98 protein-coding genes and 2 pseudogenes (1 of these 100 running past the window's edge) are annotated in these 115,343 nt (G+C 62.8%); 29 read left to right on the top strand and 71 right to left on the bottom strand.

What is annotated here, in order from left to right; all coding sequences use genetic code 11:
* A protein-coding gene (gene cfa / locus AC1MEK_RS08205) for a cyclopropane fatty acyl phospholipid synthase (RefSeq protein ID WP_480395763.1) crosses the window boundary here: on the top strand, nt 1-1,087 show its 3' portion. Its footprint begins 71 nt before the window's first position; 1,087 of the gene's 1,158 nt are visible here — the last part of the coding sequence; its start codon lies off the left edge, out of view; its stop codon occupies nt 1,085-1,087.
* A gap of 261 nt (nt 1,088-1,348) precedes the next feature.
* Nucleotides 1,349-2,797 (top strand): catalase, encoded by a 1,449-nt coding sequence (locus AC1MEK_RS08200; protein ID WP_480395762.1) that lies wholly within the window; start codon nt 1,349-1,351, stop codon nt 2,795-2,797.
* Nucleotides 2,798-2,981: 184 nt separating this feature from the next.
* Here the strand turns inward: AC1MEK_RS08200 and cadR are convergent, their stop codons facing one another.
* Nucleotides 2,982-3,440, bottom strand: a complete 459-nt coding sequence (gene cadR / locus AC1MEK_RS08195; RefSeq protein ID WP_480395761.1) for a Cd(II)/Pb(II)-responsive transcriptional regulator — start codon at nt 3,438-3,440, stop codon at nt 2,982-2,984.
* Between the two features lie 84 nt (nt 3,441-3,524).
* Here cadR and AC1MEK_RS08190 point away from each other — a divergent pair, with 84 nt between their 5' ends.
* A complete protein-coding gene (locus AC1MEK_RS08190) occupies nt 3,525-5,786 on the top strand; it encodes a heavy metal translocating P-type ATPase (RefSeq protein WP_480395760.1) in 2,262 nt (753 codons plus the stop codon).
* A 153-nt stretch (nt 5,787-5,939) separates the two neighbouring features.
* Here the strand turns inward: AC1MEK_RS08190 and hutG are convergent, their stop codons facing one another.
* From hutG to hutC, 14 genes are all read right to left on the bottom strand, one after another.
* On the bottom strand, nt 5,940-6,743 hold the full coding sequence (gene hutG, locus AC1MEK_RS08185) for an N-formylglutamate deformylase (RefSeq protein ID WP_480395759.1): 804 nt from the start codon (nt 6,741-6,743) through the stop codon (nt 5,940-5,942).
* A 28-nt stretch (nt 6,744-6,771) separates the two neighbouring features.
* Nucleotides 6,772-7,977 carry an imidazolonepropionase gene (hutI, locus tag AC1MEK_RS08180; RefSeq protein WP_480395758.1) on the bottom strand — a complete coding sequence of 402 codons (1,206 nt, stop codon included), beginning with the start codon at nt 7,975-7,977 and terminating at the stop codon, nt 6,772-6,774.
* A 161-nt stretch (nt 7,978-8,138) separates the two neighbouring features.
* Nucleotides 8,139-9,533 carry an amino acid permease gene (locus AC1MEK_RS08175; protein ID WP_480395757.1) on the bottom strand — a complete coding sequence of 465 codons (1,395 nt, stop codon included), beginning with the start codon at nt 9,531-9,533 and terminating at the stop codon, nt 8,139-8,141.
* A gap of 136 nt (nt 9,534-9,669) precedes the next feature.
* Nucleotides 9,670-11,220: a histidine ammonia-lyase gene (hutH, locus tag AC1MEK_RS08170; RefSeq protein WP_480395756.1), complete on the bottom strand. Its 1,551-nt coding sequence runs from the start codon at nt 11,218-11,220 to the stop codon at nt 9,670-9,672.
* Nucleotides 11,217-12,863, bottom strand: coding sequence for an HAL/PAL/TAL family ammonia-lyase (locus AC1MEK_RS08165; RefSeq protein ID WP_480395755.1), 1,647 nt, complete (start codon nt 12,861-12,863; stop codon nt 11,217-11,219). The genes hutH and AC1MEK_RS08165 overlap by 4 nt, the downstream gene beginning before the upstream one ends.
* A 14-nt stretch (nt 12,864-12,877) precedes the next feature.
* Nucleotides 12,878-13,750 carry a quaternary amine ABC transporter ATP-binding protein gene (locus tag AC1MEK_RS08160; protein ID WP_480395754.1) on the bottom strand — a complete coding sequence of 291 codons (873 nt, stop codon included), beginning with the start codon at nt 13,748-13,750 and terminating at the stop codon, nt 12,878-12,880.
* Nucleotides 13,750-14,601 carry an ABC transporter permease gene (locus AC1MEK_RS08155; RefSeq protein ID WP_480395753.1) on the bottom strand — a complete coding sequence of 284 codons (852 nt, stop codon included), beginning with the start codon at nt 14,599-14,601 and terminating at the stop codon, nt 13,750-13,752. Before AC1MEK_RS08155 ends, AC1MEK_RS08160 begins: the two co-directional genes overlap by 1 nt.
* Nucleotides 14,602-14,769: 168 nt before the next feature.
* The gene (locus AC1MEK_RS08150) at nt 14,770-15,735 is read right to left on the bottom strand and encodes an ABC transporter substrate-binding protein (protein WP_480395752.1); all 966 of its coding nucleotides are present in this window, start codon (nt 15,733-15,735) and stop codon (nt 14,770-14,772) included.
* 137 nt (nt 15,736-15,872) lie between these two features.
* Complete coding sequence (locus tag AC1MEK_RS08145) at nt 15,873-17,342, bottom strand: purine-cytosine permease family protein (protein WP_480395751.1); 1,470 nt, start codon at nt 17,340-17,342, stop codon at nt 15,873-15,875.
* Nucleotides 17,343-17,497: 155 nt separating this feature from the next.
* Nucleotides 17,498-19,192, bottom strand: a complete 1,695-nt coding sequence (gene hutU, locus AC1MEK_RS08140; protein ID WP_480395750.1) for a urocanate hydratase — start codon at nt 19,190-19,192, stop codon at nt 17,498-17,500.
* Nucleotides 19,193-19,570: 378 nt separating this feature from the next.
* The gene (locus AC1MEK_RS08135; RefSeq protein WP_480395749.1) at nt 19,571-20,290 is read right to left on the bottom strand and encodes an anti-sigma factor; all 720 of its coding nucleotides are present in this window, start codon (nt 20,288-20,290) and stop codon (nt 19,571-19,573) included.
* A 258-nt stretch (nt 20,291-20,548) separates the two neighbouring features.
* Nucleotides 20,549-21,727, bottom strand: a complete 1,179-nt coding sequence (gene nhaA, locus AC1MEK_RS08130) for a Na+/H+ antiporter NhaA (protein ID WP_480395748.1) — start codon at nt 21,725-21,727, stop codon at nt 20,549-20,551.
* 189 nt (nt 21,728-21,916) lie between these two features.
* On the bottom strand, nt 21,917-22,510 hold the full coding sequence (locus AC1MEK_RS08125; protein WP_480395747.1) for a HutD/Ves family protein: 594 nt from the start codon (nt 22,508-22,510) through the stop codon (nt 21,917-21,919).
* Entirely contained in the window at nt 22,507-23,217 is a 711-nt protein-coding gene (gene hutC, locus AC1MEK_RS08120) for a histidine utilization repressor (RefSeq protein WP_480396060.1), read from the bottom strand. Before hutC ends, AC1MEK_RS08125 begins: the two co-directional genes overlap by 4 nt.
* Before the next feature lie 195 nt (nt 23,218-23,412).
* Here hutC and AC1MEK_RS08115 point away from each other — a divergent pair, with 195 nt between their 5' ends.
* On the top strand, nt 23,413-24,777 hold the full coding sequence (locus AC1MEK_RS08115; RefSeq protein WP_480395746.1) for a formimidoylglutamate deiminase: 1,365 nt from the start codon (nt 23,413-23,415) through the stop codon (nt 24,775-24,777).
* 127 nt (nt 24,778-24,904) lie between these two features.
* Here the strand turns inward: AC1MEK_RS08115 and AC1MEK_RS08110 are convergent, their stop codons facing one another.
* The 7 genes from AC1MEK_RS08110 to AC1MEK_RS08080 form a co-directional block, all read right to left on the bottom strand.
* On the bottom strand, nt 24,905-25,450 hold the full coding sequence (locus AC1MEK_RS08110) for a lipocalin family protein (RefSeq protein WP_480396059.1): 546 nt from the start codon (nt 25,448-25,450) through the stop codon (nt 24,905-24,907).
* Between the two features lie 35 nt (nt 25,451-25,485).
* Nucleotides 25,486-25,740, bottom strand: coding sequence for an outer membrane protein assembly factor BamE domain-containing protein (gene bamE / locus AC1MEK_RS08105; RefSeq protein WP_081563693.1), 255 nt, complete (start codon nt 25,738-25,740; stop codon nt 25,486-25,488).
* A 231-nt stretch (nt 25,741-25,971) separates the two neighbouring features.
* On the bottom strand, nt 25,972-26,574 hold the full coding sequence (locus tag AC1MEK_RS08100) for a DUF924 family protein (RefSeq protein ID WP_480395745.1): 603 nt from the start codon (nt 26,572-26,574) through the stop codon (nt 25,972-25,974).
* 8 nt (nt 26,575-26,582) lie between these two features.
* Nucleotides 26,583-27,593, bottom strand: coding sequence for a class 1 fructose-bisphosphatase (locus tag AC1MEK_RS08095; RefSeq protein WP_480395744.1), 1,011 nt, complete (start codon nt 27,591-27,593; stop codon nt 26,583-26,585).
* A 201-nt stretch (nt 27,594-27,794) separates the two neighbouring features.
* The gene (locus AC1MEK_RS08090; protein ID WP_480395743.1) at nt 27,795-29,174 is read right to left on the bottom strand and encodes a DUF3999 domain-containing protein; all 1,380 of its coding nucleotides are present in this window, start codon (nt 29,172-29,174) and stop codon (nt 27,795-27,797) included.
* The gene (locus tag AC1MEK_RS08085; RefSeq protein ID WP_480395742.1) at nt 29,171-31,999 is read right to left on the bottom strand and encodes a DUF2339 domain-containing protein; all 2,829 of its coding nucleotides are present in this window, start codon (nt 31,997-31,999) and stop codon (nt 29,171-29,173) included. The genes AC1MEK_RS08090 and AC1MEK_RS08085 overlap by 4 nt, the downstream gene beginning before the upstream one ends.
* A 232-nt stretch (nt 32,000-32,231) precedes the next feature.
* The gene (locus AC1MEK_RS08080; RefSeq protein ID WP_480395741.1) at nt 32,232-34,715 is read right to left on the bottom strand and encodes a glycogen/starch/alpha-glucan phosphorylase; all 2,484 of its coding nucleotides are present in this window, start codon (nt 34,713-34,715) and stop codon (nt 32,232-32,234) included.
* Between the two features lie 516 nt (nt 34,716-35,231).
* On the opposite strand from AC1MEK_RS08080, the gene pip reads away from it, so the two are divergent.
* The 4 genes from pip (at nt 35,232) to mdoH (ending at nt 41,657) form a co-directional block, all read left to right on the top strand.
* Nucleotides 35,232-36,203: a prolyl aminopeptidase gene (pip, locus tag AC1MEK_RS08075; RefSeq protein ID WP_480395740.1), complete on the top strand. Its 972-nt coding sequence runs from the start codon at nt 35,232-35,234 to the stop codon at nt 36,201-36,203.
* Nucleotides 36,204-36,349: 146 nt separating this feature from the next.
* Nucleotides 36,350-36,787, top strand: coding sequence for a D-aminoacyl-tRNA deacylase (gene dtd, locus AC1MEK_RS08070; RefSeq protein WP_480395739.1), 438 nt, complete (start codon nt 36,350-36,352; stop codon nt 36,785-36,787).
* 264 nt (nt 36,788-37,051) lie between these two features.
* Entirely contained in the window at nt 37,052-39,064 is a 2,013-nt protein-coding gene (locus AC1MEK_RS08065) for a glucan biosynthesis protein G (RefSeq protein ID WP_480395738.1), read from the top strand.
* Nucleotides 39,057-41,657 (top strand): glucans biosynthesis glucosyltransferase MdoH, encoded by a 2,601-nt coding sequence (gene mdoH, locus AC1MEK_RS08060; protein WP_480395737.1) that lies wholly within the window; start codon nt 39,057-39,059, stop codon nt 41,655-41,657. Before AC1MEK_RS08065 ends, mdoH begins: the two co-directional genes overlap by 8 nt.
* Before the next feature lie 211 nt (nt 41,658-41,868).
* Here the strand turns inward: mdoH and AC1MEK_RS08055 are convergent, their stop codons facing one another.
* The 13 genes and pseudogenes from AC1MEK_RS08055 to ubiE form a co-directional block, all read right to left on the bottom strand.
* Entirely contained in the window at nt 41,869-42,735 is an 867-nt protein-coding gene (locus AC1MEK_RS08055; RefSeq protein ID WP_480396058.1) for a methyl-accepting chemotaxis protein, read from the bottom strand.
* Nucleotides 42,727-43,686: pseudogene (locus AC1MEK_RS08050) on the bottom strand (methyl-accepting chemotaxis protein); the annotation flags it as partial. The pseudogene AC1MEK_RS08050 and the gene AC1MEK_RS08055, both read right to left, overlap by 9 nt.
* Nucleotides 43,687-44,067: 381 nt before the next feature.
* Nucleotides 44,068-44,781, bottom strand: coding sequence for a methyl-accepting chemotaxis protein (locus tag AC1MEK_RS08045; protein ID WP_480396057.1), 714 nt, complete (start codon nt 44,779-44,781; stop codon nt 44,068-44,070).
* A gap of 141 nt (nt 44,782-44,922) precedes the next feature.
* Nucleotides 44,923-45,903 (bottom strand): annotated as a pseudogene (locus AC1MEK_RS08040) (methyl-accepting chemotaxis protein); the annotation flags it as partial.
* A gap of 215 nt (nt 45,904-46,118) precedes the next feature.
* A complete protein-coding gene (locus AC1MEK_RS08035; protein ID WP_480395736.1) occupies nt 46,119-46,826 on the bottom strand; it encodes a 16S rRNA (uracil(1498)-N(3))-methyltransferase in 708 nt (235 codons plus the stop codon).
* Nucleotides 46,823-47,614: a twin-arginine translocase subunit TatC gene (tatC, locus tag AC1MEK_RS08030; RefSeq protein ID WP_480395735.1), complete on the bottom strand. Its 792-nt coding sequence runs from the start codon at nt 47,612-47,614 to the stop codon at nt 46,823-46,825. The genes AC1MEK_RS08035 and tatC overlap by 4 nt, the downstream gene beginning before the upstream one ends.
* Entirely contained in the window at nt 47,611-48,090 is a 480-nt protein-coding gene (tatB, locus tag AC1MEK_RS08025; RefSeq protein ID WP_480395734.1) for a Sec-independent protein translocase protein TatB, read from the bottom strand. Before tatB ends, tatC begins: the two co-directional genes overlap by 4 nt.
* 10 nt (nt 48,091-48,100) lie before the next feature.
* Nucleotides 48,101-48,367 carry a twin-arginine translocase TatA/TatE family subunit gene (locus AC1MEK_RS08020; RefSeq protein WP_480395733.1) on the bottom strand — a complete coding sequence of 89 codons (267 nt, stop codon included), beginning with the start codon at nt 48,365-48,367 and terminating at the stop codon, nt 48,101-48,103.
* Between the two features lie 42 nt (nt 48,368-48,409).
* Nucleotides 48,410-48,742, bottom strand: coding sequence for a phosphoribosyl-ATP diphosphatase (locus AC1MEK_RS08015; protein WP_480395732.1), 333 nt, complete (start codon nt 48,740-48,742; stop codon nt 48,410-48,412).
* 2 nt (nt 48,743-48,744) lie between these two features.
* Nucleotides 48,745-49,137, bottom strand: a complete 393-nt coding sequence (hisI, locus tag AC1MEK_RS08010) for a phosphoribosyl-AMP cyclohydrolase (RefSeq protein ID WP_480395731.1) — start codon at nt 49,135-49,137, stop codon at nt 48,745-48,747.
* Between the two features lie 57 nt (nt 49,138-49,194).
* A complete protein-coding gene (ubiB, locus tag AC1MEK_RS08005) occupies nt 49,195-50,814 on the bottom strand; it encodes a ubiquinone biosynthesis regulatory protein kinase UbiB (RefSeq protein WP_480395730.1) in 1,620 nt (539 codons plus the stop codon).
* Complete coding sequence (locus tag AC1MEK_RS08000) at nt 50,811-51,434, bottom strand: ubiquinone biosynthesis accessory factor UbiJ (protein ID WP_480395729.1); 624 nt, start codon at nt 51,432-51,434, stop codon at nt 50,811-50,813. The genes ubiB and AC1MEK_RS08000 overlap by 4 nt, the downstream gene beginning before the upstream one ends.
* Nucleotides 51,434-52,204, bottom strand: coding sequence for a bifunctional demethylmenaquinone methyltransferase/2-methoxy-6-polyprenyl-1,4-benzoquinol methylase UbiE (ubiE, locus tag AC1MEK_RS07995; RefSeq protein WP_480396056.1), 771 nt, complete (start codon nt 52,202-52,204; stop codon nt 51,434-51,436). Before ubiE ends, AC1MEK_RS08000 begins: the two co-directional genes overlap by 1 nt.
* A 141-nt stretch (nt 52,205-52,345) precedes the next feature.
* Here ubiE and AC1MEK_RS07990 point away from each other — a divergent pair, with 141 nt between their 5' ends.
* The 3 genes from AC1MEK_RS07990 to AC1MEK_RS07980 all read left to right on the top strand — a co-directional run bounded on the left by AC1MEK_RS07990 (nt 52,346) and on the right by AC1MEK_RS07980 (nt 54,207).
* Nucleotides 52,346-52,624, top strand: coding sequence for a polyhydroxyalkanoic acid system family protein (locus AC1MEK_RS07990; protein WP_480395728.1), 279 nt, complete (start codon nt 52,346-52,348; stop codon nt 52,622-52,624).
* A gap of 232 nt (nt 52,625-52,856) precedes the next feature.
* Complete coding sequence (locus AC1MEK_RS07985; RefSeq protein ID WP_480395727.1) at nt 52,857-53,282, top strand: phasin family protein; 426 nt, start codon at nt 52,857-52,859, stop codon at nt 53,280-53,282.
* A 10-nt stretch (nt 53,283-53,292) separates the two neighbouring features.
* On the top strand, nt 53,293-54,207 hold the full coding sequence (locus AC1MEK_RS07980; protein ID WP_480395726.1) for a phasin family protein: 915 nt from the start codon (nt 53,293-53,295) through the stop codon (nt 54,205-54,207).
* 71 nt (nt 54,208-54,278) lie between these two features.
* On the opposite strand, the gene AC1MEK_RS07975 is transcribed toward AC1MEK_RS07980, so the two are convergent.
* From AC1MEK_RS07975 to AC1MEK_RS07930, 10 genes are all read right to left on the bottom strand, one after another.
* A complete protein-coding gene (locus AC1MEK_RS07975) occupies nt 54,279-54,893 on the bottom strand; it encodes a TetR/AcrR family transcriptional regulator (RefSeq protein WP_480395725.1) in 615 nt (204 codons plus the stop codon).
* 151 nt (nt 54,894-55,044) lie between these two features.
* Complete coding sequence (gene phaC / locus AC1MEK_RS07970) at nt 55,045-56,727, bottom strand: class II poly(R)-hydroxyalkanoic acid synthase (RefSeq protein WP_480395724.1); 1,683 nt, start codon at nt 56,725-56,727, stop codon at nt 55,045-55,047.
* 43 nt (nt 56,728-56,770) lie between these two features.
* Entirely contained in the window at nt 56,771-57,631 is an 861-nt protein-coding gene (gene phaZ / locus AC1MEK_RS07965; RefSeq protein ID WP_480395723.1) for a poly(3-hydroxyalkanoate) depolymerase, read from the bottom strand.
* A gap of 201 nt (nt 57,632-57,832) precedes the next feature.
* Complete coding sequence (gene phaC, locus AC1MEK_RS07960; RefSeq protein ID WP_480395722.1) at nt 57,833-59,512, bottom strand: class II poly(R)-hydroxyalkanoic acid synthase; 1,680 nt, start codon at nt 59,510-59,512, stop codon at nt 57,833-57,835.
* A gap of 345 nt (nt 59,513-59,857) precedes the next feature.
* The gene (locus AC1MEK_RS07955; RefSeq protein ID WP_480395721.1) at nt 59,858-60,235 is read right to left on the bottom strand and encodes a gamma-butyrobetaine hydroxylase family protein; all 378 of its coding nucleotides are present in this window, start codon (nt 60,233-60,235) and stop codon (nt 59,858-59,860) included.
* A 150-nt stretch (nt 60,236-60,385) separates the two neighbouring features.
* Nucleotides 60,386-61,723, bottom strand: a complete 1,338-nt coding sequence (hslU, locus tag AC1MEK_RS07950) for an ATP-dependent protease ATPase subunit HslU (RefSeq protein ID WP_480395720.1) — start codon at nt 61,721-61,723, stop codon at nt 60,386-60,388.
* 65 nt (nt 61,724-61,788) lie between these two features.
* Entirely contained in the window at nt 61,789-62,319 is a 531-nt protein-coding gene (gene hslV, locus AC1MEK_RS07945; RefSeq protein ID WP_480395719.1) for an ATP-dependent protease subunit HslV, read from the bottom strand.
* A gap of 236 nt (nt 62,320-62,555) precedes the next feature.
* Nucleotides 62,556-63,248 (bottom strand): SPOR domain-containing protein, encoded by a 693-nt coding sequence (locus AC1MEK_RS07940; RefSeq protein ID WP_480395718.1) that lies wholly within the window; start codon nt 63,246-63,248, stop codon nt 62,556-62,558.
* 1 nt (nt 63,249) lies between these two features.
* Nucleotides 63,250-64,986, bottom strand: a complete 1,737-nt coding sequence (argS, locus tag AC1MEK_RS07935; protein ID WP_480395717.1) for an arginine--tRNA ligase — start codon at nt 64,984-64,986, stop codon at nt 63,250-63,252.
* Between the two features lie 240 nt (nt 64,987-65,226).
* A complete protein-coding gene (locus tag AC1MEK_RS07930) occupies nt 65,227-67,446 on the bottom strand; it encodes a primosomal protein N' (RefSeq protein ID WP_480395716.1) in 2,220 nt (739 codons plus the stop codon).
* Nucleotides 67,447-67,614: 168 nt separating this feature from the next.
* Here AC1MEK_RS07930 and rpmE point away from each other — a divergent pair, with 168 nt between their 5' ends.
* From rpmE to AC1MEK_RS07915, 3 genes are all read left to right on the top strand, one after another.
* On the top strand, nt 67,615-67,836 hold the full coding sequence (rpmE, locus tag AC1MEK_RS07925; RefSeq protein WP_400731262.1) for a 50S ribosomal protein L31: 222 nt from the start codon (nt 67,615-67,617) through the stop codon (nt 67,834-67,836).
* Nucleotides 67,837-67,838: 2 nt separating this feature from the next.
* On the top strand, nt 67,839-68,657 hold the full coding sequence (locus AC1MEK_RS07920) for a thermonuclease family protein (protein ID WP_480395715.1): 819 nt from the start codon (nt 67,839-67,841) through the stop codon (nt 68,655-68,657).
* Nucleotides 68,658-68,842: 185 nt separating this feature from the next.
* On the top strand, nt 68,843-70,111 hold the full coding sequence (locus tag AC1MEK_RS07915; protein WP_480395714.1) for a malic enzyme-like NAD(P)-binding protein: 1,269 nt from the start codon (nt 68,843-68,845) through the stop codon (nt 70,109-70,111).
* A 195-nt stretch (nt 70,112-70,306) separates the two neighbouring features.
* On the opposite strand, the gene AC1MEK_RS07910 is transcribed toward AC1MEK_RS07915, so the two are convergent.
* Complete coding sequence (locus AC1MEK_RS07910; protein ID WP_480396055.1) at nt 70,307-72,787, bottom strand: penicillin-binding protein 1A; 2,481 nt, start codon at nt 72,785-72,787, stop codon at nt 70,307-70,309.
* A 209-nt stretch (nt 72,788-72,996) separates the two neighbouring features.
* Here AC1MEK_RS07910 and AC1MEK_RS07905 point away from each other — a divergent pair, with 209 nt between their 5' ends.
* The 11 genes from AC1MEK_RS07905 to hemE all read left to right on the top strand — a co-directional run bounded on the left by AC1MEK_RS07905 (nt 72,997) and on the right by hemE (nt 89,031).
* Nucleotides 72,997-74,061 carry a pilus assembly protein PilM gene (locus AC1MEK_RS07905; RefSeq protein WP_480395713.1) on the top strand — a complete coding sequence of 355 codons (1,065 nt, stop codon included), beginning with the start codon at nt 72,997-72,999 and terminating at the stop codon, nt 74,059-74,061.
* On the top strand, nt 74,061-74,642 hold the full coding sequence (locus tag AC1MEK_RS07900) for a PilN domain-containing protein (protein ID WP_480395712.1): 582 nt from the start codon (nt 74,061-74,063) through the stop codon (nt 74,640-74,642). The genes AC1MEK_RS07905 and AC1MEK_RS07900 overlap by 1 nt, the downstream gene beginning before the upstream one ends.
* Nucleotides 74,639-75,286, top strand: a complete 648-nt coding sequence (gene pilO, locus AC1MEK_RS07895) for a type 4a pilus biogenesis protein PilO (protein ID WP_480395711.1) — start codon at nt 74,639-74,641, stop codon at nt 75,284-75,286. The genes AC1MEK_RS07900 and pilO overlap by 4 nt, the downstream gene beginning before the upstream one ends.
* Complete coding sequence (gene pilP / locus AC1MEK_RS07890) at nt 75,283-75,810, top strand: type 4a pilus biogenesis lipoprotein PilP (protein ID WP_480395710.1); 528 nt, start codon at nt 75,283-75,285, stop codon at nt 75,808-75,810. Before pilO ends, pilP begins: the two co-directional genes overlap by 4 nt.
* Nucleotides 75,811-75,863: 53 nt before the next feature.
* Nucleotides 75,864-77,984 carry a type IV pilus secretin PilQ gene (locus AC1MEK_RS07885; RefSeq protein WP_480395709.1) on the top strand — a complete coding sequence of 707 codons (2,121 nt, stop codon included), beginning with the start codon at nt 75,864-75,866 and terminating at the stop codon, nt 77,982-77,984.
* A 4-nt stretch (nt 77,985-77,988) separates the two neighbouring features.
* Nucleotides 77,989-78,507, top strand: coding sequence for a shikimate kinase AroK (gene aroK / locus AC1MEK_RS07880; protein ID WP_480395708.1), 519 nt, complete (start codon nt 77,989-77,991; stop codon nt 78,505-78,507).
* A 130-nt stretch (nt 78,508-78,637) separates the two neighbouring features.
* Nucleotides 78,638-79,741, top strand: coding sequence for a 3-dehydroquinate synthase (gene aroB / locus AC1MEK_RS07875; RefSeq protein WP_480395707.1), 1,104 nt, complete (start codon nt 78,638-78,640; stop codon nt 79,739-79,741).
* Between the two features lie 10 nt (nt 79,742-79,751).
* The gene (locus tag AC1MEK_RS07870; RefSeq protein WP_480395706.1) at nt 79,752-81,374 is read left to right on the top strand and encodes an AAA family ATPase; all 1,623 of its coding nucleotides are present in this window, start codon (nt 79,752-79,754) and stop codon (nt 81,372-81,374) included.
* 358 nt (nt 81,375-81,732) lie between these two features.
* Complete coding sequence (gltB, locus tag AC1MEK_RS07865; protein WP_480395705.1) at nt 81,733-86,178, top strand: glutamate synthase large subunit; 4,446 nt, start codon at nt 81,733-81,735, stop codon at nt 86,176-86,178.
* Between the two features lie 120 nt (nt 86,179-86,298).
* On the top strand, nt 86,299-87,717 hold the full coding sequence (locus AC1MEK_RS07860; protein ID WP_480395704.1) for an FAD-dependent oxidoreductase: 1,419 nt from the start codon (nt 86,299-86,301) through the stop codon (nt 87,715-87,717).
* A 249-nt stretch (nt 87,718-87,966) separates the two neighbouring features.
* Nucleotides 87,967-89,031: a uroporphyrinogen decarboxylase gene (hemE, locus tag AC1MEK_RS07855; protein WP_480395703.1), complete on the top strand. Its 1,065-nt coding sequence runs from the start codon at nt 87,967-87,969 to the stop codon at nt 89,029-89,031.
* Between the two features lie 293 nt (nt 89,032-89,324).
* Here hemE and AC1MEK_RS07850 read toward each other — a convergent pair whose 3' ends face one another.
* On the bottom strand, nt 89,325-90,581 hold the full coding sequence (locus AC1MEK_RS07850) for an MFS transporter (protein WP_480395702.1): 1,257 nt from the start codon (nt 90,579-90,581) through the stop codon (nt 89,325-89,327).
* Between the two features lie 114 nt (nt 90,582-90,695).
* Here AC1MEK_RS07850 and AC1MEK_RS07845 point away from each other — a divergent pair, with 114 nt between their 5' ends.
* Complete coding sequence (locus AC1MEK_RS07845; RefSeq protein WP_480395701.1) at nt 90,696-91,586, top strand: LysR family transcriptional regulator; 891 nt, start codon at nt 90,696-90,698, stop codon at nt 91,584-91,586.
* Between the two features lie 120 nt (nt 91,587-91,706).
* Here AC1MEK_RS07845 and AC1MEK_RS07840 read toward each other — a convergent pair whose 3' ends face one another.
* The 22 genes from AC1MEK_RS07840 to AC1MEK_RS07735 form a co-directional block, all read right to left on the bottom strand.
* Nucleotides 91,707-92,153 (bottom strand): excinuclease, encoded by a 447-nt coding sequence (locus AC1MEK_RS07840; protein ID WP_480395700.1) that lies wholly within the window; start codon nt 92,151-92,153, stop codon nt 91,707-91,709.
* Nucleotides 92,154-92,180: 27 nt separating this feature from the next.
* A complete protein-coding gene (locus tag AC1MEK_RS07835; protein ID WP_480395699.1) occupies nt 92,181-92,633 on the bottom strand; it encodes a hypothetical protein in 453 nt (150 codons plus the stop codon).
* 112 nt (nt 92,634-92,745) lie between these two features.
* Nucleotides 92,746-93,972, bottom strand: coding sequence for a beta-ketoacyl-ACP synthase (locus tag AC1MEK_RS07830; RefSeq protein ID WP_480395698.1), 1,227 nt, complete (start codon nt 93,970-93,972; stop codon nt 92,746-92,748).
* Nucleotides 93,972-94,700, bottom strand: coding sequence for a 3-oxoacyl-ACP reductase FabG (fabG, locus tag AC1MEK_RS07825; RefSeq protein ID WP_480395697.1), 729 nt, complete (start codon nt 94,698-94,700; stop codon nt 93,972-93,974). The genes AC1MEK_RS07830 and fabG overlap by 1 nt, the downstream gene beginning before the upstream one ends.
* Nucleotides 94,693-95,157 carry a hotdog family protein gene (locus AC1MEK_RS07820; RefSeq protein ID WP_480396054.1) on the bottom strand — a complete coding sequence of 155 codons (465 nt, stop codon included), beginning with the start codon at nt 95,155-95,157 and terminating at the stop codon, nt 94,693-94,695. Before AC1MEK_RS07820 ends, fabG begins: the two co-directional genes overlap by 8 nt.
* Before the next feature lie 5 nt (nt 95,158-95,162).
* Nucleotides 95,163-96,359, bottom strand: a complete 1,197-nt coding sequence (locus AC1MEK_RS07815; protein ID WP_480395696.1) for a beta-ketoacyl-[acyl-carrier-protein] synthase family protein — start codon at nt 96,357-96,359, stop codon at nt 95,163-95,165.
* Nucleotides 96,356-96,844 (bottom strand): hypothetical protein, encoded by a 489-nt coding sequence (locus tag AC1MEK_RS07810; protein WP_480395695.1) that lies wholly within the window; start codon nt 96,842-96,844, stop codon nt 96,356-96,358. Before AC1MEK_RS07810 ends, AC1MEK_RS07815 begins: the two co-directional genes overlap by 4 nt.
* Nucleotides 96,841-97,587, bottom strand: coding sequence for a class I SAM-dependent methyltransferase (locus AC1MEK_RS07805; protein ID WP_480395694.1), 747 nt, complete (start codon nt 97,585-97,587; stop codon nt 96,841-96,843). Before AC1MEK_RS07805 ends, AC1MEK_RS07810 begins: the two co-directional genes overlap by 4 nt.
* Nucleotides 97,584-98,831 carry an NAD(P)/FAD-dependent oxidoreductase gene (locus AC1MEK_RS07800; protein ID WP_480395693.1) on the bottom strand — a complete coding sequence of 416 codons (1,248 nt, stop codon included), beginning with the start codon at nt 98,829-98,831 and terminating at the stop codon, nt 97,584-97,586. The genes AC1MEK_RS07805 and AC1MEK_RS07800 overlap by 4 nt, the downstream gene beginning before the upstream one ends.
* Nucleotides 98,822-99,994 carry a cation:proton antiporter gene (locus AC1MEK_RS07795; RefSeq protein ID WP_480395692.1) on the bottom strand — a complete coding sequence of 391 codons (1,173 nt, stop codon included), beginning with the start codon at nt 99,992-99,994 and terminating at the stop codon, nt 98,822-98,824. The genes AC1MEK_RS07800 and AC1MEK_RS07795 overlap by 10 nt, the downstream gene beginning before the upstream one ends.
* Entirely contained in the window at nt 99,991-102,345 is a 2,355-nt protein-coding gene (locus AC1MEK_RS07790) for an MMPL family transporter (RefSeq protein WP_480395691.1), read from the bottom strand. Before AC1MEK_RS07790 ends, AC1MEK_RS07795 begins: the two co-directional genes overlap by 4 nt.
* Entirely contained in the window at nt 102,335-102,904 is a 570-nt protein-coding gene (locus AC1MEK_RS07785) for an outer membrane lipoprotein carrier protein LolA (protein ID WP_480395690.1), read from the bottom strand. Before AC1MEK_RS07785 ends, AC1MEK_RS07790 begins: the two co-directional genes overlap by 11 nt.
* Before the next feature lie 197 nt (nt 102,905-103,101).
* Entirely contained in the window at nt 103,102-103,530 is a 429-nt protein-coding gene (locus AC1MEK_RS07780; RefSeq protein WP_480395689.1) for an acyl-CoA thioesterase, read from the bottom strand.
* Nucleotides 103,523-105,067: an HAL/PAL/TAL family ammonia-lyase gene (locus AC1MEK_RS07775; RefSeq protein WP_480395688.1), complete on the bottom strand. Its 1,545-nt coding sequence runs from the start codon at nt 105,065-105,067 to the stop codon at nt 103,523-103,525. The genes AC1MEK_RS07780 and AC1MEK_RS07775 overlap by 8 nt, the downstream gene beginning before the upstream one ends.
* The gene (locus AC1MEK_RS07770; protein WP_480396053.1) at nt 105,048-105,929 is read right to left on the bottom strand and encodes an LpxL/LpxP family acyltransferase; all 882 of its coding nucleotides are present in this window, start codon (nt 105,927-105,929) and stop codon (nt 105,048-105,050) included. Before AC1MEK_RS07770 ends, AC1MEK_RS07775 begins: the two co-directional genes overlap by 20 nt.
* A gap of 59 nt (nt 105,930-105,988) precedes the next feature.
* Nucleotides 105,989-106,723, bottom strand: a complete 735-nt coding sequence (locus AC1MEK_RS07765; protein ID WP_480395687.1) for a glycosyltransferase family 2 protein — start codon at nt 106,721-106,723, stop codon at nt 105,989-105,991.
* Nucleotides 106,724-106,881: 158 nt separating this feature from the next.
* Nucleotides 106,882-108,561, bottom strand: a complete 1,680-nt coding sequence (locus AC1MEK_RS07760; protein WP_480395686.1) for an ApeI family dehydratase — start codon at nt 108,559-108,561, stop codon at nt 106,882-106,884.
* Nucleotides 108,558-109,103: a COG4648 family protein gene (locus tag AC1MEK_RS07755; protein ID WP_480395685.1), complete on the bottom strand. Its 546-nt coding sequence runs from the start codon at nt 109,101-109,103 to the stop codon at nt 108,558-108,560. The genes AC1MEK_RS07760 and AC1MEK_RS07755 overlap by 4 nt, the downstream gene beginning before the upstream one ends.
* Nucleotides 109,100-109,354: an acyl carrier protein gene (locus tag AC1MEK_RS07750; RefSeq protein WP_480395684.1), complete on the bottom strand. Its 255-nt coding sequence runs from the start codon at nt 109,352-109,354 to the stop codon at nt 109,100-109,102. Before AC1MEK_RS07750 ends, AC1MEK_RS07755 begins: the two co-directional genes overlap by 4 nt.
* Before the next feature lie 14 nt (nt 109,355-109,368).
* On the bottom strand, nt 109,369-109,629 hold the full coding sequence (locus AC1MEK_RS07745; RefSeq protein ID WP_480395683.1) for a phosphopantetheine-binding protein: 261 nt from the start codon (nt 109,627-109,629) through the stop codon (nt 109,369-109,371).
* Entirely contained in the window at nt 109,604-110,416 is an 813-nt protein-coding gene (locus tag AC1MEK_RS07740) for a lysophospholipid acyltransferase family protein (RefSeq protein WP_480395682.1), read from the bottom strand. Before AC1MEK_RS07740 ends, AC1MEK_RS07745 begins: the two co-directional genes overlap by 26 nt.
* Nucleotides 110,392-111,120 carry a beta-ketoacyl synthase chain length factor gene (locus AC1MEK_RS07735; protein ID WP_480395681.1) on the bottom strand — a complete coding sequence of 243 codons (729 nt, stop codon included), beginning with the start codon at nt 111,118-111,120 and terminating at the stop codon, nt 110,392-110,394. The genes AC1MEK_RS07740 and AC1MEK_RS07735 overlap by 25 nt, the downstream gene beginning before the upstream one ends.
* A 351-nt stretch (nt 111,121-111,471) precedes the next feature.
* Here AC1MEK_RS07735 and AC1MEK_RS07730 point away from each other — a divergent pair, with 351 nt between their 5' ends.
* On the top strand, nt 111,472-112,251 hold the full coding sequence (locus AC1MEK_RS07730) for a ParA family protein (protein ID WP_480395680.1): 780 nt from the start codon (nt 111,472-111,474) through the stop codon (nt 112,249-112,251).
* Here the strand turns inward: AC1MEK_RS07730 and AC1MEK_RS07725 are convergent.
* Together AC1MEK_RS07725 and trxC are read right to left on the bottom strand one after the other, a co-directional pair.
* Complete coding sequence (locus tag AC1MEK_RS07725; RefSeq protein WP_480395679.1) at nt 112,248-112,628, bottom strand: PAAR domain-containing protein; 381 nt, start codon at nt 112,626-112,628, stop codon at nt 112,248-112,250. The genes AC1MEK_RS07730 and AC1MEK_RS07725 overlap by 4 nt on opposite strands.
* Nucleotides 112,629-112,764: 136 nt before the next feature.
* The gene (trxC, locus tag AC1MEK_RS07720) at nt 112,765-113,199 is read right to left on the bottom strand and encodes a thioredoxin TrxC (protein WP_480395678.1); all 435 of its coding nucleotides are present in this window, start codon (nt 113,197-113,199) and stop codon (nt 112,765-112,767) included.
* 162 nt (nt 113,200-113,361) lie between these two features.
* On the opposite strand from trxC, the gene AC1MEK_RS07715 reads away from it, so the two are divergent.
* Nucleotides 113,362-114,057 (top strand): aspartate/glutamate racemase family protein, encoded by a 696-nt coding sequence (locus AC1MEK_RS07715; protein ID WP_480395677.1) that lies wholly within the window; start codon nt 113,362-113,364, stop codon nt 114,055-114,057.
* Between the two features lie 290 nt (nt 114,058-114,347).
* Complete coding sequence (locus AC1MEK_RS07710; RefSeq protein ID WP_480395676.1) at nt 114,348-115,307, top strand: hypothetical protein; 960 nt, start codon at nt 114,348-114,350, stop codon at nt 115,305-115,307.
* Nucleotides 115,308-115,343: the final 36 nt, after the last annotated feature.

Genomic DNA, 115,343 nt, shown 5'->3' with positions numbered 1-115,343 from the left:
GATCCTCAACGAAGCCGGCATCCAGATCAACGGATCTGCCCCTTCGGACATCCGTTTCAACGGCCCCGGGGTGATCGAAAGGGCGTTCGCGCAGGGGAATCTGGGGTTGGGCGAGGCCTACATGGATGGCCAGTGGGACAGCGAGCATCTCGACGAATTCTTTCACCGGCTGCTCAAGACCGGCATGACCGACGATGTGAAGCCGCTGCGGCTGGTGTTCTACGCGCTCATGGCCAAATTCATGAACCGGCAGAACATCAAACGCTCGAAAACCGTGGGTGAAGTGCACTACGACTTGGGTAACGAGTTCTACTCGAAAATGCTCGATTCGCGCATGACCTACACCTGCGGTTACTGGGAAAACGCCAACACACTGGAAGAGGCCCAGGCCGCCAAACTGGATTTGATCTGCCGCAAACTGCAGCTAAAACCGGGGATGCGCGTGCTGGACATCGGCTGTGGCTGGGGCAGCTTCATGAGCTACGCCGCCGAGCATTACGGCGTCGAAGCGGTCGGCGTGAGTATCTCCAAGGAGCAGATCGCCTGGGCCAAGGAGCGCTACAAGGGCCTGCCGCTGGAGTTCCGCTTCCAGGATTACCGCGAGTTGGACGAACAGTTCGATGCCATTGCCAGTGTCGGCATGTTCGAACACGTGGGCCGCAAGAACCATCGTGAATACATGGAACTGGCGCACCGCTGTTTGAAACCGGGCGGGTTATTCCTGCTGCACACCATCGGCAAGAATCAGCGCAACTCTTATCCGGATCCGTGGATCGACAAATATATATTCCCCAATGGTGACCTGCCCTCCATCGGCCAGATGGGCGATGCCATGGACGGGTTGTTCGTGGTGGAAGACTTGCACAACTTCGGTGCCGACTACGACAAGACACTGATGGCCTGGCACGACAACTTCATGAAGGCCTGGCCAGAGTTTGAGCCGACATTGGGCCAGCGTTTCTATCGCATGTGGCGTTATTACCTGTTGTCCTGCGCCGGTGCCTTCCGCGCCCGCGACATCCAGTTGTGGCAATGGGTGCTGTCCAAGGGCGGTGTGCCTCACGGATACCACCGCAGCCAGATTTAATGCACACGCTTTTGTAGGAGCGCGCTTGCCCGCGATTGCGGTGTGTCAGGTACAAATCTGTGTCTGACACACCGCAATCGCGGGCAAGCGCGCTCCTACAGGTGCATTGTCCTCCAACTGATTGGCGTTGGTTATCGAGAATTCGATAGTCAATTGAATTCCTCTATTCCCCCAGTGCGGACTACCAATGAGCGCGTAACCCCGCATTTGCTTATCGTTCTTCTCATCGGACAAGACCAGTGACCTGTGGAGAGAACATTCATGAGCAATAAACTGACCACCGCCTTCGGCGCCCCCGTCGTCGATAACCAGAACATTCAAACCGCAGGTCCGAACGGCCCCGCTCTCTTGCAAGACGTCTGGTTCCTGGAAAAACTGGCGCACTTCGATCGGGAAGTGATCCCGGAGCGCCGCATGCACGCCAAAGGCTCGGGCGCGTTCGGCACCTTCACCGTGACCCACGACATCACCCGCTACACCCGGGCGAAAATCTTCTCGCAGATCGGCAAGCAGACCGAAATGTTCGCCCGCTTCTCCACCGTGGCCGGTGAGCGTGGCGCCGCGGATGCCGAGCGCGACATTCGCGGCTTCGCCCTGAAGTTCTACACCGAAGAAGGCAACTGGGACCTGGTGGGCAACAACACGCCGGTGTTCTTTCTGCGTGATCCGCTGAAATTCCCCGACCTGAACCACGCCGTGAAGCGCGACCCGCGCACCGGCATGCGCAGTGCCGAGAACAACTGGGACTTCTGGACCCAACTGCCCGAGTCGTTCCACCAGGTGACCGTGGTGATGAGTGAACGCGGCATTCCGCGCAGCTACCGGGAAATGCACGGTTTCGGCAGCCACACCTACAGTTTCATCAGCGCCCAGCACGAGCGTTTCTGGGTCAAGTTCCACTTCGTCTCGCAGCAGGGCATCGCCAATCTGACCGACGCCGAGGCGCAGGATCTGGTGGGCCGGGACCGTGAGTCCCATCACCGCGATCTGTACGAAAACATCGAGAAGGGCAACTTCCCGCGCTGGAAACTGTTCGTGCAGATCATGCCGGAGAAAGAGGCAGGTTCTTATCACATCAACCCGTTCGACCTGACCAAGGTCTGGCCGAAGGCGGATTACCCGCTGATCGAGGTCGGTGTGTTCGAGCTCAACCGTAATCCGGAAAACAACTTCGCCGACGTCGAGCAGGCTGCTTTCGCGCCGTCCAACGTGGTGCCCGGCATCAGCTTCTCGCCGGACAAGATGCTCCAGGGCCGGCTGTTCTCCTACGGCGACGCCCAGCGCTACCGCTTGAGCGTCAACTACCACCAGATTCCGGTGAACTCGCCCAAGGCCGCGTTGCATGTGAACAGCTACCACCGCGACGGCCTGATGCGCGTCGACGGCAACCGTGGCGGCATGACCTCCTACGAGCCCAACACCAAGGGCGCGTTCCAGGAGCAGCCGGATTTCCGCGAGCCGCCACTGTCTATCGAAGGCGCGGCGGGGCACTGGAACCATCGGGTGGATGACGACTACTTCTCCCAGGCCGGCAACCTGTTCCGCAAGATGAGCGCGAAGGAGCAACAGTCGCTGTTCGACAACACCGCCCGGGCCTTGCGCGGGGTGTCAGCCCCGGTGATCGCGCTGCACATCAAGCACTGCGGGCTGGCGGATCCTGCGTACGGCGCGGGTGTGACCGAGGCGGTGGAGCGGATTCATCACGGTTGATTGACGCTCGGTACGAAACCCTGACCTTGTTGGTCGGGGTTTTTTTATTCAACGCAAACCCCTGTGGGAGTGAGCTTGCTCGCGAATGCGGTGTGTCAGACGCCATATACGTCAATGACACTCCGCATTCGCGAGCAAGCTCACTCCTACAGGGTTCACGGCGAACGGGAAGGTTGTAGGTTTATCAATGCCCGTGGCTGCGCCCCACATGGGAATGCTCGACCTCGGGCACAGCCACGCTGCCGCTGACTTCCAGCCGATCCAGAATCCCGCAATGATCTGGTGCCCCTTCGCTGCAGCGCTGGCGCAGGTCGATCAGCTGCTCCTGCAACGCCTGAAGGCTTTTGATCCGGGCGCTGACGTGCTGGATGTGTTCGTCGATCAGCGAATTGACGCTCTGGCACTGGTCCTGCGGGCTGTCACGCAGGGCCAGCAGGCTGCGGATTTCGTCGAGGGTCATGTCCAGGCTGCGGCAGTTGCGGATGAAGGTCAGCCGCTCCACATGCTCCTGGGAATACAGTCGGTAATTGCCCTCGCTGCGCGCAGGTTCAGGCAAAAGCCCCTCGCGCTCGTAGTAGCGGATGGTTTCCACGGCGCAGTCAGTGAGCCTGGCCAGCTCGCCGATCTTGTAAGACGCTTTCATGATCATCGATCTCGTTTCGAAGCTTGACCCTATAGTGGCTACAGGGTGTTCACTTGGCAACACGCACACCTAGAGACTCGACCGATGAGTGACTCTGTACACAAACATTCACCCCACGATCACGCAGGGCATGACCATTCGGCCCACGCCGCCGGCCCGGTGAAGTTCACCCCTGTGGGCAAGCACGAGCACCACGCCCATTCCTGCTGCTCCCATGACAGCGCACCGGCCAGCGTGACCATTGGCACGGCCAGCGAGAGCGCGCGCCTGAGCCAGTTCCGCATCGAGGCCATGGACTGCCCGACCGAGCAGACGCTGATCCAGAACAAGCTGGGCAAGATGGCGGGCATCCAGAAGCTGGAGTTCAACCTGATCAACCGGGTGCTGGGTGTGTGGCATGAGCTGCCGTCCACCGAGCCGATCCGTCAGGCCATCAGCTCGCTGGGCATGCAGGCAGAGGTCATCGAGCAAGGCGCAGAAGCTGCTGCGCCTGCCGCCAGGAAGCCTTGGTGGCCGCTGGCGTTGTCCGGCGTGGCGGCAGTGGCGGCCGAAGTCATCCACTTCACCCGTGCTGCGCCCGATTGGGTGGTGGCGGTGATCGCTCTGGTGGCGATTTTCAGCGGTGGCCTGGGCACCTACAAAAAGGGCTGGATCGCGCTGAAGAACCGCAATCTGAACATCAATGCGCTGATGAGCATTGCCGTCACCGGCGCGGTGCTGATCGGGCAGTGGCCGGAAGCGGCGATGGTGATGTTCCTGTTCACCGTGGCCGAGCTGATCGAGGCGCGTTCGCTGGATCGCGCACGCAACGCCATCAGCGGCCTCATGCAACTGGCCCCGGAAATGGTCACGGTGCAGCGCGACGGGCAGTGGCTGGAGGTCGAGGTCAAGGACGTCGCGCCGGGCAGCGTGGTGCGGGTCAAACCCGGCGAACGCATCGGGCTGGACGGTGAAGTGATCGCCGGGCATTCGACCATCGACCAGGCGCCGATCACCGGCGAAAGCCTGCCGGTGGAGAAGGGCGTCGGCGACAAGGTTTTCGCCGGCACCATCAATCAGGCCGGCTCGCTGGAATACCGGGTCACCGCTGCGGCAGGCCAGTCGACGCTGGCGCGGATCATTCATGCCGTGGAAGCGGCACAGGGCGCGCGGGCGCCGACTCAGCGCTTCGTCGACAGCTTCTCGAAGGTCTACACCCCGGTTGTGTTCGCGCTGGCGCTGGCCGTGGCGGTGATCCCGCCGCTGTTCATGGGTGCGGCATGGTTCGACTGGATCTACCGCGCGCTGGTGTTGCTGGTGGTGGCGTGCCCGTGCGCGCTGGTGATTTCGACGCCGGTGAGCATCGTCAGTGGCCTCGCGGCTGCGGCGCGCAAAGGCATTCTGGTCAAGGGCGGCGTGTACCTGGAAATGGGCCACAAGCTCGATTATCTGGCCCTGGACAAGACCGGCACCATCACCCACGGCAAGCCGGTGCAGACCGATTACGTGCTGCTCGCCGAGGCGTTTGGTGATAGCGCGCGGGTGATTTCCGCGAGCCTGGCCGGGCGTTCCGATCATCCGGTTTCACAGGCCATCGCCAAGGCGTTCGGGGCGGATGCGCATCTGCCGGTCGACGCCTTCGAAGCGCTGGGAGGCCTGGGTGTGAAAGGCGAGGTGGACGGGCGCCTGTATCATCTGGGCAACCATCGGTTGGTGCATGAGTCGGGGCGGTGTTCGCCAGAGCTCGAAGCACGCCTCGAGGCCCTGGAAAGCCAGGGCAAAACCGTGGTGCTGCTGTTCGACGCCACCGGCCCCTTGGCGCTGTTCGCCGTGGCCGACACGGTCAAGGACAGCAGTCGTGAAGCGATAGAGCAGCTGCACGCGCTGGGCGTGAAAACCCTGATGCTGACCGGCGACAACCCGCACACCGCCAAAGCAATCGCGGCGCAGGTGGGCGTGGATCAGGCGCGGGGCAACCTGCTGCCTGCTGACAAGTTGCAGGCCATCGAAGAGCTATACGCGCAGCAGCATCGCGTGGGCATGGTGGGCGACGGCATCAACGACGCCCCGGCACTGGCCCGGGCCGAAATCGGCTTCGCCATGGCAGCGGCAGGCACCGACACCGCGATCGAGACCGCTGACGTGGCGTTGATGGACGATGATCTGCGCAAGATTCCGGCGTTCATTCGCCTATCGCGCGACACCGCAGAGGTGCTCAAGCAGAACATCGCCCTGGCGCTGGTGATCAAGGCGATCTTTCTGGTGGTGACCTTCGCCGGGGTGGCGACCATGTGGATGGCGGTGTTCGCCGACATGGGCGTGAGCTTGCTGGTGGTGTTCAACGGGTTGCGGTTGTTGCGTAAATGATCGGGTGATGCGCGGCCCTCTGTAGGAGCGAATTCATTCGCGAATGGAAGTTTCAGGCGATACATCTCTATCGTCTGATCCATTTTTCGCGAATGAATTCGCTCCTACAGTGAACCCGCGTTTCAGCCGGGATTTCGGAGAGATGGCCGGAAATTATTTCCCGTACTTCTCCCGCCCCCAGGCGATCATGCTTTCTAGCAACTGCTTGAGCACCACCCGCGTCGGGTCGGCCAGGTCGCTGCGGTAGTGGAACGGCACGAACTCTTCCATGTAGGTGCTTTGCGCCAGTTCCAGCTGCACGGCGTGGATGTTTTCGGCCGGGTTGCCGTAGTGGCGGGTGATGTGGCCGCCCTTGAAGCGCCCGTTGAGCACATGGCTGTAGTTCCTGGCGCTGGCGCAGACCGCTTCGACGCGCTTTTCCAGTTCAGGATCGCAACTGGCGCCGTTGAAGGTGCCCAGGTTGAAGTCCGGCAGGCGGCCATCGAACAAGTGCGGAATGTGGCCGCGAATCGAGTGGGCGTCGAACAGCAGCGCATAGCCGAACTCGTCGCGCAGGCGATTGAGTTCATTGCGCAGGGTGTCGTGGTAGGGGGTCCAGATCTTTTCCAGGTAGCTCGCGCGCTCTTCCTTGCTCGGCTCCTGACCTGCCTTGAACAGCGGGTCGCCCTCGAACAGCGTCGACGGATACAGCCCGGTGGTCGCACCCGCGTACAGCGGCTTGTCGTCGGAAGGGCGGTTCAGGTCGATGACGAAACGCGAGTATTCAGCGGCCAGCACGCTGGCGCCCAGGTCATGGGCGAAGTCGTACAGGCGCGGGATGTGCCAGTCGGTGTCCGGCAGGCTGACCGCTTCATCCACCAGACCTTCGCGCACCACCGGCGTCAGGTTCAGCCCCGGATGCGGCATGCTGATCAGCAGCGGTACACGACCGCGAGTGAAACTCAGAACCTTGTCCACGTTATTTCTCCCGATTGGAAAGTGGCCGTTAGAAAGAGCTCTCGACGCCGTGACGCACGACGCGTTTGTCCAGATCCCCGCCCAGCCAGTAGGCCAGGTCTGCCGGGCGTTCGATGTTCCAGGCGACGAAATCCGCGACCTTGCCCGCTTCCAGCGAGCCATGGGTGTCGGCCATGCCCAGCGCTTGCGCAGCGTGAATCGTGGCGCCGGCCAGGGCCTCTTCGGGCGTCATGCGGAACAGGGTGCAGGCCATGTTCAGCATCAGGCGCAGGGACAGGCCCGGCGAGGTGCCCGGATTGAGGTCGGTGGCGATGGCGATCTTCACGCCGTGCTTGCGCAGCGCATCCATCGGCGGCAGCTGAGTCTCGCGCAGGAAGTAGAACGCCCCCGGCAGCAGCACCGCGACGGTGCCGGACGCGGCCATGGCGATCGCATCTTCTTCGGTCATGAATTCCAGATGGTCGGCTGACAGCGCCTGATACCGCGCCGCCAGGCTCGAACCATGCAGTGACGACAGTTGCTCGGCGTGCAGTTTCACCGGCAGGCCCAACTCGCCCGCAGTGATGAACACCTGCTCGACCTGCGCCGGGGAAAACGCCAGGTATTCGCAGAAGGCGTCGACGGCGTCCACCAGCTCTTCGGCGGCCAGCGCAGGCAGCATCTGGCTGCAGATGTGCGAGATGTAGGCGTCGGACTGGTCCTTGTATTCCGGCGGCAAGGCGTGGGCGGCCAGGCAGGTGCTGCGTACGGTGACCGGGAGTTTTTCCCCAAGCTGGCGAGCGACCCGCAGCATCTTGCGCTCGTTTTCCAGGTCCAGGCCGTAGCCGGATTTGATCTCCACCGTGGTCACGCCGTCTTTCATCAGGTGCAGCAAGCGGCGCTCGGCGCTGGCGTACAGTTGTTCCTCACTGGCCGCGCGCGTGGCCCGCACGGTGCTGGCGATGCCGCCACCGGCTGCTGCGATTTCGGCGTAGCTCACGCCTTGCAGGCGCTGCTCGAACTCACCGCTGCGATTGCCGCCGAACACGGTGTGAGTGTGGCAGTCGATCAGGCCGGGCGTGACCCAGGCGCCATTGAGGTCGACCTTGCGCACTTCGCCCTGCTCTGGCAACTCGCTGCGCGGGCCGATCCAGGCGATATGCGCGCCATCGGTGACAATGGCTGCGTCCTCGATGATCGAGTATTTGCCGTTGGCCATGCTTGCCGCGTGACAGTGATGCCAGAGCGTTTTCATCAGTACCTCCACAACATATAAAGATTTTTTGGATGCCTGTGCTCGTCCGGACAATGGAAGACCTGTGGGAGCCGGCTTGCTGGCGAAAGCGCCCGGTCAGACACTGATTTGCTGAATGACACACCGCATTCGCCAGCAAGCCGGCTCCCACAGGTTATGTGTCATCCAACAGGTCGGGTTTCGGCCATCTCTTTTTTCGGTTTAACCCAAACCCGATAAGCCACCACCAGCAACACAATCCACACCGCGCCCACCACCAGCGCCGGCTGGCTGTCCGGGAAATAACCCAGCACGGCAAACACGAACACCATGAACGCCGTGGCGGCGATAGGCGCGGCGGGCCACAGCGGCACCGGGAATTTCAGTTGTGCGACTTCATCCTTGCTCATCGAGCGGCGCATGGCGATCTGGGTGACCAGGATCATCAGCCACACCCAGACCGTGGCGAAGGTCGCCAGCGAGGCGATCAGCAGGAACACGTCTTCGGGAATCAGGTAGTTCAGCACCACGCCGATCAGCAGCGCGACGCCCATCACCAGCACGGTCATCCACGGCACGCCGGCGCCGGAAAGCTTGGCGAAGCTCTTCGGTGCCTGGCCCTGTTTCGCCAGGCCGAACATCATGCGGCCAGCGCCGAAGATGTCGCTGTTGATCGCCGAAACCGCCGCCGAGATCACCACAATGTTGAGGATGATCGCCGCAGAGGAAATCCCCAGATGGTCGAAAATCTGCACGAACGGGCTGCCCTCGTTGCCGATCTGCTGCCACGGGTACAGCGACATCAGGACGAACAGGGTCAGCACGTAAAACAGCAGGATGCGCAGGGGCACGGCGTTGATCGCGCGCGGAATCACCCGCTCGGGGTTGCGCGCTTCACCGGCGGCCACGCCGATGATCTCGATGCCACCGAAAGCGAACATCACCACGGCCAGCGCGGCCACCATGCCGCCCACGCCGTTGGGCATGAAGCCGCCCTGGGTCCAGAGGTTGCTCACATGGCTGACGGTCTCGCCCGAGGACGAGCCGAGGCCGAACAGCATGATCCCGAAGCCGGCAAGAATCATCGCGATAATCGCCCCGACCTTGAGCAGCGACAGCCAGAACTCGGTTTCGCCGAACACCTTGACGCTGCACAGGTTGAGCGCGCCGATCACGAACACGATGCCCAGCACCCAGGTCCAGCGGGGCACGTCGGGAAACCAGAAACCCATGTAGATGCCGAATGCCGTGACGTCGGCCAAGCACACGATCACCATCTCGAAAGCGTAGGTCCAGCCCAGCACGAAGCCGGCCATCGGGCCCAGATACTGCGTGGCGTACTCACTGAAGGAGCCGGCCACCGGGTTGCGCACGGCCATTTCGCCCAGGGCGCGCATCACCATGTACACCGCCGCGCCTGCGAGGATGTAAACCAATAGAACGGCAGGCCCGGCCAGCTTGATCGCCGAGGCCGAACCATAGAACAGCCCGGTGCCGATCGCCGACCCCAGTGCCATGAAGCGAATGTGTCGGGCGCTCAGCCCGCGTTTCAACTCTGTTGCGTTTTGCGATGTCATCTGGCTTTCCTGATATCTCGTGTGCAGCGAAGCGCGCGGATGGTACAGAAATTCTTGTCGCCGCACGGTCTGTTGCGACAAGAAGTCCATACGTTTCATGCGCTTGCGCAGTTTTGCCTTCCATGGCGTGTATGCGTCAGAAGCTGGGCAGCAGATCGGCGGCAACCAGTTCGCTCAGGCAATTGGATGCCAGCAGTGCGGTCGCGGCGTCGATGTCCGGCGCGAAGAAACGGTCTTTTTCGTAAAACGGTACCTGGCTGCGCAGCGCTGTGCGGGCGATCTCCAGTTTCTCGGAGGTCTTGAGGCCATTGCGCAGATCCAGCCCCTGGCAGGCCGCCAGCCACTCGACTGCCAGCACGCCACGGGTGTTGTCCGCCATTTCCCAGAGGCGCTTGCCGGCCGCCGGTGCCATCGACACGTGGTCTTCCTGGTTGGCCGAAGTCGGCAAGCTGTCGACACTGTGCGGATGGGCCAGGGCCTTGTTTTCGCTGGCCAGCGCTGCGGCGGTCACCTGGGCGATCATGAAACCGGAGTTGACCCCGCCATTGGCCACCAGGAACGGCGGCAGCTGCGACATGTGCTTGTCCATCATCAGCGAAATACGGCGCTCGCTCAGCGAGCCGATTTCGGCGATGGCCAGGGCGATGTTGTCAGCGGCCATGGCCACGGGCTCGGCGTGGAAGTTGCCACCGGAAATCACTTCGCCTTCGGCGGCGAACACCAGCGGGTTGTCGGACACCGCGTTGGATTCGATCGCCAGCACCTCGGCGGCCTGGCGCAGTTGAGTCAGGCAGGCGCCCATGACTTGCGGCTGGCAGCGCAGGGAGTACGGGTCCTGAACCTTGTCGCAGTCGCGGTGGGATTCGGACACCTGGCTGGCATCGCCGAGCAGATCGCGGAAGGCCGCAGCGGCATCGATCTGCCCGCGCTGGCCGCGAGCGGCGTGGATGCGAGGGTCGAACGGCGAGCGCGAACCCAGCACTGCCTCGACCGTCAGCGCGCCGCAGCTCAGGGCACCGGCGAACAGGTCTTCACCTTCGAACAGGCCGCGCAGGGCGTACGCGGTGGACACCTGGGTGCCGTTGAGCAGCGCCAGACCTTCCTTGGCGGCCAGGGTCAGTGGTTTCAAACCAGCCACGGCCAGCGCTTCCACGGCGTTGAGCCACTGGCCCTTGTAACGTGCCTTGCCTTCGCCCAGCAGCACCAGCGACATGTGCGCCAGTGGCGCCAGGTCGCCCGATGCACCCACCGAACCCTTCAGCGGAATGTGCGGGTAGACCTCGGCGTTGACCAGCGCGATCAGGCCGTCGATGACCTGGCGACGGATGCCGGAGAAACCGCGGCTCAGGCTGTTGACCTTGAGCACCATGATCAGGCGCACCAGTGCGTCGCTGATCGGCTCGCCGACGCCGGCGGCGTGGGACAGCACCAGCGAGCGCTGCAGGTTTTCAAGATCGGCGCTGGCGATGCGGGTCGATGCCAGCAGGCCGAAACCGGTGTTGATGCCGTAGGCGGTGCGGTTCTCGGCCAGGATCTGCTCGACGCAGGCCACGCTGTTTTCGATCTGCTGATCGGCGCTGGCGTCCAGCGTGAGTTTTACCGGTTGCTGATAGATCGCGCGCAGCTGCGCCAAGGTCAACTGGCCGGGGATCAGGTTCAGCGAAACTGCCTTTTGGGTGTCGGTCACGATGCTGCTACTCCTTCGTTGATAACGGTCGCGCGCTCTGGACTGGCTCCTGCCTGTCCGGCGCTTGTGGCGCCCAAGCTGCGACCGTGATGGCTGTTGTGTGGTGTGTTGGCGGCGTAGTCGCGGCAAACCTGGAAGATGCTTTCCAGCGATTCTTCGTTCTTGAGCAGCGTCACGCTGCTGGCGATGTCAGGGGCCAGCCAGCGGTCTTCGTCGTAGGCCGGAACCCGCTCGCGCAGCAGGCGCCAGGCCGCTTCGGTGCCCACGCCGAAGCGCGGGCCCTTGAAGAACTCGAACGCCTGGGCGGCGAGCAGGTACTCGATGGCGAGGATCTGCGTGACGTTTTCCAACACCTTGTGCAGCTTCAGCGCGGCGCTGGTGCCCATGCTCAGATGATCTTCCTGCAGGCCCGAGGTCACGTAGTTGTCGATGACCGCCGGTTGCGCCATCTGGCGGTTTTCCGCGCACAGGGAGGCGGCGACGTATTGCACGATCATCATCCCGGAGTTGACCCCGGGCTGGCTGACCAGAAACGCCGGCAGGCCGCTGACGGTCGGGTTGATCAGGCGGTCCAGGCGACGCTCGGCAATCGAGCCCAGTTCGGCCATGGCAATCGCCAGCAAGTCTGCGGCCATGGCCACGGACTGGCCGTGGGGGTTGGCCTGAGAGACCACCCGATAGGCGTCCGGCGTGCCCAGCAGCAGCGGGTTGTCGGTGGCCGAATTGAGCTCGGTCTCGATCTGCCGCGTGGCGTGGGAAAGCTGATCGCGGGTGGCGCCATGCACCTGCGGAATCGAGCGGATGCTCAGGGCGTCCTGGGTGCGAATGCCCTGACTGTTGGCCAGCACCTCGCTGCCCGCCAGCAGGCCGCGCAGGTTCTTGCCCACCTGCTGCATGCCCGGATGGGGCTTGAGCGCGATGATGGTCTCGTCGAACGCATCCAGCTGGCCGCGCTGGCCTTCGAAGGTCATGGCGCTGATCACGTCGGCCCATTGCATCAGGCGGTTCACGTCAGCGATGGCCAGACAGCCCAGGCCGGTCATGCATGGGGTGCCGTTGACCAGGCACAGCCCGTCCTTGGCGCCCAGCTCCACGGGCGACAGGCCTTCTTCGCCCAGTGCCTGCAACGCCGAAACCACCTGGCCGCGGTAACTGACCTGGCCGACGCCCAGCAGTGCGACGCCGACGTGGGCCATGTGGGTCAGGTAACCCACCGAGCCCTGGGACGGTACTTGCGGCGTGATGCGATGGTTGAGCAGGTTGAGCAATGCCTGCACCACCTGGCGGTGAATGCCGGATTTGCCCTGGGTGTAGTTGACGATGGCGGCGCAGATGATCGCCCGCGTCTGGTCATCGGGCAGGACAGGCCCCACGCCGCAAGCATGGCTGAGCAGGGTGTTGCGCGAAAGGCGGCTCAACTGCTCGCGCTCCAGCGACACGTTGCACAGCGCGCCCAGGCCGGTGTTCACGCCATAGGCGCGCTCACCGCTGGTGACGATGCGCTGGACGATGGCCTGGGCATTGTCGATGCGCGCCCAGGCGCCGTCCGACAGGGCCAGGCTGGCGCCGTGACGGGCCACGGCTGTGATGTCCCGCCAGGTGACCGGGGCATCGCCGATGATGATCTGTTCTGCTCGCGACATGAGTACTGCCGTCCTTAAAGGGTCGCCGTGCGCCGCTGGACGAAACGATCGACGTATTCATCGGCGGGCTGGTAGAGGATTTCTTTCGGGGTGCCGACCTGGATCAGCCTGCCGTCCTTGAGGATGGCGATGCGGTTGCCGATGCGCACGGCTTCGTCCAGATCGTGAGTGATGAACACGATGGTCTTGTGCAGGGTCGATTGCAGCTCCAGCAACTGGTCCTGCATCTCGGCGCGGATCAGCGGGTCGAGGGCGCTGAACGCCTCGTCCATCAGGATGATGTCGGTGTCCGCCGCCAGTGCGCGGGCCAGGCCCACCCGCTGGCGCATGCCGCCGGAGAGCTGGTGCGGGTACTTTTTCTCGTAGCCCTTCAGGCCCACGGTGGTGATCCAGTGCTGCGCGCGCTCGGCACATTGCGCCTTGCTCTCGCCGCGAATCGCCAGGCCGTAGGCGACGTTCTCGGTCACGGTCTTGTGCGGCAACAGGCCGAAGCTCTGGAACACCATGCTGATTTTGCGCCGGCGGAAGTCGCGCAGCGCATCGGTGTCGTAGGCCAGGATGTTTTCGCCGTCGACCAGAATCTCGCCGCTGGTCGGGTCGATCAGGCGGTTGAAGTGGCGCACCAGGGTCGACTTGCCGGAACCGGACAGGCCCATGATCACGAAGATCTCGCCGCTGCCGATCGACAGCGACAGGTCGTTCACGCCGACCACGCAGCCGGTCTGCGACAGCACCTGCTCCTTGCCCTGGCCCTGCTGGACCATGGACAGCGCTTCCTTGGAGCGGCTGCCGAAGATCTTGAAGACGTTCTTCACCACGATCTTGTCGGCAACGGTGTTTTCAGCGGCCTTGAGAGGCTCTGCGCTTTTAATCGATTCGACGCTCATTATTTGCTCGCCTCATGCCGTGGGCGGCCATAGGCCTGCGTGATGCGGTCGATCACGACCGCCAGAATGACGATGGCCAGACCCGCTTCCAGGCCGCGACCGACGTTGAGGGTCTGGATGCCGACCAGCACGTCTTCGCCCAGGCCACGGGCGCCGATCATCGAGGCGATCACCACCATCGACAGGGCCATCATGGTGGTCTGGTTGATCCCGGCCATGATGCTCGGCAGGGCCAGCGGCAGTTGCACGCCGAACAGTTGCTGCCAGCGGTTGGCGCCAAAGGCGTTGATCGCTTCCATGACTTCGCCGTCGACCTGACGAATGCCCAGGTCAGTCAGGCGAATCAGCGGTGGCGCGGCGTAGATCACGGTGGCGAAGATCGCCGGGACCTTGCCCAGGCCGAACAGCATCAGCACCGGAATCAGGTAAACGAAGCTCGGCATGGTCTGCATGATGTCCAGCAGCGGCATCAGCACCGAACGCAGGCGATTGCTGCGTGCCGACAGAATGCCCAGCGGCACGCCGATCAGCACCGAAATGAAGGTGGCGACCAGCATCAGCGCCAGGGTCTGCATGAGTTTGTCCCACAGGCCCACGGCGCCGACCAGGAACAGCAGGCCGACGATCACCGCGGTGGTGGCGACCTTGCGGGTCGAGTGCCAGGCGATGCCACCGACGATGGCCAGCAACACCCACCACGGCGCGACGCGCAGCAGGCCTTCGAGCTGGACGATGGCCCACAGCAGGGTGTCGGAGATGTGCCGGAACACGTCGCCGTAGTTGGTGACCAGTTTGTCGACCCAGTCGTTGACCCAGTCGGCGATGGAGAACGTGAAGCTTTCGGGGAACATAGGTTTATCTCGGTCTAATAAGTGGAGCCTTACCCCTGTAGGAGTGAGCTTGCTCGCGAATGCGTCGGCACATCCAACATCATCGGTGACTGACGCGACGCTTTCGCGAGCAAGCTCACTCCTACAGGGGCGTGTGCCGCCGGTGTTGCGCGGCACCCGGATCAATCGTTACAACGAAGCATCAACCTTCTTGGCCGCCTCTTCGCTGACCCACTGATGCCAGACTTCAGGGTGCTCCTTGAGGAACATCTTCGCCAGCTTCGGCGATTCGATGCGGTCCTTGGTCATGCGCGCGAGGTTCTGGTTGAGCAGGTCGATCGGGATGTTGACCTTTTCCATGACCGCCACCAGTTCAGGGGCTTCGTCGTGGAAGGTCTTGGACAGGCCGACCTTGATGTCGATGGTCTTGTTCACACCGGCTTTCTCTTCCAGGCGCACCATGTCGACCTGGCCCATCAGCGGGGTAGGCGACCAGTAGTAGGCCAGGATCGGCTCGCCACGCTTGTAGCTGGAGAGGATCGCGGCATCCAGCGCAGGGCCTGTGCCCGGACGGAAGTTGGTGAACTTGTCTTCCAGGCCGTAGCTTTTCAGCATCTCGGTGTTTTCAAGCTCGCAGGTCCAGCCGGCCGGGCAGTTGTAGAAGCGGCCCTTGCTCGGCTCTTCGGCGTCCTTGAACAGCGCCGAGTATTTGCCCAGGTCGGCGATGGATTTCAGATCCGGTGCCTTGGCTTCCAGCTTGCGCTTGGCGTCGCCCTCGATCACGTAGCGTGGCACGTACCAGCCTTCCACCGCGCCCTTGACCGGGGCGCCGACACCGACCACTTTCCCGGCCTTCTCGGCCTTGTTCCACACTTCGCTGCGGCCCACCCACTCTTCGGAGAAGACCTGGATATCGTTGGTGCTCAGGGCGTTTTCCATGGTGATGGAGTTGCCCGGCAGGCTGTCAGTCTTGCAGCCGTAACCCTTGTCCAGCACCACCTGCAGGATGTCGGTCAGCAGCATCGCGCTTTCCCAGTTCAGCCCTGCGAATTTGACCGGCTTGCCGGACTCACACCATCCCGCTGCCTGGCTGGCGCCGCTGGCGAGCACGCCGACCGTCAGCAACGTGGATAGCAGGGTCTTTTTCATTTTCATTGTGTGACGCTCCTGATCTTGAGTTGGGCTGTGTTGCTTGGGCAGTACGTAAGCAAGTGGCATCCGGCCAATGGGCGAGGCGCTTTGCGGCCTCGTCCCGCTTCACTCCAGCTTAAACAGACGTGCGTTGCGGCGGGTCAGTTCACCACCGCTCGCGAGGGCACCGCGTCGTTCTTGTGTTCTGCCGGGTTGTGCTCGGTCGGCAGAATCAGGCGGTCGGCGATCTGGCCGGGCCATTTCTTCGCCGCGAAGTAATACAGCGCGGCAGGCACCACCAGGCCGATGATCCACGAGATGTCGGTATCGTCCAGCGCGCCCACCAACGGGCCAGTGTAGAAGTGGGTGGAGATGAACGGCATCTGAATCAGCACGCCGATGACGTAGATCACGATGCCGATCCAGTTCCAGCGGCCATAACGGCCGTCCGGGTTGGACAGGGCAGGGATGTCATAGCGCTCCTTGGTGATGCAGTAGAAATCCACCAGGTTGATCGCGCTCCATGGCGTGAAGAACGCCAGCAGGAACAGGATGAACGCGGAGAAATCCTTGAGGAACGAGTCCTTGCCCGCCAGTGCCAGCACGGTGGCGATGCCGACCATGGCGAAGATGTAGGTCAGGCGCAGGGCGCTGGAAATGTGTCGGTTGCCCTTGAAACCGCTGACGATGGTGGCGATCGACATGAAGCTGCCGTAGGCGTTGAGCGTGGTTACGGTGACTTTGCCGAAGGCAATGCTGAAATACAGCAGGGCGGCGATGACGCCGGTGCCGCCCAGGCTGACGATGAACTGCACCTCATGGTGAGCGAAGTTCTTGCCCGCCAGCGCGGCGGCGAACACGCCGAAGACCATCGACACCTGCGCACCGATCACCGCACCCAGGCCCACGGCCCAGAAGGTGCTGCGAGCCGAGGTGTTGCGCGGCAGGTAGCGCGAATAGTCCGCCACATACGGGCCGAACGCGATCTGCCAGGATGCCGACAGGGATATCGCCAGCAGGAAGCTGCTCAGCGAAAAGTGTTTGTTGCCCAGCAGCGCGCCGACGTCGTTACCCGCCAGCAGTGCGCCGAACAGGTAGATGAAGGCGACCACGCCGATGAGGCTGGCGACCCGGCCGATCATGTGGATGACCCGGTAGCCGAAGATGGTCAGGATCACGATGGCGGCGGCGAACAGCACGATGCCTTGCCAGTCCGGGACCTGAATCAGTTGCGCGACGGCTTGCCCTGCCAGCAACGAGCCGCTGGCGGAAAAGCCGATGTACATCAGGCACACCAGCACCAACGGGATCACCGCCCCGTAGACGCCGAACTGCACCCGGCTGGAAATCATCTGCGGCAGGCCCAGTTTCGGACCTTGCGCGGCATGCAGCGCCATGACCCCGCCGCCCAGCAACTGGCCGACGAACAGGCCGATCAGCGACCAGAACACATCGCCGCCCAGCACCACGGCCAGGGCGCCGGTGACGATCGCCGTGATCTGCAGGTTGGCACCCAGCCACAGGGTGAATTGACTGAACAGACGACCATGTCTTTCCGCGTCAGGAATGTAATCGATCGAACGCCTTTCGATCACGGAAGCTTGTGCAACACGATCATCTGGAACAGCCATTTCAAACATTCCCCTGGAGCGAGTGTTGGGTCACGCCTGGACCCTTGTGGGAGTGAGCTTGCTCACGAATGCGTCGTGTCAGTCACCGATGATGGTGAAGGTGCTGACGTCTTCGCGAGCAAGCTCGCTCCCACAGGTCTGCGTTTTTCTATTCGTTACTTGATCATCGGCAGGTTCAGCCCCTGCTCCTTGGCGCAATCGATAGCGATCTGGTAACCCGCGTCGGCATGACGCATCACTCCGGTGGCCGGGTCGTTGTGCAGGACGCGGGCGATGCGTTCGGCGGCTTCGTCGGTGCCGTCGCAGACGATGACCATCCCCGAATGCTGCGAGAAGCCCATGCCCACACCGCCGCCGTGGTGCAACGAAACCCAGGTCGCGCCGCTGGCGGTGTTGAGCAGGGCGTTGAGCAGCGGCCAGTCGGACACGGCGTCGGAGCCGTCTTTCATCGATTCGGTTTCGCGGTTCGGGCTGGAGACCGAGCCCGAATCCAGGTGGTCACGACCGATCACGATCGGTGCCGACAGCTCGCCGCGACGGACCATTTCGTTGAACGCCAGGCCCAGCTTGGCGCGCTGGCCCAGGCCGACCCAGCAGATACGCGCCGGCAGGCCTTGGAAGCTGATGCGCTCGCGAGCCATGTCCAGCCAGTTGTGCAGGTGAGCGTCGTCCGGAATCAGTTCCTTGACCTTGGCGTCGGTCTTGTAGATGTCTTCGGCGTTGCCCGACAGCGCCGCCCAGCGGAACGGGCCGATGCCGCGGCAGAACAGGGGACGGATGTAGGCCGGTACGAAGCCGGGGAAGTCGAACGCGTTGCTCACGCCTTCTTCCTTGGCCATCTGGCGGATGTTGTTGCCGTAGTCGAAAGTCGGGATGCCTTGTTTCTGGAAGGCCAGCATGGCTTCGACGTGCTTGGCCATCGACTGCTTGGCGGCCTTGACCACGGCGGCAGGCTCGGTGATGGCGCGGTCGCGGTACTGCTCCCAAGTCCAGCCTTCCGGCAGGTAACCGTTGAGCGGGTCGTGGGCGCTGGTCTGGTCGGTGACCATGTCCGGGCGCACGCCACGGCGCACCAGTTCCGGCAGGATTTCAGCGGCGTTGCCCAGCAGCGCGATGGAGATCGCCTTGCCTTCGGCGGTGTACTTGGCGATGCGCGCCAGGGCGTCGTCCAGATCAGTGGCCTGCTCGTCGACGTAGCGGCTCTTCAGGCGGAAATCGATGCGACTCTGCTGGCACTCGATGTTCAGCGAGCAGGCGCCGGCCAGGGTTGCGGCCAGAGGCTGCGCGCCACCCATGCCGCCCAGGCCTGCGGTCAGCACCCAGCGGCCTTTGAGGTTGCCGTCGTAATGCTGGCGACCGGCTTCGACGAAGGTTTCGTAGGTGCCCTGGACGATGCCCTGGCTGCCGATGTAGATCCAGCTGCCGGCGGTCATCTGGCCGTACATCGCCAGGCCCTTGGCGTCCAGTTCGTTGAAGTGCTCCCAGTTGCCCCAGTGCGGCACCAGGTTGGAGTTGGCGATCAGCACCCGTGGCGCGTTGCTGTGGGTCTTGAACACGCCGACCGGTTTGCCGGATTGCACCAGCAGGGTTTCGTCTTCGTTCAGGTTGGTCAGGCTCTCGACGATCTTGTCGTAGCACTCCCAGTTACGCGCCGCGCGACCGATGCCGCCGTACACCACCAGCTCGTTCGGGTTTTCCGCGACTTCCGGGTCCAGGTTGTTCATCAGCATGCGCAGCGGCGCTTCGGTCAGCCAGCTCTTGGCGGTCAGTTGGGTGCCGCGGGCGGCGCGGATTTCCACGTCGCGGCGTTTGGTCCATTGCTGAGCTGGGGTTTTGTTGTCAGTAGTCACGTAACAATCCTCGATGATCAATCCGGCCCAGGCACTGGGCTGACGTGCCTGTGTCGAACAGGCGGAATATGGGTGTGGCAGATCAGGCGCCGTAATCCATGAATCGAAACGGGGCACTGACCATACTCTTGCATACTCATATTTACTTGTACATACAAGCATATGCAACCAAGGGGCCAACTCGTCGCATCGGTCAGGCAAAAACCTGCAAGCCCTTGCGGGCCCGGCGTTGGGCAGAGATTGAGGAAATTGGATCAGGCTGTGGGAGGCGTTACGTGCCGCCACCAATTGTTACTTTTCGGTGCGTGCGCCCCGCGAAGGTGCAATCGGTAACAGATGCGGGAGAAGGCCGATGCAGATCCATCGGCCTGGAGGGACTCAGATCACTTTTACCGTGCGGCCGATGAACTGGATCGGCCCGGCGGGTTTGCCGGCGATCGGGCCGGTGGCGTTCTCAAGCGTCAGTTCGAACAGCTGGTCGGCATGCAGTGCCGGCAGATTGTTGAGTTTGACCCGCAGCACCTCGCCAGGCCTGACCCGGCCCAGCGAGACCAGCCCGCGGGTGTCACCGGAGTCGGTCCAGAATTGCAGCAGTTTGTCGTCGGGAATCTGCGCTGTACCCAGAGGAATGAGCTGCACCTCGCGGGCATCGCTGATCTGAATCACCCAGCCCGGCGTTTTGTCCTCAGGTGTGGACAGCAGCGCGACCCAAGCCGGCTTGGCGGTGGGCGCCACTTGGGTCAGCAACTGCGTGCCGAACAGCAGCGCGGCGATGACACTGCAGACCGCCAGCTTGCGCCAGAAGCCGATACTGTTCTGCCAGCGAACACCTTTGCGGCGCTTGCCGGCGGCGCGTCGGGCGCGGGTGAAATTGCCCAGCCGCTGCCAGGGCGAAGGCGCCGGCTCGTCAGGTTCGGCCACATTGGTCATCGCCAGCAGGCGCGCCTCCCAGCCCTGGATCGCCCGACGCAGGGCCGGATCCTGGGCCATGCGCTGCTGTACCTCGGCGCGGCGTTCGGGCGAAAGCGTGCCCAGTACGTATTCACCCGCCAGGATCTGCACGTCGTGTTCGGGCGTGATGTCTGATTTCTTGTTCATGCGCTACATCCCCAGAGCGCAGCTGTGCCGCGCTTGATCCGCACACTCGAAGGCGCACGGTTTTGTGCTGTCTGGAAATGAGAATAGCTGGCCGTACAAGGATGAAACACCTGGATACGACGCGCGGGAGGTCATTGGGCGGCATGCGCCTGCGTAAGTCCTTGTGGGAGCCGGCTTGCTGGCGAATGCGTCAGGTCAGACACGACAACGTTGAATGACACACCGCATTCGCCAGCAAGCCGGCTCCCACAAAAGCATTCAGCGGTGCGCCAACCGGTTACGCAACAGAATGACTCCAACGATCGCCGACAGAATCGAGCCCATCAGCACGCCGACCTTCACCTCGTCGATCAGGTGCGCCGCGCCGGGGAACGCCAGGTTGCCGATGAACAGGCTCATGGTGAAACCGATTCCGCAGAGCAGCGCGACGCCATACAACTGCACCCAGTTGCTGCCTTCGGGCAGGGTCGCCAAGCCCGAGCGGATTGCCAGTGTGGCGGCAAGAAATACGCCGATCTGTTTGCCGACGAACAGCCCCAGCGCCACGCCCAACGGGACAGGGTCCACCAGATTGCCCAGTGTGATGCCGGACAGCGAGACGCCTGCGTTGGCAAAGCCGAACGCTGGCACCACGGCGAACGCGACCCAGTAGTGGAGTTTTTCTTCCAGCAACAGGAGTGGCGAGCGGGCCTCTTCCTGACGGGTGCCCAGTGGAATGCACAGTGCCAGTGCCACGCCCGCCAGGGTCGCGTGCACGCCTGATTGCAGGACGAAGAACCACAGCAACAAGCCCAGCGCCAGATACGGCAGCAGGCGCTGCACGCCCATGCGGTTCATGACGACCAGCACGGCGAGGGTGGCGAAGGAGGCGCCGAGCATCGGCAGGTTCAGTCCGCTGCTGTAGAACAGAGCGATGATGGTCACTGCGCCCAGGTCGTCGAGGATCGCCAGTGCGGCAAGGAATACCTTGAGTGACGTCGGTACGCGTTTGCCCAGCAGCGACAGCACGCCCAGGGCGAAGGCGATATCGGTGGCCGCCGGGATCGCCCAGCCGCTCAGGGTCTCGGCGTTACCTGCGTTGATCGCGACATAGATCAGCGCCGGCACCAGCATGCCGCCAGCCGCGGCAAAGCCGGGCAGGGCGCGCTGACCCCAACTGGCGAGGCCGCCGGCGAGCACTTCGCGTTTGATTTCCAGGCCGACCATCAGAAAGAAGATCGCCATCAAGCCGTCGTTGACCCATAGCTCCACCGACAACCCGCCCCAGACGCTGTGCAGTGCCGAGAAGTAAAAAGGTGCCATGGGCGAGTTGGCCACGATGATCGCCGCCAGCGCCGCGCCCATGAGCACGATGCCGCCCGCGGATTCCGAGGCCAGGAAGCGGGCGAGGATGGCGAGGGCGCGTGGGGTTTCCTTGTTCTGATCGAGCGGTGTCATGCGCGTCCTTGATTCTGTGGCAAAGGGCGCAAGTTAACACAGATATTTCAGGCTCGCGGTTACCGCTTCTGCCGAAGGCGTGGGAGCCGGCTTGCTGGCGAATGCGTTTTTTTCAGACATCTTGATGGTGACTGATCAACCGTATTCGCCAGCAAGCCGGCTCCCACAGTTTTCGATTTGCGGTGCCACTTAAATCGCGGTGAGCTCGATCACGCAGCAGCGGCTGGCGCGGGGAGCGTACAGCACCACTTCCAGCAGCGATCCTTCGGCGTTGTCCAGTTGCAGGCAGTCGTGGCGATCGAGCAACTGCGGCGGATGCTCGGCGACGTTGGCGGCCATCTGTTCGGCCGCACTGAACACCAGGAATGCATTGGCCGAGGTGAAGAAACGCTGGGGCTGCAGCACGTCGATCCACTGCAGGCGCGCCCGGTAGCGGGTCGGCGCGTAGATCAGGTTGAAGTCGCGGATCGGCCCGTCGAGCAGGGTGCACGACACCTGGCTATCGCCGCTGAAGGCGAACGGATCGGACGGCAGCAGCGCTTCGCTGTCCTGGCCGTCGATGGTCAGGGTCATACCCGCACCCTGCAGCACGGTGATGATCCGCAGGTAACCGGCGAACACTGAAAAACCGCCCGATTCGCCGATGTCGGCGATCGACAGGCGCCAGCCGAATCCGTCCAGGCCCTCGCCTGCATCGCGGGTGATTTCTTCGGTGCTGCCGCCACCGTTTTTCCAGGGCATGCGTGGGTAATTAACGGCGCGCAGCAGAGTCAGTTGGGTCATTTGGTGAAACGTCCTTCCAGGCGATGGCGTGAACCGGGGTGAATCAGACGGGCGGCGGTCACCGGCTGGCGCCCCGACCAGGTGCGGCGGCGGATCAACAGGCACGGCTCGCCCTTTTCGATCTGCAACAGCTTGCACTCGTCGGCATCGGCCAGGATCGCCTCGACCACGTGCTCGCCTTCTGTCAGCGGCGCCACCTGGTTGAGATAGGCGTAGGGCGTCTGCTTGGTGAAGTCCTGCTGCAGGTACTCGGGCGCCACCAGCGCGTTGACGAAACGGTCCTCGATTTGCACGGCAATGCCGTTCTCGAAATGCACGATCAGCGAATGAAATACTTTCTGGCCCTCGCGCATGTCCAGCGCCAGCGCGCGTTCGGAGCCGGCGGCCTCTTCGCACAGGGTGATCACCTGGCAGGTGTGGGTGTGGCCACGGGCGGAAATTTCGTCGGCGATGTTATGCACTTCGAACAGCGCGGACTGGGTCTTGGGCTCGGCGACGAAGGTGCCGACGCCTTGCATGCGCACCAGCAGACCTTCGGCGGTCATCTCGCGCAGGGCGCGGTTGATGGTCATGCGGCTGAAACCCAGTTGGGTCACCAGTTCGCTTTCGGACGGCACGCGGTGGTGGGGCGGCCAGGTACCGTTCTGGATCTGCTGGGTGATCATTTGCTTCACCCTGGCGTACAACGGCGCCGGACTTTCACCCATCTGGGCGGCCAGCGGAGAGGAGGCAGGCGGAGTCGGCACAGAAAAATCCTTGTTAGACGTAAGAAATCAAAGGTAGCGATGTAGGACAGACACCACGCTAACCATTAATACGGGTGCCGACAAGCTTGCCGCAGTTTACCGGGCGAGCAAACGTCTGTATATGTATAGACAATTTCACGCGAGGGGTGCGAGGTTATGTCCGTTTTCTTTGCCGAACGTGCGCTGCTGCCTGCTGGCTGGGCCGAGAACGTGCGTTTTGAGGTCGGTGCCGATGGGCTGCTGACGCATGTCCAGGCCAATGCCGAGCGTCAGGGCGCCGAACTGATCAACGGTCCTGTGGTGCCGGGCATGCCCAATCTGCACTCCCACGCGTTTCAGCGGGCGATGGCCGGGCTGGCCGAAGTGGCGGGCAACCCGAACGACAGCTTCTGGACCTGGCGCGACCTGATGTATCGCCTGGTCGGCCAGATCAGCCCCGAGCAACTGGGCGTCATCGCCCGGCAGCTGTACATCGAAATGCTCAAGGGCGGTTTCACCTCGGTGGCCGAGTTCCACTACGTGCACCAGGACGCCAGCGGCAAGCCGTACGCGAACCCGGCGGAGCTGGCGCTGCAGGTCAGCCAGGCGGCGAGTTCCGTCGGCATCGGCATGACCTTGGTGCCAGTGCTCTACACCCACTCAGGTTTTGGTGGCCTTGCGCCGAATGAGGGGCAGCGCCGGTTCATCAACAGCACCGAAAGCTATCTGAACCTGCAATCGCGTCTGAAACCGCTGATCAGCGCGCAACCGGCCCAGGCGCTGGGTCTGTGCTTCCACTCGTTGCGCGCGGTAACCCCGCAGCAGATCAGCGAAGTGATGGCCGCCAGTGACACACAGTGCCCGGTGCACATTCACATTGCCGAGCAGCAGAAAGAAGTCGACGACTGCCTGGCCTGGAGCGGCCGTCGTCCGTTGCAGTGGCTGTATGAGAATGTCGATGTCGATGAGCGCTGGTGCCTGGTGCACGCTACCCACGCCGAGCCCGATGAGGTGGCGGCCATGGCCAGGAGCCGCGCGGTGGCGGGCCTGTGCCTGACCACCGAGGCCAATCTGGGCGACGGTATCTTCCCGGCGGTGGACTACATCGCTCAGGGCGGGCGCTGGGGGATCGGTTCGGACAGCCACGTGTCCCTGAGCGTCGTCGAAGAATTGCGCTGGCTCGAATACGGCCAGCGCCTGCGTGATCAGCGGCGCAATCGGCTGTATCGCGCCGATCAGCCGATGGTCGGGCGCACGCTGTACGACGCCGCCTTGCTCGGTGGCGCTCAAGCCATGGGCCAGCCAATCGGCGCGCTGGAAGTCGGCAAGCGCGCCGACTGGCTGGTGCTCGATGGCAACGATCCGTATCTGGTCACGGCGTCCGGCGACGCGATCCTCAACCGCTGGCTATTTGCCGGGGGCGATCGTCAGGTGCGCGAGGTGATGGTCAACGGGCGCTGGGTGATCCGCGATGGGCGCCATGCCGATGAAGAAGCGAGCAGCCGAGCGTTTGCTCAGGTGCTGCGGGAGTTGTTGGGGTAAGAGCGAAATGCAAAACCTGTGGGAGCCGGCTTGCTGGCGAATGCGTCAGGTCAGACAACACAGCGTTGAATGACATACCTCATTCGCCAGCAAGCCGGCTCCTACAGTGGATCGATGATGGCTGGTCTTACTCGGTTGGCTTGGCGATTTTGGAATCCTCCACCCGCCAGATCAGCCGCGTGGTGTCATACCCCTGCTGCTGCGCCTTCATCAGCATTTCGTTGCGGATCGATTCGCTCACATGGGTGGTGCGCGAGAGCAGCCACAGGTACTTGCGGTTGGGGTTGCCGACGATGGCCTGCTTGTAATCGTCGCTGACGTACAGCACCCAGTAGTTGCCCTTGGCGACACCCGGCAGCAGGCGCGAGAACCAGTTGTCGAACACCACCCACAGCTTGTCGGTCTTGCCCTCGACCTGCGACGAGGCCGTGCCGGTGGCCTGTTCCCACTTGCCCTCCAGCGTGCGACAGCGGTTGGTCACGGCAACGTTGCCGTCGGCCTTGAGCTTGTAGTGCGCCTCGGATTGCGCGCAGTTGCGCTGGAAGAACATCGGCATGCGCGCCAGTTCATACCAGGTGCCCTGATAGCGCTTGAGGTCTACCTGATCCTCGGTGCGCGGCGCCATGGATTCTACCGGCGTTTCCGCGCAGGCGCTCAGCCAGCAAGTCGCCATCGTCAGCGCACCGACGCACAGCAGGCGGCGCAGGCTCATTTGAGCCCCTGGCCCGAATACAGCACGACCTTGTCGGCGGCGTATTGCACGCTGATAAAGGTCTTCTGGTCACCCCAGGTGCAACTGGACATCCCCAGCGCCCCCGAGCACTCGGTCGGGCTGCCGAGCAGTTGCTCAATTTGCGCCTTGGACATGCCGGCCGAGATTTTCGAATAGTTTTCCTGATTGATCTTGCTGCACGCGGCCAGCAGCACGCAGAACGACAACAACGCGAGAGAGCGCAAAGACATGGATGAAGCTCCTGGATCGAGAGGGGGCAGCGCCAGCGCTGGCGTGATACCGACAGCTTAGAAGAGAAAAAGCGGATTCTGGTTCCGTGCAGGCCCGAACATGTACGTGATACCTGTGGGAGCCGGCTTGCTGGCGAATGCAATCTGTCAGACATGCTTGTGGTGAATGGCACACCGCATTCGCCAGCAAGCCGGCTCCCACGCCTTCGGCAGAAGCGCACTGCGTTACATTCAAAACCTCGACCCACGCTCCTTCAAAAACTCCACCTCCTCCCGCGTCGACTCCCTTCCCAGCACCTCATTGCGATGAGGAAACCGGCCAAAGCGCTCGATCACTACGCGATGCTTGTGCGCGTAGTCCAGGGTCTGAGTGAGGTAGCCGCGTTGGTTTTCAGGCAGCAGGGGAATGAGCGCAGCGAAGCGGCGGACAGCTTCGTTCTGGGCGTCGAGGTTTTCGGTGTGTTCCAGCACCAGATAGATGAAGGTGCGTTGCAGCGGGGACAGCGCCAGGTCGTGTTCGCGTTGCAGGCCATCGCTGACCACTTGCTGGGCACGTTTGTCGCCGGAAAAGGATTTGGGGGTGTCGCGAAAGATCATGCGCGGCAACTGGTCGAGCAGCAGCACCAGCGCCAGCCAGCCTTCAGGCGATTGCGTCCAGTCGGACAGTCCGCCCGCAAGGGCCTGATCCACAAGAGCACCGAAACGCTGCTGCGCATCGGCGTCTTGCGAATCCTTTTTGCCGAACCAGAGCCGGTTTTTCTCCCGGGCGATGTCGCTGGGTGATTCGGCAGAACCGAACCACCATTCAAGCAAAGCCGACCAGGGCGCGCTCATCGGGCGAATTACGCCTTGTGGTACGCGGTGGCGCGCTCGACTTCTTCCTTCGAGCCCAGGAACACCGCAACGCGCTGGTGCAGGCCTTCAGGCTGGATGTCGAGGATGCGCTGGTGGCCGTCAGTGGACGCGCCGCCGGCCTGTTCCACCAGGAACGACATCGGGTTGGCTTCGTACATCAGGCGCAGTTTGCCTGGCTTGGAAGGCTCGCGGGCGTCGCGTGGGTACATGAACAGGCCGCCGCGGGTCAGGATACGGTGCACGTCGGCAACCATCGCCGCCACCCAGCGCATGTTGTAGTTCTTCTTCAGCGGGCCTTCTTCACCGGCCAGCAGTTCTTCGACATAGCGCTGCACCGGGGCTTCCCAGTGGCGCTGGTTGGACATGTTGATGGCGAATTCCTGAGTCGACGCAGGGATCTGGATGTCTTCGTGGGTCAGGACGAAGCTGCCCATTTCACGGTCCAGGGTGAAGCCTTTGACGCCGTCGCCCAGGGTCAGGATCAGCATCGTCTGCGGGCCGTAGATCGCGTAACCGGCGGCAACCTGTTTCGAACCTGGCTGCAGGAAGGCCTTTTCGTTCAGCGCTTCGTTCTGGCTCAGGTACTCGTTAGGGCAGCGCAGTACCGAGAAGATGGTGCCGACCGGGGCGTTGATGTCGATGTTCGACGAGCCGTCCAGCGGGTCGAAGACCAGCAGGTAGGCGCCTTTCGGGTATTTGCCCGGGATCTGGTAGGCATTGTCCATTTCCTCGGACGCCATGCCGGCCAGGTGGCCGCCCCATTCGTTGGCTTCGAGCAGGATTTCGTTGGACATCACGTCCAGCTTCTTCTGCACTTCGCCCTGCACGTTTTCAGTGCCCATGCTGCCCAGCACGCCGCCCAGGGCGCCCTTGGAGACGGCATGGCTGATTTCCTTGCACGCACGCGCCACCACTTCGATAAGGAAGCGCAGATCGGCAGGGGTGTTGTTGCTGCGGGTCTGCTCAATCAGATAGCGACTCAGGGTAACGCGGGACATGGAGAGCTCCGAAGATGGGGAAGAAAAAACGCGCATAGTCTAGCGCGTGTCGGGACTGAATACTGCCTCTGAGACCGGTTTGGTAGTGAATGAGTTCACGGGCTACATGAGCGTAGGCGCTTAACGGTGACAAGTTGAGGTCCGTCTCGCGGATTTTTTCTGCTGCGGGATCGGTTCAGCCTGACGTGCGCGATGCATCATTTATTTCGCCTTCGAGGCGCGCAAGGTGCTCATGGCCATCGCCCCCAGCAGCACGACGCCCAATACCAGCACGGCCCACAGGCCGATGCGCTTCCAATCCGGGTCGCTGGCAACAGGCGTTACAGCCCTGGGCGCGGCGGGCGGCGTGGCCAGGGTCGCGCTGCCCAGGGTTGCGAGTTTTTCCGGGGTCACGCCGGGGATCAGCGTCGACAGCGGCAGGTTCGCGCCTTTTATCGTCGCGTTGCCGATGGCCAGGCTGTAAGGCGGCGCGCCTCGACCGAGGAACACCAGCTGGGTGACGCGCACGGCGAAACTCAGTTTCGGTGCCTCCTTGCCAAGGCCGCCGCCACGGTCGTCGACTTCAAGCTTGAGCTGCTGCACGACATCGCCGGGCAACTCCATTTCATCCTGCACCACGTCCTGGCCATTCTGGGTCAGGCGATAGAGCAGGCCGCTGTCGATCTGCCGCCACGGCGCATTGCTGTCGCGGCGGCCGAACAGGGTGGCGGGCGCGAGGCTGTTGGCCTGGGCGATCTCGACTTTCATCCGTTCCAGCGGCAGTGCCACCGGCAGTTGCCAGACATAGACGCCGGGTTTCTCGACGCTGCCCGCAATGGCCGGGGACCAGCTCAGCGGCAGCACGCCGGGGCGCGTACTCACAACTTGCGCGGCGTTGAGGGTGGGAGCGGTCTGCGGAACGCTCCACAGCAGGCGCAGGTACCGGGCGCTGCGACCGGGCAGGGTGACGATGCGCTGCTCGACCCGTTCGTCGGCGAACGACAGCCGCGCCACCTGGCCTTCGCCCCAGCGTTTCCAGTGCTGCAAGTCGTCGCTGGCTTCGATGCTGAAGCGCTGGAAGCCGTCGCGTTCGCTGCTCCAGTCGAGAATCAGCTGATCGAGCGGCGCGTTCAGGGCGCTGGTGTCCAGCAGCCAGCCTCGCAGGATTTCTTCGCCGGCTTCGATTTCGCCCTGCGGCTGCACTTCAACGAGGGTGCCGTTGGTGCTGCGCTGCACGCGAATCTTCGGCTCTGCGTCCTTGGCGTCATCGTTGTTGTAGAGCGGAAACCACTTCACGTCGACGGGCGTTTCGTCCTCGGCGCGCTGGGGTTGGCCCAGTGTCAGGGCATAGGGCTGGGCCTGGCCATCGGCATTGAACACGCGCACGTCATTGAGCGTGCTCTGGCGCGCGTTCAACTGCGCGGCCAGCGGCAGCTCCAGGCGATACCAGGGGCCGTCGCCGCTCAGGGTCAGGGGCGTGTGGCTGGCGAAATCATCCGGCAGATCCTCGGCCCGGGCCAGACATGCCGCACACAGCAGAGCACCGAAAACAGCGGCCTTGACGATGGACTGACGGCTCAACGACGGACTCCTGTGCTTCATTGCGGCGCCGAATCCGTAGGCGCAGCGTCAGTTGAGGCTTGGCTGCGTGTAGGATTTTTCGGCGGTAATGGGGCGAAATATCCCACTACCAGCAGCAGAATGCCAACGCCGATAAACGATACGATCCGCTCCAGGCCGCCGCGGTTGCTCAGTTCGACGAAGAACAGTTTGGCGACCACGATGCCGATCAAGGCCGCACCGACGATCCACACTTCGCGCCGCGCCCGCAGGTGGCCGCCGATCATCAGCGCCAGGGCCATCAGGGTCCAGACGATCGACAGCCCCGCCTGCACGCGCATTGACTCGAACAGCGCCTCGGTGTGCCATTCAACGCCTGCCCACTGGTGAGCCGTGCGCATGACCATCGCTGTGACCAGCGCGAAGATCGAGGCGCCAGCGATCACCAGCGCGGTTTTTTGCGCGTATTCGCTACCCACGCCCAATTGCGGCAATTGCTTGCGCGTCCAGCTGAAAATTCCGGCCAAGGTGATCAGCAGGCCCAATTCCAGCGGGTTGAGCAACGGGATGTAAGGCAGCGGATCCGCGTTGCCATCGCTGAACCAGTTGGCGAGCCAGAACCACGTCAGCATCAATACAGCGAGCGGCGCAGCGGCCCAGACGCGGTATTCGCGCGGATAGGCGCTGATCGGCCATGGCCAAGCGCGCGGCGCGGTCATCGCCAGCAGATATAGGCTCGGCAGCAATGCCCAGCCCAGCCAGCGCCAGGCGTTGTAAGACTCGGACAGGATCAGCAGGCCGTAGCGCAATTCCAGCGACAGCACGCCGACGATCAGCCAGCAGCCCAGTACGTGGGCCGCGCTGCGCAGACGCGGGATCAGCCGAGCGTCCAGGCACTTGAGCGACCACAGGTGCACGGCGAACACCGCGAGCCAGCCCAGCCAGCCCCAGTCGGCGGCGGGGTTGTAGTAAGGGTTGAACAGCATCAGGCCGAGCAGCACGAAGCTGGCCGGGGTCAGCAGGCTGCACAGCTGCGCCAGGCCCGCCCAGTTCAGGCGCAATGCGGCGATTGTCCACAGGCCGACGCTGATGGCGCCGAGCAGCAACAGTGTCGGCACTTCCCGGGCGCCGGGCACGTAATGGGTGCTGACGCACAGCGCCACCGACCACCACAGCGCGCCCCAGATCAGCAGCGCAGGCTGCAACACCCGCTCGCTGATGTTCAGGCGCAAGGTGCCGATGCGTTCGACGGTAAACGCGCTGATCAGGCCTGCCAGCGAGATGATCAGCGGCGTCCAGAAGTCCCCATGATTGAAGCCCGGCGAATACCAGCGCCCGACGATGCCGATAAACCCAAAGCCCGCGCCCAGTTGCAGCAGCAGTCCGAAGAAACGCGCCAGCAGCCGGTTCTGGCGCATGCCCAGCCAGAACACCGCAGCACCTTCGACTGCCCAGGCCACCGTCGTCCACTGCGCGCTCAAGCCCAGTGGGATCGCCAGTGTGGCGAACACCACGCCCAGCGAAAGGCAGGTTTCCATCAGCAGCAGGGTTCGCGCGCGCCCGGCCAGCGCTCGGGCGATGCCCATATAAAGAAGGCCCAGCACCAGCGCGCTGAGTGCCGCGCCGAACTCGATGTGCTGAATCAGCGCGTACTGCAGGCCGAACCCGGCGATCGGTGTGCCGAACAGCAGGCTGCCGTCGACGTAATGGCTTTGTTTTGCCGACCAGCGCAGCACCGCGTCGCGGCTGTCGTCGTCGGGGCCGATTTCGTGTTCCTGCAACTTGCGGCGGGCGAACAGCAGGCCGATGGCCAGGTACATCAGGAAGAACAGAATCAGGAACGGCTCGGTGCTCAAGAACAGCTCTGGCGTGTAGGCCTTCAAACCCCAGGCAAAGCCGATACCGAAAGTGCCGACAAACCCGATCAGGTTCAGCGGGCGCCAAGCCTTGAACCAGGCGATCACGAAAATCCCGGCGTTGAGCAGGGCGAAATAGCTGAACAGCGCGACGTGGCTGCCTTCGCCGGTTGAAGTCAGCAGCGGCGCGGCGAAACCGCCGAGGGCCGCAACGCAAGCCAGTGCCAGGGAATTCTGGGTCAGGGCGAGGATGGCCGAGAACAGCGTGACCGCCACCAGCAAGCCGAAGGCCATGCCCGGCGCCAGCAGCGTGTGCACTTTCATCGCCGCGAACACCGTCAGGTACAGCACTGCAACCCCGGTGCCTTGCAGCATAAGCGCGAAGGATTCATTGCGCCTGCGCAGCCACCAGCCCAGCCCCAGCAACGCCACGGCAGCCGCTGCGACACCGGCGTAACGCGCCTCGATGGGCACCACCATGCCTTCGGTGGCGTAGCGCAGCAGAAAGGCCAGGCCGAGAAACAGCAGCACCACGCCGACGCGCAGCACCGTGTTGCCGCCAATCAGCCAGTCATTGGCGCGTTTGATCCAGTCGTTGAGCGGGTTCGGCTCATCGGGCGTCAGTGCGGGGCTGGCGGCAGGTTGTGCAGGCCGGCTCCATTCGGAGTCGCCAGATACAGGTTCGGAAGCGGGTTGGATATCCGGTAGATCCCAGAGCAGTTCCGGGCCGTTATCGGCAACCGGTTGAATGTCGAGCGGGGCAGGGGCGGGGCGGTCCGGCATCTGCACGGCGGCCGAATCCAGTTGGCTCAGGCGCAGTTCGATGGCGTGCAGCGCGTCTCGGGTTTTCGCGAGTTCGGCCTTTTGTGCGGCGGCTTCGCGGGAGACAGAGGAAAGGCGAAAGCTCAGGCCCAGCGCCAGCCCGATGACCGCGCCCACGGCGCCACCGATTAGTGACTCATCGAGCACCGCACCGAGGAAAAGCCCGGCCAGCAAAAGAATCCATTGCACGCGACGACATCCTTTCCAGCCGCAGAACGGCGATGGTCAGGAGTATATCGGGCGCGGGGGAAGAGGAAACAATTTGTGTCGAGGAGGACGCCAGAGGTATGAACAATGCAAAACCTGTGGGAGCCGGCTTGCTGGCGAATGCGGCGTGTCATTCACCAATGTGGTGTCTGACCTAACGCTTTCGCCAGCAAGCTGGCTCCCACAATGGGCAATTTCGCCCTTGCTCGCTACATCAATCCAACGCCTGCCAGATCTCGTTGGCGTATTCGCGAATGGTCCGGTCCGAGGAGAACCAGCCCATGCGCGCGGTGTTGAGCACCGCCGAGCGCCACCATTCCTTGCTGTCGTGCCAGCGCGCTTCGACCCTGGCCTGCGCCGCCCAGTACGACTCGAAGTCGGCGCAGACAAAGAACCGGTCGTAGTTGATCAACTGCTCGATCAGGCCCACATACCGATACGGGTCGTCCGGCGAGAACACGCCGCCACGGATCGCCTGCAGCACATCGTTCAACCGGGCTGAACCGGCGATGTCGTTATGAGCGTTGAATTCCCCGGCGTGCTTGCGCGCTTCGACCTCCTGGGCGCTCATGCCGAAAATGAACATGTGCTCCAGCCCCACCTGCTCGCTCATTTCCACGTTGGCACCGTCCAGCGTGCCGATGGTCAGTGCGCCGTTGAGGCCGAACTTCATGTTGCTGGTGCCCGAGGCTTCGAGCCCCGCCGTGGAAATCTGCTCCGACAGGTCGGCCGCCGGAATGATGCTTTCGGCAAGGCTGACGTTGTAGTTGGGCAGGAACACCACTTTCAGCCGCCCGCGCAGGGTCGGGTCGTTGTTCACCGTGCGGGCGATGTCGTTGGCCAGCTTGATGATCAGCTTGGCCGAGTGGTAACTGGCCGCCGCCTTGCCCGCGAAGATCTTCACCCGCGGCACCCAATTGGTGCTCGGGTCGGCGCGCATGGCCTGATACAGCGCCACAGTGTGGAACAGGTTGAGCAGTTGGCGCTTGTATTCATGAATCCGTTTGACCTGCACGTCGAACAGCGCTTCCGGATTGAGCGTGATGCCCATGCGCTCCTGAACGATGGCCGCCAGGGCCTTCTTGCTGTGCAGGCGCTGGGCGGCAAACTCTTTCTGGAAGGCCGGCTTGTCGGCCAGCGGTTCGAGTTTCAGCAGCGCGGTCTCGTGGTTGTCCAGCACCTGCTCGCCCAGTTCCTTGACCAGCATCGCGGTCAGTTTCGGGTTGGACTGGAACAGCCAGCGGCGGAAGGTGATGCCGTTGGTCTTGTTGTTGATGCGCTCCGGATACAGCTTGTGCAACTGCGCGAAGACGGTCTTGCGCATCAATTGAGTGTGCAGCGCCGATACGCCGTTGACGCTGTGCGAGCCGAGAAACGCCAGATTGCCCATGCGCACGCGGCGGCCGTTTTCTTCCTCGATCAGCGACACCGAGCGCAGCAGCCCGAACAGGTCCGGGTCGTCCTTGTGCTCCACGCGCACTTCGTCGATGTGTTGGGCGTTGATCATGTAGATGATCTGCATGTGGCGCGGCAGCATGCGTTCCATCAGGCCCACCGACCAGGTTTCCAGCGCCTCGGGCAGCAGGGTGTGGTTGGTGTAGGCCAGGGTGCCGACGGTGATGCGCCAGGCTTCATCCCACTCCACGTCGTACAGGTCGATCAGGATGCGCATCAATTCCGCCACGGCAATCGACGGGTGCGTGTCGTTCATCTGGATCGCCGCGTGTTCCGGCAGGCTGTGAATGTCGTAGCCCATGTTCTTGTGCCGGCGCAGCAGGTCCTGCAGCGAGGCGGAAACGAAGAAGTATTCCTGACGCAGGCGCAGTTCCTGGCCAGCTTCGGTGCTGTCGTTGGGGTACAGCACGCGGGAAATACTCTCCGCGCGCACCACTTCCGCCACCGCGCCGACGTGGTCACCGGCGTTGAAACGTTCAAGGTGCAGGTCTTCCATCGCCCGGGCACGCCACAGGCGCAGGGTATTCACCGCCTTGCCACGCCAGCCGACCACCGGGGTGTCGTAGGCGATTGCCCGCACGGTTTCGCCGGCGTTCCACACCTGGCGGGTTTCGCCTGACGTATCGAGCACCGGTGCGCCGGTCACGTCGAGCACCGGCTGCACGCTGCCGCCAAAGCCGATCTGGTAAATCACTTCCGGGCGTTCGAACTCCCACGGGTTGCCGAAATCCAGCCAGTTCTCGGTCTGCTCCTGCTGCCAGCCATCGACGATGGCCTGACGAAACAGGCCGTGCTCGTAGCGAATGCCGTAGCCGTGGCCGGCGATGCCCAGCGTTGACATGCTTTCCATGAAGCACGCCGCCAGACGCCCCAGGCCGCCGTTGCCCAGTGCGGCGTCCGGTTCCAGAGAACGGATTCTTTCCAGGTCGACGTTCAGGCCCTTGAGCGCTTCGCGGGCGGTTTCCAGAATGCCGAGGTTGATCAGGCTGTCGAACATCAGGCGTCCGATCAGGAATTCCAGCGACAGGTAATAGACGCGCTTGCGCTCCTGGCGATAGATGTAGCGCGTGTGGTTCATCCAGCGCTCGGCCATCTTGTCGCGGGTTGCCAGGGCAATGGCCATGAACCAGTCATGGTCAAACGCGTGGTCGGCATCTTTGCCGACGGCATACTCGAGTTTGGTCAGTACAGCTTCACGAAAGGCTGCCACTTCAGCGTCACGAACGTTGGGTTCCGGAGACATCGGGTACGACCTCAAGTTGGTTGGACGATTAAAGGGGGTTGTCTGACTGTAGGGCGTCTGGCCGGTTATTTCCTGTGTCCTGGATGAAATATCCGGTTGCATGACCCACGGTTCGACTCGGCAGGAACGCTCAGGTTCGCAGCAGTGCTCACAATCCAGATGCTTGCATCGATCGTTCCAGTCTGGCCTGGCAAGCGCCAAAAAATGAACGTAGCAGCACGGCTTGCCGGCGGGAGCGTTGTGTCAGGCGACTTGTCCTTCACAGGGATACCGCCCCGCCGGCAAGCCGTGCTGCTACGTCGGGAAGTCGTGCGCTCAGATAACACAAACTTGATGTCAGTCATGTGCCTATTCATCAAAACAGGGGTGACAGCCGGGCAGAAACAGGCAAGCATGGCGAATCATCGATTCGGGTTTATGATGCCCGATGGCAGTGAAATAGAAGCTTTTGCCTCTGGGATAGAAAGCAGCTCTGGAAACAAAGAGCAGCCCCTGAATTGGACTTATGGAGCACCTATGCAGACTTTGTACCCGCAGATCAAACCCTATGCCCGGCACGATCTGGCAGTGGAGGAGCCGCATGTGCTGTATGTCGATGAAAGTGGCTCGCCGGAAGGCCTGCCGGTCGTCTTCATCCATGGCGGGCCGGGGGCGGGATGTGATGCGCAGAGCCGACGTTATTTCGACCCGAACCTGTATCGCATTATCACCTTCGACCAGCGCGGCTGCGGCCGTTCCACGCCTCACGCGAGCCTTGAGAACAACACCACCTGGCACTTGGTGGAAGACCTCGAGCGCATCCGCAAGCACTTAGGGATCGACAAATGGGTGCTGTTCGGCGGCTCGTGGGGCTCGACCCTGGCGCTGGCCTACGCCCAGACTCACCCTGATCGCGTGCATGCGCTGATCCTGCGCGGCATCTTTCTGTGCCGCCCGCAGGAGATCAAATGGTTCTATCAGGAAGGCGCGAGCCGTCTGTTCCCGGATTACTGGCAGGATTACCTGGCGCCGATCCCGCAGGATGAGCGCGGCGATCTGCTCGGCGCGTTCCACAAGCGCCTGATCGGCACTGACCAGATCGCCCAGATGCACGCCGCCAAGGCCTGGTCGACCTGGGAAGGCCGCACCGCCACGCTGCGCCCCAACCCGCTGGTGGTCGATCGTTTCTCCGAGCCGCAGCGCGCGCTGTCCATCGCCCGCATCGAGTGCCATTACTTCACCAACAATGCGTTCCTGGAAGAAAACCAGCTGATCCGTGACATGCCCAAGATCGCCCATCTGCCGGGGATCATCGTGCATGGCCGCTACGACGTGATCTGCCCGCTGGACAACGCCTGGGAGCTGCATCAGGCCTGGCCGAACAGCGAGCTGCAGGTGATTCGCGATGCCGGGCACGCGGCGTCCGAGCCGGGCATCACCGATGCGCTGGTGCGCGCCGCCTCCCAGGTGGCGCGGCGTTTGCTGGATCTGCCGCCGGAAGAGGCGTAAAGGCACACACGGTTCAAACCTGTAGGAGCGAATTCATTCGCGAATGGCCCTTTCAGGCAACACATAGATGTCGCCTGAACCATCTTCGCGAATGAATTCGCTCCTACAGGGTTATGTTGATCTTGAGTCTTGTTGGAAGGATTTGAATGAAAGGTCTGCTCCAACGCGTCAGCAGTGCGCGCGTTGATGTTTCGGGCGCCACCGTCGGCGCCATCGATCGGGGTTTGCTGGTGCTGGTCGGCGTCGAGCCGCAGGACACACGCGCCAGTGCCGACAAATTGCTGCACAAGCTGCTTAACTATCGGGTGTTCAGCGACGAAGCCGGCAAGATGAACCTCTCGTTGAGCGATGTGGGCGGTGGTCTGCTGCTGGTTTCCCAGTTCACCCTCGCCGCCGACACCCGTAGTGGCATGCGGCCCAGCTTTTCAAAAGCGGCGCCACCGGCTCTGGGTGCCGAATTGTTTGACTATTTGCTGGAAAAGGCTAAAACCACGCACGGGACGGTCGCTGCGGGCCAATTTGGTGCGGACATGCAGGTCCATCTGGTCAATGATGGCCCTGTGACATTTTTGCTGGAAAGCTAAAATCGCGATTTTGCCTGCCGTACCCGAATTTATTAGGCAAAAAGCCATAAATACTTTGTTTCCCCTGATGCGTTGTAACGCGGGCTACTAGATAATCGCGCGCTACAAAGGCGGGGAAAATTTCCGTCATATCGGTAAAACGCAGATTGGTCCGACAACGTTTGGGGAATCATTGGCCCCTTTCGCAGTCGGAACAATGCTCGCCAACCCGGCATCTGATAGCTGGCCGTTGGTTTCTTCATCTGTTTTCGGCGAGGGTTGCTCGTGATTGTTAGTCCATGTAATGCACCAAAGACCCCTGGCAAGCGCCTGCGTAGCGCCTTGTTGGCCGGGTCGGCTTTGTTCTGTCTGTTCGGCGCCGGTCAGCTTTGGGCGTTCGATCTGGACGACGTGGCGACAAAGGCCAAAGATCTGGCCGGACAGAAATTCGTAGCGCCGAAAAGCAACCTTCCCGCGGAATTCCGCGACATGAAGTTTGCCGACTACCAGAAGATCCGCTTCCTGCAGGACAAGGCTGAATGGGCGGGCGACCGCACCCCGTTCAAGGTGTCCTTCTATCACCAGGGCATGCACTTCGACACGCCGGTGAAAATCAACGAAGTGACGGCCACCACCGTCAACGAGATCAAGTACGATCCGGCCCGCTTTGACTTCGGCGGCATGAAGTTCGACGCCAAGGCCACGGAAAACCTGGGCTGGGCGGGCTTCCGCGTAACGTATCCGATCAACAAGGACGACAAGCAGGACGAAATCATGACCATGCTGGGCGCGAGCTACTTCCGCGTCATCGGCAAAGGTCAGGTCTACGGCCTGTCCGCTCGCGGCATGGCCATCGACACCGCGATGCCGTCGGGTGAAGAGTTCCCGCGTTTCACCGAATTCTGGATCGAGAAGCCAGGCGCTGATGACAACCATCTGGTGATCTTCGCGCTGCTCGACTCGCCACGTGCCACCGGCGCTTACAAACTGACCCTGCGTCCGGGCACCAACTCCCTGGTCGACGTGCAGTCGCGCATGTTCCTGCGTGACAAGGTCGGCAAACTGGGCGTTGCGCCGCTGACCAGCATGTACCTGTTCGGCGCCAACCAGCCGTCGAAAGTCCTCAACTACCGTCGCGAGCTGCACGACTCCAACGGTCTGTCGGTTCAGGCAGCCAATGGCGAGTGGATCTGGCGTCCGCTGAACAACCCGAAACACCTGGCTGTCAGCAGCTTCTCGGTCGAGAACCCGCGCGGTTTCGGTCTGCTGCAACGTGGCCGCAACTTCAGCCATTACGAAGACCTGGATGACCGCTACGACAAGCGTCCAAGCGCCTGGATCGAGCCGAAGGGCGACTGGGGCAAGGGCACCGTCGATCTGGTAGAGATTCCGACCGCCGACGAAACCAACGACAACATCGTTGCCTTCTGGAAGCCGGAAACCCAGCCTGAGCCGGGCCAGCCGATCGAGTTCAACTATCGCCTGCACTTCACCATGGACGAGGACGCTATCCACTCGCCTGACTTGGGCTGGGTCAAGCAGACCCTGCGCTCCACCGGTGACGTGAAGCAGTCCAACCTGATCCGCCAGCCGGACGGCAGCGTGGCCTATCTGGTTGATTTCGTCGGCCCGAACCTGGCTAAACTGGGTGAAGACCCTGCCATTCGCAGCCAGGTCACCACCGACGACAACACCGATCTGGTGGAAAACAACCTGCGCTACAACCCGGTCACCAAAGGCTGGCGCCTGACGCTGCGCCTGAAAGTGAAGGACGCGAGCAAGAACGTCGAAATGCGTGCGTACCTGCTGCGTGAAACTCCGGCTGAGCCTGGCAAGGAACCTGCGGTCATCACTGCTGACAAATCAGACAAGAAGCCTGAGAAAAAAGCCGACGCCAAGGCCGCTGTTGTAGCCGCTGCGCCGAAGGACGAGAAAGCTGAGATCGTCAAGACCGATGCCGTGAAGGCCGGTGATGCGAAAGCGCCGAAAGACGCTGCCAAGGACGCGAAAGACGCCAAGGTTGCCAAGGCAGACGCCAAGGCCGATGGCAAAGACGCTGCCAAGGCAGATGCCAAGGCCGACGCCGCCAAGCCAGCCGAGGCCGAGAAGGTCGCTGAAGCCAAGTCCGACGAAGCTTCGCGTCCGGAAGCCGCGCTGGGCGACGCCGCCAAGGCCAACAAAGGCAGTAAAGAAACCCAGCAGCCAGCTGCAGCGGCTGCATCCACCCAACAGGCCCCGATCATGAATCAACAGATCCTGACCGAGACCTGGACTTACCAGTTGCCAGCCGATGAGTAATTCACAAGCGGTGCCAGGATCTTCGACAGAATCGCTTAGCGAGTATCTGGCACATCTACCAATGAGCGACGAGCAGCGGGCCGAGTTGGCCAGCTGCACCTCGTTCGCGCAGCTGCATGAACGCCTTTCGGCGCAAACCGTCGCCGATCCTGCCGAAGCCGCCCAGGCTTCGGTGGGCCGTCGACTGACGCTGACCACCGCTGACGAACTGCACGAAGCCGAAATGCTCGCCGTGGACGCCAGCGGTCGCGTGTGCCTCAAGGCCGCGCCGCCGATCCGCCGCACCAAGGTCGTGCCCGAGCCGTGGCGCACCAACATTCTGCACCGCGGCTGGCGTCGCCTGACCGGGAAAACCAACCCGCCCAAGCCGACCCACGACGATCTGCCCCGTGACTTGCCCAAGTCGCGCTGGCGCACCGTTGGCTCCATCCGCCGCTACATCCTGCTGATCCTGATGCTCGGCCAGACCATCGTCGCCGGCTTCTATATGAAAGGCATCCTGCCGTACCAAGGTTGGTCTCTGGTGTCGTTCGACGAAATCAGCCATCAGACCCTGTGGCAGACCATCGTGCAGGTCATGCCGTATGCCTTGCAGACCACCATCCTGTTGATGTTCGGGATTCTGTTCTGCTGGGTGTCGGCCGGTTTCTGGACCGCGCTGATGGGCTTCCTGGAGTTGTTGACCGGCCGCGACAAGTACCGCATTTCCGGTGCCAGCGCCGGTAACGAGCCGATCGAAGCCGGTGCCCGCACCGCGCTGGTGATGCCGATCTGTAACGAAGACGTGCCGCGTGTGTTCGCAGGCTTGCGCGCGACTTTCGAGTCGGTCGCCGCCACCGGCGATCTGGACCGCTTCGACTTCTTCGTGCTCAGCGACACCAACGACACCGACATCGCCGTGGCCGAACAACAGGCCTGGCTGGACGTGTGCCGCGAGACCGGTGGTTTCGGCAAGATCTTCTATCGCCGTCGTCGCCGTCGCGTGAAACGCAAAAGCGGCAACCTCGACGACTTCTGCCGTCGCTGGGGCGGTGACTACCGCTATATGGTCGTGCTGGACGCCGACTCGGTGATGAGCGGCGAGTGCCTGACCAGTCTGGTGCGCCTGATGGAGGCCACGCCGGACGCCGGTATCATCCAGACCGCGCCGAAAGCCTCGGGCATGGACACCCTGTATGCGCGCATGCAGCAGTTCGCCACCCGCGTCTACGGCCCGCTGTTCACCGCCGGTCTGCACTTCTGGCAGCTGGGTGAATCCCACTACTGGGGCCACAACGCGATCATCCGCATGAAGCCGTTCATCGAGCACTGCGCCCTGGCGCCGTTGCCCGGTAAAGGCGCGTTCGCCGGGGCCATTCTGTCCCACGACTTCGTCGAAGCTGCGCTGATGCGCCGTGCCGGCTGGGGCGTGTGGATTGCCTATGACCTGCCAGGCAGCTACGAAGAACTGCCGCCGAACCTGCTGGACGAACTCAAGCGTGACCGTCGCTGGTGCCACGGTAACCTGATGAACTTCCGCCTGTTCCTGGTAAAAGGCATGCACCCGGTGCACCGCGCGGTGTTCCTGACGGGCGTGATGTCGTACCTGTCGGCGCCGTTGTGGTTCCTGTTCCTGGTGTTGTCGACGGCTTTGCTGGCGGTCAACACGCTGATGGAGCCGACCTACTTCCTCGAGCCTCGTCAGCTGTACCCGCTGTGGCCGCAGTGGCATCCGGAAAAAGCCGTCGCGCTGTTCTCGACCACCATTGTGCTGCTGTTCCTGCCCAAACTGCTCAGTATCATCCTGATCTGGGCCAAAGGTGCAGAAGGCTATGGCGGGCGGATCAAGGTCACCCTGTCGATGCTGATGGAGATGCTGTTCTCCATGCTGCTGGCGCCGGTGCGCATGATTTTCCATACCCGTTTCGTACTGGCCGCGTTCCTGGGCTGGGCGGCGACCTGGAACTCGCCGCAGCGTGACGACGACTCCACGCCATGGAGCGAAGCGGTCAAGCGCCATGGTCCGCAGACCCTGCTGGGCTTTGCCTGGGCGGGTCTGGTGGCCTGGCTGAACCCGAGCTTCCTCTGGTGGCTGGCGCCGATCGTCGGTTCGCTGGTGTTGTCGATCCCGGTGTCGGTGATTTCCAGCCGCACCAACCTGGGCCTGAAAGCCAAGGACGACAACCTGTTCCTGATTCCGGAGGAGCACACGCCGCCGCAGGAACTGGTCTCGACCGATCAGTACACCCACGAAAACCGCTGGCATGCGCTGCATGATGGCTTCGTGCGTGCCGTGGTCGATCCGCAGCAGAACGCCCTGGCGTGTGCACTGGCGACCTCGCGTCACCGCCACGCCGAGCCGATCGAGTGGATGCGGACCGAGCGCGTGCGTCACGCCATCAAGGGCGGCCCTGAGCACCTGAGCAACAACGAGCGCCTGCAATTGCTGAGCGACCCGGTTGCTCTGGCGCGGCTGCATGAGCTGGTGTGGGCCGAAGGCAATGCCGCGTGGCTGGAAGCCTGGCGTGCATCGGTCAAGGCCGACCCCCATGCACCGCTGCTGCCGTTGCAGCCTGCCACGCACTTGAATGTGCCGTCGCTGGCCAATGCCTGAGTGATGCGCTGAAACAAAACGCCGTCAGAGAGCAATCCCTGGCGGCGTTTTTGTTTCAATGCGGACGTTAGTCGAGGCTGCGAACTGAACATAACCCGGTGGGAGTGAGCTTGCTCACGAAGGCATTGTGTCAGTCAATATCGGGTCGGCTGGACATATGAATTCGTGAGCAAGCTCACTCCCACAGTAGACATTCGCAATCGAGCGCGAGTCAATTCACCCGAAACCGCCCCACCATCTCCTGCAACTGCGCCCCCAACCTCGCCAGCTCTGCACTCGACCCTGCCGTCTGCTCGCTCGCCGCTGCGGTCTGCTCGGAAATGTCCCGCACATTCAGCACGCTGCGGTTGATCTGCTCGGCCACCACGCTCTGTTCTTCGCCGGCCGTGGCGATCTGCTGGTTCATGCTCTGGATCGTCGACACCGTGCGGGTGATGCTTTCCAGCGAGTTACCGGCGCGGCGGCTGAGTTCGACGCTGCTGTCGGTGAGGCTGCGGCTGGCGTCCAGCGTGGTGACCACCTGTTGCGTGCCGTTCTGCAGGGCGGCGATCAGTACCTCGATCTCCTCGGTGGACTCCTGGGTGCGCTTGGCCAGCCCGCGCACTTCATCGGCGACCACCGCAAAGCCGCGCCCGGCTTCACCGGCCCGCGCCGCTTCGATCGCAGCGTTGAGCGCCAGCAGGTTGGTTTGCTGCGCCACCGACTTGATCACATCCAGCACGCCGCCGATCTTGTCGCTGTCCTGCTTCAGATCGCCCATGGCCCGGGTCGAGTTGTGCACCTCCACGGCCAGGCGCTCGATCTGGCTGATGGCGTCCGCCACCACCTTGTCGCCTTCCCGCGCCTGCAGATCCGCCTGACGGGCGGCTTCGCTGGCCTCCTCGGCATTGCGCGCGACTTCAGTAACGGTCGATGCCATCTGGTTCATGGCGGTGGCGACCTGATCGGTTTCGCACTTCTGGTTATTGACCCCGGCGCTGGTCTGCTCGGTCACCGCCGACAGTTGCGTGGCGGCGCTGGCAATCTGCGCCACGCCGTCGCCGATGCCGGAAATCAACTGGCGCAGGCTCAGGGTCATGTCCTGCATGCTGTTTTGCAGGCTGCCCATTTCATCCCGGCGCCGGATGTCCAGATCCTTGCTCAGATCGCCCTTGGCGATGCGCTGGGCGGCCAGCAGCGTCTGGCGCAGCGGCAGGATGATCTGCCGGGTGATCAGCCACGCCGCCAGCAACCCGAACAGCAGGGCCAGCCCGGCCACGCCGCCGAGGGTGTTGCGTGACTGCCCGGCCTCGCTGTCGCGACGCTGGCTCTGCAGGTTGCTGATCTCTTCGGTCGAGGCCAGCAACTGGTCGCCCATCGCTTCCATGGCCTCATGGGCGGCTTCGGCTTTGCCCTGAAGCGCCTTGAGCTCGTTCAGCTGAACTCGGTAGCCCTCCAGGGCCTTTCTCGCTTCGAGCAAGGCCGCCAGGTTGGCGTTGTCCGGATCGGAAGCGATTTGTGCAACTTCCTTGAGCGCCTCGTCGATGGCGCTGATGGCTGCAATCTCAAACGCTTCGATGCCGCTGTAGATGTAGGCGCGGGTTTCGTAGCGGGCATTCTGAACGTGCCGGCGCAGTTGCAGGATGTTGGTGAATTCATCCAGCTGCTCGGCGCTGTCCTGCTCCTGGCTGACCCTTTTCAGCACCTCTCCTTCGGCCGTTCCTATAGCGTTGATGGCGGCGTCCGACAGGTTTCCGAGTGCCTTGCGCGCATCTTCACGCGCCTTGAGGGTCTGGCCGAGTTCATTGAACGTCTTCTCCAGCGTGCTGACGGTGTCGCTCTGGCCGTTGAGCAGCTTGAGGATGTCCGCAGGCAGTTCGTCATCGCGCAGCGTGACCAGATGAGCCTCGATCTCATTGATGCGCCCGACCACGCGGGTGGCGCTGTCATCGGTGTTCTCCACACGAAATGTGATGCGCTCGGCCCGCAGGTCTTTCGTGAGCGCATTGAGCCGGGCGATGGCGGTCAGCGACTCCGAGCGTTCGATCATGGTGTCCAGCCCGAGCCAGCCGGTGAAGGTGATGGCCAGGGTCAATGACAGCACCAGGCCAAAACCCAGCGACAGCTTGAGTTTGACGCTGGTATTGGCCAGCGCCTGATTGATTCCGTGGAACATGGTGGGTCTCCTGCGGATGAGCGTTTAACGCGCATCGGCAGGCCGGGCGGGGGCGTGACCTGAAGAGGGTGTAGGAGATTTCCGAGCGATGGCATGTGGTGATGCCAGTCACAAAACGTCGACTTGTGGGAGCCGGCTTGCTGGCGAATGCGGCGGCTCATTCAACATTGCGGTGTCGGATCGGACGCTTTCGCCAGCAAGCCGGCTCCCACGGCCTGCGGCCAGAAGCCGGAGCGTGGGTGCCGATGAGCTTCTCTACACCCTGAACTTCCCGACCAACCCTTGAAGGTGCGTACCCAGCCGCGCCAGCTCCACACTGGATGCGGCGGTTTCCTCGCTGGCCGCCGAGGTCTGCTCGGACACGTCACGCACGTTGATCACGCTGCGGTTGATCTCTTCGGCAGTCGCGCTCTGTTGTTCGGCGGCGGCGGCGATCTGCTGGTTCATGGCCTGGATCGCCGAGACGGTCTGGGTAATGCTCTCCAGCGAGCCACCGGCGCGGCGGGTCAGGTCGACGCTGCTGGAGGTCAGCGCCAGGCTGCTGTCCATGATCGAGGCCACTTGCTGGGTGCCGTTCTGCAGGCCCAGGATCAGCTCTTCGATTTCCTCGGTGGATTTGTGCGTGCGCTGGGCCAGGCTGCGCACCTCGTCGGCCACCACCGCGAAGCCGCGGCCGGCTTCACCGGCACGCGCCGCTTCGATGGCGGCGTTGAGCGCCAGCAGGTTGGTCTGCTGCGCCACCGACTTGATCACGTCCAGCACACTGCCGATCTTGTCGCTTTCGCGCTTGAGCTCGCCCATGGCCTCGGTGGAATGCGCCACCTCGCTGGCCAGGCGCTCGATCTGGGCGATGGCTTCGGTGACCACCTTGTCACCCTCGCGCGCCTGCTGGTCGGCTGCTACAGCGGCCTCAGAGGCTTCCTCGGCGTTGCGCGCGACTTCCTGCACCGTGGCGGTCATCTGATGCATGGCAGTGGCGACCTGATCGGTCTCCACTTTCTGGCTGTTGACCCCGGCGCTGGTCTGTTCGGTCACTGCCGATAGCTCCTCGGCGGCGCTGGCGATCTGGGTGACGCTGTCGCTGATGCCGCCGATCAGCTCGCGCAGACTGACGGTCATGCGCTGGATGCCGCCTTGCAGCTGGCCCAGCTCATCGCGGCGGTCGGCCTTGAGGTTGTGGGTCAGGTCGCCCGACGCCACGCGGTCGACGGCAATCAGCGTCTGCTGCAACGGCAGGGTGATCTGGCGGGTGATGGCCCAGGCAGCGAGCACGCCGAACAACAACGCCAGTACCGTGGCGAAGCCCAGCATCGATTGCGCCTTCTGGCTGTCGGCGTCGCGCTTGGCGTTCTGCGAGGTGGTCAGCTGGTCGCTGAGACTGAGCAGTTGTTCGCCCAGATCGGCCATTTTCTGCAGGGCCTGGCGGCTGACCTGCTGCGCATCGCGATACTGGCCGACGGCGGCGCGGTAACCCTTGAGCGCCAGGTTGGCCCGCTGCAATTGCGGGATGTACTGCGAGGACACGTCGCCCGCCAGGGTGTTCACGCCGACGATGGCTTCGTCGATGGCGGTGTTGGCGTTCTTCTCGAAGTCCGGGTTGCCGCTGAAGGTGTAGCCGCGCACCTGAAAGCGCGCCTGCTGAATGAGTTTGCTGACGTCCACCGCGCTGTTGAACTGCAGGATGTTGTCGTGCTGGATCAGCGCCTGCTCGATCTTGTTGACCTCTTCCACGGCCGCATCGGCGGTGGCGCCCAGGTTGGTGCGGCTGGCCTCGCGGGCCTGGATGGCGCGGGTCATGTCGTCGAAGGCGCGGCGGTAGTCGGCGGCGGCCTGGATCTGGGCATCCAGCAGTTTCAGGTCGTCGGCACCGCTGATCTTGCCCCGGGCTTGCTTGAGGTAGGTGTCGAGCGTGTCCAGCGCGGTCATGACCCCCGTCGCCGCTTCGCTGCTGTACAGGCTTTCATAGCGCATGCGGGCGGTGCGCAGCTCCATGGTCTGCTCGCTGACCTGGGAAATGTTCGCCAGCTTGTCGCCCCGTTCGATCAGCGCGCCGAGGCTCGACCAGCCGGTGGCGGTAATGACCAGCGTCATCAGCAGGACCAGGCCAAAGCCGATGGCGAGCTTGCGACTGACACTCACGTTTCCGAGACGTTGGGCAAACCAGCGATACATGGGGATTCCTTGCGCGTTGTTTTTATCGATGCCGGGCTATCGGCGCAGGAAATGTGAACTGTAACGCCATTTGGCGGAAATGGCGGGGGAGCCATCGAGTTTGGCGATACCAGCGCCAAGGCATGCGGTGTGGGTTAGAACAACCGCGCAAGCAGGGCGGTGACGGCGGTTTCGACGCGCAGGATGCGTTCGCCCAGTTGCACCGGGTTCAGGCCCGAGGCGCGCAGCAGGTCGACTTCGTAGGGAATCCAGCCGCCTTCGGGACCAATGGCCAAGGTCACTGGCTGTTCGACCGCGCGCGGGCAGGCCGGGAAGTCGCCGGGATGGCCGACCAAGCCCAAAGTGCCTTCGACGACCGCAGGCAGCCGATCCTCGACGAACGGTTTGAAGCGCTTCTCGATGACGATTTCCGGCAACACGCTGTCCCGTGCCTGCTCCAGGCCGAGGATCAGGTTTTCGCGGATCGACGCTGGGGTCAGGAACGGGGTCTGCCAAAAGCTTTTCTCGACCCGGTAGCTGTTGACCAGAATGACCTTCGGCACGCCCATGGTCGCCACGGTCTGGAACACCCGGCGCAGCATCTTCGGGCGGGGTAGCGCCAGTACCAGGGTCAGCGGCAGTTTGGCGGGCGGTTCGCGATCGAAAGCGACCGACAGCTCCGCTTCCCGAGGCTCCAGGCGCAGTACCGTAGCGCTGCCCAGGAGGCCGTTGACCCGCCCGACCCGCAGGCTGTCGCCCACTTCCGAGCGATGCACCTCTTGCATGTGCTTGAGGCGCCGGTCGCGCAACACAACCCGGTCGGCCGAGATGAAGTCGGCCTCTTCCAGCAGCAGCAGGTTCACGGCTGGGTCGCTGGCGGCTGGTCTTGCTTGTCTGCCTGTTCGTCGTCTTCATGGTCGCCGCGCTTGGTGACCATGGAGCTGCACAGTACACCGATTTCGAACAACAGCCACATCGGCACGGCCAGCAGCGTCTGGGAGAAGATGTCCGGCGGGGTAAGGATCATGCCGACCACGAAGCAGCCGATGATCACGTACGGGCGAATCTTCTTCAGGTATTTGACGTCGACGATGCCGATCCACACCAGCAGCACCACGGCCACGGGGATCTCGAACGCCACGCCAAAGGCCAGGAACAGGGTCATGACGAAGTCCAGGTAACTGGCAATGTCCGTCATCATCGACACGCCTTCCGGCGTCACGCTGGCGAAGAAGTGGAAAATCAGCGGGAACACCAGGAAATAGGCAAAGGCCATCCCGGCGTAGAACAGGATGATGCTGGAAATCAGCAGCGGCACCGCGACGCGCTTTTCGTGCTTGTACAGGCCCGGCGCGATGAAGCCCCAGATCTGGTACAGGATCACCGGCATGGCCAGGAACAGCGCGACCATCATGGTCAGCTTGAACGGCGTCAGGAACGGCGAGGCCACGTCGGTGGCGATCATCGTCGCGCCTTCGGGCAGGAATTTGCGCAGCGGCGCCGAGACGAAGGTGTAGATCTTCTGCGTGAAGTAGAACAGCGCACCGAAGATCAGGAAGATCGCCAGCACACAGCGCAGCAGGCGCGAACGCAGTTCAGTCAGGTGCGAGACCAGCGGCATCTGCTGGTCGTTTTCCGGGATTTCGCTCATGGGGCTCGTGGTGGCTGTGTCGAATCGGTGGCAGAAGGAGTGCTCGGCGCAGCAGTTGTGGCTGGCTCGACGGGCGGCGGAACCGGCTCGACTTTCACAGGTTCGCTGATCACCGCTGTGGCGACCGGCGCAGGTTCGGCCACAGGCGCAGGGCTGTGTTCAGCCACGGGCGTCGGCGCTGCATCCAGCGCAGCAGGCGCGGGCTCGACCACCGGTGGCGTGCTCGGCTGCAGCGGCTGCATGATCTTGCGCGCTTCTTCTTCCAGCGAAAGGATGTGCTCGTTGTGCAGCTGCCGACGAATCTCGTCGGCACCGATTTCGCGCTCCACTTCCTGCTTGATCGCGTTGAAGCTGCGTTTCAGGCGCCCGACCCACAGCCCGGCCGTGCGCGCGGCGCCCGGCAGACGCTCGGGGCCCAGCACCAGCAGGGCCACGAGGCCGACCAGCAGCAGTTCAGAGAAGCTGATACCAAACATGGGTCAGGACCTAGTCTTTGCGGGTGGGCTCTTCGACTTTCTGTGCGGTAGCGTCGATGGTGTGCGGCTGATGCAGAGGCTGGGTCGGCGGCACTGGCTGTGCGGTGGGCTGCACAGGTGGCTGCTCGGCCGGTTTTTCGTCGTCGTTCATGGCCTTGCGAAAGCCCTTGATCGACTCGCCGACATCAGTGCCCAGGTTCTTGAGTTTCTTGGTGCCGAACACCAGTACCACGACGACCAGGATGACGATCCAGTGTTTCCAGTCAAAAATGCCCATGACGCGTTCCTCACAAGATATTCAGGGCTTCACGCCCTATGTTTATTCAGCCGAGCGTGCCGCTTTTTCGGCGTGGCCGGACAGCCCGAAACGGCGGTCCAGCTCATCGAGTACCGCTTGTGGGTGCTGGCCCAGTGCTGCGAGCATGACCAGGCTATGGAACCACAAATCGGCGGTTTCGTAGATGACATCGCTGCAGTCACCGCTGACGGCGGCGTCCTTGGCGGCAATGATGGTTTCGACCGACTCTTCGCCGACCTTCTCCAGAATCTTGTTCAGCCCCTTGTGATAGAGGCTGGCCACGTAGGAGGAGTCGGCCGCCGCGCCCTTGCGCTCTTCGAGCACCTGCGCGAGGCGAGACAAGGTATCAGTCATGTTCAGTGTCCTGCGTGATAAATGGCTTCGGGGTCTTTCAGCACAGCGTCGACAATCTTCCAGCCGCCGTTTTCGAAGACGCGATAGAAGCAGCTTTCGCGGCCGGTATGGCAGGCGATGCCGCCGATCTGCTCGACCATCAGGATGATGACGTCGGCGTCGCAGTCCAGGCGCAGCTCGTGCAGCTTCTGCACATGGCCCGATTCTTCGCCTTTGCGCCACAGTTTGCCACGGGAACGCGACCAGTAGATGGCGCGGTTTTCCGCGGCGGTCAGGCTCAGCGCCTCGCGGTTCATCCAGGCCATCATCAAGACGCGCCCGGTTTTATGGTCCTGGGCAATTGCCGGGACCAATCCGTCGCTGTCCCACTTGATCTCGTCCAGCCAGTCTTTCATCGTCGGCTCCGGCCGCTGTGTAAAAGGGGTTAGTTTGCCAGCGGCAGACGCTGCTGGCTATCGACGAACGACCAGATAGAGCCCTGCGACCAGCATCAGCACCGACGGCCAGGCGCTCATCGCGATCAGTTCGCCACCTGATTGAGTATGGGCGGTTGCCAGCACCACGCCACCGGCCACCAGGCAGGCACCGATCAGACGCAGCGCCCAGTGATCGCCTTTGGAAGCGTAAGGCGGGGGCGGATCGCTCTGATGCGGCTGCGACAGGCGCTCCAGCAGGTCGCGGGTCATGTTGGCCAGATGCGGGATCTGCTCGACTTGCGACTGCAGGTTGCCAATCAGGGTTTTCGGGCTGACCCGCTCGCGCATCCAGCGCTCCAGGAACGGCTGGGCGGTGGTCCACAGGTCCAGTTCCGGATACAGCTGGCGGCCCAGGCCTTCGATGTTGAGCAGGGTTTTCTGCAGCAGTACCAGTTGCGGCTGGACTTCCATGTTGAAGCGCCGGGCGGTCTGGAACAGGCGCATCAGCACCTGGCCGAAGGAAATGTCCTTGAGCGGCTTCTCGAAGATCGGCTCGCACACCGTGCGGATCGCCGCTTCGAATTCATTGAGCTTGGTTTCTGCCGGCACCCAGCCCGAATCGATGTGCAACTGGGCGACGCGGCGGTAATCGCGCTTGAAGAAGGCGAACAGGTTGCGCGCCAGATAGTCCTGGTCTTCCGGGGTCAGGCTGCCGACGATACCGCAGTCGATGGCGATGTATTGCGGGTCCCACGGCGCCACGGTGCTGACGAAAATGTTGCCGGGGTGCATGTCGGCGTGGAAGAAACTGTCGCGGAACACCTGGGTGAAGAACAGCTCCACGCCGCGTTCGGCGAGCTTCTTCATATCGGTGCGCTGGTCCGCCAGGGTCGATAGGTCGGTGACCTGCACGCCGTAGATGCGCTCCATCACCAGTACTTTCGGCCGGCACCAGTCCCAGTAGACCTGCGGCACGTAGAGCATGGTTGAGCCTTCGAAGTTGCGCCGCAGCTGGCTGGAGTTGGCCGCTTCGCGCAACAGGTCGAGCTCGTCGTAAATGGTCTTCTCGTAGTCGGCGACCACGTCTACCGGGTGCAGCAGGCGCGCGTCGGCAGACAGCCGTTCGGCGATGCGCGCCAGAATGAACAGCCACGCCAGGTCCGAACTGATCACCGGCTTGAGGTTCGGCCGCACCACCTTGACCACCACTTCTTCGCCGCTTTTAAGCCGTGCCGCATGGACCTGCGCCACCGAGGCCGACGCCAGTGGGGCCACGTCGAAGCGGCTGAACACGTCGCTGATCTTCGCGCCCAGCTGGGACTCGATCAGGGCGATGGCTTTCTCGGACTCGAACGGCGGCACGCGGTCCTGCAGCAGCATCAGCTCATCGGCGATGTCTTCGGGCAACAGGTCGCGGCGGGTGGACAGCAACTGGCCGAACTTGATGAAGATCGGCCCCAGGTCCTGCAGGGCCAGACGCAGGCGCGCGCCTCGGCTCAGGTCGCTCTGGCGTCGGGGAAACCAGCGCCAGGGCAACACAAAGCGCACGGCGAGCAGCCACCAGGGCAGAGGCAGGGCGAACAGCAGATCATCCAGGCGGTAGCGGATGACGACCCGCTGGATGCGAAACAGGCGGCGGACGGCAAGCAGGCTCATGCGTTATCGCTGGGTTTGAGAGAGTGGGCCAGACGCTCGAAGCGGGCTTCGAGGCGTTCCAGGTCTTGTTTGGTCTGATCCAGTTCGGCGAAGCGGGCTTCGGCCTCGCGCTTGCCGACCAGGGTGCGGGATTCTTCGGCCAGGTATTCGGCCAGGTTGTGGCTCAGGCTCGACACGCTGTCGCGGCTCCAGCGTGCGCTGTTGCGCAGATGCCCGCCGATCAAGGGCGTCGCCACTGGGCCGAGCCAGCGTTGCAGCTCGTATTCCCAGTCCAGGTCCAGGTCCTGCAGCACGCCCACCAGCTCCAGCAGCACGGCGCTTTCACCGTCCAGCTCGACTTCCGGGCTGTGCAGCACGGCGTTCTTGTCCTTGCTCAGGGCCAGGCGCAGCAGGCTTGCCGCAGGGGCACGCAGGGTCACGTCGGCGCCACCTTCCCAGGTCGAGGCCAGCATCAGGCCTTCGTCGCTGGGCAGGATGTGCAGATTGAACGCAGGGCTGGTGCACTGCACTGCGATGATCTTGCCGCTCAGGCGATCAAGGCGGGGCAGGGCCGTACTGTCCATTTGCAGGACGCGGTTGATGCCGTGCTCGGCGCTGGCGAGCAAGCCGCTGATCAGCATCAGGGCTTGATGCCGCGGTGCAGGGCAACGATGCCGGAGGTCATGTTGTGGTAGGTCACGCGGTCGAAACCGGCTTCTACCATCATCGACTTCAGGGTTTCCTGATCCGGGTGCATGCGGATCGATTCGGCCAGGTAGCGGTAGCTTTCCGAGTCGTTGGTGATCAGCTTGCCCGCCAGCGGCATGAAGGCGAACGAGTAGGCGTCGTAGACCTTGGACATGACCTTGTTGGTCGGCTTGGAGAATTCCAGCACCAGCAGGCGACCGCCCGGCTTGAGCACGCGCAGCATGGAGCGGATGGCGTCATCCTTGTGCGTCACGTTGCGCAGGCCGAAGGCGATGGTCACGCAATCGAAGTAGTTGTCGGGGAACGGCAGCTTTTCAGCGTCGGCCTGGACGAACTTGATGTTGCCGGCCACGCCGCGGTCGAGCAGGCGGTCGCGACCGACCTTGAGCATCGAGGCGTTGATGTCGGCCAGCACCACTTCACCGGTCGGGCCGACCAGGTGGGAGAATTTTTTCGCAAGGTCACCCGTGCCGCCGGCGATGTCGAGCACGCGGTTGCCGGCGCGCACGCCGGACAGCTCGATGGTGAAGCGCTTCCAGAGGCGGTGCATGCCACCGGACAGTACGTCGTTCATCAGGTCGTACTTGGCTGCAACGGAGTGGAACACTTCGGCGACTTTCTCGGCCTTCTGGCTTTCGGCCACGGTTTTGTAACCGAAGTGAGTGGTGGGTTCGGCATCGCTGCCTTTGCGCGGATCGTTCATATCGCTGTCACCGGAATAAAGTGCGGCCATTCTAATCGCCGGGGCTGGCTTTGTCTTGACAAGGGTTAGGGTGAACAGTTTCTTCGCGGGATGCCGCTGGTATAGTGGCCCGACGATTTACCCCGATGAAGGAGCCTGGCAATGGCCCGAATTACCGTGGAACGCCCGCACACGCTGGGCAAGGACAAGGCCCGCGAGAAGGCCGAACTGCTGGCCGAGAAGCTGGGCGAAAAATATGGCATCGAACACAGCTGGAGCGGCGACACCGTATCCCTGGAAGGCAAGGGCGCCAAAGGCACCGTGCAGGTGGAAGAGGCGCTGGTGCGGGTGAATATCGAACTGAATTTCTTCCTGTCGGCGATGAGCAGCACCATCGAATCGGAAATCGCCCGGCAGCTCGACAAGGCACTCACCGCGTAATCAAGTTCTTCACCATTTCCTGTGGGAGTGAGCTTGCTCACGAATGCGATTCATCAGTGCAAACTGTGCTGACTGACCTGACGCTTTCGTGAGCAAGCTCACTCCCACACCTCATTTCGAAGACCACCCCTTCACCCTAGGGTGAGCTTTCTAATTTTTCTCTCTACTTTGTGCCCATGCCCCGATTTCCAGTGGGCGGTTGCTCCCATCCCTTTCGAGTGTGAGGTGCGTCATGGTCAAAGTTGCCCTGAAGAAAAAAATCGCAGACGAAGAAACCAAGGCTTTTTCCGAAGTTCGTCTGTATGCACGCAAGATCTGGCTCGCGGGCCTGGGCGCCTACGTCAAGGCGGGCCAGGAAGGCGCCGAGTACGTCAAAGAGCTGATCAAGACCGGCGAGCAGACTGAAAAGAAAGCCAAGAAATTGATCGATGAAAAGATCGAAGCGGCCAATACCGAGATCGATGAAGCCACCGGTGAAGTGATCAAGGTCAAAGGCCGTGTGGAAGCGCAACTCGACAAAATCGAAAGTGCATTCGACCGCCGCGTGGCCAGTGCCTTGAATCGCATCGGCATTCCGTCTAAACATGATGTTGAGACACTCTCTGCTAAGCTCGATGAGCTGACGGCATTGCTCGAACGTGTCGCGCGTAAACAATAAGGAGAGCGGGATGGCTGGCAAAAAGAAAACCGATAAAGAAGGCAGCTCTTGGATTGGCGAGGTTGAAAAATACTCCCGCCAAATCTGGCTGGCTGGTTTAGGCGCTTACTCGAAGATCAGCAATGACGGCAGTAAGCTTTTCGAATCGCTGGTAAAGGACGGCGAGAAAGCCGAAAAGGAAACCAAGGCCACCGTTGGCAAGACCGTCGACACGGCCAAGACCACCACCAAATCCCGCGTCGGTGACGTGAAGGATCTGGCGCTGGGCAAATGGGGCGAGCTGGAAGGGGCTTTCGACAAGCGCCTGAACAGCGCAATCTCGCGCTTGGGCGTCCCTAGCCGCAACGAGGTCAAGGCCCTGCACAGCAAGGTTGACTTGCTGACCAAGCAGATCGAAAAACTGACCGGTGCGTCGGTCACGCCGATCTCGAAAACCGCAGCGGCCAAGCCTGCTGCCAAACCTGCCGCGAAAACCGCCGCCAAGCCGCTGGCCAAAGCTGCCGCCAAGCCGGTCGCCAAGGCCGCGAGCGCCGCAGCCAGCAAGACCGCCGCAGCCAAACCTGCAGCAGCCAAGGCCGCCGCCAAGCCGGTAGCGGCAGCGTCGAAGGCCGCAGCGTCCACTGCGGCGAAGGCGAAAACCGTGGCAGCGAAGCCGGCCGCCAAGCCAGCTGCGAAACCTGCGGCCAAACCGGCAGCGGCAGCCAAACCTGCAGCGGCCAAGCCCGCCGCGAAACCAGCAGCGGCGAAAAAGCCTGCCACCGCGAAGAAACCCGCAGCCGCCAAGCCTGCTGCTGCCGCAAAACCCGCTGCAGCACCGGCTCCGGCCGCACCGGCCAGCGCAGCGCCAAGCGCTTCTGCGCCAACGCCAGCAGCGGCACCGGCGTCGACCCCTTCCAGCGCGTCGGCACCGTCCAGCCAATCCTGATTTCTGGCTGGCAATCCCAAAGCCCGATCTGTGAAAACAGGTCGGGTTTTTTGTTTTCATTCCCCCGGTGATTACTCTTCCAGATAATGCATCGCCAGTTTCTCTGACGCATGCCTTGCACCCGGTTTCAAATGGGGCGCCACCAGCATCATGATCTGATACACCACCACCCGCGTTTCACCCTCGCGGTCGAGAATGCGCTGGTAATCCAGCGAGAACAGCAGGGTCATGGTGATCTGCTCCACCAGTTGCCCCAGCGCCTGGGTGTCGCTGGTGACCTGGCCTTCGGCCTTCAGGCGCGCCAGCAGGGACGCCAGGGTGCGCTTGATGGCATTGAGCAGGCTGCGGATGCCCCGTGCCAGTTTCGGCAAGCGCCCGGCCAGGTTCGACAGGTCCTGAAACAGAAAACGGTAATGCGACAGCCGCTCGACGATCAGGTGCAGGAACAGCCAGTAGTCCTCGGCATCCAGGCGCGCGTCGGCGGGTGGGTCGAGCAGGGGCGCGAGCTCGTTCTGGAAACGCTCGAACAACTCCATCACCAACGGCTCCTTGCCGTGGAAGTGGTAGTAGAGATTGCCCGGGCTGATATCCAGTTCGTTGGCGATTTCCAGTGTCGAGACGTTGGGTTCGCCCTGTTGGTTGAACAGCTGCAGGGCGCATTCGAGTATGCGGTCGCGGGTCTTCATCCAGTCTTCTTAAGTCGGTATTCGAAACAGGTCGCGGTGTCAGCGGCGCGAGGGATTCCCTGTAGGAGCGAATTCATTCGCGAATGATCTTTCAGGCGCCATGGATGTATCGCCTGACGCATTTTTCGCGAATAAATTCGCTCCTACAGTTTTACCTCACGCGCACGTACGTCCCGGGTGCAACCTCCATCGGCGGGTAGTTCTGGTTGCCCAGCGCAGTCAGCGTTTCGCGCTGCGGCCCCGAGCGCTCCTGAATCCAGCTCAACCAGGTCGGCCACCAGCTGCCATCGGTGGGCGTGGCGTCGTAGTACCAGGCGCGTGGGTCGCTGCTCAGCTTGCCGTTCTCGACGAAGTTCGCCTTCGGGTTGCCCGGGGGGTTGAGGATGCTTTGCACATGGCCACTGTTGGACAGCAGAAAGCGCCGCTCGCCGCCCAGCAGCAGGGTCGAGCGATAGACCACGTCCCAGGGCGTGATGTGGTCGTTGATGCCGGCCACGCTGAAGCTGTCGACCGTGACCTTCTGCAGGTCGATCGGCGTGCCGCACACTTCCAGCCCGCCGGGGTGGCTGAGCGGGTTGTGCTTGAAGAAATCCAGCATGTCGCCGTGCAGCGCGGCGGGCAGGCGCGTGGTGTCGTTGTTCCAGTACAGGATGTCGAACGACGGCGGCGCCTTGCCCAGCAGGTAGTTGTTGACCCAGTAGGCCCAGATCAGGTCGTTGGGGCGCATCCAGGCAAAGACCTTGGCCATGTCGCGGCCATCCAGCACGCCGCGCTGATAGGAGCGGCGCTTGGCGGCCTCCAGCGTCTGCTCGTCAATGAACAGCGTCGCCGGGCTCTCGATCTGGCTGTCCAGCAGGCTGACCAGATAGGTCGCGCTGGCCACCCGGCGCATTTGCCGCTTGGCCTGCAAATGGCCCTGCAAGGCGGCGATGGTCAGCCCGCCGGCGCAGGCGCCCATCAGGTTGACTTCCCGCGCGCCGGTGATCGCCCGGCACACGTTCATGGCTTCTTCCACCGCCTCGACGTAGCTGGAAAGGCCCCATTCGCGATGGCGCACATCCGGGTTGCGCCAGCTGATGATGAAGGTCTGCAGGCCGTTCTTCAGCGCGTACTGGACGAAGCTGTTGTGCGGGCTCAAGTCGAAAATGTAGAACTTGTTGATCTGCGGCGGCACGATCAACAGCGGCCTTGCGTACTGCTTTTCGCTCATGGGCTTGTACTGGATCAGCTCCAGCAGCTCGTTGCGAAACACCACCGAGCCCGGCGTCACGGCCAGCGTGCGGCCGATCTCGAAGGCATCCTTGGTGGTCTGGCTGGGCAGGCCGTTGTTGTGCAGAAAATCATCGAACATGTGGCTCAGGCCTTTCACCACACTGCTGCCGCCTGAGTTGAACAGCTCCTTGACCGCCAGCGGGTTGAGCAGGCTGTTGGTGGGCGACAGTGCATCGTTGAGCAGGGCGAAGATGAATTGCGCGCGGGAGCGATCGTCTTCAGGCAGGCCGCTGTCGGCGATCCAATTGCGCACCTGATGTTGCCAGCTCAGGTAGGCCTGCAGGCCACGCCGGTAAATCGGGTTGTGGGCCCAGGTCGGGTCGTTGAAGCGGGTGTCCTGTGGGTGCAACTGATGGGGTGTCTCGCCCAGCAGCACCTTGCCCAGTTGGCCGCCCAGCGTGAGCGCGTGGCGGGCTGTGTAGACCGGGCGCTTGAGACCCTGCAACGCCACACTGCGCAAGGTGGAGAACAGGTCCCGCCCGCGCAGGCCGGTGATGGCGCTTTGCGCGTTGATGTAGGTCGCTGGCGTCGGATAGGCGCTCTTCGCCGGTTTGTCTCGCATGGATCAACACTCCTTCGTCAGACCATGTGCAATGCAGGTAGCCTCAGTGAGATCGCCCCGCAGGCGCAGGCTGAGGATGCATGACGGCGCGCTGCCGTTCCTGCTGGAGAAATTTCATGATGATGGGCGCCACTGCTTCGGCCCGGGTGATCAGAAACAAATGACCGTCGTCGATTATGTGTAGCTGGGCATTGGGGATACGCCAGGCCAGCAGTCGCATGTTGATCAGCGGGATCAGCGGGTCGTCGTCGCCGGCCAGCACCAGCGTGGGCTGGCGGATCTTGTGTAGCCAGTGAATGCTGGTCCAGCCCATGCCCGCGAACAGCTGCCAGTAGTAGCCCAGCTTTCCGGACGAGCGGACCTTGGCCGCATGGTTGGCGGCCAGATTCAGGTCGCGCCTGAAGGCCCCGCCGTAGATGTCCGGGGCGATGCGGATGACGTGGGACGGCTGAATGTAGCGCCGTGGACTTGCCATCATCCACAGCACTTTCGGCTTGCCGGGCACCATCACCGCGCCGGCGGAGGTGGCGGCCAGCACCAGCTTCTTGCAGCGCTCGGGATAGTCGTAGGCGAACTGCTGGGCCAGCGCACCGCCCCACGACACGCCGATCGCATTGACCTGGCCGTAGTCCAGGTAATCGAGCATGCGCGCCGCGAGTTTGGCCAGGCCCGGAAAGCGGTAGGGCCGACGGGGCGTGGACGAGCCGCCGACACCCGGCACGTCGAAGGCGATGACCTCAAGATCAGGGTCCAGCGCCTCGACGAACGGAAACACCAGCTCCAGGTTGGCGCCGATGCCGTTGAACACCAGCAGCGGCGTCAGATGGCTCTTGCCCGGTCGCACCGCGGTGCGGATGTTGTGGCCATCCAGATCGATGGTGCGAAACACAAACGGTTGCGGCATGCGCGAAGCCCTGTGGGTTAAACGCCGATTACAGCCTCATGGGCGGCGCGGTATCTGGTGGAAACAATTCTCTGTAGGAGCGAATTTATTCGCGAAAATGGTACAGGCGACAGAGATGTATCGTCTGTACCGCCGATTCGCGAATAAATTCGCTCCTACAGGGGTGGCCGATGTTATCCACTCCAATCGCTACCCGAGCGACTATCTCTCATGCACGTACGTCCCCGGCGAAGCCTCGCCTGCCGGATACGCCTTGTTGCCCAGTGTAGCGGGTGATTTTTTCAGTTTGCCGGACCGCTCGGCCTGCCAGGCCTGCCAGTGCAGCCACCAGGAATCGGTGTGCTTGGTGGCGTCTTCCTGCCAGGCGTTGGCGTCTTCGGGCAGCTCCGGGTTGGTCATGTAGCGCGCCTTCGGGTTGCCCGGCGGGTTCAGGATGCTCTGAATGTGCCCGCTGCTGGACAGCACGAATTCGGTCTTGCCGCCGAACAGCTTCGCCGATTTGTAGCACGAGACCCATGGCGTGATGTGGTCGTTGGTGCCCGCCAGACAGAAGATGTCACTTTTGACCTGCTTGAGGTCGATCGCCGTGCCGCAGACTTCCAGCGCGTCCGGGCGTACCAGCGGGTTGTTCTTGAACATCTCGATCAGGTCGCCGTGGAACGCAGCAGGCAGGCGCGTGGTGTCGTTGTTCCAGAACAGGATGTCGAACACAGGCGGCTCGTTGCCCAGCAGGTAGTTGTTGACCCAGTAGTTCCAGATCAGATCGTTGGGGCGCATCCAGGCGAAGACCTTGGCCATGTCCTTGCCTTCGAGCACGCCGGCTTGATACGAGTGGCGCTTGGCCGATTCGAGGGTCTGCTCGTCGACGAACAGCGCCACCTGGGTGTCCAGCGTGGTGTCGAGCACGCTCACCAGCAGGGTCAGGGCGTTGACCTTCTGCTCGCCCAGCGCGGCGTAATGGCCCAGCAGCGCGGTGCAGGTGATGCCGCCGGAGCAGGCGCCGAGCATGTTGACGTCCTTGCTGCCGGTGATCGCGCAGACCACGTCCACCGCTTCCTTGACCGCATCGATGTAGGTCGACAGGCCCCATTCGCGCTGGGCCTTGGTCGGGTTGCGCCAGCTGATGATGAAGGTCTGCACGTTGTTGCGCAGGCAGAAGCGCGCCAGGCTTTTATCCGGGCTCAGGTCGAAAACGTAGAATTTGTTGATCTGCGGTGGCACCACCAACAGTGGGCGCTCATGCACCTGTTCGGTGATGGGCTTGTACTGGATCAGCTCCAGCACGTCGTTGCGGAACACCACCGAGCCTTCGGAAGTGCCCAGGTTCTTGCCGACTTCGAAGGCGTCCATGTTGACCTGGCTCGGCATGCCGCCGTTGTTCACCAGGTCCTTGGCCAGGTGCGAGAGACCATCGAGGATGCTCTTGCCACCCGTTTCGAAGAAGCGTTTGACCGCTGCCGGGTTGGCCGCACCGTTGGTGGGCGACATGGCTTCGGTCAACAGGTTGATCACGAAATGACCGCGGCTGGTGTCCTGCTCGGACAGGCTGCTGTCTTCGATCCAGTCGTGCAGCTCCTTGCGCCAGGCCAGGTACGTCTGCAGGTAGCGGCGGTATAGGGGGTTCTGGCTCCAGGCCGGGTCGACGAAGCGGCGGTCGTCGCTGTCGGGGGTCAGGGTCGACTTGCCCAGCAGCACGTTTTTCAGTTCCAGCCCGAAATGGGCCACGTGCTTGGCGCTGTGGATCGGTTGGCGAATTGCCTGGGTCAGTACCATGCGTGCCGTGGTGAGCAAATCCTTGCGCCGCAGGCCTATGACGGGGTTGAGCCCCAACGTGTGCTCAGAGGCTTGACGCGGCAGTTCATCATTACTCTTGTTACTCATCTACGACGCTCCATTGTCCTGAGACGAGCACCGGTTTTGCTGTGAGCACGCGTCACAGACCAAAGCCGGTACTGCTCTCGGGTGACCGATGATTAACACAAACGGGTGTGACGAATACGCGACGTTAATTACAGACAGGTTGCAACGGCGACGAACACACCGGCAGGCTGTTGCAAAGACTGCGATGCACAAAAATCCTTTTGCACAACGCCTGCCAGAATCATTGGTTACGCGAGAATTCAAAAAATCGCAAGCAGGGCCAATCATTGACCGCTGCGCGGACCATTGAAACAAAAGGAATTAGAAAGCGCTTACTAAAACGCCAGTCGGTCGTAGAGGCGCAGGCTAGAGCATCAGCCGGATGACTTGCTCGGAAGGGTCGCGGGATTTGCCGGCCGCCTTGAGCTCGGCCAGGTATTCGTCCCACAGCTGCGTCTGGCGCAGCGAGAGTTGTTCAAGGTATTCCCAGGTGAACAATCCGCTGTCATGACCGTCGTCGAAGGTCAGTTTCAGTGCATATTGCCCCGCCGGTTCGATTTTGCTCAGGCCCACCCCCAGCTTGCCGAACTGCAGGATCGGATTGCCATGGCCCTGCACCTCGGCCGAGGGCGAGTGCACCCGCAGAAATTCGGCAGGCAGGTGATATTCCTCACCGGGGCCGTATTTGAGGGTGAGGATTTTCGAGGCTTTGTGCAGCTGGATGTCGGTGGGGATTCGAGACATCGGATAGTCGCCTGTTTGCGGTATGAAGGTCGTGCACCTGATAAACGTAGCAGCACGGCTTGCCGGCGGGAGCGATCTTGAGGACGCCCCCGCCGGCAAGCCGTGCTGCTATGGGATGGATTGTCGGCAGGATTAGATGCCGACGTTCCATCAGAGGATATAACGCGACAAGTCTTCGTCCTCAGCCAACTCGCCCAGGTGGCTGTTGACGTACTCGGCGTCGATCTTGATCGTCGAGGTATCCTGCGCACTGCCCAGGTCGCCCGCGCTGAAGGAAACCTCTTCCAGCAGACGCTCGAGCAGGGTGTGCAGGCGACGGGCACCGATGTTCTCGGTCTTCTCGTTGACCTGCCAGGCAATCTCGGCCAGACGCTTGATGCCCTCAGGCAGGAACTCGATGTTCAGGCCTTCGGTCTTCAGCAGCTCGCGGTATTGCTCGGTCAGCGAGGCGTGAGGCTCGCTCAGGATGCGCTCGAAGTCCTGCGGGCTCAGGGCCTTGAGTTCGACGCGAATCGGCAGACGGCCTTGCAGCTCGGGCACCAGATCGCTCGGCTTGCTCAGGTGGAACGCGCCGGAGGCGATGAACAGGATATGGTCGGTCTTGACCATGCCCAGCTTGGTGTTGACGGTGCAGCCTTCGATCAGCGGCAGCAGGTCGCGCTGCACGCCTTCACGGGACACATCGGCACCGCCGACATTGCCGCGCTTGGCAACCTTGTCGATTTCGTCGATGAACACGATACCGTGCTGCTCGACCGCTTCCAGGGCCTTGCCCTTGAGCTCTTCGTCGTTGACCAGACGGCTCGCTTCTTCGTCGCGAACCATCTTCAGCGCGTCCTTGACCTTGAGCTTGCGGCTCTTGCGCTTGCCCTTGCCCATGTTGGCGAACAGGCTCTGCAGCTGGTTGGTCATCTCTTCCATGCCCGGCGGCGCGGAAATATCGACGCCGCCCATCTCGGCCACTTCGATCTCGATTTCCTTGTCGTCCAGCTGGCCTTCGCGCAGGCGCTTGCGGAACAGCTGACGGGTGTTGGAGTCGCTGCTCGACGCGGCTTCCTCGGCAAAACCGGTGCGTGCCTGGGGCAGCAGCGCGTCGAGAATGCGGTCTTCGGCGGCGTCTTCGGCGCGATGGCGCACTTTGACCATTTCCTGCTCGCGCAGCATTTTCAGCGCGGCGTCGGCCAAGTCGCGAATAATCGATTCGACATCGCGGCCCACATAGCCCACCTCGGTGAACTTGGTGGCTTCGACTTTCAGGAACGGCGCATTGGCCAGCTTGGCCAGGCGCCGGGCGATTTCGGTCTTGCCCACGCCGGTCGGGCCGATCATCAGAATGTTCTTCGGGGTGACTTCGACGCGCAGCTCGGCCGGCAGCTGCATGCGGCGCCAGCGGTTGCGCAGGGCGATGGCGACGGCGCGCTTGGCATCGTCCTGGCCGATGATATGGCGATTGAGTTCGTGGACGATTTCACGGGGAGTCATGGACATGGTTTTCAACGGTCCTGGGTCAAGAAGGGCAACCGGCGGCGATGAATTGCCGCCAGCGCAGGGCCTCACTCGGCGAGGTCCTGCTCCTCGATGGTGATGTGGTGGTTGGTGAAGACACAGATGTCGCCGGCGATGTGCAGCGCGGTCTCGGCGATTTCGCGGGCGCCCAGCTCGGTTTTCAGCAGCAGGGCGCGGGCCGCGGCCTGGGCGAATGCACCGCCCGAACCCATGGCGATCAGGCCGTCTTCGGGTTCGACGACGTCACCGTTGCCGGTGATGATCAGCGAGGCGTCCTTGTTGGCGACCGCGAGCATGGCTTCCAGACGGCTGAGCGAGCGGTCGGTACGCCAGTCTTTGGCGAGCTCGACGGCGGCGCGAATCAGGTGGCCCTGGTGTTTTTCCAGCTGGGCTTCGAAGCGTTCGAACAGGGTGAATGCGTCGGCAGTGGCGCCTGCGAAACCGGCGATGACCTGGCCGTGATAAAGACGACGGACCTTTTTGGCATTGCCTTTCATGACGGTATTGCCCAGGGAAACCTGGCCGTCACCAGCCATGACGACTTTGCCTTGGCGGCGCACTGAAACGATGGTGGTCAAGGGGAGAGTCTCCACGCAGCGGGGCGAAAATGCCCTGATGGAACTCATATGGGGGTGGGGAAGGGTATTTCAACCGTGGGGGATGAATGGCAGGTGCATCGCGAAGGCTGAGGTTGACCCCCTGTGGGAGTGAGCTTGCTCACGAAGAGGCCAGTACAGGCGCTACACCTGCTGCGTCTGGACGTCCGTCTTCGTGAGCAAGCTCACTCCCACAGGTTTAATGCGCTTTCAATGAATTAACGGGCCTGGCGTTGTTGCAACAAAAGGTTACTGAATCCGCCACCCGCCAGTTGTTTCTGCGCGGTGGTCAGCTGTTCGCGGTTGCTGAACGGGCCGACCAGCACGCGGTACCAGGTTTCATCCTTCACTGTGCCCGACTCGACGGTCGCAGTCTGGCCCAGCAGGATGATCTGCGCGCGGACCTTCTCGGCGTCGGTCTGCTTGCGGAAGGAACCTGCCTGCAGGAAGAAGGTAGTCACCGCCGCAGGCTTGGCCACCGGCGGTGCCGGTGGTGGCGTCAGGCCGCTGAGGGCTGCCTGGGCGCGCGCGGTGTCGATCTTCGCCGCCTGTTCAGGCGTGACCGGCGTGGTCGGCGTCACCACCGCAGGCGGCGTCTTCTCGGGTACGGCCTCGTTCGGCACGATCACTTCCGACTCGGGCAGCAGCGTGTAGAAGTCGTACTTGGGCTTGACCGGCGCCGTGGGGCTCGGCGGCGTCTTGTTCGCTTCGGCGATCTTGGCGGCCTTGGCTTCAGCCTTGGCGCGCTTGATGTCGTCACCGCCACCGGGCTCCAGTTTCATCAGGAAAACGATGAAGGCACCGACCGACAGGCCGATCGCCAGCCACACCCATCCCGGAATCGGCTTCTTTGCGGGCGCCTCGTACCGGCTGGCGCCGCGCTTGGGAGCGGGTTTCTTTTTGACTGCCAAGTTACATACGCTCCAGAGTTTCCAGACCCAGCAGTTGCAGGCCTTGCTTGAGGGTGCGGCCGGTCAGGTGCGCAAGGCGCAGACGGCTCTGCTGTTGCTCGGGGTTTTCGGCGTTCAGGATCGGGCAGTTCTCGTAGAAGCTGGAGAACAGGCCCGCCAGATCGTACAGGTAGGCGCACAGCACGTGCGGCGTGCCTTTCTCGGCGACGTTGTTCACGGTCTCGCCGAACTGCGCCAGGCGTGCGGCCAGGTCCTGTTCATGCTCGGCTTCGAGAATGATCTGGCCTTTGGTCTCGTCGAACGCCTCGCCCAGCTTGCGGAATACGCCGGACACGCGGGTGTAGGCGTACAGCAGGTACGGCGCGGTGTTGCCTTCGAAGCTCAGCATTTGGTCGAAGTTGAAGCTGTAGTCGCTGGCGCGGTGCTTGGACAGGTCGGCGTATTTCACCGCGCTGATACCCACGGCCTTGGCGATGCTGCGCAGCTCGTCTTCGGCGACGTCCGGGTTCTTCTCTTTAACCAGCACGTAGGCGCGCTCTTCGGCTTCGTCCAGCAGGTCGACCAGCTTGACGGTGCCGCCATCGCGGGTCTTGAACGGGCGGCCATCGGCGCCGTTCATGGTGCCGAAGCCCATGTGCTCCATCTGCATGCCGTTGGTGACGAAACCGGCGCGACGGGCCACCTCGAACACTTGCTGGAAGTGCAGGGCCTGACGCTGGTCGACGAAGTACAGCGCGCGATCAGCCTTCAATACGTTGCTGCGGTAGCGCACGGCCGCCAGGTCAGTGGTGGCGTACAGGTAGCCGCCACCGGCCTTCTGAACGATGACTGGCAGCGGGTCGCCATCGGCGTTCTTGAATTCGTCGAGGAACACACACTGCGCCCCCTGGCTTTCCACCAGCAGGCCGGCGGCTTTCAGGTCGCTGACCACGTTGGCCAGATCGTCGTTGTAGGCGCTTTCGCCCATGACGTCGGCCGGGGTCAGTTTGACGTTCAGGCGCTCGTAGACTTCCTGGCAGTGCGACAGCGAGATGTCCTTGAAGCGGGTCCACAGCGTCAGGCACTCGGCGTCACCGGCCTGCAGCTTGACCACCAGCGCACGCGCACGCTCGGCGAACTCTTCGGACTCGTCGAAGCGGCCTTTGGCGGCGCGGTAGAAGTTTTCCAGGTCCGACAGCTCGTCGCTGGTGGCCGGGGTTTCCTGCAGATAAGCCAGCAGCATGCCGAACTGGGTGCCCCAGTCGCCGACGTGGTTCTGCCGAATCACCGTGTCGCCCAGGAATTCCAGCACGCTGGCCACGCCGTCGCCGATGATGGTCGAGCGCAGGTGGCCGACGTGCATCTCTTTGGCGAGGTTGGGTGCCGACAGGTCGACCACCACGCGCTGGGCCGGGCCGTTCTTGCGCACCGACAGGGTGGCGTCAGCCAGCGCCGCGTCGAGGCGCGAGGCCAAGGCCTGGGTGTTCTGGAAGAAGTTGAGGAAGCCGGGACCAGCGATGTCGACCTTGCTGATCTGCTCGTCGGCCGGCAGCGCGGCGACGATCTTCTCGGCCAGGTCGCGCGGCTTCATGCCCGCAGGCTTGGCCAGCATCATGGCGATGTTGCTGGCGAAGTCGCCGTTTTTCTTGTCCTTGGCGTTTTCCACCTGAATCGCTGGCGTCAGCCCTTCTGGCAATACGCCTTCGGCGACGAGTTGGCTCAGGGCTTGTTGGATCAGCTGGCGAATGGTGTCTTTCATGAGGCTCTCTTTCGACCGCAAGCGCGGCAGCGCTTCGATGCGCGGGTGGAAAAACTGGGCATTATCCGTTGCCGGAGCCACCTTGCCAACCGCGTTGGATGTGCGGTTGTGATTTGTATTGATGCGCGGTTTCACTCTGTAGGAGCGAATTTATTCGCGAATGGTCGGTACATCCGACGCATCTTTATCGACCGTACGATTTTTCGCGAATGAATTCGCTCCTACAGGTATGCGTTGCAGCTAATAAAGGTCGACCGGGTCGACATCTAGCGACCAGCGTACCGCCCGCCCGCTGGGCATGCTCTCCAGCATCAGCAACCAGGTCGCCAACAGCCGGTGCAACGGCGCCCGGGCGTTGGCCTGGATCAGCAACTGGGCGCGATAGCGTCCGGCGCGACGTTCCATGGGAGCAGGAACCGGGCCCAACAGTTCAATCCCGCCCAGCGACATTTCCTTCAACAAGTGTTCCGCTTGCGCACAGGCTTCGTCGAGAAAACCCTCCGCCTGCCCCGGTTTGTGGGCCTCTGCGCGTAGTAAGGCCAGGTGAGAAAACGGTGGCAAACCCGCAGCGCGGCGTTCGCTCAGGGCCTGTTCAGCGAAGGCGAAATAGCCCTGCTCGGTGAGCTGGATCAGCAGCGGGTGTTCGGCAAGGTGAGTCTGGATGATCACCTTGCCGGGCTCCTCCGCCCGCCCGGCGCGCCCGGCCACCTGCACGATCAACTGGGCCATGCGCTCGCTGGCGCGGAAGTCTCCGGAAAACAGGCCGCCGTCGGCATCCAGAATCGACACCAGCGTCACGCGGGGGAAGTGATGGCCCTTGGCGAGCATCTGAGTGCCGACCAGGATGCATGGCTGGCCTTTCTGGATGGTCGCGAACAGCTGGTTCATCGCGTCCTTGCGCGAGGTGCTGTCGCGGTCCACACGCAGCACCGGGTAATCGGGAAACAGAATCGCCAGCCGCTCCTCGGCGCGCTCGGTCCCCGCACCTACCGGGCGCAGGTCAACCTTGCCGCAGGCCGGACAGTTGCGCGGCACCCGCTCGAAGTAGCCGCAATGATGGCAGCGCAGCTCGCCGGAGCGCTGATGAACGGTCATACGCGCGTCGCAGCGCTTGCACTCCGACAGCCAGCCGCAGTCGTGGCACAAAAGCGTTGGCGCAAAGCCCCGGCGGTTGAGGAACACCAGCACTTGCTGGCCTGCCGCCAAGGTTTGTCCGATGGCCTGCTGCATCGGCCCGGAAATGCCGCTGTCCAGTGGCCGGCTTTTCACATCCAGGCGCAGGAAACGTGGCTGTTTGGCGCCGCCCGCCCGCTGATTCAGGCGTAGGAGCGCGTACCGGCCGGTGTGGGCGTTGTGCAGGCTTTCCAGGGAAGGCGTGGCCGAGCCGAGCACGATGGGGATGTCTTCCTGACGCGCGCGTACCAGCGCCAGGTCCCGGGCGTGGTAGCGCAAGCCTTCCTGCTGTTTATAGGAGCCGTCGTGCTCTTCGTCGATGATGATCAGGCCAGGGTTCTTCATCGGCGTGAACAGCGCCGAGCGCGTACCGATGATGATGTCGGCCTCGCCGTCCCGTGCCGCCAGCCAGGCGTCGAGGCGGTCGCGGTCGTTGACTGCCGAGTGCAGCAGGGCGATGCGCGCGTTGAAGCGCTGTTCGAAGCGCGCCAGGGTCTGCGGGCCGAGGTTGATTTCCGGGATCAGCACCAGCGCCTGCTTGCCGGCCTCCAGCGTCTCGCGGATCAACTGCAGGTAGACCTCGGTCTTGCCGCTGCCGGTGACGCCCGCCAGTAGCGAGGCGTGAAAACTGCCGAACCCCGAACGGATTGCCTCGAAGGCTGCGCGTTGTTCGCTGTTGAGCGGCAGTTCCGGCTGGGCCAGCCAGTGTTCGTGGCGCTCCACAGGTGCATGGCCGCGCACTTCGACGGTCACCAGTTCCTTGGCCAGCAACAGGTTCAGGCTGTCGCGGTTGAGCATCAGCTTGCTCAGCAGCTGATGTGCAACGCCGTGGGGATGCTGGGCGAGTGTCCTGAGCGCTTCTTTCTGCTTCGGCGCACGGGCGATGCGCGGGTCGTCGACGCTGGCGCCCTCGGCGATCTGCCAGAAGCGCTCCTGACGCACTTCGGCCGGTTCGCCCTGGCGCAGCAGCACCGGAAGCGCCCAGCTCAGGGTGTCGCCCAGGCTGTGCTGATAGTACTGGGCGGTCCACAGGCACAGCTTGAACAGCGCGGCGGGCAGCGGCGCTTCGTTGTCCAGCAGGGCGATGGCCGGTTTGAGCTTGTCGGCGGGCACTTCGCTGTGGTCGGTGACCTCCACCAGAATCCCGATCATCTCGCGGCGGCCGAACGGCACCCGCAGGCGCATGCCGGGCTGCAAGGCGCTGCGATCGATTCCGGCGGGGGCGCGGTAATCGAACAGGCGGCGCAAAGGCGAGGGCAGGGCAAGGCGCAGGATGGCGTCGGGCACGCGGGGGATTTCCTGTTACGGAGTATGACCAGGGGCGCGATCTTAGCAGACGACCGGCCTTAACGTTCCCTTGCGTGATTTGCGTCTTCTGTTAATATTCGCCGCCTAATTGCGTGCGGTATTCAACAATAGTGTTGGATGGCGGCACGCCAGTCCGAGGAAATACCCATGAAAGCTGATATCCATCCAGTTTACGAAGCCGTTGACGCAACCTGCAGCTGTGGCAACGTCATCAAGACCCGCTCCACTCTGGCCAAGCCTCTGAGCCTGGACGTGTGCAACGAGTGCCACCCGTTCTACACCGGTAAGCAAAAGACTCTGGACGCGGGTGGTCGTGTTGACCGCTTCAAATCGCGTTTCGGTGCTTTCGGCGCTGCTAAAGCGAAGTAAGAATGGCGATTCTGGACCGCTCCCCGAGCTACTCCAGACTGCTGAAAAAGGCGTCCCTTGCGGGCGCCTTTTTTGTGTCTGCGATTTGGCTGCCCTTGGCCTCGGCACTCTGTCCGGCGCCCGCGTCGTTGCCATCCGCTCAGGTGCAGCGGGTGGTCGATGGCGACACCTTGCGCCTGAGCGATGGCCGCAGCGTGCGCATGATTGGACTCAATGCGCCAGAAACTGGCAAAAAAGGTCAGTCGGCCGAGCCCTTCGCCGAGGCGGCCAAGCGTCGTTTGCAGGCGCTGGTCGATGAAAGTGACGGTCAGGTCAGCCTGCAGCTCGGCGAGCAGGCCGCCGACAAGTACGGACGAACTCTGGCCAACGTCTACGGCCGCAACGGCGCGAACCTGGAAGCGCAACTGCTGAGCGAGGGTCTGGGCTATCTGGTGGCGGTCGCGCCGAACGTGGCCATCGTGGGTTGCCAACAAGCGGCTGAAAACGCAGCCCGGCAGGCCCGACTGGGGCTGTGGCGCAATTCCCCGGTGCAGCCGGCCAGCCAGATCGACAAGGGTGGCTTTGCTCTCGTTTCGGGGCAGGTTGTCAATGTTCAGCGCAATGGCGGCGGGATCTGGATCGAGCTTTCGGACAATCTGGTGCTGCGCATTGCGCCCAATCTGGCCGGTCAGTTCGATGTCGCTTCTCTGCAGCGCCTCAAGGGGCAGCAGATCGAGGCTCGCGGCTGGGTGGTGGATCGCTCCCGGCGTGGCGGTCTGAAGCAAGGACAGGCGCGCTGGATGATGCCGATCACTCATTCAGCAATGTTGAATACAAAATAAACCGTATTTTGTAGACATTTTGCTTAAACGATTGTTCTGATTGCGGCCCTTGTATTTCGCGGCTCTACGCTGAAAGTCGTAGAGCAGGGCCCTTGACAGCGGTGACTCGCCAGTCTTGTTAGGACTTTCTGACTTGCGTATGCTCCGTCGTCCGTCTGTCCAACAGTAAATAGCGGAATGCCCTCATGTCAGATTTAAAAACTGCCGCGCTCGACTATCACGCCAATCCTCGTCCGGGAAAACTGAGCGTCGAACTCACCAAGGCTACTGCGACAGCTCGCGATCTGTCCCTGGCCTACAGCCCGGGTGTAGCTGAGCCGGTCCGCGAAATCGGTCGCGACCCTGAGCTGGCGTACAAATATACCGGCAAGGGCAACCTGGTAGCGGTCATCTCCGATGGCACCGCGATTCTCGGCCTGGGTGACCTGGGTCCACTGGCCTCCAAGCCGGTTATGGAAGGCAAGGGCGTGCTGTTCAAGCGCTTCGCCGGTATCGACGTATTCGACATCGAAGTCGACTCGGAAAGCCCGCAAGCCTTCATCGACACCGTCAAGCGCATCTCCATCACCTTCGGTGGCATCAACCTGGAAGACATCAAGGCACCTGAGTGCTTCGAGATCGAAAAGGCCCTGATCGAACAGTGCGACATCCCCGTTTTCCACGATGACCAGCACGGCACCGCGATCGTGACCGCGGCCGGCATGCTCAACGCGCTGGAAATCGCTGGCAAGTCCCTGGAAGAGGCGAAGATCGTCTGCCTGGGCGCCGGTGCTGCGGCCATCTCCTGCATGAAGCTGGTGGTGAGCATGGGCGCGAAGATCGAAAACATCTTCATGATCGACCGCAATGGCGTGGTTCACGCCGGCCGTTCCGACCTGAACCAGTACAAGGCGCAGTTCGCTCACACCACTGAGAAGCGCACCCTGGCCGATGCCCTGGAAGGCGCGGACGTGTTCGTCGGTCTGTCCGGCCCGAACCTGCTGAGCCCTGAAGGCCTGAAGTCCATGGCGCCGAACCCGATCGTGTTCGCCTGCTCCAACCCTGATCCGGAAATCTCGCCAGAGCTGGCCCACGCCACTCGCAGCGACGTGATCATGGCCACCGGCCGTTCGGACTACCCGAACCAGGTCAACAACGTGCTGGGCTTCCCGTTCATCTTCCGCGGTGCCCTGGACGTTCGCGCCAAGCGCATCAACGAAGAAATGAAGATCGCAGCCGCCGTCGCCCTGCGCGACCTGGCCAAGCTGCCGGTGCCTCAGGACGTCTGCGACGCCTACGGCGGCATCAAGCTGGAATTCGGTCGTGAGTACATCATCCCGAAACCTCTGGATGCCCGTCTGCTGACCGTGGTGTCCGATGCCGTGGCCAAGGCCGCCATCGAAAGCGGCGTGGCGACCCAGCCGTATCCGAAGCACTACCCGCTCAACAGCGTGGATGATGTCTTCAACGGCTGATAGCTGAGCGGCAAACAAAAAGCCCTGCACATGTGCAGGGCTTTTTTGTGGGTGGCGGTAGCGCGTAGAGTCTGTGGGAGTGAGCTTGCTCACGAAGGCGTCTGGCCGCCGCAAGTATTACAGGTGGGCCACCCTCTTCGTGAGCAAGCTCACTCCCACAAAGATCTTCAACACCCCAAGATCTCTTGCAGGAACTCAGAACAGATCGATCGGCGCCGACTCGTCCGCTGGCAGCGGGCTGCCCGGGGCCGGGCTGCCGTTGAGCTCGTTCACGCTGGGTGGGGTGTCTTCGCTCTTGAACAGCTCGAAGAACGCACCTGCCGTGCTCGGCGTGGCGGAGCGGCCGCTGATCGGGTCGATGCGCAGGCTGAGGATGCCATCAGGCTCGGCCTGGACGTGCGGCGGCTTGTCCTTGAGCGCGGCGCTCATGTAGTTCATCCAGATCGGCAAGGCGACGGTGCCGCCGAACTCGTGACGGCCCAGGCTTTCAGGCTGGTCGAAGCCGGTCCAGACCGTGGTCACGTAGTCGCCGTTGTAGCCGGAGAACCAGGCGTCTTTCGAATCGTTGGTGGTGCCGGTCTTGCCCGCGATGTCCGGACGGTTCATCGCCAGGGCGCGACGGCCCGTGCCGCGCTTGATCACGTCCTGCAGCATGCTGTTGAGGATGTACGTGGTGCGCCCGTCAACGATGCGCTCGGCCACGGCTGGCGCAGGCGGCACGCCGGTGGTGTTGCTGTCCAGGGCATTCGGCGCCGCATTGGTGGTCAACGCCGGGGTTTCCGGTGCGGCGTAAGTCGATGCGTCGCTCACGGCGGCTTCGTTGACCAGCTTCGGATTCGGGTCATTGGCCGGCACGGTCGGCGGGTTGGCGACGAACAGCGTCTTGCCTTCGCGGTCCTCGATCTTGTCGATCAGGTAAGGCGTGACCTTGTAACCGCCGTTGGCAAAGGTGCTCCAGCCGCTGACGATTTCCATCGGTGTCAGCGTTGCGGTGCCCAGGGCCAGCGACAGGTTTGGCGGCAGGTCGGCCTTGTTGAAGCCGAAACGGGTGATGTAGTTGATCGCCGTGTTGACGCCCAGGCTCTGCAGCAGGCGGATCGACACCAGGTTACGCGACTTGTACAGCGCTTCGCGCAGGCGAATCGGACCCAGGAAGGTGCCGGTGTCGTTCTTCGGACGCCAGACCTTGTCGACAGCCTCGTCGACGAACACGATCGGTGCGTCGTTGACCAGGCTTGCGGCGGTGTAGCCGTTGTCCAGCGCGGCAGAATAGAGGAACGGCTTGAAGCTCGAACCTGGCTGGCGCTTGGCCTGCATGGCGCGGTTGTAGTTGCTCTGCTCGAAAGCGAAGCCGCCGACCAGTGCGCGGATCGCGCCGTTGTGCGGATCCAGCGAGACCAGCGCGCTCTGCGCCTGCGGGATCTGGCTGAACTTGAGCGAGTTGTCGTGCTGGCGCTGCACCCGCACCAGGTCGCCGACATGGGCGATATCGGCCGGCTGCTTCGGATTGGCGCCGACGCTGTTGGTGTTCAGGAAGGGTTTTGCCCACTTCATGCTGTCCCAGGCAACGGTTTCTTCCTTCTCGCCGTTGCGGGTCAGGACGTGGATGCCGTTCTTGTCGACCTGGGTCACGATCGCAGGCTCAAGGCCGCTGATGGTGCGCTGCTTGGTCAATTCCTGGGTCCAGCCATCGCGGGTCAGGCCCGGGAAGCGGCTTTCCGGGCCGCGGTAGCCGTGGCGCTGGTCGTATTCGATCAGGCCGTCCTGGACCGCCTTGTTGGCGTCTTCCTGACGATCGCTCGGCACGGTAGTGGTGACGCGGAAGCCTTCTGTGTAGGCTTCGCTGCCGTAACGGCCGACCATTTCGGCGCGGGCCATTTCGGCGATGTACGGCGCGTTCACTTCAGGGCTCTGAACGTGATAGCTGGCGTTGATCGGCTCGGCCAGGGCGGTCTGGTAAGTGTTCTGGTCGATCTTGCCCAGCTTGAACATACGGCCCAGAATCCAGTCGCGGCGCTCCTTGGCGCGCACCGGGTTGGCCAGTGGGTTGAATCGTGACGGTGCCTTGGGCAGACCGGCGATCATCGCCATCTGTGCAACGCTCAAGTCACGAATCGATTTTCCGTAATAAACCTGTGCTGCGGCCTCGATACCATAGGCCCTGTTGCCCAGGTAGATCTTGTTGACGTAGAGCTCGAGAATCTCGTCCTTGGTAAGTTGGCGCTCGATTTGCAAGGCCAGCAGAATCTCGGTGGTTTTACGCGAGAAGCTGCGCTCGCTGGTCAGGAAGTAGTTCTTGGCCACCTGCATGGTGATGGTCGAGCCACCCGACTGAATGTGCCCGCTCTTGACCAACTGGCTGGCGGCGCGCATCAGGCTGCTGGGGTCGACGCCGTAGTGGTTGGCGAAGTTGTCGTCTTCGGCGGACAGCAGGGCACTGATGAAATTGGGCGGAATTTCGGCGAAGCGGATGGGAGATCGACGCATTTCACCGAATTCGGCAATGAGCTTGCCGTCGCTGCTGTACACCCGCAGCGGGATCTGCAACTGGATATTGCGCAGGGCGTCAACCGAGGGCAGGTTCGGGGACAGGTAGAGGAAGGCGCCGCTCAGACCGAGCAACAGGCCGCAGACGATTGCGACGATGGACCACCAGAAAAACTTCAGCAGGCGTATCAAGGCTTTTGGATTTCCAGAAAAAAGAATGGGTTAAGCGCAGGCATTTACAAATGAACACGCCTTGAAGCGTTGGAACACGAAAAAAACGCTGGGCATTATAAGCATTTTTCGTCGTCGAGCGTTATTTGCGCTACTGTCAAGGCTGTCGGCAGTGGTGCTGGACAAGAAATTATCCGTAAGTGACGGAAACGCATAGGGAATCGGTTGTGTTCGAACTCTTTAGTAAGAAGGCCAATACCCTTCTAGGGATCGATATTAGCTCCACCTCGGTAAAACTCCTTGAACTGAGCCGTTCCGGAACCCGCTACAAGGTCGAGTCTTACGCGGTCGAGCCACTGCCTGCCAACGCGGTGGTCGAGAAGAACATTGCCGAGCTCGAAGGTGTCGGCAATGCCTTGACGCGCGTGCTGGTCAAGGCCAAGAGCAACGTCAAGATCGCGGCGGTGGCCGTGGCCGGATCGGCGGTTATCACCAAGACCATCGAGATGGATGCCGGGCTTTCCGACGACGAGATGGAAAACCAGCTCAAGATCGAAGCCGACCAGTACATTCCCTACCCGCTGGAAGAAGTCGCCATCGATTTCGAAGTGCAGGGCTATTCGGCGCGCAACCCTGAGCGCGTCGACGTGCTGCTCGCCGCCTGTCGCAAGGAAAACGTCGAAGTGCGCGAGGCCGCCTTGGCGCTGGCCGGGCTGACCCCGCGGGTGGTCGACGTCGAAGCCTATGCACTGGAGCGCTCCTTTGGCCTGCTGTCTGCCCAGTTGGGGCAGGATCACGAGCAACTGACCGTGGCCGTGATCGACATCGGCGCCACCATGACCACCCTCAGCGTGCTGCACAACGGCCGCATCATCTACACCCGCGAGCAACTGTTCGGCGGGCGCCAGCTCACCGAAGAGATCCAGCGCCGCTACGGCCTGTCCCAGGGCGAGGCGGGGCTTGCCAAGAAACAGGGCGGGCTGCCCGACGATTACACGCTGGAAGTGCTGCAGCCGTTCAAGGATGCGGTGGTCCAGCAGGTCTCGCGCTCGCTGCAGTTCTTCTTCGCCGCTGGCCAGTATAACCGGGTCGACTACATCATGCTGGCGGGCGGCACAGCCTCCATTGCCGGGCTCGACCGCCTGATCCAGGAGCGTCTGGGCACCCCCACCATGGTCGCCAACCCCTTCGCCGACATGGCCCTGAGCGCCAAGGTCAACGCGGGCGCACTGGCCAGCGACGCCCCGGCACTGATGATCGCCTGCGGTCTGGCGTTGAGGAGCTTCGACTGATGGCACGGATCAACTTACTCCCCTGGCGCGAACAGCAACGCGAGGAGCGCAAGAAGCGTTTTCTGATTTCCCTGGCTGGCGTATTGGTAGCCGGTATCGGCGCCATCTTTCTCGCTGATCAATATTTGAGCAGCTCGATCGATCACCAGAATGCCCGCAACCAGTTCATCAAGACCGAGATCGTCCAGCTCGATGCCCGCATCAAGGAAATCAGCGAGCTCAAGGCGCGGCGCAAGCAGCTGCTCGAACGGATGAAGATTATCCAGGACCTGCAAGGCAACCGGCCGATCATCGGGCGGATTTTCGATCAGCTGGCGCGGACATTGCCGGACGGTGTGTATTTCAGCGAGGTGAAGATGACCGATCAGGTGATCAGCATCGCCGGCGCTGCGGAGTCGAACAACCGCGTTTCGGACCTGCTGCGCAACCTGGATGCTTCCGACTGGCTCGAATCGCCGAACCTGACTGAAGTCAAAGCCAACAGCGCTGCCGGTTCTGCCGATCAGTCCAACTCCTTTCAGTTGACCGTGCGTCAGACCCAGCCCGCCGTAGAAGGTGATGTCAAAGGTGCCAAGCCATGAATGTGAATGAATGGCTCGACAGCCTGCGCAAGATCGACATCAACGACCTGGACGTCAACAATCTGGGTTCCTGGCCGTCGGCAGTGAAAACCATCGCCGGCGCCTTGCTGCTGGTGCTGGTTTTGGCCGGTGGTTACTTTTTTTACATCCAGGACCTGCAGGCACAACTGGATCAGGCGCGCAACGACGAGACGACTCTGCGCGAGCAGTTCTCCAACAAGGCTTATCAGGCCGCCAACCTGCCGGCCTACAAGGCGCAGATGGTGGAAATGGAAAACACCTTCGGTGCCCTGCTGCGCCAGCTGCCGGGCGATACCGAAGTGCCGGGCCTGCTGGAAGACATCACCCGCACCGGCCTTGGCAGTGGCCTTGAGTTCGAAGAGATCAAGCTGTTGCCCGAGACGGCGCAGCAGTTCTACATCGAACTGCCGATCCAGATAACCGTCACCGGCAACTATCACGACCTGGCGACCTTCGTCAGCGGTGTCTCAAGCCTGCCGCGCATCGTCACCCTGCATGATTTCGAAATCAAACCGGTGGACCCCAAGTCCCCTGGAAAACTGCGCATGAGCATTCTGGCCAAGACCTATCGCTACAACGACAAGGGACTTCAGAACACTGACAACAAAGGACAGGCGAAATGAGGGCCGTGCATTGGTTGTGCATCGGCGTCACGCTGATGACTTTGGCAGGTTGCGACAACTCCGGTGATTTCGCCGACCTCAAGCAGTTCATGGCCGAGGTGCGCGCGCGCCCGGTGGGCAATATCGAGCCGATGCCCAAGTTTCGCCCCTACGAGGCGTTCACTTATGCGGCATCGAGCTTGCGCAGCCCCTTCCAGCCACCGGTCAAGATCGACCTGGTGAACCGCCAGAAGGGCTCGCGTCTGGTCCAGCCGGACCCGACCCGGGTCAAGCAGTTCCTGGAAGGCTTCAACATCGAAGGCTTCGAGATGGTCGGCACGCTGAGCAACGAAACGGGCACCTTCGCCCTGTTGCGCGGCGCCGGTGGCGTGCATCGGGTCAAGGTGGGCGACTACCTGGGCCGCAACGACGGACGGATCGTCGGCATCACCGATTCGGCGGTGCAGGTGATCGAGATCGTGCCGGATGGCGAGGGGGCGTGGCTTGAGCGACCGCGCAGCATTTCCCTGAAGGAACGCTCATGAAGACGACAAGCAAGCGATACACCTTCGGATCGGCACAGTGGTGGAATGTGAACATGACTAGGATTCTTTCGATTATCGGCGTGTCGCTAGGGATGGCGATGCTTTCACCGATTCTCCAGGCGGCCAACCTCAAGACACTGGATGTCGCCGCATTGCCGGGGGACCGGGTCGAATTGAAACTGTCATTCGACGGCCCGGTCGCCGCGCCGCGGGGCTACACCACCGAGCAGCCGGCGCGCATTGCGCTGGACCTGCCCGGCGTGACCAGCCAGCTGCAGACCAAGAGCCGCGACCTGGGCTCGGGCAACGCGCACAGCGTGGTGGTGGTCGAGGCCAAGGATCGCACCCGGGTGATCATCAACCTCACCACGCTTGCACCGTACAGCTCGCGGGTTGACGGCAACAACCTGTTCGTGGTCGTCGGCCAGGGCGCTGCCGCTGCGCAAGGCTCGCAACCGAGCACCGCCCAGGGCGCGCCGCGGGTCGGCGTGCCGCCTGCTTCGTCGGCCCAGGCCCGACCTGCCGCGCCGCAGACGGCCCAGGCCAAGCCCGCTGCCCGTTCCTACGCACCGGGCCCGCGCTCGGTGAAGAACGTCGATTTCCAGCGCGGCGAGCTGGGTGAAGGCAACGTTGTCATCGAACTGAGCGACCCGAGCATCGCCCCGGACATCCAGGAGCAGGGCGGCAAGATTCGCGTCGACTTCGCCCGCACTCAGCTGCCCGATCCGCTGCGGGTGCGTCTGGATGTGAAGGACTTCGCGACCCCGGTGCAATACGTCAATTCCAGCGTCACCGGCGACAAGACCAGCATTTCCATCGAGCCGTCCGGCGCCTTCGACTACTCGGCCTATCAGACCGACAACAAGCTGACCATCAGCGTACGTCCCCTGACCAACGAAGATCTTGAGCGTCGTAACGCGGAAAAACTGGTCTACACCGGCGAGAAGCTGTCGCTGAACTTCCAGGACATCGACGTACGCTCGGTGCTGCAGCTGATTGCTGACTTCACCAACCTCAACCTGGTGGCCAGTGACACCGTTCAGGGCGGCATCACCCTGCGCCTGCAGAACGTGCCGTGGGATCAGGCGCTGGACCTGGTGCTCAAGACCAAGGGCCTGGACAAGCGCAAGGTCGGCAACGTGTTGCTGGTAGCACCGGCTGACGAGATTGCCGCCCGCGAGCGCCAGGAACTGGAATCGCTCAAGCAGATCTCCGAACTGGCGCCGCTGCGTCGTGAGCTGTTGCAGGTCAACTACGCCAAGGCAGCCGATATCGCCAAGCTGTTCCAGTCGGTCACCAGCGGCAGCAGTGACGGTAAATCCGATGAACGTGGTTCGATCACCGTCGACGAGCGCACCAACAACATCATCGCCTACCAGACCCAGGATCGCCTGGACGAGCTGCGCCGCATCGTCTCGCAGCTGGATATTCCGGTGCGTCAGGTGATGATCGAGGCGCGCATCGTCGAAGCCAACGTCGACTACGACAAGTCACTGGGTGTGCGTTGGGGCGGTTCGAGCACCAAAGGCAATTTCACCACCGGCGGTAGCGGCACAGTGACCGGCGTGGGCAACACCAACGGTCCTTATGTGGATCTGGGTGTCAGCGACCCGACTTCGTCGATTGGCCTGGGCTTTTTGACCAACAACACGATTCTGGACCTTGAACTGAGCGCCATGGAGAAATCCGGTAATGGCGAAGTGGTATCCCAGCCCAAGGTGGTCACCTCGGACAAGGAAACCGCGAAAATCCTCAAAGGTACGGAAGTGCCGTATCAGGAAGCCAGCTCCAGCGGCGCGACATCGGTGTCGTTCAAGGAGGCTTCGCTGTCCCTTGAGGTGACCCCGCAGATCACCCCGGACAACCGCATCATCATGGAAGTGAAGGTCACCAAGGACGAACCCGATTACGTGAATACCGTATTGGGCGTGCCGCCGATCAAGAAAAACGAGGTCAACGCCAAGGTGCTGGTTTCCGACGGCGAGACGGTCGTGATCGGTGGCGTGTTCTCCAATACGCAGAATAAAGTCGTCGACAAGGTGCCATTTTTGGGCGATGTGCCGTATGTTGGCCGCCTTTTCCGTCGAGATGTGGTCACTCAAAGCAAATCCGAGCTTCTGGTGTTCCTCACTCCGCGTATCATGAACAACCAGGCGATTGCGGTGAGTCGTTGATTCTGTGCGAAATTTAATACTTGTGGGACCGATGGGGGCTGGCAAAAGCACCATCGGTCGCTTGCTGGCCAAAGAGCTTCGACTGCCCTTCAAGGATTCCGACAAGGAAATCGAGCTGCGTACGGGCGCCAATATCCCGTGGATCTTCGACAAGGAAGGTGAAGCGGGCTTTCGGGATCGCGAGGCGGCCATGATCGCCGAGCTCTGCGCCTATGACGGCGTGGTGCTCGCGACCGGTGGCGGCGCGGTCATGCGTGAAGAAAACCGCCGTGCATTGCATGCCGGCGGGCGCGTTGTCTATCTGCACGCCTCGGTGGAACAGCAAGTGGGGCGTACCTCCCGTGACCGCAACCGGCCGCTGCTGCGCACCGCAGACCCTGCCCGGGTGCTGCGCGACCTGCTGACGATCCGCGATCCGCTGTACCGGGAAATCGCCGACGTCATCATCGAAACCGATGAGCGGCCACCGCGGATGGTGGTTCTTGACATCCTCGCGCTGTTGGCCGAGCTTCCTCCCCGTTAAAGCGCAGACGGAAATGCGCTATTCTCGGCGACCATAAAAAGCAGGGTCGCCCGACGGCTTTGCGCCCGAGGCCATTCGATGCAGTCACGCGCGGCCCGGGCATCCAATTGTTAGTACATTGTGGGGACACATGCAGACACTCAAGGTCGAGCTTGGCGAACGTAGCTACCCAATCCACATTGGCGAAGGCTTGCTGGACCGGCCTGAACTGCTCAAGCCGTATATCGCGGGCAAGCAGGTGGCGATCGTTTCCAACAGCACCGTCGCGCCGCTGTACATCGAGCGTCTGACCAAAGCGCTGGCGGGCTTCAACGTGCTGCCGATCGTGCTGCCCGATGGCGAAGCGTTCAAGAACTGGGAAACCCTGCAGCTGATTTTCGACGCCCTGCTGACCGCGCGCCATGACCGCCGCACCACCGTGATCGCCCTGGGCGGCGGTGTGATCGGCGACATGGCCGGTTTTGCCGCTGCCTGTTATCAGCGCGGGGTGGATTTCATCCAGGTTCCGACCACACTGCTTTCTCAAGTGGACTCTTCGGTGGGCGGCAAGACTGGCATCAACCATCCGCTGGGCAAGAACATGGTCGGTGCCTTCTACCAGCCCAATGCCGTGCTGATCGACACCGCGTCGCTGAATACCCTGCCTGAACGCGAGCTGTCGGCGGGGCTGGCCGAAGTCATCAAATACGGCCTGATTTGTGACGAGCCGTTCCTGACGTGGCTCGAAGAAAACATGGACAAGCTGCGCGGCCTGGATCAGGTCGCGCTGACAACGGCAATCGAGCGCTCCTGCGCAGCCAAGGCTGCGGTGGTAGGCGCTGACGAGCGCGAGTCCGGCGTACGCGCGACGCTGAACCTGGGCCACACCTTCGGCCACGCCATTGAAACTCAGATGGGCTACGGTGTCTGGCTGCACGGTGAGGCGGTGGCGGCCGGTACGGTCATGGCGCTGGAAATGTCGGCGCGTCTTGGCTGGATCAGCGAGCAGGAACGAGATCGTGGTATCCGTCTGTTTCAGCGTGCCGGGCTGCCGGTGGTTCCGCCTGAAGACATGACGCCTGAGCATTTCCTCGAGCACATGGCGGTTGATAAAAAAGTGATCGACGGTCGCATGCGGCTGGTGCTGTTGCGCCATATGGGCGAAGCCGTGGTGACCGACGAATATCCAAGAGAAGTACTACAGGCCACTCTGGCTGCGGACTACCGCGCCCTGGTGGATCAGCTTAGAGGTTAATGATAAATCCATGACTAGTTTGCACGCCGATGAGGCCTTCCTCGGTCATTACCAGTTGAGTCATGACCCATTCGCCACGCGGGTCCCCGGCTTCAAGTTCTTCCCGGCCCAGCGCAAGCCCGTGCTGGGGCAACTGCACCATCTGGCCCGCTACAGCGAACTGCTGCTGTTGGTGACCGGCCCGCACGGCAGCGGCAAGACCCTGCTGCGCCAGGCCCTGGTGGCCAGCACCAACAAGCAGTCGGTGCAAAGCGTGGTGGTCTCGGCCCGTGGCGCCGGCGACGCCTCTGGCGTGCTGCGCCAGGTGGCCCAGGCGCTGAATGTCGATCAGCCGGAGATGCGCCCGATCCTGTCCCAGGTCGTGCAACTGGCCCTGACCGGCCAGGAAGTCTACATCCTGGTGGACGATGCCGAACAACTGGGCGAATCCGCACTCGAAGCGTTGTTGGAACTGGCGGCGGGTACCCCGGAGGGGCGTCCGCACGTGTTCCTGTTCGGCGAGGCGTCGATCATCGATCGTCTGGATCAGCTGTGCACCGAGAGTGGCGTGGAAGGCGAACGCTTCCACGTGATCGAGCTGGCTCCGTACACCGAAGAAGAAACCCGTGAATACCTGGCCCAGCGCCTGGACGGCGCAGGCCAGGGCATTGAAGTGTTCAGTGCCGAGCAGATTGCCGATATTCACGAACAATCCAATGGATGGCCGGGCGCGATCAACCAGGTCGCGCGCGACTCGATGATCGAAGCCATGATCGCCAGCCGCTCTGCGGTCAAGCGTCCAAGTATGGGGTTCAAGATGTCCAAGAAATATGTGTTGGCTCTGGGTGGTGTGGTGGCTGCAGCGGTGCTGGCTGCAGTGCTGATTCCGGGGCGTGGCAATGCGCCGACGGCGCCGGCCAATTCCCAGGCGCAATTGCCGCTGGGTCAGGGTCAGGCGCCTGCTCAGCAATCGAACAACGGCGGCCCGGCCATCGAGTTCGCCGGCAATTCGCAGCCGATGCCGCTACCGTTGGTCGGTAACTCTCAGCCGGTGATGCGCGGCCCGCTGGCCGAAGCCGCAGGTTCGGGCGAAGGCGATGGCGAAGATGGCGGCCCGGCTGCCAACCAGCCGCTGCAACCGCCAACCGTGACCACCATGGCCCCGCCGGCAGGCGCCACCGCCAGCCCGGCGCCGACCATGGCGCAGACGCCTGTCCCGACGCCGCGTCCGGCTCCGGCAGCGCCTGCCGCCAAACCTGCGCCAGCCCCGGCCGCCAAGCCTGCGCCTGCGCCGACTCAGGTCGCCACTGCCAAGCCGACAACCAAGCCAACTGAGAAGCCAGCCGCTGCCGCGCCTGCGACTTCCGGCGGTGGCTGGTATGCCGGTCAGGCCCCGGGCCACTACGTGGTGCAGATTCTCGGCACCAGCTCCGAGGCCACTGCTCAGAACTACGTGAAAGAGCAGGGCGCCGAGTACCGTTACTTCAAGAAAACCCTGCAAGGCAAGCCGCTGTACGTCGTGACTTACGGCAGTTTTGCAGACCGCAATGCGGCACTCGCCGCCATCAAGGTCTTGCCAGCGAAGGTTCAGGCTGGTAAACCTTGGCCTCGCACTGTCGGCAGCATCCAACAGGAACTCGCCGCAGCTCGCTAATCATGTAGCGGCCTTACCCAGGCCGCTCTGTTGGCTCCCCTGAAATCACGCTTGAGCGTGCTGCCAATGAGCAGCGCGCCTTGCGGTGTCTGCGTCTCAGACACACATTGAATTTCGGGCTCTCTTTGGTCAGACTCGCAACAAAGCTCTGGCTAGCACGAGAATCGACTTAAAACCTTTCATAATTGCGACATGAATTTGCGACGTTTCGTCGCTAAATTTGTGGGGCTTTGTGTCGGTGTGTACAATGACCTCCCTTTTGCTCCCGCAAAGCCGGCGTACGTTCGGCGTGGACGGTAAATGGCTGAATTGAAAAGAAATTTGTCCCGCTAAGGGGCAGCCTGGTGAGAACGTGTCTATGAAAGCAGGTCTGTATCGTCCGGAAGAATTCAAGGATAACTGTGGTTTCGGCCTGATCGCCCATATGCAAGGCGAACCCAGTCATCACCTGTTGCAGACGGCTATTGAAGCCCTGACCTGCATGACCCACCGTGGTGGGATCAACGCCGACGGCAAGACCGGTGACGGTTGCGGGCTGTTGATGCAAAAACCCGACATGTTCCTGCGTGCCGTGGCCACCGAGCACTTCGGCGTCGAGCTGCCGCGCCAGTATTGCGTGGGCATGGTGTTCCTGAACCAGGACGACGCCAAGGCCGAAGCCGCCCGCGAGAACATGAATCGCGAAATCCTCGCCGAAGGCCTGACCCTGATTGGCTGGCGCCAGGTGCCGATCGACACCAGCGTGCTGGGCCGTCTGGCGCTGGAGCGTCTGCCGAAGATCGAGCAGGTGTTCATCGGCGGTGAAGGCCTGAGCGATCAGGAATTCGCGATCAAGCTGTTCAGCGCCCGTCGCCGTTCGTCGGTTGCCAACGCCGCCGACACCGACCACTACATCTGCAGCTTCTCGCACAAGACCATCATTTATAAGGGTCTGATGATGCCGCGTGACCTCACGGCATTCTATCCAGACCTCAGCGACGAGCGCATGCGCACCGCTATCTGCGTGTTCCACCAGCGCTTCTCGACCAACACCCTGCCGAAATGGCCGCTGGCGCAGCCGTTCCGCTTCCTCGCCCACAACGGCGAGATCAATACCATCACCGGTAACCGCAACTGGGCCCAGGCCCGTCGCACCAAGTTCACCAACGACCTGATGGACCTGGAAGAACTCGGCCCGCTGGTCAACCGCGTGGGTTCCGACTCCTCGAGCATGGACAACATGCTGGAGCTGATGGTCACCGGCGGCATCGACCTGTTCCGTGGCGTGCGCATGCTGGTGCCGCCGGCGTGGCAGAACGTCGAGACCATGGACCCGGATCTGCGTGCGTTCTACGAATTCAACTCCATGCACATGGAGCCGTGGGACGGCCCGGCCGGCATCGTGATGACCGAAGGTCGCCACGCGGTCTGCCTGCTCGACCGTAACGGTCTGCGTCCGGCGCGCTGGGTCACCACCAAGAACGGCTACATCACCCTGGCCTCGGAAATCGGCGTGTGGAACTACACCCCCGAAGACGTCATCGCCAAGGGCCGAGTGGGCCCGGGCCAGATCTTCGCCGTGGACACCGAAACCGGCCAGATCCTCGACACCGACGCCATCGACAGCCGCCTGAAGTCGCGCCACCCGTACAAGCAGTGGCTGCGCAAGCACGCGCTGCGCATCCAGGCGACGCTGGAAGATCACGACCACGGTTCGGCGTTCTACAACCCTGACCAGCTCAAGCAGTACATGAAGATGTTCCAGGTCACGTTCGAAGAACGCGATCAGGTGCTGCGTCCGCTGGGCGAGCAAGGCCAGGAAGCCGTGGGCTCCATGGGCGACGACACGCCGATGGCCGTGCTGTCGCGCCGTGTGCGCACGCCGTACGACTATTTCCGCCAGCAGTTCGCGCAGGTCACCAACCCGCCGATCGACCCGCTGCGTGAAGCAATCGTCATGTCGCTGGAAGTCTGCCTGGGCGCCGAGCGCAACATCTTCCAGGAATCGCCCGAGCACGCCTCGCGCGTGATCCTCAGCTCGCCGATCATCTCGCCAGCCAAGTGGCGCGCGCTGATGAACCTGGAGCGCGAAGGTTTCGACCGCGCGATCATCGACCTGAACTACGACGAGTCCATGGGCCTGGAAGCTGCCGTGCGCAACGTGGTGGATCAGGCCGAAGAAGCCGTGCGCAGCGGTCGTACCCAGATCGTGCTGTCCGACCGCCACATCGCGCCGGGCAAACTGCCGATCCACGCTTCGCTGGCCACCGGCGCGGTACACCACCGCCTGACCGAAAAAGGCCTGCGTTGCGACAGCAACATTCTGGTCGAGACCGCGACTGCCCGTGACCCGCATCACTTCGCCGTGCTGATCGGTTTCGGTGCGTCGGCGGTCTATCCGTTCCTGGCCTACGAAGTGCTGGGCGACCTGATCCGCACCGGCGAAGTGCTGGGCGATCTGTACGAAGTCTTCAAGAACTACCGCAAGGGCATCACCAAGGGCCTGCTCAAGATCCTGTCGAAGATGGGCATCTCGACCATCGGTTCGTACCGCGGTGCTCAACTGTTCGAAGCCATCGGCCTGTCCGAAGAAGTCTGCGAGCTGAGCTTCCGTGGCGTGCCGAGCCGCATCAAGGGTGCGCGTTTCGTCGATCTGGAAGAAGAACAGAAGGCACTGGCCGCAGAAGCCTGGAGCGCGCGCAAGCCGATCCAGCAGGGCGGTCTGCTGAAGTTCGTCTACGGCGGCGAGTACCACGCCTACAACCCTGACGTGGTCGCGACCCTGCAAGCTGCCGTGCAGCAGGGCGACTACGCCAAGTTCAAGGAATACACCGCGCTGGTGGACAACCGTCCGGTGTCGATGGTCCGCGACCTGTTCAAGGTCAAGGAACTGGACACCCCGATGAGCCTCGACGAAGTCGAGCCGCTGGAAGCGATCCTCAAGCGTTTCGACTCGGCGGGTATCTCGCTGGGCGCACTGTCGCCGGAAGCTCACGAAGCGCTGGCCGAGGCGATGAACCGCCTGGGCGCGCGCTCCAACTCCGGTGAGGGCGGTGAAGATCCGTCGCGCTACGGCACCATCCGCAGCTCCAAGATCAAGCAGATCGCGACCGGACGGTTCGGTGTTACGCCTGAGTACCTGGTCAACGCCGACGTGCTGCAGATCAAGGTCGCCCAGGGCGCCAAGCCGGGCGAGGGCGGCCAGCTGCCAGGCGGCAAGGTCAACGGCCTGATCGCCAAGCTGCGTTATGCAGTGCCGGGCGTCACCCTGATTTCGCCACCGCCGCACCACGACATCTACTCGATCGAAGACTTGTCCCAGCTGATTTTCGACCTCAAGCAGGTCAACCCGGCCGCGCTGGTGTCGGTCAAGCTGGTGGCAGAAGCGGGCGTCGGGACCATCGCCGCCGGTGTGGCCAAGGCCTACGCCGACCTGATCACCATCTCCGGCTACGACGGCGGCACCGGTGCATCGCCGCTGTCGTCGATCAAGTACGCGGGCGCTCCGTGGGAAATCGGCCTGGCCGAAACCCACCAGACCCTGCGCGGCAACGACCTGCGCGGCAAGGTCCGGGTACAGACCGACGGTGGTCTGAAAACCGGTCTGGACGTGATCAAGGCCGCCATCCTCGGCGCCGAAAGCTTCGGCTTCGGTACCGCGCCGATGATCGCGCTGGGCTGCAAATACCTGCGTATCTGCCACCTGAACAACTGCGCGACCGGTGTTGCGACCCAGAACGACAAGCTGCGCAAGGATCACTACATCGGCACCGTCGACATGGTGATCAACTTCTTCACCTACGTGGCCGAAGAAACCCGCGAATGGCTGGCCAAACTGGGCGTGCGCTCGCTGGAAGAGCTGATCGGCCGTACTGATCTGCTGGACATCCTGCCGGGCGAGACCGAGAAGCAGAAGCACCTGGACCTGTCGCCTTTGCTGGGCAGCGACCACGTGCCTGCCGACAAGCCACAGTTCTGTGGCGTCGAGCGCAACCCGCCGTTCGACCAGGGCCTGCTGGCCGAGAAAATGGTCGAGCTGGCCAAGGGCGCCATCGAGTCCAAGTCCGGTGGCGAGTACGAGCTGGAAATCTGCAACTGCGACCGTTCCATCGGCGCGCGGATCTCCGGCGAAATCGCCAAGCTGCACGGCAACCAGGGCATGAAAGACGCCCCGGTGACCTTCCGCTTCAAGGGCACGGCCGGTCAGAGCTTCGGTGTGTGGAACGCCGGCGGCCTGAACATGTACCTGGAAGGCGATGCCAACGACTACGTCGGCAAAGGCATGACCGCAGGCAAACTGGTGATCGTGCCGCCGAAAGGCAGCCCGTTCAAAACCCAGGACAGCGCCATCGTCGGCAACACCTGCCTGTACGGCGCCACCGGCGGCAAGCTGTTCGCCGCAGGCACCGCGGGCGAGCGTTTCGGCGTGCGTAACTCCGGCGCCCACGCAGTCGTGGAAGGCACAGGCGATCACTGCTGCGAATACATGACCGGCGGTTTCATCTGCGTACTGGGCAAGACCGGTTACAACTTCGGTTCCGGCATGACCGGCGGTTTCGCCTACGTGCTCGACCAGGACAACACCTTCGTTGACCGGGTCAACCACGAGCTGGTGGAAATCCAGCGCATCAGCGGCGAAGCGATGGAAGCCTATCGCAGCCACCTGGAGCGCGTGCTGGCCGAGTACGTGGCAGAAACCGACAGCGAGTGGGGCCGTAATCTCTGGGAAAACCTGGACGACTACCTGCGCCGCTTCTGGCTGGTCAAGCCGAAGGCTGCGAACCTGAAGTCGCTGTTGTCCAGCACCCGCGCCAACCCGCAATAAGGGCAACTGTCAGCGGCGTGTTTCACGCCGCAAGCTAACGGCAGTGCGCGAGTGCCTGCGAACATGATTCTTACAGCTTCAGGCGGGTAGCCCGAAGCTGTCGTGTAGAGGTTGAAGAGAATGGCTGAACGTCTCAGTAACGACTTCCAGTTCATCGATGTCGGGCGCAAAGATCCGAAGAAGAAACTGTTGCGTCAACGCAAGAAAGAGTTCGTGGAGATCTACGAACCCTTCAAACCCCAGCAGTCGGCCGACCAGGCCCACCGCTGCCTGGGTTGCGGTAACCCGTACTGCGAATGGAAATGCCCTGTGCATAACTTCATTCCCAACTGGCTGAAGCTGGTGAGCGAGGGCAACATCCTCGCTGCCGCCGAGCTGTCGCACCAGACCAACACCCTGCCGGAAGTCTGCGGCCGCGTGTGCCCGCAAGACCGTCTGTGTGAAGGGGCCTGTACCCTGAACGACGGCTTCGGCGCCGTGACCATCGGTTCGGTCGAGAAGTACATCACCGACACCGCCTTCGCCATGGGCTGGCGCCCGGACATGTCCCGCGTGGTGCCGACCGGCAAGCGTGTGGCGATCATCGGTGCGGGCCCGGCGGGCCTGGGCTGCGCCGACGTGCTGGTGCGCGGTGGCGTGACCCCGGTGGTGTTCGACAAGAACCCGGAAATCGGCGGTCTGCTGACCTTCGGTATCCCCGAGTTCAAGCTCGAAAAGAGCGTGCTGAGCAACCGCCGCGAAGTCTTCACCGGCATGGGTATCGAGTTCCGCCTCAATACCGAAGTCGGCAAGGACATCAGCGTCGAGCAGCTGCTGAACGAGTTCGATGCCGTGTTCATGGGCATGGGCACCTACACCTACATGAAGGGTGGTTTCCCGGGCGAGGACCTGCCGGGCGTTCATGACGCGCTGGATTTCCTGATCGCCAACGTCAACCGCAACCTGGGCTTTGAAAAGTCGCCGGAAGATTTCGTCGACATGAAAGGCAAGAAGGTCGTGGTCCTGGGCGGCGGTGACACCGCGATGGACTGCAACCGTACCTCGATCCGCCAGGGTGCCAAGGCCGTGACCTGTGCCTATCGCCGCGACGAAGAAAACATGCCGGGCTCGCGCAAGGAAGTGAAGAACGCCAAGGAAGAAGGCGTGAAGTTCCTCTACAACCGCCAGCCCATCGCCATCGTCGGTGAAGACAAGGTCGAAGGCGTGAAGGTGGTCGAGACTCGTCTCGGCGAGCCTGACGCCCGTGGCCGTCGCAGCCCCGAGCCGATCCCGGGTTCCGAGGAGATCATCCCTGCCGACGCCGTGGTCATCGCCTTCGGCTTCCGCCCAAGCCCCGCGCCATGGTTCGAGCAGTATGGTATCGAGATGGACAGCCAGGGCCGCGTAGTGGCGCCGGAGCAAGGCAAGTTCAAGCACCAGACCAGCAACCCGAAGATCTTCGCCGGCGGCGACATGGTCCGCGGTTCTGACCTGGTTGTGACCGCGATCTTTGAAGGCCGTAATGCGGCTGAGGGGATTCTGGATTACCTGGGCGTCTGACCTCTGACAGGGATGGTGCTTCAAACTGTGGGAGCGAGCTTGCTCGCGAAAGCGCCGGCTCATTCAGCAGGGATGCTGGATATAAAACCCCTTTCGTGAGCAAGCTCACTCCCACAGTTGATTTGCGGCGCTGCAGAACCAGCAGGTTTTCTGCGACAAATCGCCCTCATAGATAAAAGGCACGGTACTTACCGTGCCTTTTGCGTTGGTGTCTGAGAAAATGCGCGCACTTTTTTAGCGGATTTCGCCATGACTGCCCTGAAGAACGACCGTTTCCTTCGCGCCCTGCTCAAGCAACCCGTAGACGTCACACCCGTGTGGATGATGCGTCAGGCCGGTCGCTACCTTCCGGAATACCGCGCCAGCCGCGCCAAGGCCGGGGATTTCATGAGCCTGTGCAAGAACCCGGAGTTCGCCTGCGAAGTCACCCTGCAACCGCTGGAGCGCTACCCGCTGGATGCGGCGATCCTGTTCTCCGACATCCTCACCGTTCCCGACGCCATGGGTCTGGGCCTGTACTTCGAGACCGGCGAAGGCCCGCGTTTCAAGAAGACCGTCAGCACCCTGGCCGACATCGAAGCCCTGCCGATTCCCGATGCGCAGCAAGACCTGGGCTACGTGATGAGCGCGGTCAGCACCATCCGCCGTGAGCTCAATGGCCGCGTGCCGCTGATCGGCTTCTCTGGCAGCCCGTGGACGTTGGCCACCTACATGGTCGAAGGCGGCTCGTCGAAAGACTTCCGCAAATCCAAGGCCATGCTCTACGACAACCCGCAAGCCATGCACCTTTTGCTCGACAAGCTGGCGCAATCGGTCACGGCCTACCTCAACGGCCAGATCCTGGCGGGCGCCCAGGCCGTGCAGATCTTCGACAGCTGGGGCGGCAGCCTCTCGGCGGCGGCGTACCAGGAATTCTCCCTGGCCTACATGCGCAAGATCGTCAGCGGCCTGATCCGCGAACACGACGGGCGCAAGGTGCCGGTCATCCTGTTCACCAAGGGCGGCGGCCTGTGGCTGGAAAGCATCGCCGACGCCGGTGCCGACGCGCTGGGCCTGGACTGGACCTGCGACATCGGCGAAGCCCGCCGCCGCGTCGGCAGCAAGGTCGCCCTGCAAGGCAACATGGACCCCACCGTGCTCTACGCCCGCCCCGAAGCCATCCGCCAGGAAGTCTCGAACATCCTCGCCAGCTACGGCAGCGGCACCGGCCACGTTTTCAACCTTGGTCATGGCATCACGCCAGAAGTCGATCCGGCGAATGCGGGGGCTTTCATTGAAGCGGTGCATGAGTTGTCGGCGAAGTATCACCAGTAAGCGCTGGATGCTGGATATAAAAACGCCCGGGTTTACCGGGCGTTTCTCATCGTATATGCACTGAGTTCTGCTTCTGCCGAAGGCGTAGGAGCGTAGCTTGCTCGCGATCTGGCGCGAAGCGGCAGTAAAACCACGCAACCTGGGTATGTCAGATACACCGCGAACACGGGGGTTTGCTGCCGCTTCGCGCCAGATCGCGAGCAAGCTACGCTCCCACGCCCTTCGGGCAGAATCAAAAGCGTATCCGTGAGCGCCACGCCCTCCGGGCAGAATCAACGGCGGTCGATTACCCCTTACACATTCACCGCCAGCGGCTGCACCCGCGCCAGCTTCAACGCCGCACCGAGCGCCGCCAGCAACAGAATCCCGATAAAGATGCCGATCCCGTTCCAGCCCGCGTAATGCCAGAACACGCCGCCTCCAGTGCCTGCAACGCTGGAGCCGACGTAGTAGCTGAACAGGTACAACGATGAGGCTTGGCCCTTGGCCTTGATGGCGCGGCGGCCGATCCAGCTGCTGGCCACCGAATGGGCGCCGAAGAAGCCGAAGGTGAACATCAGCACGCCAATGACCACCACCGCCAGCGGGGTGAACATGCTCAGCGCGAGACCCGCGAGCATCAGCACGATCACCGCCCATAGCACGTTGCGACGGCCCAGTTTGTCGGCCAGGGCGCCGATCTTGGCCGAGCTGTAGATGCCCGACAGGTAGACCACCGAGAACAGCCCGACCACGGCCTGGTTAAGGTTGTACGGATCGGCCAGCAGGCGATAGCCGATGTAGTTAAACAGCGTGACGAACGACCCCATCAGCAGGAAGCCTTCGAGGAACAGCCATGGCAGGCCTGCGTCGCGGAACTGCACGACGAAACCGTCCAGCAGGCTGCGGGCGTTGAGCGGGCGGGCGCGGAAGTTGCGCGACGGCGGCAGGAATTTCCAGAACAGGCACGCAGCGCCCAGGGCGATCAGGCCCATGATCATGATCGAGGTGTGCCAGCTGACGAAGTCGCTCAATACCCCGGTGATCAACCGGCCACTCATGCCGCCAATCGCGTTGCCGCCGATATACAGGCCCATGGCCAGGCCGATGTGTTGCGGGTGGATTTCTTCGCTGAGGTAGGTCATCCCCACGGCCGCCAGGCCGCTCAGCGACAGGCCGACCAGCGCCCGAGTGAACAGAATGCCTTCCCACGTAGGCATCACCGCGCTGGCGATGGTGAAGAACGCTGCCGAGAACAGCGCGAAGACCATCACCGATTTGCGCCCCAGGCGATCGGAAATGGGGCCGGTGATCAGCAGACCGATGGCCATCATGGCGGTCGCGACCGACAGGATCAGGCTGCTTTGCGCGGCATTGATCGAGAACTCGCGGGACAGCATCGGCATCATCGGCTGTACGCAGTAGAGCAGGGCGAAGGTGGCGAAGCCGCCGGAAAACAGCGCCAGCACGGTGCGCATGAATGCTGGGGTGTCTTTTTCGATATAGGTATCACCCAGCGGGATCGCGGCATTGATCGAGTCAGGCGCGGCGGGGGCTGCAGCAGTATTCACGGTGGACCTCAGGGGGAATTGCGCGGTGTTGGAAAAAGAATATAGCCAGCTAACGATTTCCTCCAATATATTGTTCGACCCATTTGATAGGTTTTACGACCTAATGGAATTGCCATGGAATTACGACACCTGCGCTACTTCATCGCCGTGGCCGAAGAGCTGCATTTTGGCCGGGCCGCCGAGGCGCTGGGGATCTCGCAGCCGCCGTTGAGTCAGCAGATTCAGGCGCTGGAGCAAGAGCTGGGAGCGCGGTTATTCGAGCGAACCAACCGACGAGTGGAGCTGAGCGAAGCCGGGCGGCTGTTTCTCGATGAGGCGCGGCTGGTGCTGGCTCAGGTGGAAAAGGCCTCCGATGTCGCCCGCCGCGCGCAGTTGGGCGAACTGGGCGAACTGAAGATCGGCTTCACAGCCTCGGCGCCGTTCACGTCGAGCATCCCGCAAGCGATCTTCGCCTTTCGTCAGCGCTATCCATCGGTGCACTTGGCGCTGCAGGAAATGAGCAGCCGGGAGGTCGCCGAGCGGCTGGAGGAAGAGTCGATGCAGGTGGGCATCATGCGCCCGCTGCCGTTGCCCGAATCACTGGTGGCGGTGGAGCTGCTGCGAGAGCCGCTGGTGGCGATTCTGCGCTCGGACCATCCCTTGGCCGAAGGCAGCGAGAAGGGGCTGTACCTCAAGGAGCTGGCGAGCGAGCCGTTCGTGTTCTTTCCACGCAGCTATGGCAGCGGGCTTTACGCGCAGTTGCTCAGCCTGGCGCGGGAGGCGGGATTCAGTCCGTTGTTCACCCAAGAGGCGGGCGAGGCGATGACGATCATCGGCCTGGTGGCGGCAGGGCTGGGTGTGACGGTGCTGCCTGCGTCGTATCAAAGGATGCGCATCGAAGGGGTGGTGTATCGCACGCTGCTCGACCCTGAGGCGACCTCGGCGGTGTGGCTGGTGCAGCGCAGGGATCAGAAGTCGCCCATGGCCAAGGCGTTCGTGGAGCTGGTGACGCGCAAGGCGGGGTAGTAGCGGCGATCACCCCGTAGGAGCGAATTCATTCGCGATGTCCGCCTAGGCGACACATCTGTGTCGTCTGGCGATTGTTCGCGAATGAATTCGCTCCTACAGGGCCGGCATCGTTGAGGCTTATTGCACCTTCGCCAGATCACCCTTGAGCGCAACGCCCGCAATCAGCGCGCCGACGTGGCACTCGTAGTTGACCGGGTCCTTGCGTTCGATGTTCTTGTAGTTGCTGGCGATGTTGACCACCGCATTGGCGCCGGCTTTCTTGGCCGCTTCGTTCAACTGCAGGATCGCCGATTGCAGCACCCATTCGCAGGCTTCGGGGTCGGTCTTGTTGAAGGCGTTGGTTTTCTTGTTGGTCGAGGCGTTCGGCGACAGCACGGACACCTTGCCCTTGGGCGTGACGCCGGCCAGATAGAACTTCACGCTGCCGTCCAGTTTCTTCTCCTGGATCATCTGCGCCACGACTTTATCGAATGGCAGATACAAAGCGGTGTCACGAGCCTGGCTGATGCCGGGCAGGGTGCTCAAGACGACAGCGGCCGTGGCGGCCAGGATCTTCATTTTCATGCTTTCACTCCTTGAGATGATCGACAGTTACTGCACGGCTTGCGGCACGCTCTGGGCGGCGCCGTTCGCCAGACTTCGCGCCGTGGCCTTGGCCTGATCGTCGCGCAGTTCACGCAGGATGCCCTTGTCCAGCAGCCTGACCCAACGGTTGTAGTTCTTGTGAATCTTGCCGTCCTTGTAGTTCAGCTCGCGGCTGTCGCGGTATTTGATCTGGTAGTGATCGGCGCTGTAGGGGATATCGATCTCGGCGTGGAACTGCCCGCGCACGGTGATCTGCGCCTGAATCAGATCGGGGCTGATGCGCTGCACTTCCCACTTGCGCTTGACCAGCGTGGTCAGGATCGCCTGCTTGGTCTTCTCGTAATCGGCATGCAGATCGGCAGGCACCGTACGGTCAGGGGTGACCAGGGGTTTGCTGGTACAGGCTGCGACAGACAACAGGGCCAGGAACATCAGTACAGCGCGAAACAGGGAGGGCATTCCATTTCTCCAGAGGTGTGGGTAAAACCAGCTGTAGCAGCACGGCTTGCCGGCGGTAGCGATGCAGATGACGCCACCGCCGGCAAGCCGTGCTGCTACGAAAGCGAAGCGATCACGGCCAGCGACGGAAGATCAACGACGTGTTGACCCCGCCAAAGGCAAAGTTGTTGTTCATCACGAATTCGTGGCTCATGTGCCGAGGTTCGCCGCGCAGGTAATCCAGCTCGCCGCAGCGGCTGTCGACTTCATCCAGGTTCAGGGTGTGGATGTAGCGGTCACGATTCAGCATTTCGATGGTGAACCAGGATTCCAGCGCGCCGCAGGCACCCAGGGTGTGGCCCAGGAAGCTTTTCTGCGAGCTGATGGGCATGCGCGAGCCGAACAGGGTCTGGGTGGCCAGGGTCTCGGCGATGTCGCCCTGTTCGGTGGCGGTGCCATGGCCGTTGACGTAGCCGATGGCGTCGGGCGAGAGGTTGGCATCTTCCAGTGCCAGTTCCATCGCGCGTCGCATGGTGACCTGCTCGGGACGGGTAGTGTGCACCCCGTCCGCGTTGCTGCCGAACCCGACGATCTCGGCATGGATCTTCGCGCCACGGGCCAAGGCGTGTTCCAGTTCTTCGAGGACCAGCATGCCGCCGCCTTCGCCGATCACCAGGCCATCGCGCCCGGTGTCGTAGGGGCGCGGGCTGGTGTGCGGCGCGTCGTTCTTGAGACTGGTTGCATAGAGCGCGTCGAACACCATCGCCTCGGTGGGGCACAGCTCTTCGGCGCCACCGGCGAGCATCATCGGCAAACGCCCGAACTTGATTGCCTCATAGGCGTAACCGATGCCCTGGCTGCCGCTGGTGCAGGCGCTGGACGTCGGGATCAGGCGCCCGGTCAGGTTGAAGAAGATGCTGATATTCGCTGCCGTTGTGTGGGGCATCATGCGCACATAGGAGTTGGCATTGAGCCCGTCGGCCACCGAATTGAGCAGCATGTTGCCGAACGCCTTGATTTCGTCGGTGCTGCCGGTGGACGAGCCGCAGGCCACGCCCATGCGCCCGTCGCGAATGCTCGCATCGTCCAGCAAGCCGGCATCGCGCAGCGCCGCTTCCGAGGCGCCGACCGCCAGGCGCGACACCCGGCCCATGCTGCGCAACTGCTTGCGGGTCCAATGAGAGGGCACAGCGAAGTCGTCGATGGGCCCGGCCAGGCGGGTGTTCAGTTCGCTGAAGCGATCCCATTCGTCCATGCGCCGGATGCCGCTGCGGTTGGCGCTGAAATTGGCCTCGATGCTGGCCCAGTCGCTGCCCAGCGAAGTAATGCCGGCCATGCCGGTGACGACGACGCGCTTCATCAGCACAAGCCTCCGTTGACCGCCAGCACCTGGCGGGTGATGTACGAGGCTTCCGCCGACATCAGGAAATTCACGGCACCGGCGACTTCTTCCGGGGTGCCCATGCGTTGTGCGGGGATCATCTTGAGCAGTTCATCCACCGGCACATTTTCGTCCAGCATTGCGGTGTCGATCAGGCCCGGCGCGACGCAGTTGACGGTGATCTTGCGCTTGCCCAGTTCGATGGCCAGCGCCTTGGCCGCGCCGATCACACCGGCCTTGGAGGCGCTGTAGTTGACCTGGCCACGGTTGCCGATCAGCCCCGACACCGAGGTGATGCAGACGATCCGCCCGGCGGCGCGGCGACGAATCATCGGCATCATCACCGGGTGCAGCACGTTGTAGAAACCGTCCAGATTGGTGCGCAGCACGCTGTCCCAATCGTCCTCGCTCAGGGCCGGGAACGCGCCGTCGCGGGTCAGGCCTGCGTTGCACACCACGCCGTAATAGGCGCCGTGGGCCTCGACATCGGCTTCCAGCACGGCCTTGCAGGTGGTGCGGTCGGCCACGTCGAACTGCAGCACGCGCGCCTGCCGGCCCAGGGCCTGGATCTCGCTCTGCACCGTTTCGGCCTCGGCGCGGCCGCTGCGGCAATGCAGCACGATGTCGTAGCCGGACTGCGCCAGACGCAGGGCGATGGCGCGGCCAATGCCACGGCTGGAACCGGTGACCAGGATTGAATCAGTCATGTGCGGCTCCTTCGGCCAGATAACTCGCCGATTGCGGCGGGCGGTATACGTTGAGGCGGGCGACGACCTGGATGTCGGGGCCCGTGAGCTGGCATTCGAAAACGCCCATGCCGCTGTCGTCCTGCAGGGAACGCTGGGCGTGGATGATCAGTTCGCTGCCGGCCGGGAAATGCTCGACGTTGCACTCGAACTTGCGCGTGCCCAGCAGAAAGCCCAGCTCCACCGGCTCGCCCTTGACCCTGGCCTGGCAGCCGGCATAGGCGGCCACGCTCTGGGCCATCAGTTCGATGGCGACCCACGCCGGCAGGCTGCCGTCGGCGCGGTTGAACAGCCCGCCCGGGCGTACGCGGGTGCGGGTGCGGATCTGTTCTTCGTCGAACTCAAGGACTTCGTCGATGAGAATCATGTCCCCGGCGTGGGGCACCAGTTCGGCCACAGGCCAGGCGGATGGAGTCATCGTGCTCATGCTCCTTCTCCGATGATCAGGCTGACGTTGTTGCCGCCGAAGGCGAACGAATTGCTCATGAAACGGCGCGGCGCATCGGCGCGCAGTACATCGCCGGGCTTGACCAGCGCCAGGGCCGGCAGGTCTGTATCGGCCTGCGCGTCCCAGACATGAGGCGGCAGTAGGTGGTCGCGGTTGTCCGGGGCCAGTGCCAGCCAGCAGAACGCCGCTTCCAGCGCGCCGGCCGCGCCCAGGGTGTGGCCGCTCATGGGCTTGGTGGACGAGCAGGGCAGCCCCTCAGGGAACACCGCGCTCACCGCCAGGCTCTCCATCGCATCGTTGTGCTGGGTGGCCGTGCCGTGCAGGTTCAGGTAGCCGATATCGCCGGCCTGCAGGCCGGCGTTGCTCAGGGCCTTGTGCATGGCGTTCTGCGCGCCTAGGCCGCTCGGTTCGGGGGCGGAAATATGGTGAGCATCGGAGCTGGCCCCGGCACCGAGCAGGGCGATCCGGTGTTCGCCGCTGGCCTCGCGAGTCATCAGAAACAGCACGGCGGCTTCGCCGATATTGATGCCGTCGCGGTTGGCCGAAAACGGATTGCAGCGCGCATCCGACACGGCTTCCAGCGAAGAGAAGCCGTTGAGCGTCAGCTTGCACAGGCTGTCCACGCCGCCGCACAGCACCGCGTCGCACAGGTTCATGTCCAGCAGCCGGCGGGCGCTGAGCAGGGCCCGGGCGCTGGAGGTGCAGGCGGTGGAAATCACGTAGGCCGGGCCGCTCAGGTTCAGCCACTGGGCGAGGAAGTTGGCCGGTGCGCTGAGTTCCTGCTGGCGATAGTCGTAGCTTTCGGGGAATGCCTGCTCGCTGAGGTAAGTTGCGATACCACGGCTGGCTTCGTCTATGCCGGAGGTGCTGGTGCCCAGAATCACGCCGATGCGCTCGCGGCCATAGCGCTCCACCGCCTGTTGAATGTCGGCTTCGATCTGCAATGCGGCAGCCAACAGCAGTTGATTGTTGCGACTGTCGTGGCGTGCCATTTCGGCGGGCATCGACGGCAGCGCGCTTTTCACCGACGCCACGGGCAGCTCGCGCTCGGGTACCCAGCCGCTTTCAGCACGCATGCACGAGGTATCCCCGGCAAACAGCGTGCGCGCGACGCTGGCGCGGTCATCGCCCAGCGCGCAGATCAGCCCCAGTGCATTGAGGTACGCGGTCATTTGGACGCCTTGCCCTGCAGAGGACTGACGATGTACTTCAACTCGCCGCCCTCCAGGGTGATGCGGAAAAAGCCTTCGGACGCATAGTCGACGCGCCAGCGATCTTCCATCGTGCGGGCGTGGGGCAGGAGCACGACGCCGGGATAATCGAAGCGCACTTCTTCCTCGGACGTCAGGGCAAACAGCACCGCGGCGAACAGCTCCCGCGCTTCGGGGTTGGGCGGCAGCAGGCCGTCGGCCTTCCAGGTTTCTTCATGCAACAGCTGGCGCGCTACCGGAATGCCCAGCGGGTCCATCAGCGAGAAGCGCAGCCCGTGGCGTTCTTTCTGCGCCACCAGCAGCCAGTCCTGGCGCTGGCCGGCCTGTTCACGCTGCACGTGCAACTGCACCGGGAACTTGATGTGCGGAATCTGGGCAGGCACCGGGGCGTGGCTGGCGCAGGCGCTCAGCAACAACAGGCAAGCCAGCAGCAAGGCGCGAATCATGGGGTGTCACCTTCGTGTAGAGCCTGTAGCGGTTTGCGTGCGACGACATTGACCAGCGTCTCTTCGCGTTCGCCAAAGGGCTTGGGTTTGACCAGTTTCATGCGTTCCAGCAGGCCGAAATCCTTGGCCCGGCTCCACCACAGGTACGGGTAGGAAACGTTGTGTGCGGCAAATTGAAAACCCTGCACGCGCAGCATGTCCAGATATTGCGCCGCGCTCTTCTGCACGTGCATCGGGTGGCGGAAGAACCAGCGGATCACCCAGGTGTCGATGTAGGCCTCGGTGGACTCGGCAAACAGCAGATAACCGCCAGGCTTGAGCACACGATAGAACTCGGCCAGGGCCTTTTCCTGCTCGACCAGATGGTGGAAGGTCTGGTGGCAGAACACCATGTCGACACTGGCGTCAGGCAGCTTCAGGGCAGCGCAGTCGCTGCCGATCAACTCGACATTGAAGCGCCGGCGCTCGGCCTCTTCTCCGCTGAGTGTCAGGCTGAGCGGGTCTGCGTCCACGCCCAGAATCTGTGCCGGGTTGAACACCTTGTACAGGTACTGGAAAGACTTGCCCTGGCCGCAGCCGGCATCGAGGATCACTGGTGCATCGGGCGGCAGCTCGCCGAACAGGCTGCGCAAATCGTTGATCGCCACCCGCAGCACATGGTGCTGCCAGGTGTGAGTGCGCAGGAAGGCGAAGCCGATGCGGGTTTCTTCGACGTAGGTGGGGCTGAAAAATGGCTCGTTCATGCGTCGGTACTCGCGCAGATTTCAGCGAGCATGCGCAGGCGACGCTTGGGCTCGGCGACGAACGGGTTGCGCTCGTCCCAGGCATAGCCGGCGAGGATCGAGCAGATCATGCGGCGAATGTCGTCGGTGCTGTTGGGGTAAAAGATCACGTCCTGGAAACTGCCCTCGTACCAGCCTTCGACGTAGGCACGGAAGGTGTCGACGCCCTTCTTGAGCGGCGCGGCGAATTCGCTTTCCCAGTCCACGCTTTCACCCTGCAACTGACGATGCAGCACGCCTGCGGCCATGCTCGCCGAGCGCATGGCGATGGTCACGCCGGAGGAGAACACCGGGTCCAGAAACTCTGCGGCGTTGCCCAGCAATGCGAAGCCTTTGCCGTGCAGGGTTTTGACGTTGGCCGCGTAGCCGCCGATGGTCCGCGCCGGGGTGTCCCAGACCGCGTTTTGCAGCACGCGGGCCAGGCTCGGGGTTTCATCGATGAAGGCGCGCAGGCAAGCGTCCAGATCGTCGGGCTTGTCCTTGAAGCGTTCGGCCGAGGCGACCACGCCCACCGAACAGCGCCCGTTGCTGAACGGAATCGACCAGAACCACACGTCGCGCAGAGTGGGATGCACGGTCACCAGAATCTTCTCGCGGTCGAAGCCCGAATCGTCGATGCGATCCTCGACGTGGGTGAACACCGCCTGACGCAGCGGGAAGTTCGATGGCGCTTCGAGGTCCAGCAGGCGCGGCAGAACTCGACCGTAGCCGCTGGCGTCGAGCACGAACCCGGCCTGCACGCGATACTGGCTGCCATCGGCCTTTTGCACGTCCAGCAAGGGCTGTTCGGCGTCGAAGTCAACGGCGGTGATGGTGTGCTGATATCGGACTTCCACGCCCTGACGCTCGGCTTCATCGGCCAGCAGCTTGTCGAAGTCGGCCCGCTGCACTTGGAAGGTGGTCGGCTTGCCATTGCTGAAGGTCTGGCCGAAATCGAACGCGCTGTACTGCTCGCCACAGGCGAAAGCCGCGCCGTTCTTGAGCTGGAAGCCGGCGGCCTTGACCGCGTCGAGCATTCCGGCTTCTTCGACGAAGTCCAGGCAGTGCGACAGCAGGCTTTCACCGATGGAGAAGCGCGGGAACTGCTGACGCTCGATGATCAGCACGTCGTGGCCCTGGCGTTTGAGCAGGGCGGCGGCGATGGCACCGGCGGGGCCAGCACCGATCACCACGATCTGGCGGAATTCCATATCGGTCATGGGCACAAGGTTTCCTTTTCGAGTGTTTTGACAGTACCTGCGGCAGCGGCAGGCAACGGACGATTCATGCCCAGCAGGGCGGGCAGCAGCGTTGCGATCAGGCTCATGCACATCAGCGCGAAATACAGCGCGGGGCTGATGAGCGATTGTTGCAGCAGCAGGTTGAGAAAGACGATTTCACTCAGGCCGCGAATGTTCAGCAGCAGTGCTTCCTTCCAGCGCACGGCACCGGCGAAGGACGGCGTGGCCCAGCGCACGCCGAGCCAGTTGCCCAGCAGTTTGCTGGCAATCGGCAGCACGATGAGCATCGACAGGGTGAGTGCGCCCAGGTCGTTCAAGGCGCTGTGCAGGTTGATCTGCACCACGCCGAAAGTGAGGATCAGCGGGATCGCCAGGCCATGCTGCAAAGCCTTGAACCATGCGGCCTTGAGCGGCAAGGCGAAGGGCTGGCGCAGGGCGTTCATGCACAAGAGGTAACCGATGCCCAGGATCAGCGCATTGAGCCGGTAATGTTCGGCCAGCATCAGCAGGGCGAAAAACGTCAGGCCGTACACCTGCGCCCGGCGAATCTGCAGCAGGCGCAGCAACAGCGGCGTGCACGCACCCAGCAGCGGCAGCGCCAGGCTGCTCAGGTGCAGGCTGCCTTGCGCCAGGCCGAACAGGCTCCAGCAGGCCAGGTCGATGAGGATCGCGGTCTGTACCAGGCGGCGGGTGGCGTCCTGTGGATAACCGATGTGATGCAGGTACAGGTACAGCACCGGAATGGCCGTAATGGCGAACACCAGCCCCAATGCCAGTGAGCTGATCCATGGCAGCGTCGGCAGCAGCCATGCCGCACAGGCCACGCCGCAGACGAAGGGGACGCAGAAGCTCGGCAGTGCGATTTTCAGGCTCTGGCGGTCCAGCCGCACGTCGATCACGTCGCTGAGAATATGCCCCAGCACCACGGCGAAACTCAGGCCGTACAGGGTCTTCAGCCACACCGGCGCGACCAGTTGCGCGCCGCTCAGGTGCCAGTTCGGCTCGACCCAGAACAGCATCAGCAGCGGCACGCCGAAGGTGGTCAGCAGCAACTGGCTGACGATCGGGATCAGGTTGAGCCGGCGCCCCAGGTGCGTCGCCAGGGCGAACAGCACCAGGATCAGGGCCCAGAACACCGCCACCATCATGCCGTCACCTCCTGTGTTGCCGCGTCATGGCCTTGTTGAGTGCCCGCCCAGGGCGCCAGCATGAAGCTGAAAGCCAGCCCCAGGCTCACCGACAGGCCAAAATTGCTCACCGCAGGCGTGCTGGAAATGGCCAGCAGGCCGAACGACAGCCAGGTGGTGGCCGCGGCAAGCAGCGTTCCAAGCAGGCTGACGGCCGCGCCGCCGATCTGCTCGCGCATGAGAATCGCGTAATCGACGCTGATGGCCGTGACCAGTAGCAGGCCAAACAGGCTGAACAGAGTCAGCGGCTGACCGAGCCAGCCCAGGCTCGCCAGGCTGCACACCGCCGCCAGCAACGGCAGGGCGATGACCCGCAGCGCACCACCCAGGCCGAACGGCAGAATCAACAGCAGCACGATCAGTACACAGGACAGGAGTTTCAGTTCGGCGGCGCTGACCTGGGTCGCGGCGAACACCTTGTTCAACTCGCCCAAGCGGTCCACCAGTTGCACGCCCGGCAGATCCTGAGATTGCACGCGCAGCAGGTTGGCATCATTCAGGCCTTGCAGGCTGACCATCCCGGCTACGCCTTTGCCGTCGGCGCTGTCGCCCATCCACAGCAGGCGCCATGGCTCGCCCAGCGGGCCTGCCAGCGCGTTGTCGATGTCCTGAACCGGCAGTGCGCGCAGAGCCGCCACTTCCTTTTCTAGTGCTTCGACCGGCACGCCGAGGGCCAGCAGCGGTTGCCAGTGCTTAGGCAAGGCGTCGAGGGAGGCGCGGGTGGCGTCTTGCTGGGCTGGCGTGGCAACCAATTGGTTGAGCGACAGATAGCCTTGCAGCTTGCCCAGCATCACCAGTTGGTCGAGGCGCTGGCTGAGCGCGGTCTGGCGTTCTAACAGTTGCTGCTGAGTGTCTCCACGCACCAGGAAGAACTGGCTGGTGGGCTGATAACCGGTGATGCGCGCTACGGCACGGGCTTCGTCGGTCAGGCTTTGCGGTGCGGCGATCCACTGGCGGATATCGTTTTTGGTGGTCAGTTGCCACAGCCCGGCTGCGCAGAAAATCATCAGCAGGGCCAGCAGCACCGGCGTGCCGACGCGGTTCAGCAGGTGCAGGCGCAGGTCCACCAGTTTATGTGTGAATGCGAGCGGCCACTGCGCGGGACTCAGTTCGACGCCCGCCAGCAGCGCAGGCAGCAGACAGACGGCCGTAAGGTAGGCGCCGATCAGCCCGGCCGCGGAGAACACGGCGATCTGCGTCAGGGCCGGGAACGGCGTCCAGGCCAGCGCCAGATAGCCGATGCAGCTGGTCGCCAGGCTCAGGCTCAGGCCCGACAGAGTCAGGCGAAGCGCCGACCAGCTGCGCCAGGGTTTCAGGCTCCAGCCCTTGGACAGGTAGTGCAGCGGGTAGTCGACGGCCACGCCGATCAGGCTCGACCCCAGCACCAGCGTCATCACGTGCATCTTGCCGAACAGCGCGACACAGGCCGTGGCGCCGAACAGCATGCCGACCAGCACCGGCACGAAGGCCAGCAACACGCGCCAGCGTTTGAATGCCAGCAGCAACAGCAAGAGGATGCCCAGCGTGGCGCCGCCGCCGACCCAGGTGATCTCCCGGGTCGCCTGTTGCTGGCCTTGCGCGGCGTACAGCAAGCCGCTGGCGGCCAGCAGTTGGCCGTCGCTTTGAGCGGCTTCGTTGCGGGCCTGGTCCAGCAACGCGCTGACTTTCAGCGGCAGGCTCATGTCAAAGGCGTCGGCGCGGGTTCGGGCGCGCAGCAGCACCCAGTCTTTGTCATCGGCATGGGCGATCAGGGCGCCGGTGCCGATATCCAGTTGCACCGAACCGCGCATCGGCTGGCTGTTTTGGATGCGTCCGGTCAGGCCCAGCCAGTCGTCCTGGCTGGCCACCAGGCTGAAACCGCCGAATGGGTCGAACAGGTTCTGCACCCGTTTCTCGATGAACGCCTGGGGATGCTCGATCAGCTCGTTGCGGTCGGCGCCGGACAGCATCGCCAGCCGCCCGGCGAGCAATTGTTCACGCAGGGCCGGGATGTCGGCCTGCAGGTTCCACTGGACCTTTTCGAACAACCCGCTGGCCTGCCAGCGCTCGCTGATCTGCCGGGCCGTGTCGACCGCCTGCTGTTTTTTTGCGTTGCCCACCAGCACCAGCATTTCCCGGTTCAGCGGCTCCTGAATGCGTTGCTCGGCGCGCAATTCCAGCGCGTCGGGGCTGCTGCCGGGGACCAGTTCCATCAGGTTCGCCGACAACGGCGCACCGGCCCGCCACTGCCAGCCTGCCAGGGCGAGCACCGCCAGCAGGATGATCAGGAACAGGCGCGGCAGCAGGCGCTGCAGGGTACGGTCAGCGGGCAAAGTCGGCGCGCTCCCCGTCGCTCAGCGGCTTGGCGCTGGTGCTGTCGACCATCTTCAAAAGCGTGCTGTCACCTTGGGTTTCCAGCAGTTCGATGCGCTGCACCAGCGCGCCGCCATCGATGTTGATCTGCTTGAAAATCTGCTGCAGCAGCATCGAGCGCGGCACCAGCGTCAGGTGCCAGTCCTGGGCATCGCCAGTGACCTGCAGTTCGAAATCCCGCTGCAACCCGCTGCTGTCGCCTTGCAGCACCGCCAGAAACAGCCGGTTCTGCTCGGCGCCGGCGCTCTTGCCAGGCAGCATCTGCCAGCTGTTGTCGGCTTCGCGCCGGGCGATGCCGGCGGCGGTGATGCGGTAATCCTGCTTGAGCGGGGTGTCCAGCAGCCACAACAGGCCGAAGTCCTTGGCCAGCACGAAATTGCCCTTGCTGGTCAGCGGCTGCGGCAGGGAGCGCAGGTGTTTTTCCTGGATGAAGCCACCGTGGATCACCTCGGGCTTGGCCAGTTGCTCGCTCAGTTGTTGCAGGTCGAAGGCGTGGGCGTTGAGGCTGATGAGCAACATAGCCACTGCTGGCGTGAGCTTGCTCACGATGCGTCTGATGAACCCTCTCACAAGGCGGGCACATATCCTGTGGGAGTGAGCTTGCTCACGAAGAGGCCAATATTGGCGCAGCAGATGCAGGGGGTTCGAATCAGTCTTCGTGAGCAAGCTCACTCCCACAGAGGACGGTGTTGATTGTGAGAATTCCCTTTCAATGCTCAGCATTTCAGAGCCCTCTCCACCGCTTCGACGAACACCTTGGGCGAGGCCAGCTGCATCTCGCGGGTTTCGATCAGGACTGCCACCTGCACCGTACTGGCGCGGGTCAGACGCTCGCCCGTGGCCTTGTCGGTGATCAGGTAATCGATCTTCAGGCGGTTTTCCCACTCCACCAGGCTCGCTCGCACGTTGATGCTCTGGCCGAACACCGCGCCGCGCACGTAGCGCAGTTGCAGGTCGATCACCGGCCACGCGTAGCCGGAGTCGAGCATGTGGGTGTAGTTGTGGCCGATCTTGTCGAGCAGCGCGCAGCGGGCGATTTCCAGGTACTTCACGTAGTGCCCGTGCCAGACGACGTGCATGGTGTCGACGTCGAAAAACGGCACCAGCACTTCGGTGTCTTCGTGGAAAACCCCCTTGTTACGCATGCAGCCTCCAGTGTTGTTCGGCGATGCGTTGCAGGCACAGGCGCAGTTCGCCTTCCAGCGCGCGGTCTTCGATCACTGGCGGGAAATCCTCGCGCAGTTGCTCGTGCATGGCCGCCAGTGCCGGTGGCAGCGGGCGCGCATCGGCATCGCGGCTGCGCAGCCAGACGCCCTGGTTGGCGGCGATCAAGGTGGCGGCGGCGACCTGTTCCGTCAGCTCCAGCACGCGAATGGCGTCGCGCGCGGCGATGGTGCCCATGCTCACCTTGTCCTGGTTGTGGCACTCGGTGGAGCGCGAGAACACGCTGGCCGGCAGGGTGTTTTTCAGGGCTTCGGCGGTCCAGGCACTGGCGCCGATCTGCACCGCCTTGAAGCCGTGGTTGATCATCGCGCGATCCGCCGGGGAGCCGGACAGGTTGCTCGGCAGGCCGTGGTTGTAGCGTTCGTCCACCAACAGCGCCAACTGACGGTCGAGCAGGTCGGCGACGTTGGCGACCAGATTCTTCAGGCTGTCCATGGCAAAGGCGATGTGCCCGCCGTAGAAGTGCCCGCCGTGCAGCACGCGCTCGGCTTCGGCGTCGATGATCGGGTTGTCGTTGGCGCTGTTCAGTTCCACCTCGATGAAGCCGCGCAGCCAGCTCAGGCTGTCGGCCAGCACGCCCAGCACATGCGGGGCGCAGCGCAGGGAGTAGCGATCCTGCAGGCGATGCAGCGGCGCGGTCGGTGCGTCGATGGCCAGATCCTTGCGCAGCCAGGCGGCGACCTGGGTCTGGCCCGGGTGCGGCTTGGCGGCGAACAGGCGCTCGTCGAAATGCTCCGGGTTGCCCTGCAGCGCGACCACGTTGAGCGCGGTGATGCGCGTGGCCAGTTGCAGCAAGTAATCGGCGCGGGCGAAGGCCAGGCAGGCCAGGCCGGTCATCACCGCCGTGCCGTTCATCAAGGCCAGCGCCTCCTTCGGGCGCAGCACCAGCGGGTCCCAGCCCAGCTGACGGTGCACGTCGGCAGCCTGGCGACGCTCACCGTTGTACATCACCTCGCGCTCGCCCGAGAGGGTGGCGGCAACGTAGGACAGAGGCGTCAGATCGCCGCTGGCGCCCACCGAGCCCTCTTCCGGGATCAGCGGCAGGATGTCGTGCTCCAGAAACGCCTGCAGGCGCTCCAACAATTCGACCCGCACCCCGGACACGCCATGGCACAGCGAACGCAGGCGCGCCGCCAGCACGGCGCGGGTGGCCTGTGCATCGAGCATCTTGCCCAGCCCGCAACCGTGGAAGGTGTACAGATGACGCGGCAGCGCCTCGACGTGTTGCAGCGGCACGGCCACCACGCAGGAGTCGCCATAGCCGGTGGTCACGCCGTAGATCACGCCTTCCTTGTCCAGCAGCGAATCGAGGAACTGCGCGCCCTTGGCGATGCGCTGGCGGTAGTCCTTGTCGCCCTGCAAGGCAGTCGGCCGCTGGCGGTTGGACAGGGCCAGAACGTCCTCGATGCGCAGAGGGCGTTCGCCAAAGATGATCGGCTCAGGTGCTTGGTTCGTCATCGGATTTCCAGAACGGGTAGAAGTTGAACCACTGCTGCGGCGCTTGCAGGCAGTAGTGCGCCAGACGGTCGGCGTAACCTTGGGTGCAGCGGGCGATCACCTGCTGGCGATCGTTGCGTCGCCACTCCACGGCAGCGGCGAACGGCTCAAGCACCACGCGGTAACCGGCGGGGCCCTTGAGGCAGAAAATCAGGTTGATCGGGCATTTCAGCAAACCGGCCAGCAGCCACGGGCCTTGCGGAAATGCCGCCGAGTGGCCGAGGAAATCCACGCGCACATTGCGCCCGCCGTGCAGTGGCACGCGGTCACCGGCAATCGCCAGCCATTCGCCGCGATCCAGGCGCTGGCTCAGTTGCAGCATGATCGCCGGGTCCAGTTCGCTGACTTGAATCAGGCGCAGGTTGGTCGCGCCGGCCTCACCTAGAAGACGATTGAAACGCTCGGCGTGTTTAGTGTGCACCAGCACGTTCATCGTGACCTTTTCGCCCAGCTCGGCCAGCGCCCGGCAGACTTCGAGGTTGCCCAGGTGCGCACCGACGAGCATCTGCCCGCGCTCGCCACGCAGTTGATCGCGCAGGTGCGCGGGGTCGACGATTTCGATCTGCTCGATGCCCAGCTTGCCGTTCCACACGTCGAGCTTGTCCAGCAGCGCGTCGGCGAAGGCCATGAACTGTTTGAACACGCGCCAGTGGGTCGGGCGCAATTGCGGTTGCTGGCTCCAGTCGGCCAGGCGCTGCTGGTACTGCCAGGCACTGCGCCTCGCTGTGCGACCAAACAGGAAAAAGTACAGGACGATGCCATGCAGAATCGGGCTCAGCACTCGACGGCCGAGGACTTTCACGCCCCAGGCGGTGAGCTTCATCAGGGCGAAACTGCCGCGCTCCTCGTGCTCTGCCCAGTGCTGCTTTTGCTCGGCGTCACTCACGGCAGCCACCGGCGCCAGAGGATCAGCGGGAAGCGCGCCAACATGCCGAAGAACAGCTTGGTGTGCATCTTCGAGATCAGCGCGTTGTCGTGAAACAGGCGAAAGTGCGAGAGGCCGTCCTGCGGGTAGTGAACCTTGGTCGGCAGCCAGCGCATCGGTTGGTTGCGCCAGGACAGGCGTACGAGGATTTCCGGGTCGAAGTCCATGCGCTTGCCCAGATTGACTGTGTCGATCAGGTGCAGCACAGGCCCCAGTGGATAGACGCGAAAGCCGCACATCGAGTCGGGGATCTGCAGCGACAGGCTGTTGATCCACACCCAGACGTGGGTCAGATAGCGCGCGTACAGCCGGCCCTTGGGCACGCTGGCGTCGTATTGCGGGTAGCCGCAGATCAGCGATTTGGGATGCTCGCGGGAGTTGTCGAGAAAAACCTGAATATCGTTGAGGTCGTGCTGGCCGTCGGCGTCGACCTGCAGCGCATGGCTGAAGCCCAGTTTCGAAGCCTCGCGCAGTCCGGCCATGACCGCGCCGCCCTTGCCCTGATTGACCGGCAGTTGCACCAGGAACACCTTGTCCTGTTCGGCCAGGCGCTTGAGCACCGCCGCGCAGGCCGGGCTGCTGGCGTCGTCCACCAGCACGCAGGGCAGGCCGGCGGTCAGCAGCTCGGCCACCACGGCGGGCACGGCCAGCTCGTGGTTGTAGACCGGGATCACGGCGCAGGGGTTATGCATGGTGTTGGGCCTTGATGGTTGCATGGGGATTGCTGGCCTCTTCGCGAGCAAGCTCGCTCCCACAAGATGTGTGCAGAATCTGGGCGTTCGCCGTTTCCCTGTGGGAGCGAGCTTGCTCGCGAAGGCGCCCGGTCAGGCAATGATTGACTGCGGCCCTATCAAACATCGGCTACACCCCACAAAATCCGGCCGCTGGAACACGCCGCATCGCCATTGCGATAGGCAAAATGCAGCTTGCCGCGCTCCTGGTCGAAACGCAGGGTCAGGGTCAACTGATCCCCCGGGCGCACCAGCTGCTGGAATTTCAGCACTTCCATCCCGGCAAAGCGCGGTGGCAGGTTCATCAGCCGCTGACCCAGCTCGATCGCCCAGTCGATCTGCACCACGCCCGGCAGGATCGGCGCGGTGGGGAAATGGCCGGTGAAATGTGCCAGGTCCAGCGGCACGATCAGTTCCAATTGCAGCTCCTGCTCGACCTGCTGCTGGCTCACCACTTCGGGCGCCTGAATGCGCGGCGCGACGAGCAGCGCTTCGACCTGGGCCTGGGGCAGCTTGCCCTGGGTGTTCAGCGGCAACTGGCTGAGCAGACGCCAGCGGCGCGGCAGGGCGAGGGTTTCGCAATGGGGCACCAGATGCTGACGCAGGGCTTGCGTCAGGTTGCGGCGGCCGTGATTGCGCAGCGCCTGCACGCCTTGCGGGCTCAGCACCACCAGCGCACCGAGGGAGGCACGGTTTTCCCGGACCACGCCCATGCGCGCTTCACTGATCCATTCGTGGGTCGCCAGCGCCTGCTCCAGCAGCGGCAGGGAGATGCGTTTTTCTTCCAGCTTGACGATGCGGTCCAGCCGGCCCAGCAGCTCGAAGCGGCCATCGGCGGTGAAGCGCGCGGCGTCGGCGGTCTGTTCGATATGGCCGACCGGCAGATAGGGCGACTCGATACGCAGTGCGCCGTCTTCGTCCTGGCTCAGCGTCACGTCATCGAAGGCGCGCCACAGCGGATCGCCCTGACGCCAGGCGATGCCGCCGGTTTCCGAGCTGCCGAGGATTTCCGCAGGCCACTGACCCAGGCGCTGCTGCAGACTTTCGGCGGCCTCGGCGGGCAGCGCGCCACCGGACGAAAACACCCGGCGCACCGCGCTCATGCTGGCCCAGTCCAGGTTATCGCCCATGCGCTTGAGCAGCGCGGGGCTGGCGACCCAGGCGAAGGCATCGTGCTCGCGGCTGGCACGTTGCAGATCTTCGGGGAACGGCAGCTGTTTGCGCACGAAGCTGCGCCCGGCGCACAGCGGCCACAGCACGCGGAACAACAGCCCATAGATATGCTGCGCGGCGACGCTGCCGATGATGCAGGCGTCCGGCAGGTCCGCGCCCCACAGGCGCTCCAGCGCGTTGACCTCGTTGGCCAGCTGGCGCAGGCGCTTTTCTATCAACTTGGGTTCGCCGCTTGAGCCGGAGGTGCACAGGCTCAACACGCAGGCGTCCAGGTCCAGTACAGCAGGAGCGAGTGGCGCAGCGCTCAAGGCGTCGAGGCGGGTGTCGCCCGGCGCATCGGTCAGCCACAGGTCGACTTGGGTTGCCCAACGCTGGCGGGTCTGCTCCTGCAAGTCCGACGGCAGCAGCACGCGCACACCCGCGCGCCAGGCGGCGAACAGCGCCACGGCCAGCTCGCCTGCGTCTTCCAGGTGAATCGCCACACTGGCGATGCCGCGTTGTTGCAGCGCCGCAGCAGCACTCAGGGCATGCTCGCGCCACTGCGCCTGATTCAGGCTCGGGGCATGAGCGACCACGCGGTTCGGGTCCGCGTCGAGCAGCAGATGCTCAAGGTTTATCCAGCTCATGCCTGCCCCCGCACGCGTCGACGGACGATCCATTCACCGGCAAACAGCAGGCCCATCAGGCCATAGGCGATGAGGCCGGTGTAGAGCGTCCACCAGCTCAGTGGCGCCCACAGGGTCAGCGCCGCGGCGACCAGACCGTTGAACAGAAAGAACAGGCACCACACCTGGGTGACACGGCGGGTGTAGCGAATGGCGATCTCCGGCAGCTCCGGGTCGGTCAGGCGCGCCAGGCGCTCGACCATCGGCATGCCGCGCATCAGGCTCAGGCCGAACAGCGTCAGCATGAAGCCGCTGATCAGCACCGGGTACCAGCGCAGCAGGTGCGGGTTGTCGAACAGCGCCAGCAGCAGGCAGAAGCCGATGGCCACCAGCGCCATGCCCAGGCTGCCGGGGCGCCGCTCGCCGGTCAACGCGCGCGCCGCCCACAGCACGCCGAGCAGCAAGGCGAACTGCCAAGGCGAGAAATGCTCCATGCCGAAATACACGGCAAACGGATAGAGCACGCCCGCGATCACCAGAATCAGGCCAATCAGACGACTCATGCGGCGGCGTTGACCAACCGGTAGACGGCCTCGACCACATCGCCCACGGTGCGCACGGACTTGAACTCTTCAGCGGCGATCTTCTTGCCGGTCTTGCGCTTGATGTGGTCGATCAGGTCGACGGCGTCGATGCTGTCGATTTCCAGATCCTGATACAGGTTGGCGTCCAGGGTGATGCTCTCGGGTTCGAGTTCGAACAGCTCGACCAGCGCGGTGCGCAGGGTTTCGAAGATCTCTTCACGGGATTGCATGGTGTGTTGTTTCCTCAGGCCACTTGGCGGGCGCTGACGAAGGCCGCGAGGCTGTCGACGCTGGTGAAGTGGGTGCGTGTGTCTTTGGCGTCGGCGTCGATCTTGATGCCGTAGCGTTTCTGAATGGCCAGACCCAGTTCCAGGGCGTCGACCGAATCCAGGCCCAGGCCTTCGCCGAACAGGATCTGGTCGTTGCCGATGTCGTGGGTGCTGATGTCTTCGAGGCCCAGGGCATCGATGATCAGCTGTTTAATTTCCAGGTGCAGATCGCTCATCTGTGGCGAGCTCCTTGATGAAGTGGTGATGCAGATGGTCATTGAGCTTGCGCGACGCCACAGGGGCCGGGCCAAGCGCGGCGAACGCCGCTGGATCGATATCGTTGCCCACGCGCAGGTGAAAGTGCGGGCGGCGCTGGGGAATGCGGTGCCAGGGCTCGGCCTTGGTCAGTGTGGTGGGCGACACGTGAATCGTCACCGGCGTGATGACGCTGGCACCGCGCAACGCGATGGCCGCCGCGCCACGATGAAACACCGGCGGCTGGCCGGGCTGGGTGCGGGTGCCTTCCGGGAAAATGATCAGGGTCTGCCCGGATTGCAGCAGGTTCGCCGCGTTTTCCAGCATGTCGGCGCTGCCGTCATTGCTCACATAGCCGGTGGCGTTGACCGGGCCGCGGGTGCAGGGGTTCTGCCACAGGCTCTGTTTGACCACGCAGTTGGCATCCCGCACCAGGCCGATCAGAAACACCACGTCGATCAGCGAAGGGTGGTTGGCGATGATCATCTGGCCGGGGCGGCCGAGCTTCTCGGCGCCTTCGACGTCATAGGTCAGCACACCCGTGCGGGCCATGAACCGAATAAAGGCCCAGAACAGCCGGCTGATGGTGCGGCGGGCACGGCGCTGGTGGTCGCACGCCGAGCCTGGCAGCAGCGACAGCAGCGGGAAGATCACAAGACGCAGGCACAGCCCGCCCAGCCCGAACAGGGCAAAGCTTGTGGCCGTCGCAAAAAGACGCCAGTAATAGGCGTCGCGACTCTTGCTCAGCGGTTGTGTTGCCAGTTCCATAGCCGATTTTTCCAGGGATGCTGCAAGGTGCTCTGTTGTGTCGACAGCGCTCGTAAAAGGTTGAGCGCGTGTGGCCAGCGGCCAGGCGAATCTGTGCCGTCCTTAGACTCGCAGCGGCTCAGCGTCAGCTGCCATTCGTCGCCTGGTGTGAGCAAAAGTCCCAGGGCGTAGGGGAACGGCACGTCGTCGATCCACGGCGCGTAAACGGCAGGCGGGCTTTCTTCGGTGATGATCAGCAGCACGGCTGCTGCGCCCTCTTCGAGCAGGGTCGCGGCTTCCAGCACGCCGTGTTCGAGGCCGTCGCCAGCGGCGGCCAGTGCGGTCATTTCGCTGGTTTCTCCGCGCAAGATCGACCACAGGCCGATCACCGCGTTGTGCACGGACAGGCTGAACTGGGTGGGCGACAGTGGCTGTTCGGCGGCCAGATCACGCAGGATATCGAAGGTGCGAGGGGTTTCGCCGTGGCGCGAGACGAACACCAGCGGCAACTGCGCATGGCCTTCGGCCAGTGGCCAGCCTACGCTGAACGCCATCCGCGCCAGGCGGCTGAGGCGTCGGCGCTGCATGGCCGGCAGAAACGACACGTCCGGCGCCTGTTCCTGATCATCGGGAACAGCCGGGTCAAGGCTCCATTGTCGCCAGTCGTCAGACGTCGCGAGTCCCGGGGCCCAGGCACGCCACTGCGTAATATTGAACTTGATCACGAGTTTGATTCCCGCCCATATGCGGGCTTACTTCCTGGCTTCGAGTATCCGAAGTGACACCAACCATGGCGCGGCGCTATCACCGAGTGGGGGGCATTATCCTGATGCGAATGCACAGAGGCAAACGCTCAAACAAATAGTTTGTTTACTTAGGATATTTCCTACTGGTATGGGCGCGGTGGACGACGAAGCTTTGTAGGATGTGTTTAACGCGGCAAGGCCGCGGGTTTCCTCCGGTCGTCAGATTTTTCCATGACGCTCGCCCGATGTATCTCAATTGCCTAAACTCGGGACCATTCATCGGATCGTAAGACGATCTTTCACGGCAATTCGGCAACAGGGAGTCAGGAAATGCGGCGTGTGGTGTTCAATCAGAAAGGCGGTGTCGGCAAGTCGAGCATCGCCTGCAATCTGGCAGCGGTCAGTGCCAATGAAGGCTATCGGACGCTCTTGATCGACCTCGACGCTCAGGCCAACTCGACGCACTACCTCACGGGCCTGGCAGGTGAGGACATTCCCATGGGGATTGCCGACTTCTTCAAGCAGAGCCTGTCGTCAGGGCCGTTCTCCAAGAAGAACCAGGTCGATATCTACGAAACCCCCTTCGATAACCTGCATGTCGTCACAGCGACTGCGGAGCTTGCCGATCTTCAGCCCAAACTCGAGGCCAAACACAAGATCAACAAGCTGCGCAAACTCCTCGAAGAGCTGGACGAGGACTACGACCGCATTTATCTGGATACCCCGCCGGCGTTGAATTTTTACGCGGTTTCAGCGTTGATCGCCGCTGATCGCGTGTTGATCCCCTTCGACTGCGACACTTTTTCTCGCCAGGCACTGTACGGCCTGCTCAAGGAAATCGAAGACCTCAAAGAAGATCACAACGAGGAACTGGAGGTGGAAGGCATCATCGTCAACCAGTTCCAGTCCCAAGCGCGCCTGCCGCAGCAGATGCTCGACGAGCTGATCGCCGAAGGCCTGCCGGTGCTGCCGGTCTACCTCAACAGTTCGGTAAAGATGCGCGAATCGCACCAGGCCAGCCTGCCGCTGATTCATCTGGATGCGCGGCACAAGCTCAGCCAGCAGTTCATCGAGTTGCACCACCTGCTGGAAAGCAACACCGATCACTAAGGCTTGGGCGGCCCTGCGACCAGCACCATGCGCCGAGTCATGTGCTCGGCCTGCTTGAGCGCCTGGCGGGCGTCGTCCCTGGGAATGTCGATCGCCGCTTCCATGTCGGCGGTCAACTGGTCCTGGCTGGCGATCAGACGATGCTCGCCAAAGGGGCAGGCACAGCGCACCAACTGGCCCTGGGTCGCGACCGCGACGAGTTGATCGATGAACGTGGGGTTGCCCTGGGCAATGAAGCCGACCTGATTGCACACCGGGCACCACACCAGATCGCCCATGCGCGCCAGCCGGCGCTCTTGCCATCGCTGCGTCCCCGACGTCTGAAGCACGACGCCGCCTGTGGTGGTTGCATCACCTTCCCGGATTATACATGTCATCGCTGCGAGCCCTGGATTGCCTGTAGGAGCGGCAAATCCTAGACGTGGAATCCGGCCGCCTGGCGACCGCAAGGCGCTTTCAGACGTGTCCTACCGGCAACTCAGCAACCGGCTGCATCGCCTGAAGAACCGGCCTTCAAATCCCCTGGCTTGCCAGCCATGCGGTCAGCTGCGCAAGGGGCATGGCGCCGCTCTGGCGAGCGACTTCCCGGCCGTTCTTGAACAGAATCAGGCTGGGGATCGAGCGAATGCCCAGTTGCGCCGACAGTTGCTGATTGGCCTCGCTGTCCAGTTTGGCCAGGCGCACACGTCCGCTCAGTTGCGCGGCGGCCTGCTCGAAGGTGGGCGCAAAGGATTTGCACGGCCCGCACCAGTCGGCCCAGACGTCCACCAGCAACGGCAGGTCGCCCTTGATCTGGCTGGCGTAGTCGCCCTGGGTCAGATTGAACGGCGTGTTCAACAGCACCGGCTGCTTGCAGCGCCCGCACTTGGGGCCGTCGCGCAGGCGGTCGGCGGGGATGCGGTTCAGGCCGTTGCAGTGAGGGCAGGGGATGACGAGCGGTTCGGACATGATGGCTACCTGAATAAAGGCGAATGAGCGGTAAATGGAGCCTCGACCCTGGCTTATCAAGTCACGCCGAAGACTGTACCGCCCGCTTGCACCGATTCTGTTACTGGTTCGCCCGACACATTCGGCCTAGCCTGACCGGATAACCAATGAAGGGAGGACCTTATGCAAACCCTCGGCGTGTTGGGCGGGATGAGCTGGACATCGACTGTTACTTATTACAAGTGGCTCAACGAAGGCATCCGCGACCGGCTTGGCGGTTTGCATTCGGCGCCGTTGCTGCTGCATTCGGTGGACTTCGCGGGGATCGCCGCCTGGCAGCAATCCGGCGAGTGGGACCGGGCGGGCGAGCAGTTGGCCGAGATTTCACGGGGCCTTGAGCGGGCGGGCGCCGGCGCGATCCTGCTGGCCACCAACACCATGCACAAGGTCGCCAGCGCCATCGAATCGGCCGTCGACATCCCCCTGCTGCACATCGGCGATGCCGTCGGGCAAGCGCTACAGGCCAAGGGCATCAGGCGCGCGGCCTTGCTCGGCACGCGCTTCACCATGGAAGAAGACTTCTACAGCCGCAGGCTCGCCGAGCGCTTCGACATCGACGTGCTGCTGCCCACCGCCGAGGCCATGAGCGAAATCGACCGCGTGATCTTCGCCGAACTGTGCCTTGGCCAGTTCCAGCAACCGGCCCGCGACTTCTATCTGGGCGTGCTCGAACAACTGCGCGACCAGGGAGCCGAAGCCGCGATCCTCGGCTGCACCGAAATCGGCCTGCTGCTCGAAGGCGTGCACAGCCCGCTGCCGTTGGTGGATAGCACTGAAGAGCATGTGAAGATGGGGTTGGGGTGGTTGGTGGGGAGTTGATTCGGCTGAACGCCTCCATCCTGTGACCGTGTTCTCGGATTGGCTTTTTCCCGGTCTTTCCTCGCCACATCGGGAAGGTTTGGAGACGTTTAGCATTTCTCGAAAGTTGCGATCTTCGCCCTGAATTTCCGGGGCGAAACCCGTTTGGCTTTGCCGCATTTATCCTAAAGGAGTCCCTCGTTCGCCCAGCTAGCCCCAGCGCCCCACTCCCCATAGCTTCCCGCACAAAGGGGCTTTGAGCAGGATTCGACGCATTGGCCCCTGTCATGTGATTGCCAGGGGAGTTGCCAATGATCAATCAGATTCAAGCGGCCGCAGCGGCGGTTGTCGCCAAGATGTCGGCCAGCGCCGTTTCACCTTCCAATCCGGCAAAGGCCGATCAACCGGCTGTGGATAAAACCACGAAGCCTACTGCCGACAAGGCCAGTTTCTCGCCGCTTGCCCGGCAGTTGAACGAAAGCACCGCGCGGGCCGCCAAGCGTGACGCCGAGATGACTCACGCGGAGCTTGGCAAGTACGCCAGGGGTCGGGTCGACGAGTTTTTGCAGGAGACTCCGAAGGCCAACAGTTTCACCCGGGCGATGGAAGTGCCGAACACCAGGGATCCCGAGTTGCTGGACCGCGCGCGCAAGGCCAGTGAGTTCGTGTCCAGGACCCTCGCCGGCGACAAATACGCGAAAAGCCCTTTCGACAATCTGTCGCGGGCGCAGCTGAATGTGATCGCCTACGACGACAGCGGCATGTTCACCCAGAACGAGCGACGCGCCGCGTGGCATGGCGTGCAGAAGATGGACGACGCCTGGCACAAGACGGCGATCCCTGAAGGCAACCTCGAGCAGATTCGCACCGGCAAGGCGACGAAGTTCTATCGCGAGGCGCTGAGTTATTACCAATCCCTGCCCGCTGTCGAGAAAGCGGTGAATTATCCCAAGGACGCCGAAGCGAAGCTCAACGCCCGGATCAAGAACGACCCGACCATGCCCGGCACGTCGAATCGTCAGGCACCGGATCGTAAGTTGACGCTGTACGACATCCTGGCCGGGATCGTCGACCCCAAACAGGACAAGTCCAGCTCGGCCAATGCCGGGTACACGAAGAAATTCAGCCCCAGAACATCGCCTGTACCCGTGACTTGGACCGAGGCGTATATGCAGAGGCGTGCGGCCAGAGAAGCCTCCAGGCCCGGGACCCCGGCTGCGCCTGCGGTTTCCAGCCCACCTGCAGTCGCAACCTCGACAAAACCGACATGATCCCAAGCCTGCCGCAATCCCTGTAGGAGCGAATTT

The organism is Pseudomonas sp. 2, from assembly GCF_056627435.1.
Note: the sequence above shows the minus strand (reverse complement) of the source record. Positions and strands in the feature narration are given on the sequence as shown.

Coding starts and splice junctions, on each gene's coding strand:
- AC1MEK_RS07755 (WP_480395685.1), bottom strand. CDS start 109,103: ATGAGTCGTCTGATTGGCCTGATTCTGGTGATCGCGGGCGTGCTCTAT.
- AC1MEK_RS07750 (WP_480395684.1), bottom strand. CDS start 109,354: ATGCAATCCCGTGAAGAGATCTTCGAAACCCTGCGCACCGCGCTGGTC.
- pilO (WP_480395711.1), top strand. CDS start 74,639: ATGAATGTGAATGAATGGCTCGACAGCCTGCGCAAGATCGACATCAAC.
- hemE (WP_480395703.1), top strand. CDS start 87,967: ATGACTGCCCTGAAGAACGACCGTTTCCTTCGCGCCCTGCTCAAGCAA.
- AC1MEK_RS08100 (WP_480395745.1), bottom strand. CDS start 26,574: ATGAGCGCGCCCTGGTCGGCTTTGCTTGAATGGTGGTTCGGTTCTGCC.
- AC1MEK_RS07955 (WP_480395721.1), bottom strand. CDS start 60,235: ATGTCTCGAATCCCCACCGACATCCAGCTGCACAAAGCCTCGAAAATC.
- rpmE (WP_400731262.1), top strand. CDS start 67,615: ATGAAAGCTGATATCCATCCAGTTTACGAAGCCGTTGACGCAACCTGC.
- ubiE (WP_480396056.1), bottom strand. CDS start 52,204: ATGAACGATCCGCGCAAAGGCAGCGATGCCGAACCCACCACTCACTTC.
- AC1MEK_RS07975 (WP_480395725.1), bottom strand. CDS start 54,893: ATGAAGACCCGCGACCGCATACTCGAATGCGCCCTGCAGCTGTTCAAC.
- AC1MEK_RS07745 (WP_480395683.1), bottom strand. CDS start 109,629: ATGAGCGATCTGCACCTGGAAATTAAACAGCTGATCATCGATGCCCTG.
- AC1MEK_RS08190 (WP_480395760.1), top strand. CDS start 3,525: ATGAGTGACTCTGTACACAAACATTCACCCCACGATCACGCAGGGCAT.
- AC1MEK_RS08165 (WP_480395755.1), bottom strand. CDS start 12,863: ATGTCGCGAGCAGAACAGATCATCATCGGCGATGCCCCGGTCACCTGG.
- AC1MEK_RS07820 (WP_480396054.1), bottom strand. CDS start 95,157: ATGACTCCATCCGCCTGGCCTGTGGCCGAACTGGTGCCCCACGCCGGG.
- AC1MEK_RS08145 (WP_480395751.1), bottom strand. CDS start 17,342: ATGGCTGTTCCAGATGATCGTGTTGCACAAGCTTCCGTGATCGAAAGG.
- AC1MEK_RS07785 (WP_480395690.1), bottom strand. CDS start 102,904: ATGTTGCTCATCAGCCTCAACGCCCACGCCTTCGACCTGCAACAACTG.
- gltB (WP_480395705.1), top strand. CDS start 81,733: ATGAAAGCAGGTCTGTATCGTCCGGAAGAATTCAAGGATAACTGTGGT.
- AC1MEK_RS07840 (WP_480395700.1), bottom strand. CDS start 92,153: ATGAAAATGAAGATCCTGGCCGCCACGGCCGCTGTCGTCTTGAGCACC.
- hisI (WP_480395731.1), bottom strand. CDS start 49,137: ATGAAAGACTGGCTGGACGAGATCAAGTGGGACAGCGACGGATTGGTC.
- AC1MEK_RS07885 (WP_480395709.1), top strand. CDS start 75,864: ATGACTAGGATTCTTTCGATTATCGGCGTGTCGCTAGGGATGGCGATG.
- AC1MEK_RS07845 (WP_480395701.1), top strand. CDS start 90,696: ATGGAATTACGACACCTGCGCTACTTCATCGCCGTGGCCGAAGAGCTG.
- AC1MEK_RS07810 (WP_480395695.1), bottom strand. CDS start 96,844: ATGATTCGCGCCTTGCTGCTGGCTTGCCTGTTGTTGCTGAGCGCCTGC.
- tatC (WP_480395735.1), bottom strand. CDS start 47,614: ATGAGCGAAATCCCGGAAAACGACCAGCAGATGCCGCTGGTCTCGCAC.
- hslU (WP_480395720.1), bottom strand. CDS start 61,723: ATGTCCATGACTCCCCGTGAAATCGTCCACGAACTCAATCGCCATATC.
- AC1MEK_RS08095 (WP_480395744.1), bottom strand. CDS start 27,593: ATGTCCCGCGTTACCCTGAGTCGCTATCTGATTGAGCAGACCCGCAGC.
- AC1MEK_RS08200 (WP_480395762.1), top strand. CDS start 1,349: ATGAGCAATAAACTGACCACCGCCTTCGGCGCCCCCGTCGTCGATAAC.
- AC1MEK_RS07920 (WP_480395715.1), top strand. CDS start 67,839: ATGGCGATTCTGGACCGCTCCCCGAGCTACTCCAGACTGCTGAAAAAG.
- AC1MEK_RS07990 (WP_480395728.1), top strand. CDS start 52,346: ATGGCCCGAATTACCGTGGAACGCCCGCACACGCTGGGCAAGGACAAG.
- AC1MEK_RS08135 (WP_480395749.1), bottom strand. CDS start 20,290: ATGAACAAGAAATCAGACATCACGCCCGAACACGACGTGCAGATCCTG.
- bamE (WP_081563693.1), bottom strand. CDS start 25,740: ATGTCTTTGCGCTCTCTCGCGTTGTTGTCGTTCTGCGTGCTGCTGGCC.
- hutI (WP_480395758.1), bottom strand. CDS start 7,977: ATGAAAACGCTCTGGCATCACTGTCACGCGGCAAGCATGGCCAACGGC.
- cadR (WP_480395761.1), bottom strand. CDS start 3,440: ATGAAAGCGTCTTACAAGATCGGCGAGCTGGCCAGGCTCACTGACTGC.
- AC1MEK_RS07860 (WP_480395704.1), top strand. CDS start 86,299: ATGGCTGAACGTCTCAGTAACGACTTCCAGTTCATCGATGTCGGGCGC.
- AC1MEK_RS08125 (WP_480395747.1), bottom strand. CDS start 22,510: ATGACCCAACTGACTCTGCTGCGCGCCGTTAATTACCCACGCATGCCC.
- AC1MEK_RS08045 (WP_480396057.1), bottom strand. CDS start 44,781: ATGCATCAGATGACCGCCACGGTGCAGGAAGTCGCGCGCAACGCCGAG.
- tatB (WP_480395734.1), bottom strand. CDS start 48,090: ATGTTTGGTATCAGCTTCTCTGAACTGCTGCTGGTCGGCCTCGTGGCC.
- AC1MEK_RS08110 (WP_480396059.1), bottom strand. CDS start 25,450: ATGGCGACTTGCTGGCTGAGCGCCTGCGCGGAAACGCCGGTAGAATCC.
- AC1MEK_RS07835 (WP_480395699.1), bottom strand. CDS start 92,633: ATGCCCTCCCTGTTTCGCGCTGTACTGATGTTCCTGGCCCTGTTGTCT.
- AC1MEK_RS07765 (WP_480395687.1), bottom strand. CDS start 106,723: ATGCATAACCCCTGCGCCGTGATCCCGGTCTACAACCACGAGCTGGCC.
- hutC (WP_480396060.1), bottom strand. CDS start 23,217: ATGGGTGAAAGTCCGGCGCCGTTGTACGCCAGGGTGAAGCAAATGATC.
- AC1MEK_RS08055 (WP_480396058.1), bottom strand. CDS start 42,735: ATGACCCTGAGCCTGCGCCAGTTGATTTCCGGCATCGGCGACGGCGTG.
- pip (WP_480395740.1), top strand. CDS start 35,232: ATGCAGACTTTGTACCCGCAGATCAAACCCTATGCCCGGCACGATCTG.
- AC1MEK_RS07985 (WP_480395727.1), top strand. CDS start 52,857: ATGGTCAAAGTTGCCCTGAAGAAAAAAATCGCAGACGAAGAAACCAAG.
- AC1MEK_RS08155 (WP_480395753.1), bottom strand. CDS start 14,601: ATGTTCCCCGAAAGCTTCACGTTCTCCATCGCCGACTGGGTCAACGAC.
- AC1MEK_RS07795 (WP_480395692.1), bottom strand. CDS start 99,994: ATGATGGTGGCGGTGTTCTGGGCCCTGATCCTGGTGCTGTTCGCCCTG.
- AC1MEK_RS08115 (WP_480395746.1), top strand. CDS start 23,413: ATGTCCGTTTTCTTTGCCGAACGTGCGCTGCTGCCTGCTGGCTGGGCC.
- trxC (WP_480395678.1), bottom strand. CDS start 113,199: ATGTCCGAACCGCTCGTCATCCCCTGCCCTCACTGCAACGGCCTGAAC.
- AC1MEK_RS07815 (WP_480395696.1), bottom strand. CDS start 96,359: ATGACCGCGTACCTCAATGCACTGGGGCTGATCTGCGCGCTGGGCGAT.
- AC1MEK_RS07830 (WP_480395698.1), bottom strand. CDS start 93,972: ATGAAGCGCGTCGTCGTCACCGGCATGGCCGGCATTACTTCGCTGGGC.
- fabG (WP_480395697.1), bottom strand. CDS start 94,700: ATGACTGATTCAATCCTGGTCACCGGTTCCAGCCGTGGCATTGGCCGC.
- AC1MEK_RS07900 (WP_480395712.1), top strand. CDS start 74,061: ATGGCACGGATCAACTTACTCCCCTGGCGCGAACAGCAACGCGAGGAG.
- AC1MEK_RS07770 (WP_480396053.1), bottom strand. CDS start 105,929: ATGAAGCTCACCGCCTGGGGCGTGAAAGTCCTCGGCCGTCGAGTGCTG.
- AC1MEK_RS08015 (WP_480395732.1), bottom strand. CDS start 48,742: ATGACTGATACCTTGTCTCGCCTCGCGCAGGTGCTCGAAGAGCGCAAG.
- AC1MEK_RS07980 (WP_480395726.1), top strand. CDS start 53,293: ATGGCTGGCAAAAAGAAAACCGATAAAGAAGGCAGCTCTTGGATTGGC.
- AC1MEK_RS07760 (WP_480395686.1), bottom strand. CDS start 108,561: ATGAGCTGGATAAACCTTGAGCATCTGCTGCTCGACGCGGACCCGAAC.
- AC1MEK_RS08020 (WP_480395733.1), bottom strand. CDS start 48,367: ATGGGCATTTTTGACTGGAAACACTGGATCGTCATCCTGGTCGTCGTG.
- AC1MEK_RS07805 (WP_480395694.1), bottom strand. CDS start 97,587: ATGAACGAGCCATTTTTCAGCCCCACCTACGTCGAAGAAACCCGCATC.
- dtd (WP_480395739.1), top strand. CDS start 36,350: ATGAAAGGTCTGCTCCAACGCGTCAGCAGTGCGCGCGTTGATGTTTCG.
- AC1MEK_RS08160 (WP_480395754.1), bottom strand. CDS start 13,750: ATGAGCGTCGAATCGATTAAAAGCGCAGAGCCTCTCAAGGCCGCTGAA.
- AC1MEK_RS08150 (WP_480395752.1), bottom strand. CDS start 15,735: ATGAAAATGAAAAAGACCCTGCTATCCACGTTGCTGACGGTCGGCGTG.
- AC1MEK_RS07915 (WP_480395714.1), top strand. CDS start 68,843: ATGTCAGATTTAAAAACTGCCGCGCTCGACTATCACGCCAATCCTCGT.
- AC1MEK_RS07870 (WP_480395706.1), top strand. CDS start 79,752: ATGACTAGTTTGCACGCCGATGAGGCCTTCCTCGGTCATTACCAGTTG.
- AC1MEK_RS07730 (WP_480395680.1), top strand. CDS start 111,472: ATGCGGCGTGTGGTGTTCAATCAGAAAGGCGGTGTCGGCAAGTCGAGC.
- aroB (WP_480395707.1), top strand. CDS start 78,638: ATGCAGACACTCAAGGTCGAGCTTGGCGAACGTAGCTACCCAATCCAC.
- pilP (WP_480395710.1), top strand. CDS start 75,283: ATGAGGGCCGTGCATTGGTTGTGCATCGGCGTCACGCTGATGACTTTG.
- AC1MEK_RS07780 (WP_480395689.1), bottom strand. CDS start 103,530: ATGCGTAACAAGGGGGTTTTCCACGAAGACACCGAAGTGCTGGTGCCG.
- AC1MEK_RS07710 (WP_480395676.1), top strand. CDS start 114,348: ATGATCAATCAGATTCAAGCGGCCGCAGCGGCGGTTGTCGCCAAGATG.
- AC1MEK_RS07725 (WP_480395679.1), bottom strand. CDS start 112,628: ATGACATGTATAATCCGGGAAGGTGATGCAACCACCACAGGCGGCGTC.
- phaC (WP_480395724.1), bottom strand. CDS start 56,727: ATGCGAGACAAACCGGCGAAGAGCGCCTATCCGACGCCAGCGACCTAC.
- mdoH (WP_480395737.1), top strand. CDS start 39,057: ATGAGTAATTCACAAGCGGTGCCAGGATCTTCGACAGAATCGCTTAGC.
- phaZ (WP_480395723.1), bottom strand. CDS start 57,631: ATGCCGCAACCGTTTGTGTTTCGCACCATCGATCTGGATGGCCACAAC.
- AC1MEK_RS07715 (WP_480395677.1), top strand. CDS start 113,362: ATGCAAACCCTCGGCGTGTTGGGCGGGATGAGCTGGACATCGACTGTT.
- ubiB (WP_480395730.1), bottom strand. CDS start 50,814: ATGAGCCTGCTTGCCGTCCGCCGCCTGTTTCGCATCCAGCGGGTCGTC.
- AC1MEK_RS08090 (WP_480395743.1), bottom strand. CDS start 29,174: ATGAAGCACAGGAGTCCGTCGTTGAGCCGTCAGTCCATCGTCAAGGCC.
- AC1MEK_RS08000 (WP_480395729.1), bottom strand. CDS start 51,434: ATGCTGATCAGCGGCTTGCTCGCCAGCGCCGAGCACGGCATCAACCGC.
- AC1MEK_RS07740 (WP_480395682.1), bottom strand. CDS start 110,416: ATGGAACTGGCAACACAACCGCTGAGCAAGAGTCGCGACGCCTATTAC.
- argS (WP_480395717.1), bottom strand. CDS start 64,986: ATGAAAGACACCATTCGCCAGCTGATCCAACAAGCCCTGAGCCAACTC.
- phaC (WP_480395722.1), bottom strand. CDS start 59,512: ATGAGTAACAAGAGTAATGATGAACTGCCGCGTCAAGCCTCTGAGCAC.
- AC1MEK_RS08080 (WP_480395741.1), bottom strand. CDS start 34,715: ATGTCTCCGGAACCCAACGTTCGTGACGCTGAAGTGGCAGCCTTTCGT.
- nhaA (WP_480395748.1), bottom strand. CDS start 21,727: ATGACACCGCTCGATCAGAACAAGGAAACCCCACGCGCCCTCGCCATC.
- AC1MEK_RS08175 (WP_480395757.1), bottom strand. CDS start 9,533: ATGACATCGCAAAACGCAACAGAGTTGAAACGCGGGCTGAGCGCCCGA.
- AC1MEK_RS07775 (WP_480395688.1), bottom strand. CDS start 105,067: ATGACGAACCAAGCACCTGAGCCGATCATCTTTGGCGAACGCCCTCTG.